97 protein-coding genes are annotated in these 115,343 nt (G+C 60.3%); 59 read left to right on the top strand and 38 right to left on the bottom strand.

The features are described from left to right. The first annotated feature begins 24 nt into the window (after positions 1-24). Complete coding sequence (locus JN524_RS00740; protein WP_202368112.1) at positions 25-588, top strand: TetR/AcrR family transcriptional regulator; 564 nt, start codon at positions 25-27, stop codon at positions 586-588. Between the two features lie 56 nt (positions 589-644). Continuing rightward, on the top strand, positions 645-1,124 hold the full coding sequence (locus JN524_RS00735; RefSeq protein ID WP_202368111.1) for a nuclear transport factor 2 family protein: 480 nt from the start codon (positions 645-647) through the stop codon (positions 1,122-1,124). Positions 1,125-1,245: 121 nt separating this feature from the next. Here the strand turns inward: JN524_RS00735 and sfnG are convergent, their stop codons facing one another. Then, positions 1,246-2,328 (bottom strand): dimethylsulfone monooxygenase SfnG, encoded by a 1,083-nt coding sequence (gene sfnG / locus JN524_RS00730; protein ID WP_202368110.1) that lies wholly within the window; start codon positions 2,326-2,328, stop codon positions 1,246-1,248. Between the two features lie 357 nt (positions 2,329-2,685). Between sfnG and JN524_RS00725 the strand changes: the two genes are divergently transcribed. Beyond that, a complete protein-coding gene (locus tag JN524_RS00725; protein ID WP_007951261.1) occupies positions 2,686-3,465 on the top strand; it encodes a TSUP family transporter in 780 nt (259 codons plus the stop codon). On the opposite strand, the gene nudC is transcribed toward JN524_RS00725, so the two are convergent. The 3 genes from nudC to JN524_RS00710 form a co-directional block, all read right to left on the bottom strand. Beyond that, positions 3,433-4,263, bottom strand: a complete 831-nt coding sequence (gene nudC, locus JN524_RS00720; RefSeq protein ID WP_202368109.1) for an NAD(+) diphosphatase — start codon at positions 4,261-4,263, stop codon at positions 3,433-3,435. The two genes, JN524_RS00725 and nudC, sit on opposite strands and share 33 nt — an antisense overlap. A 6-nt stretch (positions 4,264-4,269) precedes the next feature. Further along, positions 4,270-5,082 carry a crotonase/enoyl-CoA hydratase family protein gene (locus JN524_RS00715; protein ID WP_202368108.1) on the bottom strand — a complete coding sequence of 271 codons (813 nt, stop codon included), beginning with the start codon at positions 5,080-5,082 and terminating at the stop codon, positions 4,270-4,272. Between the two features lie 235 nt (positions 5,083-5,317). Next, positions 5,318-6,091, bottom strand: coding sequence for a class I SAM-dependent methyltransferase (locus JN524_RS00710; protein ID WP_202368107.1), 774 nt, complete (start codon positions 6,089-6,091; stop codon positions 5,318-5,320). Between the two features lie 175 nt (positions 6,092-6,266). Here JN524_RS00710 and JN524_RS00705 point away from each other — a divergent pair, with 175 nt between their 5' ends. The 4 genes from JN524_RS00705 (at position 6,267) to pncA (ending at position 8,781) form a co-directional block, all read left to right on the top strand. Further along, complete coding sequence (locus tag JN524_RS00705) at positions 6,267-6,800, top strand: tetratricopeptide repeat protein (protein WP_202368106.1); 534 nt, start codon at positions 6,267-6,269, stop codon at positions 6,798-6,800. Positions 6,801-6,890: 90 nt separating this feature from the next. Further along, complete coding sequence (locus JN524_RS00700) at positions 6,891-7,349, top strand: sigma-70 family RNA polymerase sigma factor (RefSeq protein ID WP_237402929.1); 459 nt, start codon at positions 6,891-6,893, stop codon at positions 7,347-7,349. After that, entirely contained in the window at positions 7,346-8,104 is a 759-nt protein-coding gene (locus tag JN524_RS00695; protein ID WP_202368105.1) for an anti-sigma factor family protein, read from the top strand. The genes JN524_RS00700 and JN524_RS00695 overlap by 4 nt, the downstream gene beginning before the upstream one ends. A 50-nt stretch (positions 8,105-8,154) precedes the next feature. Beyond that, a complete protein-coding gene (gene pncA / locus JN524_RS00690; protein WP_202368104.1) occupies positions 8,155-8,781 on the top strand; it encodes a bifunctional nicotinamidase/pyrazinamidase in 627 nt (208 codons plus the stop codon). A 118-nt stretch (positions 8,782-8,899) separates the two neighbouring features. On the opposite strand, the gene JN524_RS00685 is transcribed toward pncA, so the two are convergent. Continuing rightward, a complete protein-coding gene (locus tag JN524_RS00685) occupies positions 8,900-10,201 on the bottom strand; it encodes an ATP-binding protein (RefSeq protein WP_202368103.1) in 1,302 nt (433 codons plus the stop codon). A gap of 4 nt (positions 10,202-10,205) precedes the next feature. Beyond that, positions 10,206-10,907 (bottom strand): response regulator transcription factor, encoded by a 702-nt coding sequence (locus JN524_RS00680; RefSeq protein ID WP_003224662.1) that lies wholly within the window; start codon positions 10,905-10,907, stop codon positions 10,206-10,208. A 276-nt stretch (positions 10,908-11,183) separates the two neighbouring features. Between JN524_RS00680 and JN524_RS00675 the strand changes: the two genes are divergently transcribed. The 4 genes from JN524_RS00675 (at position 11,184) to JN524_RS00660 (ending at position 16,913) form a co-directional block, all read left to right on the top strand. Further along, positions 11,184-12,341 (top strand): efflux RND transporter periplasmic adaptor subunit, encoded by a 1,158-nt coding sequence (locus JN524_RS00675; RefSeq protein ID WP_115989835.1) that lies wholly within the window; start codon positions 11,184-11,186, stop codon positions 12,339-12,341. Positions 12,342-12,356: 15 nt separating this feature from the next. Beyond that, positions 12,357-15,455 (top strand): efflux RND transporter permease subunit, encoded by a 3,099-nt coding sequence (locus JN524_RS00670; RefSeq protein WP_202368102.1) that lies wholly within the window; start codon positions 12,357-12,359, stop codon positions 15,453-15,455. Between the two features lie 168 nt (positions 15,456-15,623). Then, the gene (locus JN524_RS00665) at positions 15,624-16,265 is read left to right on the top strand and encodes a DUF1345 domain-containing protein (RefSeq protein WP_202368101.1); all 642 of its coding nucleotides are present in this window, start codon (positions 15,624-15,626) and stop codon (positions 16,263-16,265) included. A gap of 192 nt (positions 16,266-16,457) precedes the next feature. Continuing rightward, positions 16,458-16,913, top strand: a complete 456-nt coding sequence (locus tag JN524_RS00660; RefSeq protein ID WP_202368100.1) for a hypothetical protein — start codon at positions 16,458-16,460, stop codon at positions 16,911-16,913. Between the two features lie 58 nt (positions 16,914-16,971). Here the strand turns inward: JN524_RS00660 and JN524_RS00655 are convergent, their stop codons facing one another. From JN524_RS00655 to JN524_RS00645, 3 genes are all read right to left on the bottom strand, one after another. Continuing rightward, complete coding sequence (locus tag JN524_RS00655) at positions 16,972-19,317, bottom strand: autotransporter outer membrane beta-barrel domain-containing protein (RefSeq protein ID WP_237402897.1); 2,346 nt, start codon at positions 19,315-19,317, stop codon at positions 16,972-16,974. 187 nt (positions 19,318-19,504) lie between these two features. Beyond that, positions 19,505-21,514, bottom strand: a complete 2,010-nt coding sequence (locus JN524_RS00650; RefSeq protein ID WP_202368099.1) for a hypothetical protein — start codon at positions 21,512-21,514, stop codon at positions 19,505-19,507. A 73-nt stretch (positions 21,515-21,587) separates the two neighbouring features. Continuing rightward, positions 21,588-22,400 (bottom strand): hypothetical protein, encoded by an 813-nt coding sequence (locus tag JN524_RS00645; RefSeq protein ID WP_202368098.1) that lies wholly within the window; start codon positions 22,398-22,400, stop codon positions 21,588-21,590. 240 nt (positions 22,401-22,640) lie between these two features. Here JN524_RS00645 and JN524_RS00640 point away from each other — a divergent pair, with 240 nt between their 5' ends. From JN524_RS00640 to JN524_RS00620, 5 genes are all read left to right on the top strand, one after another. Beyond that, positions 22,641-23,666, top strand: a complete 1,026-nt coding sequence (locus JN524_RS00640; RefSeq protein WP_272929669.1) for a LacI family DNA-binding transcriptional regulator — start codon at positions 22,641-22,643, stop codon at positions 23,664-23,666. Positions 23,667-23,820: 154 nt separating this feature from the next. Then, complete coding sequence (locus JN524_RS00635) at positions 23,821-24,603, top strand: sugar phosphate isomerase/epimerase family protein (RefSeq protein WP_202368097.1); 783 nt, start codon at positions 23,821-23,823, stop codon at positions 24,601-24,603. Beyond that, positions 24,596-25,654 (top strand): sugar kinase, encoded by a 1,059-nt coding sequence (locus tag JN524_RS00630; protein ID WP_202368096.1) that lies wholly within the window; start codon positions 24,596-24,598, stop codon positions 25,652-25,654. The genes JN524_RS00635 and JN524_RS00630 overlap by 8 nt, the downstream gene beginning before the upstream one ends. A 43-nt stretch (positions 25,655-25,697) precedes the next feature. Then, complete coding sequence (locus JN524_RS00625; RefSeq protein WP_047602306.1) at positions 25,698-26,996, top strand: MFS transporter; 1,299 nt, start codon at positions 25,698-25,700, stop codon at positions 26,994-26,996. Positions 26,997-27,011: 15 nt separating this feature from the next. Then, a complete protein-coding gene (locus JN524_RS00620; protein WP_202368095.1) occupies positions 27,012-27,989 on the top strand; it encodes a 2-hydroxyacid dehydrogenase in 978 nt (325 codons plus the stop codon). A 143-nt stretch (positions 27,990-28,132) separates the two neighbouring features. On the opposite strand, the gene JN524_RS00615 is transcribed toward JN524_RS00620, so the two are convergent. The 4 genes from JN524_RS00615 to JN524_RS00600 all read right to left on the bottom strand — a co-directional run bounded on the left by JN524_RS00615 (position 28,133) and on the right by JN524_RS00600 (position 33,827). Beyond that, the gene (locus JN524_RS00615; RefSeq protein WP_202368094.1) at positions 28,133-29,320 is read right to left on the bottom strand and encodes a pyridoxal phosphate-dependent aminotransferase; all 1,188 of its coding nucleotides are present in this window, start codon (positions 29,318-29,320) and stop codon (positions 28,133-28,135) included. A gap of 41 nt (positions 29,321-29,361) precedes the next feature. Beyond that, on the bottom strand, positions 29,362-30,987 hold the full coding sequence (locus JN524_RS00610; RefSeq protein ID WP_202368093.1) for a methyl-accepting chemotaxis protein: 1,626 nt from the start codon (positions 30,985-30,987) through the stop codon (positions 29,362-29,364). 335 nt (positions 30,988-31,322) lie between these two features. Beyond that, positions 31,323-32,459 carry a glycerate kinase gene (locus JN524_RS00605; protein ID WP_202368092.1) on the bottom strand — a complete coding sequence of 379 codons (1,137 nt, stop codon included), beginning with the start codon at positions 32,457-32,459 and terminating at the stop codon, positions 31,323-31,325. A 246-nt stretch (positions 32,460-32,705) separates the two neighbouring features. Further along, on the bottom strand, positions 32,706-33,827 hold the full coding sequence (locus tag JN524_RS00600; protein ID WP_202368091.1) for a sugar diacid recognition domain-containing protein: 1,122 nt from the start codon (positions 33,825-33,827) through the stop codon (positions 32,706-32,708). 172 nt (positions 33,828-33,999) lie between these two features. Between JN524_RS00600 and JN524_RS00595 the strand changes: the two genes are divergently transcribed. From JN524_RS00595 to rarD, 4 genes are all read left to right on the top strand, one after another. After that, positions 34,000-35,310, top strand: a complete 1,311-nt coding sequence (locus tag JN524_RS00595) for an MFS transporter (protein ID WP_202368090.1) — start codon at positions 34,000-34,002, stop codon at positions 35,308-35,310. A gap of 178 nt (positions 35,311-35,488) precedes the next feature. Continuing rightward, positions 35,489-36,388, top strand: coding sequence for a LysR family transcriptional regulator (locus tag JN524_RS00590; RefSeq protein ID WP_202368089.1), 900 nt, complete (start codon positions 35,489-35,491; stop codon positions 36,386-36,388). Between the two features lie 68 nt (positions 36,389-36,456). After that, positions 36,457-37,470 carry an aldo/keto reductase gene (locus JN524_RS00585; protein ID WP_202368088.1) on the top strand — a complete coding sequence of 338 codons (1,014 nt, stop codon included), beginning with the start codon at positions 36,457-36,459 and terminating at the stop codon, positions 37,468-37,470. A gap of 284 nt (positions 37,471-37,754) precedes the next feature. Next, positions 37,755-38,636, top strand: a complete 882-nt coding sequence (gene rarD / locus JN524_RS00580) for an EamA family transporter RarD (protein WP_202368087.1) — start codon at positions 37,755-37,757, stop codon at positions 38,634-38,636. A gap of 120 nt (positions 38,637-38,756) precedes the next feature. Here the strand turns inward: rarD and hppD are convergent, their stop codons facing one another. After that, the gene (hppD, locus tag JN524_RS00575; RefSeq protein ID WP_202368086.1) at positions 38,757-39,833 is read right to left on the bottom strand and encodes a 4-hydroxyphenylpyruvate dioxygenase; all 1,077 of its coding nucleotides are present in this window, start codon (positions 39,831-39,833) and stop codon (positions 38,757-38,759) included. Positions 39,834-40,293: 460 nt separating this feature from the next. Between hppD and JN524_RS00570 the strand changes: the two genes are divergently transcribed. Further along, entirely contained in the window at positions 40,294-41,829 is a 1,536-nt protein-coding gene (locus tag JN524_RS00570; protein ID WP_202368085.1) for an EAL domain-containing protein, read from the top strand. 234 nt (positions 41,830-42,063) lie between these two features. Next, positions 42,064-42,429 (top strand): histone-like nucleoid-structuring protein, MvaT/MvaU family, encoded by a 366-nt coding sequence (locus JN524_RS00565; protein WP_202368084.1) that lies wholly within the window; start codon positions 42,064-42,066, stop codon positions 42,427-42,429. 217 nt (positions 42,430-42,646) lie between these two features. On the opposite strand, the gene JN524_RS00560 is transcribed toward JN524_RS00565, so the two are convergent. Next, positions 42,647-43,165 carry a DUF4946 domain-containing protein gene (locus JN524_RS00560; RefSeq protein WP_202368549.1) on the bottom strand — a complete coding sequence of 173 codons (519 nt, stop codon included), beginning with the start codon at positions 43,163-43,165 and terminating at the stop codon, positions 42,647-42,649. A gap of 139 nt (positions 43,166-43,304) precedes the next feature. On the opposite strand from JN524_RS00560, the gene gloA reads away from it, so the two are divergent. After that, positions 43,305-43,826 (top strand): lactoylglutathione lyase, encoded by a 522-nt coding sequence (gloA, locus tag JN524_RS00555; protein WP_003224626.1) that lies wholly within the window; start codon positions 43,305-43,307, stop codon positions 43,824-43,826. A 125-nt stretch (positions 43,827-43,951) separates the two neighbouring features. Here the strand turns inward: gloA and ahpF are convergent, their stop codons facing one another. The 3 genes from ahpF to JN524_RS00540 all read right to left on the bottom strand — a co-directional run bounded on the left by ahpF (position 43,952) and on the right by JN524_RS00540 (position 47,285). Next, positions 43,952-45,514 carry an alkyl hydroperoxide reductase subunit F gene (gene ahpF / locus JN524_RS00550; protein ID WP_139054048.1) on the bottom strand — a complete coding sequence of 521 codons (1,563 nt, stop codon included), beginning with the start codon at positions 45,512-45,514 and terminating at the stop codon, positions 43,952-43,954. Positions 45,515-45,646: 132 nt separating this feature from the next. Continuing rightward, a complete protein-coding gene (gene ahpC / locus JN524_RS00545; protein WP_003224621.1) occupies positions 45,647-46,210 on the bottom strand; it encodes an alkyl hydroperoxide reductase subunit C in 564 nt (187 codons plus the stop codon). 136 nt (positions 46,211-46,346) lie between these two features. Continuing rightward, the gene (locus JN524_RS00540) at positions 46,347-47,285 is read right to left on the bottom strand and encodes a site-specific integrase (RefSeq protein ID WP_202368083.1); all 939 of its coding nucleotides are present in this window, start codon (positions 47,283-47,285) and stop codon (positions 46,347-46,349) included. Positions 47,286-47,462: 177 nt separating this feature from the next. On the opposite strand from JN524_RS00540, the gene JN524_RS00535 reads away from it, so the two are divergent. Further along, positions 47,463-48,479 carry a DNA-binding protein gene (locus JN524_RS00535; RefSeq protein WP_202368082.1) on the top strand — a complete coding sequence of 339 codons (1,017 nt, stop codon included), beginning with the start codon at positions 47,463-47,465 and terminating at the stop codon, positions 48,477-48,479. Here JN524_RS00535 and gorA read toward each other — a convergent pair. Both gorA and JN524_RS00525 read right to left on the bottom strand, forming a co-directional pair. After that, positions 48,476-49,834, bottom strand: coding sequence for a glutathione-disulfide reductase (gorA, locus tag JN524_RS00530; protein ID WP_115984556.1), 1,359 nt, complete (start codon positions 49,832-49,834; stop codon positions 48,476-48,478). The two genes, JN524_RS00535 and gorA, sit on opposite strands and share 4 nt — an antisense overlap. Before the next feature lie 40 nt (positions 49,835-49,874). Further along, a complete protein-coding gene (locus JN524_RS00525; RefSeq protein ID WP_202368081.1) occupies positions 49,875-50,045 on the bottom strand; it encodes a hypothetical protein in 171 nt (56 codons plus the stop codon). Between JN524_RS00525 and JN524_RS00520 the strand changes: the two genes are divergently transcribed. Both JN524_RS00520 and JN524_RS00515 read left to right on the top strand, forming a co-directional pair. Further along, a complete protein-coding gene (locus JN524_RS00520) occupies positions 50,032-52,278 on the top strand; it encodes a TonB-dependent siderophore receptor (RefSeq protein ID WP_202368080.1) in 2,247 nt (748 codons plus the stop codon). The genes JN524_RS00525 and JN524_RS00520 overlap by 14 nt on opposite strands. Before the next feature lie 205 nt (positions 52,279-52,483). Next, complete coding sequence (locus JN524_RS00515; RefSeq protein WP_097089648.1) at positions 52,484-52,693, top strand: hypothetical protein; 210 nt, start codon at positions 52,484-52,486, stop codon at positions 52,691-52,693. Positions 52,694-52,777: 84 nt separating this feature from the next. On the opposite strand, the gene JN524_RS00510 is transcribed toward JN524_RS00515, so the two are convergent. From JN524_RS00510 to JN524_RS00490, 5 genes are all read right to left on the bottom strand, one after another. Continuing rightward, positions 52,778-53,275: a GNAT family N-acetyltransferase gene (locus JN524_RS00510; RefSeq protein WP_098968408.1), complete on the bottom strand. Its 498-nt coding sequence runs from the start codon at positions 53,273-53,275 to the stop codon at positions 52,778-52,780. A 165-nt stretch (positions 53,276-53,440) separates the two neighbouring features. After that, positions 53,441-54,022 (bottom strand): DinB family protein, encoded by a 582-nt coding sequence (locus JN524_RS00505; protein ID WP_202368079.1) that lies wholly within the window; start codon positions 54,020-54,022, stop codon positions 53,441-53,443. A 17-nt stretch (positions 54,023-54,039) separates the two neighbouring features. Next, the gene (gene zapE / locus JN524_RS00500; protein WP_202368078.1) at positions 54,040-55,158 is read right to left on the bottom strand and encodes a cell division protein ZapE; all 1,119 of its coding nucleotides are present in this window, start codon (positions 55,156-55,158) and stop codon (positions 54,040-54,042) included. A gap of 125 nt (positions 55,159-55,283) precedes the next feature. Further along, positions 55,284-56,243, bottom strand: coding sequence for an agmatinase (gene speB, locus JN524_RS00495; RefSeq protein ID WP_202368077.1), 960 nt, complete (start codon positions 56,241-56,243; stop codon positions 55,284-55,286). A 16-nt stretch (positions 56,244-56,259) separates the two neighbouring features. Further along, positions 56,260-57,351, bottom strand: a complete 1,092-nt coding sequence (locus JN524_RS00490) for a polyamine ABC transporter substrate-binding protein (protein ID WP_202368076.1) — start codon at positions 57,349-57,351, stop codon at positions 56,260-56,262. 99 nt (positions 57,352-57,450) lie between these two features. Between JN524_RS00490 and JN524_RS00485 the strand changes: the two genes are divergently transcribed. The 3 genes from JN524_RS00485 to JN524_RS00475 all read left to right on the top strand — a co-directional run bounded on the left by JN524_RS00485 (position 57,451) and on the right by JN524_RS00475 (position 60,565). After that, positions 57,451-58,344 carry a LysR family transcriptional regulator gene (locus JN524_RS00485; RefSeq protein ID WP_202368075.1) on the top strand — a complete coding sequence of 298 codons (894 nt, stop codon included), beginning with the start codon at positions 57,451-57,453 and terminating at the stop codon, positions 58,342-58,344. Positions 58,345-58,559: 215 nt separating this feature from the next. Then, entirely contained in the window at positions 58,560-60,026 is a 1,467-nt protein-coding gene (locus JN524_RS00480) for a nucleobase:cation symporter-2 family protein (protein ID WP_095135642.1), read from the top strand. A gap of 65 nt (positions 60,027-60,091) precedes the next feature. Then, positions 60,092-60,565 carry an LEA type 2 family protein gene (locus tag JN524_RS00475; protein ID WP_086791096.1) on the top strand — a complete coding sequence of 158 codons (474 nt, stop codon included), beginning with the start codon at positions 60,092-60,094 and terminating at the stop codon, positions 60,563-60,565. Between the two features lie 142 nt (positions 60,566-60,707). On the opposite strand, the gene JN524_RS00470 is transcribed toward JN524_RS00475, so the two are convergent. Continuing rightward, complete coding sequence (locus tag JN524_RS00470) at positions 60,708-61,631, bottom strand: carbon-nitrogen hydrolase family protein (RefSeq protein ID WP_202368074.1); 924 nt, start codon at positions 61,629-61,631, stop codon at positions 60,708-60,710. Between the two features lie 84 nt (positions 61,632-61,715). On the opposite strand from JN524_RS00470, the gene JN524_RS00465 reads away from it, so the two are divergent. Further along, entirely contained in the window at positions 61,716-62,630 is a 915-nt protein-coding gene (locus JN524_RS00465) for a LysR family transcriptional regulator (RefSeq protein ID WP_202368073.1), read from the top strand. 7 nt (positions 62,631-62,637) lie between these two features. Here JN524_RS00465 and JN524_RS00460 read toward each other — a convergent pair whose 3' ends face one another. Beyond that, positions 62,638-62,892 carry a hypothetical protein gene (locus JN524_RS00460; RefSeq protein WP_003224595.1) on the bottom strand — a complete coding sequence of 85 codons (255 nt, stop codon included), beginning with the start codon at positions 62,890-62,892 and terminating at the stop codon, positions 62,638-62,640. Positions 62,893-63,045: 153 nt separating this feature from the next. Between JN524_RS00460 and JN524_RS00455 the strand changes: the two genes are divergently transcribed. Continuing rightward, entirely contained in the window at positions 63,046-63,363 is a 318-nt protein-coding gene (locus JN524_RS00455; RefSeq protein WP_047602264.1) for a DUF883 family protein, read from the top strand. Positions 63,364-63,428: 65 nt separating this feature from the next. Here JN524_RS00455 and JN524_RS00450 read toward each other — a convergent pair whose 3' ends face one another. Next, entirely contained in the window at positions 63,429-64,469 is a 1,041-nt protein-coding gene (locus JN524_RS00450) for an Ldh family oxidoreductase (protein WP_202368072.1), read from the bottom strand. A 233-nt stretch (positions 64,470-64,702) separates the two neighbouring features. Between JN524_RS00450 and JN524_RS00445 the strand changes: the two genes are divergently transcribed. Next, positions 64,703-69,529, top strand: coding sequence for a hypothetical protein (locus tag JN524_RS00445; RefSeq protein WP_442964264.1), 4,827 nt, complete (start codon positions 64,703-64,705; stop codon positions 69,527-69,529). Positions 69,530-69,582: 53 nt separating this feature from the next. Here JN524_RS00445 and JN524_RS00440 read toward each other — a convergent pair whose 3' ends face one another. Further along, positions 69,583-69,852, bottom strand: a complete 270-nt coding sequence (locus JN524_RS00440; protein ID WP_202368070.1) for a PepSY domain-containing protein — start codon at positions 69,850-69,852, stop codon at positions 69,583-69,585. Between the two features lie 152 nt (positions 69,853-70,004). Here JN524_RS00440 and JN524_RS00435 point away from each other — a divergent pair, with 152 nt between their 5' ends. Next, on the top strand, positions 70,005-71,006 hold the full coding sequence (locus tag JN524_RS00435; protein ID WP_202368069.1) for a FecR family protein: 1,002 nt from the start codon (positions 70,005-70,007) through the stop codon (positions 71,004-71,006). Positions 71,007-71,094: 88 nt separating this feature from the next. Here JN524_RS00435 and pvdQ read toward each other — a convergent pair whose 3' ends face one another. Next, a complete protein-coding gene (gene pvdQ, locus JN524_RS00430) occupies positions 71,095-73,440 on the bottom strand; it encodes a bifunctional acylase PvdQ (protein WP_202368068.1) in 2,346 nt (781 codons plus the stop codon). Between the two features lie 277 nt (positions 73,441-73,717). On the opposite strand from pvdQ, the gene JN524_RS00425 reads away from it, so the two are divergent. After that, entirely contained in the window at positions 73,718-74,095 is a 378-nt protein-coding gene (locus JN524_RS00425; RefSeq protein WP_027612026.1) for a fe2+ zn2+ uptake regulation protein, read from the top strand. Between the two features lie 18 nt (positions 74,096-74,113). On the opposite strand, the gene JN524_RS00420 is transcribed toward JN524_RS00425, so the two are convergent. Beyond that, positions 74,114-74,302: a hypothetical protein gene (locus JN524_RS00420; RefSeq protein WP_007961862.1), complete on the bottom strand. Its 189-nt coding sequence runs from the start codon at positions 74,300-74,302 to the stop codon at positions 74,114-74,116. 158 nt (positions 74,303-74,460) lie between these two features. Here JN524_RS00420 and JN524_RS00415 point away from each other — a divergent pair, with 158 nt between their 5' ends. The 6 genes from JN524_RS00415 (at position 74,461) to JN524_RS00390 (ending at position 81,910) form a co-directional block, all read left to right on the top strand. Beyond that, on the top strand, positions 74,461-74,598 hold the full coding sequence (locus JN524_RS00415) for a hypothetical protein (RefSeq protein ID WP_202368067.1): 138 nt from the start codon (positions 74,461-74,463) through the stop codon (positions 74,596-74,598). Between the two features lie 250 nt (positions 74,599-74,848). Further along, on the top strand, positions 74,849-76,114 hold the full coding sequence (locus JN524_RS00410; protein ID WP_202368066.1) for an MFS transporter: 1,266 nt from the start codon (positions 74,849-74,851) through the stop codon (positions 76,112-76,114). Next, positions 76,114-77,244: a LuxE/PaaK family acyltransferase gene (locus JN524_RS00405; RefSeq protein ID WP_202368065.1), complete on the top strand. Its 1,131-nt coding sequence runs from the start codon at positions 76,114-76,116 to the stop codon at positions 77,242-77,244. Before JN524_RS00410 ends, JN524_RS00405 begins: the two co-directional genes overlap by 1 nt. Before the next feature lies 1 nt (position 77,245). Continuing rightward, positions 77,246-79,648, top strand: coding sequence for an acyl-CoA reductase (locus JN524_RS00400; RefSeq protein WP_202368064.1), 2,403 nt, complete (start codon positions 77,246-77,248; stop codon positions 79,646-79,648). A 49-nt stretch (positions 79,649-79,697) separates the two neighbouring features. Next, positions 79,698-80,987, top strand: a complete 1,290-nt coding sequence (locus tag JN524_RS00395; protein WP_202368063.1) for a phenylacetate--CoA ligase family protein — start codon at positions 79,698-79,700, stop codon at positions 80,985-80,987. After that, positions 80,984-81,910, top strand: a complete 927-nt coding sequence (locus JN524_RS00390) for a GNAT family N-acetyltransferase (RefSeq protein ID WP_202368062.1) — start codon at positions 80,984-80,986, stop codon at positions 81,908-81,910. Before JN524_RS00395 ends, JN524_RS00390 begins: the two co-directional genes overlap by 4 nt. Before the next feature lie 43 nt (positions 81,911-81,953). On the opposite strand, the gene JN524_RS00385 is transcribed toward JN524_RS00390, so the two are convergent. Continuing rightward, on the bottom strand, positions 81,954-82,481 hold the full coding sequence (locus JN524_RS00385) for a hypothetical protein (RefSeq protein WP_202368061.1): 528 nt from the start codon (positions 82,479-82,481) through the stop codon (positions 81,954-81,956). 382 nt (positions 82,482-82,863) lie between these two features. Here JN524_RS00385 and JN524_RS00380 point away from each other — a divergent pair, with 382 nt between their 5' ends. The 16 genes from JN524_RS00380 (at position 82,864) to JN524_RS00305 (ending at position 103,666) form a co-directional block, all read left to right on the top strand. Beyond that, on the top strand, positions 82,864-84,855 hold the full coding sequence (locus tag JN524_RS00380) for a methyl-accepting chemotaxis protein (RefSeq protein ID WP_047602253.1): 1,992 nt from the start codon (positions 82,864-82,866) through the stop codon (positions 84,853-84,855). Positions 84,856-85,116: 261 nt separating this feature from the next. After that, a complete protein-coding gene (locus JN524_RS00375; protein WP_202368060.1) occupies positions 85,117-85,563 on the top strand; it encodes a DUF411 domain-containing protein in 447 nt (148 codons plus the stop codon). Further along, the gene (locus tag JN524_RS00370; protein ID WP_202368059.1) at positions 85,563-85,997 is read left to right on the top strand and encodes a YqaA family protein; all 435 of its coding nucleotides are present in this window, start codon (positions 85,563-85,565) and stop codon (positions 85,995-85,997) included. The genes JN524_RS00375 and JN524_RS00370 overlap by 1 nt, the downstream gene beginning before the upstream one ends. An 86-nt stretch (positions 85,998-86,083) precedes the next feature. Continuing rightward, on the top strand, positions 86,084-87,136 hold the full coding sequence (locus JN524_RS00365) for an alpha/beta fold hydrolase (protein ID WP_202368058.1): 1,053 nt from the start codon (positions 86,084-86,086) through the stop codon (positions 87,134-87,136). A 13-nt stretch (positions 87,137-87,149) separates the two neighbouring features. Then, a complete protein-coding gene (locus tag JN524_RS00360; RefSeq protein ID WP_202368057.1) occupies positions 87,150-88,103 on the top strand; it encodes a D-2-hydroxyacid dehydrogenase family protein in 954 nt (317 codons plus the stop codon). A gap of 593 nt (positions 88,104-88,696) precedes the next feature. Further along, positions 88,697-90,283: a glycogen synthase GlgA gene (gene glgA, locus JN524_RS00355; protein ID WP_202368056.1), complete on the top strand. Its 1,587-nt coding sequence runs from the start codon at positions 88,697-88,699 to the stop codon at positions 90,281-90,283. 18 nt (positions 90,284-90,301) lie between these two features. Then, positions 90,302-92,104 carry a malto-oligosyltrehalose trehalohydrolase gene (gene treZ, locus JN524_RS00350; protein ID WP_202368055.1) on the top strand — a complete coding sequence of 601 codons (1,803 nt, stop codon included), beginning with the start codon at positions 90,302-90,304 and terminating at the stop codon, positions 92,102-92,104. Next, positions 92,101-94,179: a 4-alpha-glucanotransferase gene (gene malQ, locus JN524_RS00345; protein WP_202368054.1), complete on the top strand. Its 2,079-nt coding sequence runs from the start codon at positions 92,101-92,103 to the stop codon at positions 94,177-94,179. The genes treZ and malQ overlap by 4 nt, the downstream gene beginning before the upstream one ends. Continuing rightward, positions 94,176-96,944 (top strand): malto-oligosyltrehalose synthase, encoded by a 2,769-nt coding sequence (locus JN524_RS00340; RefSeq protein WP_202368053.1) that lies wholly within the window; start codon positions 94,176-94,178, stop codon positions 96,942-96,944. The genes malQ and JN524_RS00340 overlap by 4 nt, the downstream gene beginning before the upstream one ends. A 27-nt stretch (positions 96,945-96,971) precedes the next feature. After that, positions 96,972-97,292: a DUF2934 domain-containing protein gene (locus JN524_RS00335; protein WP_202368052.1), complete on the top strand. Its 321-nt coding sequence runs from the start codon at positions 96,972-96,974 to the stop codon at positions 97,290-97,292. Positions 97,293-97,541: 249 nt separating this feature from the next. Next, a complete protein-coding gene (gene glgX, locus JN524_RS00330; protein WP_202368051.1) occupies positions 97,542-99,701 on the top strand; it encodes a glycogen debranching protein GlgX in 2,160 nt (719 codons plus the stop codon). A 1-nt stretch (position 99,702) separates the two neighbouring features. Beyond that, positions 99,703-100,701, top strand: a complete 999-nt coding sequence (locus JN524_RS00325) for an acyl-CoA dehydrogenase family protein (protein ID WP_202368050.1) — start codon at positions 99,703-99,705, stop codon at positions 100,699-100,701. After that, positions 100,698-101,471 carry a PIG-L deacetylase family protein gene (locus JN524_RS00320; protein WP_202368049.1) on the top strand — a complete coding sequence of 258 codons (774 nt, stop codon included), beginning with the start codon at positions 100,698-100,700 and terminating at the stop codon, positions 101,469-101,471. The genes JN524_RS00325 and JN524_RS00320 overlap by 4 nt, the downstream gene beginning before the upstream one ends. Further along, complete coding sequence (locus JN524_RS00315; protein ID WP_202368048.1) at positions 101,468-102,067, top strand: SAM-dependent methyltransferase; 600 nt, start codon at positions 101,468-101,470, stop codon at positions 102,065-102,067. Before JN524_RS00320 ends, JN524_RS00315 begins: the two co-directional genes overlap by 4 nt. Next, positions 102,064-102,723 (top strand): glycosyltransferase, encoded by a 660-nt coding sequence (locus tag JN524_RS00310; protein ID WP_202368047.1) that lies wholly within the window; start codon positions 102,064-102,066, stop codon positions 102,721-102,723. The genes JN524_RS00315 and JN524_RS00310 overlap by 4 nt, the downstream gene beginning before the upstream one ends. Before the next feature lie 184 nt (positions 102,724-102,907). Further along, entirely contained in the window at positions 102,908-103,666 is a 759-nt protein-coding gene (locus JN524_RS00305) for a PIG-L deacetylase family protein (RefSeq protein WP_202368046.1), read from the top strand. Positions 103,667-103,857: 191 nt separating this feature from the next. Here JN524_RS00305 and JN524_RS00300 read toward each other — a convergent pair whose 3' ends face one another. Together JN524_RS00300 and JN524_RS00295 are read right to left on the bottom strand one after the other, a co-directional pair. Beyond that, on the bottom strand, positions 103,858-104,217 hold the full coding sequence (locus tag JN524_RS00300) for a DUF6124 family protein (protein ID WP_202368045.1): 360 nt from the start codon (positions 104,215-104,217) through the stop codon (positions 103,858-103,860). Between the two features lie 140 nt (positions 104,218-104,357). Next, the gene (locus tag JN524_RS00295) at positions 104,358-104,732 is read right to left on the bottom strand and encodes a DUF6124 family protein (RefSeq protein WP_202368044.1); all 375 of its coding nucleotides are present in this window, start codon (positions 104,730-104,732) and stop codon (positions 104,358-104,360) included. Between the two features lie 541 nt (positions 104,733-105,273). On the opposite strand from JN524_RS00295, the gene JN524_RS00290 reads away from it, so the two are divergent. Beyond that, a complete protein-coding gene (locus JN524_RS00290; protein ID WP_098963919.1) occupies positions 105,274-106,056 on the top strand; it encodes an endonuclease/exonuclease/phosphatase family protein in 783 nt (260 codons plus the stop codon). Between the two features lie 147 nt (positions 106,057-106,203). Here JN524_RS00290 and glgB read toward each other — a convergent pair whose 3' ends face one another. The 3 genes from glgB to JN524_RS00275 all read right to left on the bottom strand — a co-directional run bounded on the left by glgB (position 106,204) and on the right by JN524_RS00275 (position 113,911). Next, complete coding sequence (glgB, locus tag JN524_RS00285; RefSeq protein ID WP_095135576.1) at positions 106,204-108,435, bottom strand: 1,4-alpha-glucan branching protein GlgB; 2,232 nt, start codon at positions 108,433-108,435, stop codon at positions 106,204-106,206. A 2-nt stretch (positions 108,436-108,437) separates the two neighbouring features. After that, positions 108,438-111,779: a maltose alpha-D-glucosyltransferase gene (gene treS / locus JN524_RS00280; protein WP_202368043.1), complete on the bottom strand. Its 3,342-nt coding sequence runs from the start codon at positions 111,777-111,779 to the stop codon at positions 108,438-108,440. 134 nt (positions 111,780-111,913) lie between these two features. Then, a complete protein-coding gene (locus JN524_RS00275; RefSeq protein ID WP_202368042.1) occupies positions 111,914-113,911 on the bottom strand; it encodes an alpha-1,4-glucan--maltose-1-phosphate maltosyltransferase in 1,998 nt (665 codons plus the stop codon). 217 nt (positions 113,912-114,128) lie between these two features. On the opposite strand from JN524_RS00275, the gene JN524_RS00270 reads away from it, so the two are divergent. After that, positions 114,129-114,287 carry a hypothetical protein gene (locus tag JN524_RS00270; protein WP_003224520.1) on the top strand — a complete coding sequence of 53 codons (159 nt, stop codon included), beginning with the start codon at positions 114,129-114,131 and terminating at the stop codon, positions 114,285-114,287. A gap of 128 nt (positions 114,288-114,415) precedes the next feature. Here JN524_RS00270 and JN524_RS00265 read toward each other — a convergent pair whose 3' ends face one another. Further along, positions 114,416-114,928 (bottom strand): MgtC/SapB family protein, encoded by a 513-nt coding sequence (locus JN524_RS00265; RefSeq protein WP_202368041.1) that lies wholly within the window; start codon positions 114,926-114,928, stop codon positions 114,416-114,418. Between the two features lie 122 nt (positions 114,929-115,050). On the opposite strand from JN524_RS00265, the gene JN524_RS00260 reads away from it, so the two are divergent. Then, entirely contained in the window at positions 115,051-115,299 is a 249-nt protein-coding gene (locus tag JN524_RS00260) for a DUF3203 family protein (RefSeq protein ID WP_027613724.1), read from the top strand. Positions 115,300-115,343 lie beyond the last annotated feature (44 nt).

Below are 115,343 nucleotides of genomic sequence, written 5' to 3'. Positions count from 1 at the left end.
AACGATCGTTCTACTGTTCGCCACATGAACGAAATCACTGACACCTCGACCCGCGACATCATTCTGGATGTCACCGAAAAGTTGATCTACAAAAGTGGCATCGCGGCCACCGGCATGGATCTTCTGGTGAAAACCGCCGGCGTCTCCAGAAAAAGCATCTACCGCTACTTCGCCAACAAGGAGGAGCTGACCGTCGCCGCCTTGCAACGCCGCGACGTGCGCTGGATGCATTGGTACAGAAGTGCTGTCGATCAGGCCGAAACCCCGGCCGACCGCCTGCTCAACCTGTTTACCGTGCTCAAAAGCTGGTTCGCCTCGGAAGGCTTCCGTGGCTGCGCCTTTATCAACACCAGTGGCGAAACCGGTGATCCCGAAGACCCGGTACGTCAGGTCGCCAAAGACCACAAACAGAAACTGCTCGACTACCTGTGCGAGCTGTGTACCGAACATGGCGTCGAAGATCCGCAACGTCTGGCCAGACAATTGCTGATCCTGATTGACGGCGCCATTACCGTAGCGCTTGTGATGGGTGATCACGGTGCCGCTGATAATGCGCAATGCATGGCGCGTAAGTTATTGGACCTGTAACGCCTTAAATAAGCCTCAACCGTTGTTTAATCGTTAATTAGATCGGGAGACTGAAAATGTCGACTGCTGCCCAAGTGCGTCCGCCTTTACCGCCGTTCAACCGTGAATCGGCTATCGAAAAAGTACGTCTGGCCGAGGATGGCTGGAACTCTCGCGATCCCGAGAAGGTGTCGTTGGCCTACACCCTGGATACCAAATGGCGCAATCGCGCCGAGTTCGCCAACAACCGCGAGGAAGCCAAGGCGTTCCTGACCCGTAAATGGGCCAAGGAACTCGACTACCGCCTGATCAAGGAACTCTGGGCCTATTCGGACACGCGGATTGCCGTGCGCTATGCCTATGAATGGCGCGACGATTCGGGCAACTGGTTCCGCTCCTACGGCAACGAAAACTGGGAGTTCGATGAGCACGGGCTGATGTTCCAGCGTTATGCCTGCATCAACGACATGCCGATCAAGGAAAGCGATCGCAAGTTCCACTGGCCGCTGGGTCGGCGTCCGGATGATCATCCGGGGCTCTCCGATCTAGGCCTCTAAGTCCACATAGTTCCAATTGTAGGAGTGAGCCTGCTCGCGATAGCGGTGTGTCAGTCAGCCTGAATATTGACTGTTCATACGCAATCGCGAGCAGGCTCACTCCTACAGGTTTTTGTGGTGTTCAGGCTACTGCGGCAGTTCTTTCAGCCTCCAGTTCCCGCACTAACGGCAACACACGCTTGCCGAAATACTCCACCTCCTCCTGAAAGTGCAGAAACCCTGCCAGCACCAGATCCACCCCCACTGCTTTCAACGCCACAATCCGCTCGGCAATCTGCTGTGGCGTGCCGATCAGGTTGGTCTTGAAGCCATCGTTGTATTGCACCAGATCCTCGAACGTCGATTTCGCCCAGTTGCCCTCACCCTCCGGTGATGCCCTGCCCGCTTGCTTCGCGGCGTCACCGAAAGCGTTGACCGCGTCCGGGTCAGCCTGTTCGATGATCTGCGCCAGTACCGCGCGCGCCTCTTCTTCGGTGTCGCGGGCGATGACAAAAGCGTTGACGCCGATTTTCACCGAATGATTGTTTGCCGCCGCTTTGGCCCGGATGTCATCGACCTGCGCCTTGATCCCTTCGACACTGTTGCCGTTGGTGAAATACCAGTCCGAGACCCGCGCCGCCATGTCTCGTGCCGCACGGGAACTGCCGCCCTGAAAGATTTCCGGGCGGCCCAGCGGTTTCGGTTTGAGGGTGTAATTGTCGAAGCGGTAGAAGTCGCCGCGAAAGCTGAAGTTATCCTGGCTCCAGATGCCGCGCAGCGAGCGGATGAATTCCTCGGAACGCCGATAGCGCTCGTCGTGTTCCAGCCAATGTTCGCCGATGGCCTGGAATTCGCCCTTGAACCAACCGCTGACGATGTTCACCGCGATCCGGCCGTTGGTGAGTTGATCGATGGTCGCCAACTGCTTGGCCGCCAGTGCCGGTTGCCATGGCCCCGGCAGAATCGCCGCGATGACCTTGAGCCTGGTGGTAGCCGCCAGCAGCGCATGACTGAACGCTACCGACTCATGCTGGAACTCGGCACCGTAACCGGCGGTAAAGCGGATCTGTGTCAGGGCATATTCAAATCCGGCGGCCTCGGCGAGTTGCGCCAGTTTGCGGTTGTAGTCAATGCCCCAGTCGGTGCGCTGCTCGATCTTGCTGACCACCAGGCCGCCACTGACGTTCGGCACCCAGTAGGCGAATTTCACGGCTTGCTTGCTCATTGGCGTGTCCTCGGGACATTGGGAAGGTCAATGGGACAGAGCAGCAAGCGTGCCAGCGTCCAGAGGGCCGGTTTTATTGGGCTTGAGGCTGATGGAGTTGCATTGTTGGAGGGTGATTTGTTGTCGAGGTGTTGGGGGAGCAACAGTTGAACAGGAGGTGCCTGAGCTGGCCTCATCGCTGGCAAGCCAGCTCCCACAGGTTTCCGGTATGTTCGCAAAAATTGTGTTCACTAGAGATCTCTGTGGGAGCTGGCTTGCCAGCGATGGGGCTTTACGGGTCGCCGCAACACCTGGAAATGAGTAACATGTCAGCCCTTCCCCGCAGCCCTTCTGCGCCCTGCCGAATAAGCCGATTCCATGCCTTTCGAACTCAGCGTTGACCTCACCACCCTAGCCGTTCTGGCCCTTGTCGCTTTCATTGCCGGTTTCATCGACGCCATTGCTGGCGGCGGCGGTCTGTTGACCACCCCGGCGCTGCTCACTGCCGGCCTGCCGCCGCACCTGGTGCTGGGCACCAACAAACTCAGTTCGACGTTCGGCTCGGCCACCGCCAGTTTCACCTTCTACCGACGCAAACTGTTCCACCCTCGACAGTGGATGCATGCGATCGTCGGCACCCTGGTCGGCGCGCTGACCGGTGCTGTCGTCGCGCACTATCTGCCGGCGGAATGGCTGAACAAGATGCTGCCGGTGATCGTCTTCGCCTGTGGCCTGTATCTGTTGTTCGGCGGCACGCCCAAAGCGCCGCTGGACAGCGACGCGCCGATCAAGAAGAAATGGCAATCGACCCAAGGCTTCAGCCTCGGTTTCTACGACGGCGTGGCCGGCCCCGGCACTGGCGCTTTCTGGACCGTCAGCAGCCTGCTGCTCTACCCGATCGACCTGGTCAAGGCCAGCGGTGTGGCGCGCAGCATGAACTTCGTCAGCAACATCGCGGCGCTGTCGGTGTTCGTGTTTTCCGGGCAAGTGGACTGGATCATCGGCCTGAGCATGGGCCTGTCGGTGATGGTCGGCGCGTTCTTCGGGGCGCGCACCGCGATCAGCGGCGGCGCCAAGTTCATTCGTCCGGTGTTCATCACCGTGGTATTGGGTTTGACCGTACGCCTAGCCTGGCAACACTGGTTCAGCGTGGCCTAAGCGGCGCGCCACGTAGACGTCGATCAGGTAACGGGCAATCGATTTTGACGCCGGCAACGGCGGCAGGTCGTGCACGTTGAACCACTGGGCGTCTTCGATCTCGTCTTCCTGGCAGACGATCTCGCCCCCGGCGTATTCGGCATGGAAGCCGAGCATCATCGAATGCGGGAACGGCCAGCACTGGCTGCCCATGTACTGGATGTTCTTCACTTCGATGCTGACTTCCTCGCGTACTTCGCGAATCAGGCAATCCTCCGCCGACTCGCCCGGCTCGGCGAACCCGGCCAGCGTGCTGTAGACCCCGGTGACGAAACGCGGTGAGCGCGCCAGCAGAATCTCGTCGCCACGGGTCACCAGCACGATCATGCTCGGCGAAATCCGTGGATAGCTGCGCAAGTCGCACGGCTGGCAATACATCGCCCGTTCGCGCGGCACCTGCGTCATCGCCTGCCCACAGTTGCCGCAAAAGCGATGTTCACGTGCCCAAGTGCCGATCTGCGCGGCGTAGCCCAGCACCTTGTAGACGGTGTGATCGCCTTCGAGCATGAACGCCCGCAGACCTTTCCAGTTGCAGCCCGGCACGTCGCTGGAGCTGTGCAATTCCAGCAGATACACCGGCTCGCCATCGAGATGGCCGATGCCGTGTTCGGTGAGAATCGACAACTCCTGACGCTTGAGCCATTCCCGCGGGAACAGCGCGCCGTTGTCATCGAACAGAAAGCCTTCGGGGCTGCGCGCCACGGCCCAGCCGCCGGGTTGATCGGTGTCCAGTACTGCAGTGGTCCAGCGAGCTGTCATGGTTTCTCAATCCAGAAATTCGGGTTTCTGTTTACTCATATGGGCGGCCATGGCCACGCGCAAGTCGGTGGATTGCAACATGGCGGCGTTCCAGGTGGCAACGTATTCGAGGCCGTCGTCAATGCGATGGTCGCGCATGTAGCTGATCATTTCCTTGGTCCCGGTCACGGCGATCGGCGATTTGCTGGCGATGTCACGGGCAATGTCCATCACGCCTTCGAGCAGCAGCTCCTTGTCGCCATACACGCGATTGACCAAGCCGATGGTGCGCGCTTCTTCAGCGCCGAAGGTGCGCCCGGTGTAAGCCAGTTCACGCAACATGCCGTCACCGATGATCCGTGGCAACCGTTGCAAAGTGCCAACATCGGCGGCCATGCCGATATCGATTTCCTTGATCGAGAATTGCGCGTCTTCGGCAGCGTAGCGCATGTCGCAGGCGGCGATCAGGTCGATGGCGCCACCGAGGCAATAGCCTTGAATCGCCGCCAGCACCGGTTTGCGGCAGTTGTCGACGGCGTTGAACGAGGCTTGCAGGGTGAGAATTTTGCGCCGCAGCAGGCGCGCATTACGGCCGACGTCCTTGCCCAGCTCGTTGGCGACGCCGGCGAGCATCATCAGGTCGATGCCGGAGGAAAAGTGTTTGCCGTTGCCGCTCAGCACCACCACCCGCACTTCATCGGTGTCATCGATCCACTGGAAAATCTCGACGATCTCGCTCCAGAACGCGGCGTTCATCGAGTTGATCTTTTCCGGGCGATTGATCTGCACATGCGCGATGTTGTCGGCCAGTTCGACGCTGAAGGCGGTGTATTGAGTCATGGCAGTGATCCTTTACCGGGCAGAAAATGAGGCCCGAACTATAACAAGGCATCACGATGGCGGTTCGGCCAAATGCGGGACTGACTTCCACAAAGAGATTTTTGCCGCGCCTTGATCCCTGTAGGAGCTGCCGAAGGCTGCGATCCTTTGACTTTGAAGATCAAAAGATCGCAGCCTTCGGCAGCTCCTACAGGGGCTAGAGCGCGCCAGACCTCCCTATGAGAGCAACACCGGTCTAACCGCCCTTCACCGCCACATACGCCGCCGTCTCATAAGGCACAGTCAGCACATGCCGGCCACGCAACGCCGGCTCCGAGGCAATCAACGCGCGAATCTGCTCATCAACCTTGTCGCGCTGCGCCTGCGGCAAGGCCGCAATGAAACTGGTGGAGCGCACCCGATTGAAAATCACGTCCTCCGGCGAGCCGGTGTGCCCGTGATGAAACTGCTGCAGCTGCAGCGGCCCGAACGCCGGATGCGGAAACGCCTGACGCCATTGGCCGGTGTAGTAACGCGGCGTGTCCCCCTCCAGCGCATTCACGATAGCGTCGAGTTTCGGCACCCAGCTGACCTGTGTATCGCGCAGGTTCCAGATCAGCCCGAGTCTGCCGCCAGGCTTGAGCACGCGGGCGATTTCCGTCAGGGCTTCCGGGGTGGCGAACCAATGGAACGCCTGCGCGCAGACCACCGCATCCACCGACGCGTCGGGCAGTGGCAGATCGGTCGCGGTGCCGCTCACCGCCAGCACCTGCGGCCAGGCCGCGGAAAGTTTTTCCAGCATCTGCGCCACCGGCTCCACGGCGATCACCTGCGCGTCGGTGGCCGCCAGCCGTCCGGTGAACTTGCCGGTGCCGGCACCCAAATCGATGACAGTTTTGTGACTGTCCAGACCCAACGTCTGGGTCAACCACTGGCTGACCTGCGGCGGGTAATCGGGGCGACCTTTGACGTAGGTGTCGGCGGCAGTCCTGTAGCCGGCAGCAGCGGAGTGATGGACCTGATCTTTCATGGCAGTTCCTCGTGTGGCAGCGCCGGGTCATGACAAAGCGCTGGATGGACGGCAGGCGTTCCCGAGCATAACGCCGCCATTTGCGCGTACCTTGAACAGAGCCTGACAAAGCGATGAATAAAATGCCGTGCTGCGGTGTTCAAAGTGAAACATAACCCTCTGTGGAGCCTTGCCCATGACTATCCGTTCCGTTATGTTCGCCGCCCCGTTGCTGCTGGTCGCCGCGTTGTCTGCGTCAATGGTGTTTGCCAACGGTGATGAAAGTGCGCCCGTGCAGAAGCCCAACTGCCCCAAAGGCCAGGTCTGGGACAGCAAATCGCAGAAATGCGTGCTGCAGACCAGTAGCGCCGTACCGGATGCCGATCGCACCGACTATGCCTACCGATTGGCCAAGGACGGTCGCTACGAAGAGGCCCTGGCCCTGCTCGACACCCTGAAACAACCGAACACCGCCAAGGCCCTCAACTATCGCGGTTACGCCACGCGAAAACTGGGACGTACCGATGAAGGCATCGGCTATTACCTGCAATCGGTGAAACTCGATCCGCAGTACGCGCAAGTGCGTGAATACCTCGGCGAAGCCTATGTGATCAAAGGTCGCGTCGACCTGGCGCAGGAGCAGTTGCAGCAGATCAAATCGATTTGCGGCACCGCCTGCGAGGAATACCAGGACCTGGCTGAAGCCATCAACGATTCATCGAAAACCTGAAACAGATAAAGGAACGCCATCATCGTCAGCGATCAGGCATTCAGAGCGGAACTCGCACAGCATCTAGCGCGGCTGTGGCGCTACGGCCTGCTGCTGTCGCGCAATCGGCATGTGGCCGAGGATCTGGTGCAGGCCACGTGTGTACGGGCGCTGGAGCGTGCCGGCCAATATGTGGCCGGCACGCGCATGGATCGCTGGTTGCTGAGCATCCTGCATTCGATCTGGCTCAACGAAGTGCGCGCCCGCCGGGTGCGTCAGGGTGCGGGACAAGTCGATGCCGACGGGCAACTGGCCTTCGACGGCGAATATGCGGCGCAGACTCACGTGATGGCGGCGCAGGTGATTCGCCGGGTCGATGCGTTGCCGGAAACCCAGCGTGAAACCGTGTACCTGGCTTACGTCGAAGGCCTGTCCTACCGCGAAGTCGCCGAGATCCTGCAAGTGCCGATCGGTACGGTGATGAGCCGTCTGGCCACCGCGCGGCTGAAACTGGCCGAGTACCCGCCGCTGCAAGCCGTGCCGAAAACCACCGGAGGTGACCCCCCATGAACAAGCCCTCCGACGAACAACTGGTGGCCTACCTCGACGACGAGTTGGACCCCGCGTATCGCGCCCAACTCGACAGCGCGATTGCCGACGACCCGTTGCTCAGCCTGCGCGTGCAATGGTTCGAACGCAGCAGCTTGCCGTACAAGGAGGCCTATGACGAACTGGCGCAACAGGCACCGCTGGAACGTTTGCAGGCGCGCCTTGATGCCATCCCCGCCCCTCAGCAGCCAGGCCTGAGCCGACGTTGGTTCATCGGTGCGGCCGCCGCGAGTCTGCTGGCGGGCGGCGTATTGGCCGATCGCCTGTTTCTCGCCTGGCAGTCACAGCAAGCGCATAACTGGCGCGCCTTGGTCGGCGACTACATGGCGCTGTATGTGCCGCAAACGCTCGATCATTTGCCCAGCGACGAGGCCAGCCAACGCGCGCAATTGCGTGCGGTGGATGCACGCTTGGGGCTGAATCTGTCGCCGGCACTGGTGAGGTTGCCGGGCGCTGAACTCAAACGTGCACAAATGCTCGAGTACGACGGCGTACCGATTGCGCAACTCACCTATCTGGACGCCAGGCATGGGCCGCTGGCCTTGTGCGTGACCCGCTCCAATAGCGGCAGCCGGCCACTGGCGCACGAACAGCGCCATGAAATGAACGTGGTGTACTGGACCGAAGGTGAGCATGCGTGGATGTTGATCGGGCACAACCCGGCGCCGGAACTGGAAGATCTGGCCAAGCACTTGATCGGACGGTTGAGCGCATGAGTGCCGCTGCCATTATGCTGAGCGCGTGATTATCCAAGGAGGAAGCATCGATGCAGATTTCACCCCGCAGCGCCCTGCTGGTCATTGACGTTCAGAACGACTTCACCCCGGGCGGCCAACTGGCCGTCTCCGAAGGAGATCTGATCGTCCCGCTGATCAATCGCCTCAGCGGTCTGTTCAAACAAGTGATCATTGCCCAGGACTGGCACCCGACCGGGCACGCGTCGTTTGCCTCGAGTCACCCCGGGCGCAAGCCCTACGATGTGATTCAGTTGCCCTACGGCGAACAGACGCTCTGGCCGGATCATTGCGTGCAGGGCACTGCAGGCGCCGAGTTTCACCCAAAGCTGCACCTGCCTCACGCGCAACTGATCATCCGCAAGGGCTGCAACCCGGACATCGACAGCTATTCGGCGTTTCTCGAGGCGGACCGGCGCACCACCACGGGTCTGGCCGGATACCTGAAAGAACGCGGTATCGATACGGTGTACATGGTCGGCCTGGCGCTGGACTTCTGTGTGATGTTCTCGGCGCTGGATGCGCGGGCGGCGGGGTTCAATGCGTTTGTGGTGCTGGATGCCTGTCGCGCCATTGATATGGATGGATCACTGGCGACGGCGATGGGACGGATGCAGACGGCCGGGGTTGGCCTGATTCAGTCAAACCAACTCCTCTGAGCAACACGCTCCCTTGTAGGAGCTGCGGCACGCTGCGATCTTTTGATTCTGATTTAAAGAACAAGATCAAAAGATCGCAGCCTCGCTTCACTCGACAGCTCCTACAGGGTTTTGATGCTCAGTTGGCAGTGGGCAACCACAATCTGAACCGCGCCCCACCCAGCGGCGAACTCTCCACCGTCAACGTCCCGCCTTGCGCCTCCAGCGCCCGACGGCTGATCGCCAGGCCCAGGCCAAACCCACCAGTAGCCCGATCACGACTGCGATCAAGGCGATAGAACGGTTCGAAAATCCGCTCGCGCTCGTCATCCGGGATGCCAATGCCATCATCGTCGACCCAGATCCCGCAGCCATCAGGGGTGACCTGCACGCCAATCTGAATACGCTTCTCGCAATAGCGCATGGCATTGCGCAGCAGGTTCTGGATCGCCCGGGCAGTCAGGCGCGGATCCAGTGAAAAGCGTTCGAGCTGACCATGCAGCAACACATCAATGACGATGTCCGGTGATTCCAGCTCTTCATCGACACTGCCCAGAATGCTGTCGATGAACTCGTCCAGCGAAACCTCAACCTGTTCCGGCAACTGCGCCGGGTTCTGCAGGCGGCTGTAAGACAGCAGTTCCAGCACCAACTCATCCAGTTCGCGAATGTGCGCAACCAGCCCTTGCAGGCGCTCGCGACTGGTCGCCGGTAAGTCATCCGATAGCGCCAGGGCCAGACCGAAGTCCAGACGGGTCAGCGGCGTGCGCAATTCGTGGGACACCGCATTCAGCAGGTCGCGCTGCTGATTGAGCAGATTTTCGATGTCGCCGGCCATGGTGTCGAACACGTTGGCCAGGCTGCCGATGTTGGAACTGGCGGGGATTTGCGTGCGCTCGTTCAGATGTCCCTTGCCGAAGCGTTCGGCAGCACCCTTGAGGCGTTCCAGATCGCGCCAGTGCGGGCGAATCCACAGCAGCAGGCAGGCGAGCATGCTCGCACCGATCAGCACGTTGATGCTCCAGTACAACAGATTGACGTCCAGCGGATCCGGCGGCACTACCATCTGCACGGCAACGTCATCGTTCAGCGGCGTGACCGCCAAGGTGCGCCATCCCCAATCGCCGATACGCACCACGTTTTCCCCAGCGCGCAAGCGCACTTGCTCGGGGGCGGTGAACCCGGCGTCGTCGATGCGCGCCAGAGCGATGTGCAGCGGCTGGAAGTCTTTGTCCATCGACTGCGCCAAGGCTGGCCACTGATCCTGTGGCACCGCGTGAAACTGCCGGGTGATCAGCGATTGCAGGCCGCGCGAGTAGTCGAGGTTGTAGGTGATGAAGCGCTCGCGGAACGCCATGATCACCAAGTCCGGCACCAGATAGATCGCCGCGCTGTAGGAGACGATCGTCACCAGATACAGGCGAAAGAGGATTCTGAACATCAGCTCAGCATTCCCACTCGGAGCGGCTGAACAGGTAGCCCTTGCCCCATACCGTCTTGATCTTGCGCGCCTCGCCGGCGTGGTCGTCGAACTTGCGCCGCAGTTTGGAGATCGCCACGTCCACCGAGCGGTCGGTGCCGTTGAACTCGATGCCGCGCAGGCGTTGCAGGATCTGATCTCGGCTCAGCACCTCCCCGGCGTGTCGGGCCAGGACCACCAGCAAATTGTATTCGCCGCTGGACAGTTCGACCGGTTGCTCGCGCCAGGTCACGGTGCGCTCGGACAAGTCGATGCACAGATTGCCCATGACAATGCGGTCATTGACCGTCATCGGTTCACCGAGGCTGCTGCGCCGCAGCAAAGTACGCACCCGGGCCAGCAGAACCCGTGGCTCGCAGGGTTTTGTGACGTAATCGTCGGCGCCCATTTCCAGGCCCAGCACCTGATCGTGACTGTCGTCGCGAGCGGTCAACATCAGTATCGGCAGCGTCGCCGAATCGGCCCGCAGCAAGCGGCAGACCTGCAGGCCGTCGAGGCCCGGAAGCATCAGGTCGAGGATCACCAGATCCGGCGGATTGATCCGTGCCCGCTCACGCACGTGGTCGCCACGGCCGATCACGCTCACGGAATAACCGTTGCGCTCCAAGTAGCTGGAAATCAGTTCGGCGAGGGCGGTGTCGTCTTCGACCAGGAGGATGTTGGGCATGGGGTGTTCCAGATATTGCTGTGGTGGATGTCAGACCCTCTTCGCGAGCAGGCTCGCTCCCACATTGATTTTGCGTCGATCACAAAACCTGTGTGGGAGCGAGCCTGCTCGCGATGGCGGTTTATCTGTCGCAATAAATTTCAAGGCGTAAAGGATATACGCCCTCACCCGTCCCTGAGCAAAACCCTTACACAATTTCACACAGCGCCTACAAAGCTTAACCGCTACCCTCCGCGTCTGGCCTTAGGATGCGGGCTTCAATATTGGGGGTGGTACATGTCGAAAAATCTGCTGGCCGGGCTCGGCCTGATCGCTGCTGCGTTGTTGCTGAGCGCCTGTGACTCGTCCTCGAAGGCCGAAGAAGAAGCGCCGCCAGCCACCGTGCGCATCGAGACCATCGAGGCCCGCCCCCTGTCGATCAGCAGCGAACTGAGCGGGCGTATCGCCGCCCCGCGCATCGCTGAAGTGCGTGCCCGAGTGGCCGGGGTAGTGCTGCAACGGACCTTCCGTGAAGGCAGCGACGTGAAAAAGGGTGACGTGCTGTTTCGCATCGACCCGGCACCGTTCAAGGCTGATCTCGATAGCGCCGAAGCCGCGTTGCGCAAGGCCGAGGCCAATGCCTTCCAGGCCAGGCTGCAGGAACAACGCTACGCGCAGTTGATCGACGACAAGGCCATCAGCGCTCAGGATTACGACAACGCCCGCGCCAATGCCCGGCAAACCACCGCCGATGTGGCAGCCAATAAAGCTGCAGTGGAACGGGCGAAGCTGAACCTCGGCTACGCCACCGTCACCGCGCCGATTTCCGGGCGTGTCGGCCGTGCCCTGGTCACCGAAGGTGCACTGGTCGGGCAAAACGAAACCACGCCGCTGGCGCTGATTCAGCAGCTCAACCCGATCTACGCCGACCTCACCCAGTCGACCCGTGAACTCAATGAGCTGCGCCGCGCTTTCCGTTCCGGGCAGTTGCAGGCAGTCGGTCAGGATCAGGTCAAAGCCACGCTGATTCAGGATGACGGCAGCCTCTATCCGTTGCCGGGCAAATTGCTGTTCAGCGACATCAGCGTCGATCCGGGCACCGGCCAGATCATTCTGCGCAGCGAGTTCCCGAATCCCGATCTCGACCTGCTGCCGGGCAGCTTCATCCGTGTACGTCTGCAACAAGCCACCGTACAGAACGGCATCACCGTGCCGCAACGTGCGGTGCAGCGTGACAGCGCGGGCATCGCCCAGGTGCTGACTGTCGACGAGCAGATGCGCGTGGCCCAGCAGCCGGTGCAACTGGGCGCGGTGCAAAACGATCGCTGGATCGTCACCGGCGGCCTCAAGCCCGGCGACCGCATTGTCATCGAAGGCCTGCAACACGCCCGCCCCGGCGAAAAGGTGCAGATCGACGACACCCCTCTTCCACTTGCCCAGACCTCTGGTCAGTAAGCAGGACGCTTTCATATGCCGCAGTTTTTTATCGATCGCCCGGTGTTCGCCTGGGTTGTCGCCCTGTTCATCCTGTTGGCCGGTGCGCTGGCCATCCCGCAATTGCCGGTGGCGCAGTACCCCGACGTCGCGCCGCCGCAGATCGAAATCTACGCGGTGTACCCCGGTGCCTCGGCGCAGACCGTCGATGAAAGCGTGGTCAGCCTGATCGAGGAAGAGCTCAACGGCGCCGATCACTTGCTGTACTTCGAATCGCAGAGCAGCCTCGGCAGCGCGACGATCAAGGCCACCTTCCAGCCGGGCACCAACCCGGAACTGGCGCAGGTCGATGTGCAGAACCGTCTCAAGGTGGTCGAGTCGCGCCTGCCGCAAGCGGTCAATCAGCAAGGCTTGCAGGTAGAGAAAGTCTCCGCCGGTTTCCTGCTGCTGATCACCCTGACTTCCAGCGACGGCAAGCTCGACGACGTGGCGCTCAGTGATTACCTGGCGCGCAACGTGATGAACGAAATCAAGCGCATCGACGGCGTCGGCAAGGCCCAGTTATATGGTGCCGAGCGGGCGATGCGGATCTGGATCGATCCGCAGAAGCTGATCGGTTTCAACCTGACCCCGGCCGACGTCAACGCTGCCATCGTCGCGCAGAACGCCCAGGTATCGGCAGGCAGCATCGGCGATTTACCCAACCCGTCTACGCAGGAAATCACCGCGACCATTCTGGTCAAGGGTCAGCTGTCGACACCGGAAGAGTTCGCCGACATCGTGCTCAAGGCCAATCCCGACGGCTCCACCGTGCGCATTGGCGATGTGGCGCGGGTCGAGGTCGGCAGTCAGGAATACCAGTTCGGCACGCGCCTCAACGGCAAGCCGTCCACCGCCGTCGGCGTGCAGTTGGCGCCTGGGGCCAATGCGCTGGCGACCGCCACATTGATCCGGGCGAAGATGGACGAGCTGTCGCGCTACTTCCCGGCCGGCGTCGAATACAAGATTCCGTACGACACCTCGCCGTTCGTCAAAGTCTCGATCACCAAAGTGGTTTACACCTTGGGCGAAGCGATGCTGCTGGTGTTTGCGGTGATGTTCCTGTTCCTGCAGAACATCCGCTACACGCTGATCCCGACGCTGGTGGTGCCGGTGGCCCTGATGGGGACCTTCGCCACCATGCTCGCGCTGGGTTTCTCGATCAACGTGCTGACTATGTTCGGCATGGTGCTGGCGATCGGCATTCTGGTGGACGACGCCATCGTCGTGGTGGAGAACGTCGAACGGATCATGGCCACTGAAGGCCTGTCGCCGAAAGAGGCGACGCGCAAGGCCATGAAACAGATCACCGGGGCGATCATCGGTATTACTCTGGTGCTGGTGGCGGTATTCATCCCGATGGCGTTCATGCAGGGTTCGGTGGGCGTGATTTACCGGCAGTTCTCACTGTCGATGGCGACCTCGATCCTGTTCTCGGCATTCCTCGCCCTGACTCTGACGCCTGCACTGTGCGCCACGCTGCTCAAGCCGATTGCCAAGGGTGAGCACCATGAGAAAAGCGGATTCTTCGGCTGGTTCAATCGCCGCTTCGAGCAACTGACCGATCGCTATCAAGGCTGGGTCGGCTACGCGCTGAAGCGTAGCGGGCGATATCTGTTGATCTACGGCGTGCTGCTGATCGGTATGGGCTTGTGCTTTGCACGTCTGCCCTCCTCGTTCCTGCCGGTTGAGGATCAGGGTTACACCATCACCGATATTCAACTGCCACCCGGGGCCACCAAGAACCGTACGGTGCAAGTCGCCGAGCAGCTTGAAGCGCATAACGCTGGCGAGCCCGGTATCAGTGACAGTGTGGTGATTCTCGGATTCAGCTTCTCTGGTAGCGGGCAGAACGCGGCGCTGGCCTTTTCCACGCTGAAGGATTGGTCGCAGCGCAGCAGCGATGATGCGGCAAGCTCGATTGCCGACCGTGCCAACATCGCCCTGAGCCAGATCAAGGACGCCATGGCGTTCTCGGTATTGCCACCGCCCGTAGACGGCCTCGGCACGTCGAGCGGTTTCGAATTCCGTCTGCAGGATCGCGGCGGTCTCGGTCACGCGACATTGATGCAGTCGCGCTCCGAATTGCTCGCCGCCGCAGAAAAAAGCCCGGTGCTGATGAACGTGCGCGAAAGCGCGCTGGCGGAAGCACCGCAGGTACAGCTGGAAGTGGACCGCAAACAGGCCAATGCATTGGGCGTGTCGTTCGCCGACATCGGCAGCGTGTTGTCTACCGCCGTGGGTTCCTCCTACATCAATGACTTCCCCAATCAGGGGCGCATGCAGCGGGTGGTGGTACAGGCCGAAGGCGATCAGCGCAGTCAGGTCGATGATTTGCTGAAAATGCATGTGCGCAATAACGCCGGGCACATGGTGCCGCTGTCGGCGTTCGTTCAGGCCAAATGGACGCAAGGCCCGGCGCAACTGACCCGTTACAACGGTTATCCGGCGATTGCGATTTCCGGCGAACCGTCGCCTGGCCACAGCACCGGTGAAGCAATGGCGGAGATTGAACGGCTGGTCGCTCAGGGGCCGAAAGGTCTGGGTCAGGAATGGACCGGGCTGTCGTTGCAGGAACGGTTGTCCGGCAGTCAGGCGCCGATCCTGCTCGGCCTGTCGCTGCTGATCGTGTTCCTGTGCCTGGCGGCGCTGTACGAGAGCTGGTCGATTCCGACCTCGGTGCTGCTGGTGGTGCCGCTGGGTGTGCTCGGCGCAGTATTGGCGGTGACCTTGCGCGGCATGCCCAACGATGTGTTCTTCAAGGTCGGGCTGATTACCATCATCGGTCTGTCGGCGAAGAACGCAATCCTGATCATCGAATTCGCCAAGAGCCTGTATGACGAGGGCCACGATCTGATCGATGCGACGCTGCAGGCAGCGCGCCTGCGCCTGCGGCCGATCGTGATGACATCGCTGGCGTTCATCCTGGGCGTGGTGCCGTTGGCCATCGCCACCGGCGCCAGCTCGGCGAGCCAGCAGGCAATCGGTACCGGGGTGATCGGCGGGATGATCACCGCAACCCTGGCGGTGATCTTCGTGCCGTTGTTTTTCGTGGTGGTGATGAAGCTGGTACAGCGTTTCACCAAACACCACTGATCCCACTGCAGGAGCTGCCGCAGGTTCGGGCCGCGATCGGACGATCTTTTGATCTTGATAAAACAGACTCAAGAGATCGTCCGATCGCGGCCCGAACCTTCGGCAGCTCCTATAAAAGCACAGCTGCGTGCGCTAAGGTGCAGGGATTGATCATCACTGTGAATCCCCATGCGCTTTCTCGCCCGTACCCACCCTCGCCTGTCCGCTGCCGCCCTGGTCGGCCTTGCCTCCGGCCTGCTGGTTCCTGCCGACTCCATCGTCAGCAAAATCCTCATCGGCTGGAATGCCGGCGTCTGGACTTATTTGATCCTGATGTTCTGGCTGGCCACTCGTGCCAAGGCCCCGGACGTCAAGCGTATCGCCGTAATCGAGGATGAGAACGCCGGGCTGGTGCTGTTCGTAGTATGTATCGCAGCACTGGCGAGTCTCGCCGCCATCACCCTGGAACTGGCGGGCTCCAAGGATCTGGATACCCATCACAAACTTCTGCATTACGCTTTCACTGCCGTCACCGTGGTGGGGTCATGGCTGGTGATCGGGGTGATCTTCTGTGTGCACTACGCGCGCCTGTTTTACACCTGGGACGGCAAGGAGCCGGCCCTGCGTTTTGCCGAAGGCCTCACCACACCAAACTACTGGGACTTTCTGTACTTCTCGTTCACCATCGGCGTGGCGGTGCAGACTGCCGATGTCGGCGTTGCTACCCGCGACATTCGCAAGATCGTACTGGCGCAGTCATTGATCGGTTTTGTGTTCAATACGGCGATACTGGGATTTTCGATCAATATTGCGGCGGGGCTGTTTGGTTGATGTGCTTACATGTTCCTCAGACATTGTTGCTATCACTCTAGTGGATATCGGAAAACATAAAAAAACGAATTTGTATACCTGTTATACCTGACAGTGTACAAATGCTCGACGCTGGCCTTATATGAGCTATCCGTGCACTCGTCTCGCAAGATATGCCCGGACTTCCGCCATTTCCCCATGGAGAACGAACTCATGAGCAGTGCAGCCCTGAAAGCTATTTGTCCTTTTATCGATCCTGAGGAACGTTTTGTAGCAAACCTTGAAGACGGCTCAGGGTTTTCCGCAACACTGACTGAACTCAGAAGCTCTTCAACACCAGGCCGAGGAGCTGTCTGGGTGGTCATTTCAACTTCCTTTCACGGTGGACACGCTAAAACGTTCACCATTACCTTCGAACAAGGAAAGCTGGAAGCAATCACCAGCATTACTGATGATGATGACAGCGTCGACCTCTTCTACAATGACTACTCGGTCCCAAGCAACCCGACATTGCAAAAAGCCAAGTCCGGTTCCATTCAATACAAGCTGGACCTGAATACATTGAACTTCAGCGGCAGATTCAACGCACCGATTGAAAAATCTGATGGCAGTGGCACTTACATGTGCAACGGTGAGTTCAACACGCAGCTCAGTCGATCACCGGAATAATAAAAAAACCCGGCACTGGCCGGGTTTTTTCATGATCAGATAAAGGGGTTTACTCATCCTACCATTTGAATTGCAGGCCTAAGACTCCAGCGATAGGCATTTCTATATTTTTACCGTTCATATATTCAAATTCTACATGCGCCTGCCAGCGGTTCGACAGATTAACTGCGAGTCCCGCCCCCAACTCCGCACGAGAGCCGGATAGATCGTTATTGAAAACATTGTTGTTGATTTTGACTTCGTTGTTTTTGGAAAACTCATGAGCCAGTGCTGCACGGATGTACGGTTGAACCATCGCACCACCCTCCAGTTGCACGGTACGCCCTGCCGTTACACCAGCCTTGCCCAGTAGCGATCTGGTGCGATCGCCTTCAGCTCGCAGGCCATTATCCAGATTGTAATTCCTGCCTTTAATCAACACCGCAGACCATTGAGTGAAGGGTTCGATGAAGTAGCTGTCCAGTTTGATATGTCGGCCGAACTCGACCGAGCCACCGATAGCGCTATTATCGTAATCACCTTTGGCACGTGTACCGTCGCTCATTCCGACCTTGGCATCGTTCTGAAAACGATTCAGTTTCAAGACGCTGTCGGCATAGTAGCCACTGGCATCATTTATCCAGGTCAGATAAGTACCCACATAATAACTTTTGATGTTCCCGCTGCTTCCATTCTGCAAATCCAGATCCGCGGAACTTTGGCCCGCCATCACACCCAGCAACCATTGGTCGTTACCAACAGGCAGCGGTGCGTCCGCGCCCAACGTGAAACCTTGCTGAGTCTGCCGGTAACCATCTCCGAAGGCGTCGGCGACGTTGTACTTGTTACCATACGCCCTGATCCAGGCGCCGGACTTGTCATGATTGAAGCGTAACTCTCCGACGCGACTGCGCAATGACATCAGCTCGCCGTACCATACCGTTGGCGCCGTGTTGAACAGAGCCGTAACGGCACGGGTTGAAGGGCTTACCGTTGTCTGGGCAGGATCAAGGAACCAGTTTCTGCCGCCATCGTCGGTTTTCAATCCATAGGAAAACGTACCGAGGTCGACCTTTCCTTCGGCATTGGCCAGGGAGAAGGTTGCATCACCACCAGCGGTGTGAACCACATTGATTGGTTGACCGCTGGCCGGATCGATGCCGGTGCTGGTCACCAGCAGTTGATGGTTGCCTGTGGCAATACCGGTGACATTTAAAACATCTGTCTGGTTAGTCGTGAAGTCGGTTCCGATCACAAACAAACCGTTGCCGGACAGGTTCCGTACATTCAACTGATAGAAAACGTCGTCCGGGCCGAATCTGACTGTGCCGCCATTGAGACTCAGATCACCGACCTGGCTGTTCCCCGTCATTTCCCAACGAGATTGCCCATCGATATTAACTGTCGCAACGTTATTCAAAGCGCCGGTCAATTGCGACGCTTGCTGCAAGTAGACGGATACGTTGCTGCCTGATTCGCCTGTTACGTTTCCGTTCAAAGAACCCTGAACGAAATTCAATGCTGCGCTGCTGCCATCAGCCACCTGGACGTTGCCCGTCAGGTTGCTGCGCCCGACGTTCATCGCCACATCGGCTGCGCCACGCACTTCGAGAATCGTGCCATTGCCTCCGGTCAGGGTTGACCCGTCAAGAATATCAATCCGTGAGGTCAGAGCGGAACCGCCAGCATAATCGACCACGATGGCCGACCCCGTCTTGCCTTCGACGCTCGAACGGTCAAGCTGCAACTGACTTGCGGGTAGTCCGCTGCCTTCCAGCCCCAGCGTTACACCGTTTTGTCCACCGACAATACGGGTGCCAGCGCCGGCAGAGGCCATAGCACTCAGCAGTGCAACACCGTAACTGGCGGTACCGGAGCCTTCAATGGTCGAGTTGGACAGTGTCAAGGTACTGAAAGCTGTTGCGCGCGCGCCGCCTGTTGCACCTGAAATTGTGCTGTCCGAAACCGTTGCACTGGAACCGGTGTTGCTGTTGACGTTGTGCGCCACTTGCAGGCCCAGACGATTGGAATCAATGGTGCTCCCGATAATTGTCGCTGTACTGTTGATCAACTCCACTCCAGCCCGTGCGTTACCGCCGTTAACCGTTGAGTTGACAAGGCTCAAGGTTGAACCCTCGGAAACGGAAACCTGTCGGGTCGTCGCTGCATTGGCATTCAACGTCGACTGAAAGGCTATGACACCCAGGGTCTGGGCCCCGTTGACATTCAATGTGGCATTCTGGGAAAGCGTCCATTGCTCCACGGGGGCGCCAATACCGATCGTCTGACTACCGCCAATCAGATTTCCTGCATTTACAGAGGAGGAAATCAGAAGAGAAAAGCATAAAGACGAGCCACCCAGCCAGATTTTCGTTATGACTTCAGGTGCGTCAGGAATAATTGACCCCATTGAAAAGCTACCCATATTGTTCGCCTGAGAGCGGCGATTTGAGTTGCAGGCGATGCAACCTCGCCCGGAAAGGTCGGCACACTACCGCGCGATATAAACCTCGTATGTAGGACTATTCTTCAACTTCAAGCGATTTCTTACCTAAAGCCCGACGAAAAATGCCGGGAGAATGTTCCAAACTCCCGGCAATCACACTGGGTTATCAACTGGTCGGTGTGCCCTCGCAATATTGATTACTGTCATTGAGCAAGGACACTTCATTCAGGAAATGGGCCGAAGGCGTTACTACCCCGAGGATCCTGACTTCATACCAGATTTTAATATAGCCCCTTGGCAAACCTGAACCTGCTGGCGGCTGAATGGGTTTCAACTTCTCCCTGTAGGGTTTAATGTTCTTCACAAACACTCCACCGGTTTCGGAACCAATAATTGTATAAGTATCGGAATACTCCGTTCCCGAAATTACCTCTTGCCCTAGCGCATCTTTAGTACCCACGGACTTGAGCGTTACAACCGTTCCAGTCGGCATATGAGTCGGATCGATTGGCACGGTCACAGGCAACTCAAAGTCGGGAATCGTCAAATATCTGCACGAAACAAAGCCATTGAAAAGACGAACTGTAGGTTGAGGCAGATTGATCCGGACATTCTCGATAGTTACCTTTTGGTCAGGCGACTTCATGACATTGCGTCCGCCCGTTTCTTCAATTGTCCACCAGGCGTAAGTTTCCGGTGCCGCAGCATCAATCAAGGCAGAATCCATGGTATACGTCAGAGGTGCCACCGCCCCCGCGCTTAACAGTTCCGAATGGACTGCAACGCCGTTGAACCAGAGTTTCGCCGTCTCATCACCCAACGGTACCCATGTCGTCGGAGGGGTGATCATCGGTGTACTGATATCCACATCCTTGCCCCGGTCGTCGGCGGTAATGTGGTTCGGGGTGGCCGATTGACCAAGGACAGTGACTTTGGTCATGTCCGGATTCTCCAGCTCCGGAAATACCGGGTTCACCGGTCCACGGTAGGTAAAGTCCAGTGCAGAGTTTGTGTCGGTGGAAGGAACCAGAGGCTCGACTCCGCGAGAGAAATTGTAATTCGCAACAATGGGCACAGGTGCCGTAGCGTTATCCCACATTGCCAGCAATCGACTGATTGATATCGGAAACTGAAGTGTTCTTGTAGTGTCGGCACCTAGCGGCTGATTACCTAAACCGGTCGAAAACTTTATGGAGCCAACGCGTGGGATGATTCGATCATTTTCCTGGCCATTGATGGTGTATGGCACATTCAGATATACCGGCCCCTCCAGATCTTTAAGATCCACGACATCTGGCGATATGCCTTTTGGAATCACACAATCGAGTAACGAAGGAGGGGGGCGACGTTGTACTTTGAACAAACTCGAAAACGCCGCAGCACTCAGATTGCCCACCACATCAGCCAACTCGTACCAAAGGTAATAAGACGAGTCCAGTTTCGGCAAAAGGTCTCGCGGAATGGATACGGTGTCAGAAGATAACACCTGGTTGTAAATCGAAGTGCCCGTACCATAATTCTGATTGATATAAACAAAAATCCGATCATCCGGTCGGTACCACTCATAATTTCTGTTTACCGTAAAAGTCAGAAATTCATTTTCTGCAAGCCATTTATCGTCAATGGTGCCGCGCGCTGGCAAGTTTGTGAAAAGCGCTTGTTCTGGCTGGAATTTGCGCCCCGTGGCTTTGTCCTGCTCGGGTGCGATTCGGTCGATCTCTGCGTGCACCCAAGGCAGGCGGTCCGGGTTACCATCCTCTCCTTTGAAATGGAAGAATTGATACTGATAATTGGTTGAACCTTTAATCAGATCGTCATCAACGAGTGCCGTTGTCGTTACTTCAACATCAAGAAACTGAGGCCGCCCTGCAACGGGGCCAAAGTAATCTTCCTTGATGAGATCCATACTTCCGCTCTCCCCCTTGCGTTGGTAAAGCGCCCATGCATCATCGGCATGCGGATTCATAATTGTAGTTGTATCGAAACGAACGATCATTGGACCCGGATCGAGGATCGCCTTGGGAATCAAGTTATCAACAATTTTCCCGACAATGATCGGCTGCTCCGCCAAGCGGCCTAGGTTAAGTGTGGAGCTTCTCAATGCCGTCCGAGAACGCTCGGCGATCTCTTGCTGCGTGAGTTTTGCTGCTTTACCGATTTTTTCCTGGATAGTCATTTTCTCTCTCCAATCAAGTTAATCGTGCCGAAACATCAAGGCAACCATTTAAACCAGGATAACTACACCTTTACTACGCACTGCCTCCACAGGGCACTGTTTCCCCTGGGATAATTCGATCTATTTTAACTACTGCACTTCCAGATTTCGCTATCGGTACTCCATTGCGCTTCAAGGTGTATCGGGCAACACCGGAATGTGCATTAAACATTGGACGCACATAAGGTTCGAAAGGAATATCCATCAAGAATCCATCCCTGGCATCGGCAAGAGCTAACTCTTTGCGAAAAACATGTAGGGGGGTTAAGGCCGGAGGTCTACCATTAAGTGAAGCAAAACCTTGCCACTCAACCTCACAGACATCCAACGCTCGAAAGACCGGATGATGATTAACCTGCACCCGAACTTTTTCAGAGACAGGCGGCTTCGAAATGCAAGTTAAATAACCATTAATATTAACATCAGGAAAACCGGGCGCCGGCAGTGTCGGAGCGATCGTATGATCAATCGTCAACTTCCTGGGTGGTGATAGATCGGGATTGCCGTCATAACCTTCGAGTTCGTACCGAATAGATGCGACGCCATCATCTTTCAACATTGCAGGTGTCAGTGGGAACTCAAACTCCGGTTTGTCATCAACGAAGGTATATCGTTCTTGATACAACTCAGTCTCGACACCATTTTGCAACCAATAAAGATAGAGAATCGTGTATGGCTCGACGGGATCCCCGGGTTGTTGTGGCCCTGGAAATCTAGGCCACCGAGGAATGATGACAGTGGTTCCATTGATCAACTTGTCCAATGGAATCCGACCATCCGGATCCAGATCACTGACACCTTCGACCCTGAGTGGTGCGGCGGTAATTTGTCCTTTGGATTGCGACATTGTGGATGCGTCTCCAGTGATCTAAATCTCGAGTACAGATTTCTTCAAGTCACACTGGAAGTGATTGAGCGCTGATTTCCCACAACTGCCTACTGTCATATCTGACAGGTAAAGCTACCGCTCGTCGCCTGGGTCCTGCATCTGCCCAGCGTCCGGACTTGACGCCACGACGATATTGCTGTTTTCTGAAACCGGTTTCAGATGGACTGAATTGTATAACTCCAATAAAAGGTTCAAGCCTTGAACGACTTCTCCGCCGCCCAGCGCAGCCGCGTGACCATGCTTGATGTCGCCGAACGCGCCGGCGTATCCAAGGCCAGCGTCTCGCGCTTCATCGGCGACGACCGCGCCCTGCTTTCCGATGCCATTGCCCAGCGTATCGAGCAGGCGATTGCCGAACTCGGCTACCGTCCCAATCAAATGGCGCGAGGCCTGAAGCGCGGCCGCACGCGCCTGATCGGCATGCTCGTGGCCGATATTCGCAACCCTTATTCGATTGCCGTGATGCACGGGGTGGAAACCGCCTGCCGTGCACAGGGTTACAGCCTGGTGGTGTGCAACACCGACCGCGACGACGAGCAGGAGCGTCAGCACCTGGCGCTGTTGCGCTCGTACAACATCGAAGGGCTGATCGTGAATACCCTCGGCCATCATCGTGACGAGCTCCACGAACTGCACCGGGAAATGCCGCTGGTGTTGGTGGACCGCAAGGTCGAAGGCCTCGCCAGCGACATGGTCGGACTGAATAACCCGCAGGCTGTCGAGATAGCGCTGACGCATCTTGAGCAGCGCGGCTATCGCGATGTTTTGCTGGTGACTGAGCCTTATGACGGCACCAGTTCGCGGATCGAGCGGGTCAGCAGTTTTCAGGCGCAGATTGCCCTGCGTCCCGAGTTGACCGGGGCAGTGCAGGAAACCGGCGACGCGCTCGCCACTCATCTTCAAATCTTTTTGGACACACCGGCGACCGGGCCTAAAGCACTGTTCTGCGCCAATGGCGTGGCAGCGCTGGCCTGCACGCTGGCCTTGCGCGAAATCGGGTGTCGGCTATTCGAGGATCTTGGGTTGATTGCCCTGGATGATCTGGATTGGTACCCGTTGGTGGGCAGCGGAATTACCGCCCTCGCCCAGCCGACAGCCGAGATTGGCGCGCGGGCGTTTGAGTGTTTGCTCAAGCGCTTGCGGGGGGATGTCGAGGCACCGCGCAGAGTGGATTTTGCGCCGGTGCTGGTTGATCGCGGGTCTACCCGAGGACCTTTGCGGTGATTTTTACGACGCCATCGCGAGCAGGCTCACTCCTACAGGGGAGCGCATTTCAAATGTAGGAGTGAGCCTGCTCGCGATGACGCCCGAAAGCCCGACAAAGATCCATCAGATTTTTTTTGAACAAAAATGAAACCGGTTTCAGAGGTCGATAACAATGAATAAACCTGCCGTTTCCATCAGCCTGTCCAGCTACGGCGCCGAGCTCGTGCGCCAACGCGGCCAGGAGTTCTTCATCGATGTGCTGGCCGCAGCCGGCGCTGATCGCATCGAATGGCGCGAAGAGTTGCTGACCCGCGAAGTGCCGGCGCAACTGAACGCCGCCACCCAGGCACAGGGCCTGCAAAGCATCTATTCGTCGCCGAGCGAGCTGTGGCTCGCCGGTCAGGCACGGCCCAATCCCGAGCTGATCAGCGCCCTGCAACATGCAGAGGCGTTTGGCTCAAAATGGCTGAAAGTCTCGCTCGGTTACTTCACCGACAACTGTGATCTGCAAGTGCTGAAACAGCTGCTGGGCAACAGCCCGGTGCAACTGCTGGTGGAAAACGACCAGACCTTGCATGGCGGCCGCATCGAACCGTTCCAGCGCTTTTTCGCGGCGGTCGAGCAGCATCACTTGCCGATCAAGATGACCTTCGACATCGGCAACTGGCAGTGGCAGGACCAGTCCGCCGCTAACGCCGCACGTCTGCTCGGACGCCACGTCGGCTACGTGCACTGCAAAGCCGTGGCCCGGCGTGCCGACGGCAAACTGGTCGCCGTGCCACCGGCCGTCAGCGACCTGCATTTGTGGGAACAACTGCTGCGGCACATGGCCCAAGGCGTTATGCGCGCCGCCGAATACCCGTTGCAGGGCGATGACCTGGTGGCGCTGACCACCGAGCACGTCGCCGCCCTCGCCCGCCTGGGCCAATCGCGTCTGGAGCCTGCCCATGTCTGACATCGATATTCTGTCGTTCGGCGAAACCATGGCGATGCTGGTCGCCGAGCAGACCGGTGATCTGGCTGCAGTCGAGCATTTTCACAAACGCATTGCCGGCGCCGACAGCAATGTGGCGATCGGTCTGTCGCGCCTGGGCTTCAATGTGGCGTGGCTGAGCCGGGTCGGCGCCGATTCCCTCGGACGTTTTGTAGTCGAAACCTTGATCAAAGAAGGTCTGGATTGCAGCCATGTCGCGGTCGATCACCAGCACCCGACCGGTTTCCAGTTCAAGTCGCGTAACGACGACGGCAGCGACCCGCAGGTCGAGTATTTCCGCCGTGGCTCGGCGGCCAGTCATCTGTCCGTGCAGTCGATCAGCGACACTTTGCTCAGTGCCCGCCACCTGCACGCCACCGGGATTCCACCGGCACTGTCGGCCAGTGCGCGGGAAATGTCGTTCGAGCTGATGACGCGCATGCGTCATGCCGGGCGCAGCGTGTCGTTCGACCCCAATCTGCGCCCGAGCCTGTGGGCAACCGAGCAAGAGATGATCCGCGAGATCAATCGCCTCGCCGCCCTCGCCCACTGGGTCTTGCCGGGCTTGAGCGAAGGTCGCTTGCTGACCGGTTTCGAAGACCCGGCGGACATCGCGGCGTTTTATCTCGATCAGGGTGCCGAAGCCGTAGCGATCAAGCTCGGGCCGCAAGGTGCCTATTACCGCACGCAGCTGGATCAGGGTTTCGTCGCCGGGGTGCCGGTGGCCAATGTGGTCGACACCGTGGGTGCGGGCGACGGATTTGCCGTCGGCATGATCAGTGCCCTGCTTGAACATCAGAGTTTTGCCGAGGCGGTGCAACGCGCGAACTGGATTGGCAGTCGGGCGGTGCAGAGTCGCGGGGACATGGAGGGGTTGCCGACCCGGTCTGAACTCTCCAGCGAATTCGAGGCCGCCATCGCTGGCAAGCCAGCTCCCACAGGGTTCGGCGGTGGGAATGCAATAGTCGACTTACCCGAGATACCTGTGGGAGCTGGCTTGCCAGCGATGAGGTCCGCTCAGACAACCCATTAATTGAACCTGCTGCGACAAAAACAACAAGCTCAGGAGCAACACCATGAAAACCGCAACCCTCGCCGCCCGCCGCTGGTGGTACATCATGCCGATCGTGTTCATCACCTACAGCCTGGCGTATCTCGACCGCGCCAACTACGGTTTCGCGGCCGCGTCCGGCATGGCCGCCGACCTGATGATCACCCCGGGGCTGTCTTCATTGCTGGGCGCGCTGTTCTTCCTCGGTTACTTTTTCTTCCAGGTGCCCGGGGCGATCTACGCGCAAAAGCACAGCGTGAAAAAGCTGATTTTTTTCAGCCTGATTTTCTGGGGCGGCCTCGCCACCCTGACCGGCGTGGTGTCCAACGCCTACTGGCTGATCGTGATCCGCTTCATGCTTGGCGTGGTCGAAGCCGCGGTGATGCCGGCGATGCTGGTCTACCTGTGCCACTGGTTCACTCGCGCCGAACGCTCGCGGGCCAACACCTTTCTGATCCTCGGCAACCCGGTAACGATGCTGTGGATGTCGGTGGTCTCGGGCTATCTTGTACAGCACTTCAGCTGGCGCTGGATGTTCATCATCGAAGGTTTGCCGGCGGTGCTCTGGGCGTTTATCTGGTGGAAACTGGCCGATGATCGTCCTGCTCAGGCCAAGTGGCTGAGCGAGCAGGAAAAGCACGATCTGGAAAGCGCCCTCGCCGCCGAACAGGTCGGGATCAAAGCGGTGAAAAACTACGCCGAAGCGTTCCGCTCGCCGAAGGTGATCATTCTGGCGCTGCAGTTTTTCTGCTGGAGCATCGGCGTCTACGGCTTTGTGCTGTGGCTGCCGTCAATTCTCAAGGCCGGCGCACAAATGGACATGATCGAGGCCGGCTGGTTGTCGGCGCTGCCGTATCTGGCGGCGGTGATCGGCATGCTCGCGGTGTCGTGGGGCTCGGACAAACTGCAGAAGCGCAAACGCTTCGTCTGGCCGCCGCTGCTGATCGCCTCCATCGCGTTCTATGGCTCCTACGCCTTGGGCGCGGAACATTTCTGGTGGTCGTACACACTGCTGGTGATCGCCGGTGCCTGCATGTACGCACCTTACGGGCCGTTCTTCGCCATTGTTCCGGAGATCCTCCCGGCTAACGTTGCCGGTGGGGCCATGGCGCTGATCAACAGCATGGGCGCGCTCGGTTCGTTCGGCGGCTCGTATCTGGTCGGCTATCTGAACAGCTCCACCGGTTCGCCCGGTGCCTCGTACCTGCTGATGAGCGGCGCGTTGCTGTTGTCGGTGGTGCTGACGATTTTTCTCAAGCCCGGCGCCAGTGACCGCGTCGTGGCCAAAGCCGTTGCCACGCGTCCTGTGCCGGCGCATTCCTGAAAGGATTTTTCACTCATGAAAAAGCAAGTCGTGCTGTACAAGAAACTCTCGCCGGCGCTGATGACGCGTCTGCAGCAACAGTGTGACGTGACGCTGATCGAAAGCCTAGACGCCGACGGCTTGATGAAGCTGCGTGACGCCCTGCCCGGCGCCCATGGCTTGCTCGGCGCCAGCCTGAAACTTGACGCGGCGCTGCTCGATCTGGCGCCGCAACTTGAGGCGATTGCCAGCGTCTCGGTGGGCGTCGACAACTATGACATCGACTACCTGACCCGGCGCAAGATCCTCCTCAGCAATACCCCGGATGTGCTCACCGAAACCACCGCCGACACCGGTTTTGCCCTGATCCTCGCCACGGCCCGACGCGTGGTCGAGCTGGCGAATATGGTGCGCAGCGGCCAGTGGCATCGCAACATCGGCCCGACGCATTTCGGCACCGATGTGCATGGCAAGACCCTGGGCATCATCGGCATGGGCCGCATCGGCGAAGCGCTGGCGCAGCGCGGGCATTTCGGCTTCGGCATGCCAGTGCTGTATCACAGCCAGTCACGCAAACCAGCGGTCGAAGCGCGTTTCGACGCGCAGTACCGCAGCCTTGAGGCACTGCTGCAAGAGGCGGATTTCATCTGCCTGACCCTGCCGCTGACCGCGCAGACCGAAGGCCTGATCGGCGCCGAGCAGTTTGCGCTGATGCGCCCCGAGAGCATTTTCATCAATATCTCGCGCGGCAAAGTGGTGGATGAAGCGGCACTGATCGACGTGTTGCGCCACCAGCGGATTCGCGCAGCGGGGCTGGATGTATTCGAGCGTGAACCGCTGAATCATGATTCGCCGTTGTTGCAGCTGAATAATGTGGTGGCAACCCCGCACATGGGTTCGGCGACGCATGAGACGCGGGAGGCGATGGCGCGGTGTGCGGTGGACAATCTGCTGGCGGCTTTGGCTGGGCAGAAGCCGGTGAATCTGGTGAACCCGGTGGCCTGGCAGGGCTGATATCTTCAGTGCCTGTTCTGGCCAAATCGCTGGCAAGCCAGCTCCCACAGGTTCTTCAGTGTTCATTACATTTCAGAACGACACAAAAACCCTGTGGGAGCTGGCTTGCCAGCGATGAGGCCGGGACAGGCTCCACAAAACTGTCAGGCACTACGCGCCTGCAGCAACCGCGCCGCACACAACGCAATCCGCGCACAGGCATCCGCCAGCTGCACCCGATCCAGCACCAGCCCGATACGAATATGCCCCGCCGCACTCGGCCCGAACGCTTCACCGGCCAGCACCGACACGCCGTAACCTTCCAGCAGCCGCTCGGCAAATGCCTGCGCACCAAACCCGGTCTGGCGCACATCGACCATCACGAACATCCCGCCATCGGGTCGGATCGGCTGCAATCCCGGACAACCGCGCAACCGCTCGCACACCAGGTCGCGGCGCAAACGATATTCCTCGCGCATTTGCGTCACTTCCGGCAGATCACTTTCCAGCGCCACTTGCGCGGCTTTCTGCACGAAATCCGGCAGACCGAACAGCATGCTCAACGACAGGTTCACCAGATGTTCAGACAAGGCTTTCGGCCCGATCGACCAGCCAATGCGCCAGCCGGTCATGGCATGGGATTTCGACAGACTGTTGATGGTCGCCGTGCGTTCGGCCATGCCCGGCAGACTCGCCGGGCTGATGTGTTCGCCCTCATAGAGCAGATCGCTGTAGACCTCGTCACTGATCAGCCATAAATCGTGGCGCACGCAAAGCGCCGCCAGCTCTTGCCAGATCAGCAGAGACAGGCTCGCGCCGGAAGGATTATTCGGACTGTTGAGCAACATCGCGCGGGTCTTCGGCGTGATCCGCGCGGCGACATCGGCGGGGTCAACGCGAAAGCCATTCTCCGGCCTGACCGGCACTGGCACCACCGTCGCGCCACACGCGCCGAACACACCCTCATAGGTCACGTACATCGGCTCGGCGACGATCACTTCGTCACCCGGGTCCAACAGGCATTGCGCGACCGAATACACCGCGCATTGCGCACCGGGCAGCACGATCACGTGCTCGGCATCCACCATCTGACCGCTGCGCCGCTGGTGGCGCGCGGCAATTAACTTGCGCAGCGCCAACCGGCCACGCACTTCGGAATAATGCGTATCGCCCGCCAGCAGGCTATCGATGGCGCCATGAATGATCGGCAGCGGCGTGTCGAAATCCGGATCGCCCACGCTCAGCAGCAGGATATCGACACCCTCGGCGCGCAGCTCCAGCGCTCGGTCATGAATCTGCCAGGCTGCGGCTCCCTCCCCGGCAATGCGTTGGGTCAAGGCTGAATAGCGCATGCACGTCTCCTGATTGCGCGGTCTCCAGCCTTCACCCTAGGTCAAATCACAAACCGCGCCACCATGGCATTCAAATCCACCGCCAGACGCGACAGCTCATGGGTAGCAGCGCTGGTCTGGTTGGCCCCGGCAGCCGATTGGGTGGCCAGGTCACGAATATTGACCAGGTTGCGATCAACTTCACGCGAGACCTGCGCCTGTTCTTCCGAGGCGCTGGCGATCACCAGGTTGCGCTCGTTGATCTGATGGATCGACTGGGTGATCTGCTCCAGCGCCACGCCGGCCGCGCGGGCCATTTCCAGGGTGGTCTGGGTGCGCTGGTTGCTTTGCTGCATCGACGACACGGCTTCACCGGTGCCGTTCTGGATGCCGGCGACCATTTTTTCGATTTCCTGAGTCGATTGCGCGGTGCGATGCGCCAATGCGCGAACTTCGTCCGCTACCACCGCAAAACCGCGTCCGGCCTCACCGGCACGCGCCGCTTCGATCGCCGCGTTGAGGGCCAGCAGGTTGGTCTGTTCGGCGATGGCGCGGATCACGTCCAGCACCTTGCCGATGTCACGACCCTGCGCGGCGAGACCTTCGATCATTTGCGCAGTGCTCTGCACGTCATGAGTCATGGTCTGGATCGCGTCGACGGTTTTCACCACTTGATCGCGACCTTCGCGGGCAGCCTGGGTCGACTGGTTCGAGGCTTCGGAGGTCGACACCGCGTTGCGTGCCACTTCTTCCACAGCGGCGGTCATTTCGTTGACGGCGGTGGCGGCCTGTTCGATCTCGTTGTTCTGCTGTTGCAGGCCACGGGAGGCTTCTTCGGTGACCGCGCTCAGCTCTTCGGCCGCCGCGCCCAACTGAGTGGCGGAGCCGGCAATCTGTTCGATGGTTTTTCGCAGATTGGTCTGCATCGTGGCCAACGCTTGCAACAGCTGTGTGGCTTCGTCCTTGCCATCGACTTCGATGGACTGGGTCAAGTTGCCGCCGGCGATGGTTTGCGCAGCCTGTACGGCACGGTTCAGCGGATTGACGATGCTGCGGGTCAGCAGCAGGGCCAGCAGTACCGTGGCGAGCGCGGCGACCACGGCAACAACGATGATGCCGGTAATGGCGCTGTCGTAATGCTCACCGGCCTGATTGGAGGCGACGTTCGCCCCCGCCGCGTTGATCGCGATCAGCTTGTTGAGCTGTTCGCCCATCTGGTCGGTACCGTCCTTGATCCGCGTGTTGATCAAGGTGCGCATCTCGTCGACCTTGTCCTGACGCGACAGCTCCATCATCTGGTTTTGCGCTTGCAGGTAGTTGTCGAGCGTGGTCGCGAACGTCTGATACAACGCACGCTCTTCGCTGTCTGCCGGCAACGCGGCGTAACTGGCCTGAGCGCTGCGCACCTTGTCCACCAGCACGCCGATACGGGTTTGCGCTTCTTGCAGGCCTGCCGGGTCGCGGTTGACCAGAATCCGGAACGACAGGATCCGCAGGCGCAGAACGTTTTCCGTTACCACGCCAAGGTAGGTGACGCTGGGCAGTTGATTGGTCTCCATGTCGATGGAAGCCTGGCGGATGGTCGACATGCGGTTGACGGCGAACACACCAAGGACAATCACCAGCAAGGCGATAAAGGCAAAACCGAGGAAGGCACGGGGCGCGATATTCAGGTTACGCAAGGACATGGTAGGACTCTCGGATAGAGGTAGCTGCGAGCGTCCTTGCCGTCATCACTGGACCTTGGGGCGGGTTCAGTGTGGCGTCACTGTTCGAGGGAATCTGTGTGCGCCTGATCTCTGTATCGGCTGGGCTTTAGGAAGGTTTCGTGTAAAGCGAAAATATTTTTCAAGGTGTTTCAATACTGCAACAGGTCCCCGCCCCTGTAGGAGCTGCCGCAGGCTGCGATCTTTTGACTTTGATCTTAAAAACAACATCAAAAGATCGCAGCCTGCGGCAGCTCCTACAGGGTGGGGTTCAAGATCTGGCCATTTACCAGATCCGCGCAGTTACAGGGTGGGGTTCAGCGTTTAGCCATCTGCCAGACCCGGGCAATGTCAGTCGCGCGTTCGCGCAACAAGCGTGGGGCTTCGGCGCAGGCCTGCTCCAAGGTCATCGGGCCGCTGGTGACGGCGAATGCGGCGTCGATGCCGTGCTCGTAGAGTTCCTGATAACCCTCACCCAAGGTGCCGGCGATGACGATTACCGGGACATTGTATTGCCTGGCAATTCGCGCCACGCCGAACGGGGTCTTGCCGCGCAAGGTCTGCGCGTCGAAGCGCCCTTCGCCAGTGATCACCAGGTCGGCGCCGTTGACCGCTTCAGCCAGGCCCACCAGTTCGGCAACCACTTCCACGCCGGCCTGAAATTGCGCACCGAGAAACGCCTTGGCCGCAAAACCCAATCCCCCCGCCGCACCACTGCCCGGCTCATCGCGAACGTCCTTGCCCAACGCTTGCGCGCAGAGCTCGGCGAAGTGCCCCAGCGCCTGATCCAGTTGCAGAATCTGCGCCGGTGACGCGCCCTTTTGCGGGCCGAAAATCGCCGAAGCCCCGTGCGGGCCGCACAGCGGATTGTTGACGTCGGCGGCGATGTCGAAGCGCACGTGGGCCAGACGCGGATCAAGCTCGCTCAACTCCAGGCGCGCCAGTTGTGCCAGCGCCAAGCCGCCCGGCACCAGAGCCTGCCCCTGAGCATCGAGCAATTTCACCCCGAGCGCCTGCATCGCACCGGCACCGCCGTCGTTGGTGGCGCTGCCGCCAATCGCCAGAATCACCCGTTGCGCGCCGGCATCCAGCGCAGCGAGAATCAGTTCGCCGGTGCCGAAGGTGCTGGTGATGCATGCATCGCGTTGCCCCGTAGGCACTAATTGCAAACCACTGGCCTCAGCCATTTCGATGATCGCGGTGTGGTTGTGCGGCAACCAGCCCCATGCGGCATCGACCGGCGCACCCAGCGGCCCGCGTACTCGGGTGCGGCGCAGTTCACCCTCGCAAGCGGCGAGAATCGATGCCACCGTGCCCTCGCCGCCGTCGGCCATCGGGCATTTGACCAGTGTTGCGTGCGGCCAGACCTGCGCCAGCCCCAGCGCAATGGCTTCGGCAACGCCTTGGGCACTCAGGCTGTCCTTGAACGAATCGGGGGCGATGACGATCTTCATACAATTTCTCCAGTTCCAATACGCCTCATGCTGCCAGTCGGCCTGCGCATTGACGCCTGTCCGCTGCACAAGGGCGGTGGGCGTTTATTGTTCATTTCTACAAAAGCCTTGGACTTGATGCCGAATGTTCGGGCCTCATCGCTAACAAGCCAGCTCCCACAGGGATCTTCAGTGGCTACAAAACTTGTAATCACCTTGTAAACCTGTGGGAGCTGGCTTGCCAGCGATGGCGGACTTAAGAACAACTCATATCGCCGGATCAATCTGCGGCAGCAATTGCACCCCGAGATATAGCGCTAGCATCCCGTCGAGTTTCAGCGGATCAACCCCGCTCAACTCAGCAATCCGCTCCATCCGATAACGCAAGCTGTTGCGATGAATGCCCAGCGCATCGGCACACGCCTGGCTCTGCCCGTCGTGTTCACACCAACTGCGCAGGGTCGCGAGCAACTGGCCGTTGCCGTCCTTGGCGATGACCTTGCGCAACGGCTTGAGCAATTCATCCAGCGCATCATCGTTGCGATGGCGCCAGAGCATCACCGGCAAGCGATAGCGATTGAGCGTCAACAAGCGCGAGTGCGGCAGCACGTCCCGGCCATAGGCGAGCAGATCGCCGACTCGTCGATAACAGCGGCGTAACCCGGCCAGCCCATCCGCCTGTCCACCCACGGCGATACGCAAAATATTCCAGCCAAGGCCATCAAGCTTTTCCAGCAAACGATCATGCTCAACCGTCTGACTTGCGGGTCGGCACCACAGCAGCGATGACTTGGCCGAACTCACGCACCAGCTATCCGGATAGCGCGAGGTCAACCACGCGCTCAGCGCCTCGACGGTCTGCCCCGGACCATGCTCCAGACCCAGTTCGAACAGATACGGCACCCGGGTCAATTGCGGCTTGAGCCCCAGTTGCTGCGCCTCATCGACCAGCCGCGGCGAGTCGCCGGCTTCGCTCAACAGCAACGCCAACAGGTCATCGCAACGCTGGCGCCGCCATTGCTGCTCGGCCTGCTGGTTGCGCTGACCGACGAGCATTTCGGCGGTCATGCGCACCAGCTCGGCGTAGGTGCGCAGTTGCTCCGGCTCGCCGGTAATGCCGAGCACGCCAATCAGGCGCTGATCGAGTAACAGCGGCAGGTTGATCCCCGGCTGCACGCCTTTGAGATGCACCGCGGTTTGCGCATCGATTTCCACCACGCGGCCGTTCGCCAGCACCAGTTGCGCACCTTCGTGACGGGTGTTGATGCGCTCCGGCTCGCCACTGCCGAGAATCAGGCCCTGGCTGTCCATGACGTTGACGTTGTAGGGCAAAATGGCCATGGCCCGGTCGACGATATCCTGAGCGAGGTCGTGATCGAGTTCGAACATGATCGGCAAAATCCTTAAGCAGCGGCGGCGGACGGTTGTTCACCCGCACAGGGTCTGGCGGCAAACCCTGTGCTCAGGCACAAAGACAATCCGGCCACAGGTGGCCGAGACTCTCGGGGCGATCAACGTTAACCTGTGCATCGCAAAAAATCATAATAAAGAGAGAGCCGCTATGTCGCAGAGCGCCGCAGCTACCCAGACCATCGACGACGGTAAAAACGCCGTCTACAAACGCATCACCCTGCGTTTGATCCCCTTCATCTTCATCTGCTACCTGTTCAACTACCTCGACCGGGTCAACGTTGGCTTCGCCAAACTGCAGATGCTCGACGCATTGAAGTTCAGCGAAACCGTATACGGCCTCGGTGCCGGGATCTTCTTCATCGGCTACGTGCTGTGCGGCGTGCCGAGCAATCTGGCCCTGACCCGATTCGGCCCGCGACGCTGGATCGCGCTGATGATGATCACCTGGGGCACGCTGTCGACCTGCCTGTTGTTCGTCACCACCCCGACCCAGTTCTACACCCTGCGCCTGTTTACCGGTGCGGCCGAAGCCGGGTTCTTCCCCGGTGTGGTGCTGTATCTCTCGCAGTGGTTTCCGACGTTCCGCCGTGGGCGGATCATGGCGCTGTTCATGTCGGCGATCCCGGTCTCGGGCCTGCTTGGCAGCCCATTCTCCGGCTGGATCCTCAATCACTTCGCCGCGGGGCAAGGCGGACTGGCCGGCTGGCAGTGGATGTTCCTGCTGCAAGGCATTCCGACCGTGATCCTCGGCGCCCTCGCCTATTTCCTGCTCAGCGACAGCTTCGCCAATGCCAAGTGGCTGAGCCCGCACGAGCGCGCGGTGCTTGAGGCGGATCAGGCCGAAGACCTGGCGAACAAACCGAAAACCACCTCGGACTCGCTGCTCGCGGTGTTCAAGAACCCAGCGATCTGGGCCTTTGGCCTGATCTACTTCTGCATCCAGAGCGGCGTGTACGCGATCAACTTCTGGCTGCCGTCGATCATCAAGAACCTCGGCTTCAGCGACAACCTGGTGATCGGCTGGCTGAGTGCGATCCCCTATCTGCTGGCGGCGGTGTTCATGCTGCTGGTCGGGCGTTCGGCGGATTTGCGCAAAGAACGGCGCTGGCACTTGGTCGTACCGATGCTGATGGGCGCGCTCGGACTGCTGATCGCGGTGAACTTCGCCGCCAACCCGGCCATCGCCATCCTCGGCCTGACCATTGCAACCATGGGCGCGCTGACCGGCCTGCCGATGTTCTGGCCAGTGCCGACCGCCCTGTTGAGCGCAGGCGCGGCGGCCGGTGGTCTGGCGTTGATCAACTCGATGGGGCAGATGGCCGGCTTCCTCAGCCCGTATCTGGTGGGTTGGTTCAAGGACAGCACCGGTTCGACCGACGCGGCGTTGTATTTGCTGGCGGGGGTGATTGTCGGCGGCAGCTTGCTGGCGTTGCGCATGACGCGGACTCTGCGGGCTTAATCATCACGCCTCCAGATCAAAAGATCGCAGCCTGCGGCAGCTCCTACAGGGAAACGCGTATTTCCATGTAGGAGCTGCCGCAGGCTGCGATCTTTTTGCTTGCTGATTGCAAGGCCCCATCTTGCCAATCACGGAAGAATCCCGCAAAAACGCACAGATCTTTAAAGGATTTTTACCAATGAGCTCGATTCTCGATCTGGAGATCTTCGTCCGCGTGGCCGACTCCGGCAGTATTTCTTCCGCTGCCCGCACGCTTGAACTGACGCCGGCCGCCGCAAGCATCGCCTTGAAGCGTCTGGAAACCCGACTCGGTATCCGCCTGCTTGCGCGCTCTACCCGCAGCATGCGCCTGACCGAAGAAGGTCGGCGTTATCTCGACAGCGTACGCATCGCCCTGTCCGCCCTGGCCGAAGGCGAGCAGGCGCTCAGGCAACACGGCGAAGGTCTCAGCGGTGTGCTGCAACTGGCGGCGCCTTCGGACTTCGGGCGCAACGTGTTGTTGCCGTGGCTGGACGACTTCAAACGTGCACACCCGAATATTCAGTTGCAACTGCTGCTCAACGATCGGCACGCCGATCTGTTCCGCGAAACCGTGGACGTCGCACTGCGCTTTGGCGTGCCCAGCGATTCAACATTGGTGGCGATACCGATTCTGCCCGAACATCGCCGTGTTGCCTGCGCCAGTCCGGACTATCTGGATCGCCACGGCACACCGCAACATCCCGGCGAATTACGCGAACACAGCGCCCTGCTCTACCTGCGCAATGGTCGGCCCTACAACACCTGGCGTTTCAGTCGCGAGGACGAAACGCTGGAAATTGAAGTCCACGGCGACTACTTCAGCGATGACGGCGAAGTCGCACGACGCTGGGCACTGGCCGGGCATGGTATCGCCTACAAAGCCTGGCTGGACGTCGCCGAAGACGTGCGCGCCGGGCGCCTGTTGACGCTGTTCGATGACTGGCATGGCGAGAGCGTGCCGTTCAATCTGCTCTGCCCGCACCGGGTGCAGGTGTCCGAACGCGTTCGGGTGTTGCAGGCTTTTTTGCAGATGCGTTGCGCAGCACTGAGCCGATAATTCACTTTGCCCCATCGGATGCTTCTGGTATTTGATTGGAGTTTTCCCACCGACAAAAGGATTTCGGCATGAGCTATCGCACACTGGGGCATTCGGGGTTGCAGGTGTCCACCCTCACCCTCGGCACGATGATGTTTGGCGAGCAGACCAGCGCCCAGGATTCGCTGCGCATCATCGACAAGGCTTGGGATCAGGGCATCAATTTCATCGACACCGCCGACGTCTACACCAACGGCCGCTCGGAAGAAATTGTCGGCGAGGCGATCGCCCGCCATCGGCACGAATGGGTGTTGGCAACCAAGGTCGGTTTCGGCCCGGCGGACGGCGTGCCAAACCGCAGCGGCTTGAGCCGCAAGCACATCTTCAATGGTCTGGAGGCCAGCCTGACGCGTCTTGGCACCGACTATCTCGACATCTATTACCTGCACCGCGAAGACCACAACACCCCTCTGGAAGTCACGGTGTCGGCGATTGGCGATCTGATTCGCCAGGGCAAGATTCGCTATTGGGGCCTGTCGAACTATCGCGGCTGGCGCATCGCCGAGGTGATTCGCATCGCTGACAAGCTCGGTATCGACCGCCCGGTGATCAGCCAGCCGCTGTACAACATCGTCAACCGCCAGGCCGAGACCGAGCAGATCAGCGCCGCGCAAACCTATGGCCTCGGCGTGGTGCCTTACAGCCCGCTGGCTCGCGGCGTGCTCAGCGGCAAGTACGCACCCGATGCCACTCCCGACGCCAACAGCCGCGCCGGGCGTCAGGACAAGCGCATTCTGGAAACCGAATGGCGGGTGGAGTCGCTGCGCATCGCCCAGCAGATTCAGCAGTACACCCAAGGCCGTGGCGTTGGCATCGTCGAATTCGCGATTGCCTGGGTGTTGAACAACAGCGCGGTGACCTCGGCGATTGTCGGACCGCGTACCGAACAGCAGTGGGATGCTTACACCAAGGCGCAGGCGGTGCAGATCACGGCGGAGGATGAAGCGTTTATCGACTCGCTGGTGACACCGGGGCATGCGTCGACACCGGGGTTCAACGATGTGAGCCATTTTGTGTCGGGCCGTAAACCGCGTTCGACGTGAGCCCCCGCCCTCACCCTAGCCCTCTCCCGGAGGAGAGGGAACCGATCGGGGAATATTGAAGCTACGCTTTTGCCTGAAGCTGTTGTGTTGAATCCATAATCGACTCGGACTTTCACATCGCTGAATGTCGCGAGACCCTACGGTCAGTCCCCTCTCCCTCTGGGAGAGGGTTAGGGTGAGGGGCTTTTGGGTTCATGTAGAAAATATTGACCGCCCCGGCCAATATTCAGCACAAAAACCACGTATCCTGCGCGCCCTGTTTGATCACCATCCGCGAGGACAGTTTGTCTAAAGGTATCGCTCTATCGGTTTCAGCTTCGGTGCTGTTTGCCGTCATGTATTACTACACCTCGCTGCTCACCCCGTTGAGCGGCGTGGAAATCTTTGGCTGGCGGATGCTCCTGACCGTGCCGTGCATGACCGTGTTCATGCTGGTGTCGGGTGAATGGCGGCGGGTGCTGGAACTGCTGCGCAAGGTGGCGGGCTATCCAAAGCTGATTGGCGGTCTGATTGTTTCGTCGGGTTTGCTCGGCGTGCAGTTGTGGCTGTTCATGTGGGCGCCGCTCAACGGCTACAGCCTCGATGTGTCGCTGGGTTATTTCCTGTTGCCGCTGGCGATGGTTCTGACCGGGCGCATCGTGTATGGCGACAGCCTGTCGTACCTGCAGAAAATCGCGGTGTTCTTTGCCATTCTCGGCGTGGCCAACGAGCTGTATCGGGTCGGCGGATTTTCCTGGGCGACCCTGGTGGTCGTGGTCGGTTACCCGCTGTATTTCGTACTGCGCAAACGCCTGAAGACCGACAACCTGGGAGGTCTGTGGGTCGACATGACCTTGATGCTGCCGGTGGCGTACTGGTTCGTGCGCGGCGGTGAGCAAGGCTTCGCCGTGTTCGATCAGTATCCGGGCCTGCTCTGGCTGATTCCGCTGCTCGGGCTGATCAGTGCTTCGGCGCTGGTGGTGTACATCATTGCCAGCCGCTTGCTGCCGTTCAGCCTGTTTGGTTTGCTCAGTTATGTGGAACCGGTGTTGCTGCTCGGCGTGGCGCTGTTGCTGGGGGAAAGCATCAAGGCGGGTGAGTGGCTGACGTACATTCCGATCTGGCTGGCGGTGGTGGTGCTGGTGTTTGAAGGTTTCAAGCACTTGATGCGGCAACGCCGCTCTTAAAGCAAAAGATCGCAGCCTCCGGCAGCTCCTACAGGAAAACTCATTCCAAATGTAGGAGCTGCCGCAGGCTGCGATCTTTTGATCTTAAAAAGCCTGGCATCAGCCAGGCTTTTTCATGGCTTACTCGGTAGCGAGCACACCACGACGCACCTGGTCACGCTCGATCGATTCGAACAGTGCCTTGAAGTTGCCCTCGCCGAAACCATCATCGCCTTTACGCTGGATGAATTCGAAGAACACCGGCCCCATCAGGGTTTCCGAGAAGATCTGCAGCAGCAGGCGCTTGTCGTCCGGGTTCGACGAACCGTCGAGCAGGATGCCGCGCGATTGCAGTTGATCCACCGGCTCGCCGTGATTCGGCAGACGGCCTTCGAGCATTTCGTAGTAGGTGTCCGGCGGCGCGGTCATGAAGCGCATGCCGATCTTCTTCAACTGATCCCAGGTCTTGATCAGGTCGTCGGTGAGGAACGCCACGTGCTGGATGCCCTCGCCGTTGAACTGCATCAGGAACTCTTCGATCTGCCCGGCGCCCTTGGACGACTCTTCGTTCAGCGGGATGCGGATCATGCCGTCCGGTGCGGTCATCGCTTTCGAGGTCAGGCCGGTGTATTCGCCCTTGATGTCGAAGTAGCGGATCTCGCGGAAGTTGAACAGCTTCTCGTAGAAATTGGCCCAGTAGGCCATGCGGCCGCGGTACACGTTGTGGGTCAGGTGGTCGATGATCTTCAGACCGGCACCGACCGGGTTGCGATCAACGCCCTCGATGAACACGAAGTCGATGTCGTAGATCGAACTGCCTTCGCCGAAACGGTCGATCAGGTACAGCGGCGCGCCGCCGATGCCCTTGATCGCTGGCAGGTTCAGCTCCATCGGACCGGTTTCGATGTGGATCGGCTGAGCACCGAGTTCCAGTGCGCGGCTGTAGGCCTTTTGCGAATCCTTGACGCGGAACGCCATGCCGCACACCGACGGGCCATGCTCGGCGGCGAAGTACGAGGCGACGCTGTGCGGTTCGTTGTTGAGGATCAGGTTGATCGCGCCCTGACGGTACAGGTGCACGTTCTTGGAGCGGTGGGTCGCGACTTTGGTGAAGCCCATGATCTCGAAGATCGGCTCCAGCGTGCCAGGAGTCGGCGATGCGAACTCGATGAACTCAAAGCCCATCAGGCCCATTGGGTTTTCGTATAAATCTGCCATGGTGACGCCTCATCATTCTTATCAATTAACCAGAGTTATTTGTCAGTAATGCTGAGAACGCGGGGCGGTGCGCAGGAGATGCCTCGCACACTGCGGGCGAGGAAGTCACCGTAGATCAGTTGAAACCCGAATATCTTCATTGTCGACCCAAGGCTCTTGCGGGCGAGGCTTCTGCTGCCAGAAGACGTTTATTATTGTATGCGTAACCAGATTCTACACAGCGTAAATAGGGTTGTCTGCCCTCTCTATAAAATCCGCCTTTTTCGCATTGGTGCAAGGGGTTTTGCTGTACACGTGAACAAGCTGAACCTGCATCGCACTCGCCCCGCAGATCAATCGCCTGTAAGCGGCACAAGCGGCAACGGCCATCTATCATGCGTTTTGACTCCGCTGTTTTTCACAGGCGCGCCGTTGCCAGCCTGCATTCGAGCGTTTCACTCCATCGCAACAGGATGCGTCCATGCCCTTGACTGTCAAACCCCGCCGCAAACGTAGCGTGCGGATGATTGTGACCCTGCTTTGCGGCCTGCTGCCGGTGCTTTTGGGCACAGGGATTCTGTATCTGCAAGCCGAGCGCACCTTGCAACAGAGCACGCAAAATACCGCCGAGGAGGCGCTGCGCCAGTTTGAACTGATGCTCGACAACACCGCCCAGGCCGCCAGCGAACTGCTGCCCCTGGCCGGCCAACCTTGCGACAGCGTGAAACTGGCGCTGCGTGAACAAGTGACTCGCCGACCCTTCGTGCGTTCGACCAATCTGGTGTGGGACAACAACCTCTATTGCAGCTCGCTGTTCGGGGAGTTCAAGGAAGCCGTGAACCCGGGGGACTACACCGAGGGCAAGTTGTGGTTGATGAATGGCAATCCCATCACGCCCGACACTGCACTGCTGGTGTATCGGCTCAGCGAAGGCCGCGGCGGCGCGCTGACCACGCTCGATGGCTATCATCTGAGCAATATGCTGCGCCTGATCGGCCGCCAGACACTGCTGCTGTTGCAGGTCGGCGACAACTGGCTGTCCGCCGATGGCAAGGTGCATCAAGGCGCACTGCCGCCATTAACGGTGGCGCAAAGCATGCTGGAGTCTTCGCGTTATGCCTTCAGCGTCGCTGCAGGTTTCCCGCACGGGGAAACCTGGCGTTATATGGCCAGTCAATACCCGCCGCTGTTCAGTCTGCTGATGTTTTTCGGGGTGATCTCTGGCGCTATCGCTCATGTCCTGCAGCGGCGCTCAACCTCGCCGAGCCATGAAATGCTGCGCGCACTGGAGGCCGGCGAGTTCATCCCCTACTTCCAGCCAGTGGTGCATGGCGACAGTAAAAAATGGTCCGGCGCTGAAGTGCTGATGCGCTGGAAGCACCCCAAGGAGGGGCTGGTGCGTCCCGACATGTTCATCCCCTTTGCCGAGCATTCCGGCCTGATCGTGCCCATGACTCGTTCGCTGATGCAGCAGACTGCCGCCCTGCTCGGCCCGCTGTCTGCGGGCTTCGACGAACCCTTCCACATCGGCGTCAACATTACCGCCAGTCATTGTCAGGATCTGCAACTGGTCGAAGATTGCCGCCAGTTTCTCGCAGCATTTGCGCCCGCCAGCGTCAACCTGGTACTGGAGTTGACCGAGCGTGAGTTGATCGAGCCGACGGACATCACGCACCAGTTGTTCGAGCAGTTGCACACGCTCGGGGTGATGATCGCCATCGATGACTTCGGTACCGGGCATTCCAGCCTGGGTTACCTGCGAAAATTCAACGTCGACTTTCTCAAGATCGACCAGAGTTTTGTCGCCATGATCGGCATCGATGCGCTATCTCGGCATATTCTGGACACGATTATCGAACTGTCGGCCAAGCTCGATCTGGGTATTGTTGCCGAAGGTGTAGAAACTCAGACTCAGGCCGATTATCTGACCGCGCACCACGTCAACTTCCTGCAAGGCTATCTGTACGGGAAACCCATGCCCGGCGCCGACTTCATCGATGCATTAAGTCACCATTAACTAAAAATAAATTAAGCCCGGCGCTGCGACCCGACGCACCAATTTGATACAAAACACCACTGTTGTTACATGACGACAAGATCAGGATTTACTCTTGGCGCATTAACTACTACAATTTTTTCAGCCTGTGCAAGATTGGCAGGTGAGCCATTATCACCGAGTCGCTTCAAGGCTCTTGGCTTATAGCTTTGTTTGCGGTTGGTATCAGCCAAACACACTATTGGAGTAAAGATATTGTCCAGACTCGCTGAATTTCGTGCAGCTGAAAAGGCCCTTCAGGAACAGCTCAAGCAGTTGGAATCGCTGAAGAACGATGCCGGGCTCAAGAAAGAAATCGAATTCGAAGAAAAGCTCCAGGGGCTGATGAAAACCTACGGCAAAGGCCTGAAAGACATCATCGCCATCCTCGATCCGAACCCGTCAAAGTCCGGCTTGCAAGTGTCCGCAGCACCAAAAACCCGCCGTGCTCGCGTGGTCAAGGTTTACCACAACCCGCACACTGGTGAACTGATCGAAACCAAGGGCGGCAACCACCGTGGCCTGAAAGCCTGGAAGGAAAAGTACGGTGCAGCCACCGTTGATTCCTGGTTGCGCGGTTAATCTTGCGTCAACAAACAAGCCCTGCTCTATGCAGGGCTTTTTTTCGACAATATCTAACAAAAGCAACGATTTCCGCCACGCTAGTTATCAATCTGCTTTAACACCCACAAGCCGTGAGGCTAAACATTTTGCGCCGGGATGTTGCAACCGCAACGACCGCTAAACTTTGTGCTTAATTCCTTCGGGTATCTAAACCCGTAGCGGTGCAAACAGGCGCTTAAAGTTTCAAGCTGTTTCTCACTGCGACTATTTCCTCGGCGCTCGCCTTATAAACCTCAGCCTGACCCGCGTAAGAAAGTACATAAGCCTTATCCGTCGCGACCGCAGCAACCAATGTTTGCGACAACACATGACGGCCGTTTTCGGTGATCGTGCAGGTGGTCTCCAGTGCATCCAGAGCGGCGAGTTTTGCCGGATGTATCTTGTTGCAAACGCTTTGATAGCCGCCCTGGAAGAAGTCTTTCTGAATAGATTTGCGCATTTCCAGCAGCACACCCTGCACATTGACCTGATGGCCTGCCTCAACCTGGCTCATGGTCAACTCCATCACCATCACCTGATTGCCGTCAGCATCGTTTTTCACCGCGCGCTGGCGCGAAACCTGAGGGGCTTGATCAGGCAGCGCCTCTACTTCCCAGCCTGCAGGCCAGGTGATGCTCGGCTGATCCGCCAGCGCCGACACGGCAAGCAGCGATGAGAAAAGACAAACGAACAGCGCTTTGAACGGTCGGATCATTACCAGAGGCACTCGCAGATTGAACTGCAAAGTCTGACGCCCGGCCGCCCACAGAGCAAGCCGCGCATTCGGTTTGGCGATGCTGCCCCGCATGCGTATCATTGCGCCCATTCACTCGCCCCATTGTTACGGAGGGCCTATGAGCCTGCACGAACTGAACACTTTCCCCGGCGTCACCGCCACTCCAGACAGCGCAACCCGCAACTTCGTCTTCAACCACACCATGCTGCGTGTAAAGGACATCACCCAGTCGCTGGATTTCTACACCCGCGTACTGGGCTTCTCGCTGGTTGAAAAGCGTGATTTCCCGGAAGCCGAATTCAGCCTGTACTTCCTCGCGCTGGTCGACAAGGCGCAGATCCCGGCCGACGCCGCTGCCCGCACCGAGTGGATGAAGTCGATTCCCGGCATCCTCGAACTGACCCACAACCATGGCACCGAAAACGACGCCGATTTTGCCTATCACAACGGCAACACCGACCCGCGCGGTTTCGGCCACATCTGCATCTCGGTGCCGGACATTGTTGCCGCGTGTGCACGTTTTGAAGAGCTGGGCTGTGACTTCCAGAAGCGCCTGACTGACGGCCGCATGAAAAGCCTGGCGTTCATCAAGGACCCGGATGGCTACTGGGTTGAAATCATTCAGCCTGCGCCGCTGTAAAAAGATCGCAGGCTGCGCCAGCTCCTACACATTCCCTGCAGGAGCTGCTGCAGGCTGCGATCTTTTGCTTCAGGCATAAAAAACCCATGATCGCTCATGGGTTTTTTCGTTTCAGCGGCTGACGTTTACGCCGGCGCCGAAGTACGGATCAAGTGATCGAACGCGCTGAGGGAAGCCTTCGCGCCCTCGCCCACCGCAATCACGATCTGCTTGTACGGCACGGTGGTCACGTCACCGGCCGCGAAGATCCCCGGGATCGACGTCTCGCCACGGTTGTCGACGATGATTTCACCGCGCGGCGACAGCTCGATGGTGCCTTTGAGCCAGTCGGTGTTCGGCAGCAGACCGATCTGTACGAAAATCCCTTCCAGCTCGACGCTGCGCAGTTCGTCAGTATTGCGATCCTTGTAACGCAGGCCGTTGACCTTCTCGCCGTTGCCAGTGACTTCAGTGGTTTGCGCACTGGTGATCACGGTGACGTTTGGCAGGCTGTGCAGTTTGCGTTGCAACACCGCGTCGGCACGCAGTTGCACGTCGAACTCCAGCAGCGTGACGTGGGCAACGATACCGGCCAGGTCGATGGCCGCTTCGACGCCGGAGTTACCGCCGCCGATCACCGCCACACGCTTGCCTTTGAACAGCGGGCCGTCGCAGTGCGGGCAGTACGCCACGCCCTTGTTGCGGTATTCCTGCTCGCCCGGCACGTTCATTTCACGCCAGCGTGCGCCGGTCGCCAGGATCACGCTCTTGGCTTTCAGGGTCGCACCGCTGGCGAAATGGACTTCGTGCAACTCGCCATTCTTGCCGGGAATCAGCTTGTCGGCGCGCTGCAGGTTCATGATATCGACGTCGTACTGCTTGACGTGTTCTTCCAGCGCCGTCGCCAGTTTCGGGCCTTCAGTTTCCTGCACGGAAATGAAGTTCTCAATGGCCATGGTGTCCAGCACCTGACCGCCGAAGCGCTCAGCCGCAACACCGGTGCGAATGCCTTTACGGGCGGCATAGATAGCAGCCGAAGCACCAGCCGGGCCACCGCCAACTACGAGCACATCAAAGGCTTGTTTGGCGCTGATTTTCTCGGCCTGACGCTCGATGGCGCCGGTGTCGAGTTTGGCGAGGATTTCTTCCAGGCCCATGCGGCCCTGGCCAAAGTTCTCACCGTTGAGGTAGATGCTCGGCACGGCCATGATCTTGCGATCGTTGACTTCGTCCTGGAACAACGCGCCGTCGATGGCGACGTGACGGATGTTCGGGTTCAACACGGCCATCAGGTTCAGCGCCTGGACTACGTCCGGGCAGTTCTGGCACGACAGCGAAAAGTAGGTTTCGAAGTTGAACTCACCTTTGAGCGAGCGGATCTGTTCGATCACTTCGGCACTGGCTTTCGATGGGTGGCCGCCGACTTGCAACAGGGCCAGCACCAGCGATGTGAATTCATGGCCCATCGGGATGCCGGCGAAACGCAGGCTGATGTCGGCACCCGGGCGATTGATCGAGAACGACGGCTTGCGGGCATCGGTGCCGCTATCGATCAGAGTAATCTGGCTCGAAAGACTGGCAACGTCTTTCAGCAGGTCAAGCATTTCCCGGGATTTCGCACCGTCGTCGAGGGAAGCAACGATCTCGATCGGCTGGGTAACCCGTTCCAGGTACGATTTCAACTGGGCTTTAAGATTGGCGTCCAACATACGGGCGATCTCCTGTGTCTTTATTCGAGGCGAAAAAAAGCCCGAGCGAATTTCGCCCGGGCTTTTTCAATGGGCGGTGCAGCTTACTGAAGTAGGTGCGGAGTCCCGCCCTGTGTTGCGTGCGTCACAGACTTAGATCTTGCCGACCAGGTCCAGGGACGGAGCCAGAGTGGCCTCGCCTTCTTTCCACTTGGCCGGGCAAACTTCGCCTGGGTGAGCAGCAACGTACTGAGCAGCCTTGATCTTGCGCAGCAGCTCGGAAGCGTCACGGCCAACACCACCATCGTTCAGCTCAACGATTTTGATCTGGCCTTCAGGGTTGATCACGAAGGTGCCACGGTCAGCCAGACCAGCTTCTTCGATCAGTACGTCGAAGTTGCGGGAGATGACGTGGGTCGGGTCGCCGATCATGGTGTATTCGATTTTGCCGATGGCTGGCGAGGTGTTGTGCCAGGCAGCGTGAGCAAAGTGGGTGTCGGTCGAAACGCTGTAGATTTCCACGCCCAGTTTCTGGAACGCAGCGTAGTTGTCGGCCAGGTCTTCCAGCTCGGTTGGGCAAACGAAAGTGAAGTCAGCTGGGTAGAAGAACACTACGGACCATTTGCCTTTCAGGTCAGCGTCCGAGACTTGTACGAAGTCGCCGTTTTTGAATGCGGTAGCTTTGAACGGTTTTACTTGGCTGTTGATGATAGGCATTGATGACTCTCCGTCAGGGTTGTGAATTCGATGGGTGAATCCTACCCACTCACTCGACGGATGGCTCATTGGCAAACCTGATGCTGCTGATTTGTTTTCGCTATTAGCAGACTGTATTAATAGAAGAAAACCATATCTACGACGAAGCCGGCTTATCCGTAATCCGAGCCATCCCGTGAAAAGGGCTGGCTTCAACATAGCGCATGGCTGACTTCATATCCTTCCAACCGACGTAACTCATCAGTGATTTCAGATCCCAGCCGCTTTGATGCGCCCAGGTGGCGAAGCCGCGGCGCAGGGAATGGCTGGTGTAACGCTCGGCCGGGATGCCGGCGCGCTCCAGTGCCTGACGCAGCAGCGGAATGATGCTGTTGGCGTGCAAGCCCTCCTCGCTCAGATGGCCCCAGCGGTCAACGCCGCGAAACACCGGACCGCGTACCAGCGCTGCCTCGGTGATCCAGTCGATATAAGCCTGGACCGGGCACAGCTTGAGCAGCGCCGGCGCCTGATACGTCTGCCCGAGGTTCTCGCGGTCGCCCTTGCTGCGCGGCAGGTACAGGGTGATGCCGCTGCCGGAGTGCGCTTGCACATGCTCAATCTGCAGACGACACAACTCGTCACTGCGGAAGCCCCGCCAGAAGCCCAGCAGAATCAGCGCCCTATCACGATAGGCCTTGAGCAACTGCGGACGATCCTGATTCTGCCTGGCGCTACTGGCTTCCTGCTCCAGGCAGTCGACCACTTGCTGCAGATCGTGCAATTGCAACGGTTCGGCCTGTTTTTCCTGCGCCGGATGCAATGCGCGAATGCCTTTGAACACTTTGCGCACCACCGGCGCCTTGGTCGGATCGGCAAAACCCTGACTGTTGTGCCACTGCGCCAGCGCTGACAGCCGCAGTTTCAGCGTATTGATCGACAGCACACCGGCATGCTCGACCAGATACCGCGCCACGCTGTCGGCGGTTGCCGGCAGGAAGCCGCCCCATTTCACTTCGAAATGTTCGATCGCCGAGCGATAGCTGCGGCGGGTGTTGTCACGGGTGGCGGCTTGCAGATAGCGATCGATCTCGCTCATGGGCAGTGTTCTCGCAGGCGTACTGATTGCTGGATGAAAAAACCGATTCAGGGGTCTGACATTGGGTAATACCAGTATATCCCGCCTGTGATTAATCAAGCATTTAACTTTATTTTCAGCGTGGTACACTGCGTACTTTGGTGGCATGTACCACAGTACGTAATGGTAGGAGTTAAAATGGCCCGTGGTGGCGTTAATAAAGCAGTGGTGCAGATCGCGCGCTCAGCGATTCTGGCCCGAGGCGAACACCCCAGCATCGATGCAGTACGCATCGAACTGGGCAACACCGGTTCGAAAACCACGATCCATCGCTATCTGAAAGAGCTGGATGACGGCAGCCAACCGGTCGAAGCGTCCGCGGAACCGATCAATGACGAACTGACCGCACTGGTCTCGCGCCTCGCCCAGCGCCTGAAAGAACAGGCGCAAGAGCCGATCGAGCAAGCCCGCGAGCAGTTCGAGGAGCAGCGTGAAACCCTGGAGTCGGAACTCAAACAGGTACGCCAGGCACTCGAACAACTGGAACAACAGCACGACATTCAAGGCGCAGCACTGGCCCGCGAATCCGAGGCGCTGAAAGAAACCCGCTCAATGCTGCAGACCGAGCAAACCCGCAACGCCGGACTCAATCAGGCGCTGGCTGATTTCGAGTTGCGCCTGCAGGACAAGGACGAGCAGATCCGCTCGCTGGAAGAGAAACATCTGCACGCCCGCGATGCTCTGGAGCACTACCGCAACGCCACTAAAGAGCAGCGCGAGCAGGAACAAGCCCGTCACGAAGGACAGCTGCAGCAGTTGCAGATGGAATTGCGCCAGGCGCAACAAAGTGCACTGGTGCGTCAGGACGAGATCACTCAGTTGCATCGCGACAACGAACGCCTGCTCACGGAAAACCGTGGAACTCAGCGCGAGCTGAGCCTGTTGCAGGATCAGCTCAAGCACAGCAACCAGCGTCAGGATCAGTTGCTGGAACAAGCCACTCGCGTCGACAACGAACGCACCCTCCTCCAGGAACGCCTGCGCGTAGCCCTGCTGGAAAGTCAGACGCTGAAACAGGATGCCGACGAACAGCGGCAGCTCAATCAGTCACTGGAGAAGGAGTTGACCAAGACTCAGGCCAGCCTCGAAGACAGCATGCGTCTGGCGGCTACCGTTGCGGCAGCGCCAGACACAGCCAAAGCGAAGGAAACTTAAGCGCCGACAGGCGTACGCATGGTGACAAACTCTTCGGCGGCCGTCGGGTGCACCCCGATCGTGTCGTCGAAGTCACGCTTGGTCGCGCCAGCCTTCAGCGCGATCGCCAAGCCTTGGACAATCTCCCCCGCGTCCGGACCGACCATGTGGCAACCGAGCACCTTGTCGGTCTTGCCGTCGACCACCAGTTTCATCAGGGTTTTCTCCTGACACTCGGTCAGCGTCAGCTTCATCGGGCGGAAGCGGCTCTCGTAAATCACCACTTCATGCCCAGCTTCCCGCGCCTCTTCTTCGGTCAGGCCGACAGTGCCGATGTTCGGCAGACTGAACACCGCCGTCGGGATCATCTTGTAATCCACCGGACGGTATTGCTCAGGCTTGAACAAGCGCCGCGCCACCGCCATGCCTTCGGCCAGTGCCACTGGCGTCAGTTGCACCCGACCGATCACATCACCCAGCGCCAGAATCGACGGCTCGCTGGTCTGGTATTGCTCGTCGACCTTGATAAAGCCCTTGTCGGTGAGCTGCACATCGGTGTTTTCCAGCCCCAGGTTGTCCAGCATCGGACGCCGGCCCGTGGCGTAGAACACGCAGTCGGCCTCCAGCACGCGGCCATCCTTGAGGGTCGCTTTCAGGCTGCCGTCTGGCTGTTTGTCGATGCGCGCGATGTCGGCGTTGAATTGCAGATCCATGCCGCGCTTGGTCAGTTCTTCCTGCAGATGCTTGCGCACCGAGCCATCGAAACCGCGCAGGAACAGATCACCGCGATACAACAGCGTGGTGTTCGCGCCAAGGCCATGGAAAATGCCCGCGAACTCGACAGCGATGTAACCACCACCGACCACCAGCACCCGCTTCGGCAGCTGCTTGAGGAAGAACGCCTGATTGGAGCTGATCGCGTGTTCGTGCCCCGGAATTTCCGGAATCTGCGGCCAGCCACCGGTGGCGATCAGGATGTTTTTCGCAGTGAAGCGCTCACCATTGACCTCGACCTCGTGCGGACCGACGATCTTCGCGTGAGCTTCGTGCAAGGTCACACCGCTGTTGACCAGCAGGTTGCGATAAATGCCGTTGAGGCGATTGATCTCGCGATCCTTGTTGGCGATCAGGGTCGCCCAGTCGAAATTCGCTTCACCCAGGCTCCAGCCAAAACCGGACGACTGTTCGAAGTCTTCGGCGAAATGCGCGCCGTACACCAGCAGTTTCTTCGGCACGCAGCCGACGTTGACGCAGGTGCCGCCCAGATAACGGCTCTCGGCCACCGCCACTTTCGCGCCGAAACCGGCGGCAAAGCGCGCTGCACGTACACCGCCGGAACCGGCGCCAATCACATAAAGGTCAAAATCGTAGGCCATTGCTATCTCCTCGGCAGGCCAACAGCATACCCGCCGCCGTTCATTGGGCAAGCGCTGTGCGCAGCTTTTCGCGCGGATCGGCGATCTCGGGAAACATCTTCAAATAATAATATTTCTCGTTTGTTACTAAATCGCCGGGCTGCACCTCGTCTCTGAACCAACGGATTTTTTCCCTCGAAGACAAGGAGTCGGCTGCGATGTTCGCGCCCATTACCCGTTCCATGACCCTGACTGTCGGCTTGTTCAGCATGGCGTTGAGTCCCGATCTGCTGGCTGAAACCGATCCTGAAACAGCGCCAAAATCCACCGCGCAGGCGCTGGAACTGGACGCCACCAGCGTCAGCGCTGAAGGCCTCGGCCTCAACACCGAAAACACTGATTCCTACACCACTGGCGCGATGAGCACCGCGACGCGAATGAACCTGTCGATCAAGGAAACCCCGCAATCGGTGTCCGTGGTCACACGCCAGCAAATGGATGATTTCAAGCTCGGTACATTGTCCGAAGCCATGCGCCAGACCACTGGCATTGTCGTGCAACACAACGACTCGGATCGGGTCAGCTATTCGGCGCGGGGTTACCCGATCAACAATTTCCAGATCGACGGGATGCTCAACACCTTCGGGCGCATGAAGTCGGATTCGGACACCATCATCTACGACCGCATCGAAGTGGTACGCGGCGCGACCGGGCTGACCACCGGCGCCGGTGATCCTTCAGCGACGATCAACATGGTGCGCAAGCGCCCGACTGCCCAGTGGCAGGCACTGGCCGGGGTCAGTGGCGGCAGCTACGACAACTACTACAGCTATGTCGATGTCGGCGGGCCGCTGGCCTTCGATGGTCGGCTGCGCGGGCGTACGGTGCTGGCCTATCGCGACAGCCAGTCGTTCCGCGACAAATACGCGCTGCAGCGCGAGGTCGGCTACGGCATTCTCGAAGCTGATCTGACCGACTCCACGGTGCTTGCCGTCGGTTACGACTATCAGGACAAGCAGGTTCAGGGCACCTCCTGGGGCACCGTGCCGTACTGGAACGCCGACGGCAGCAAGGCGGGACTCGGCCGGTCGACGAACATGGCGACATCCTGGAGTTCCTGGCCGCTGAAGGACAAGACCGCGTTCGTTACCCTGGACCAGCAATTGGGTGATGGCTGGAAGCTGAAGGCCGCCTACACCCACCGCGAAAGTGATACCGACGGCAAGGTCTATTACGGCGGCTCCGGTTTCCCCGAGGCCGACCGCAGCGGCATGACGGCTTACATGGGACACATGCTCGGCACGCAGAAAATGAGCGTGTACGACTTCAACCTGTCGGGGCCCTACAAGCTGTTCGGCCGCGAACACGAGATGATGTTCGGCTATGGCGAGGCGGAGAACCGCTCGACTTCGCCCTACGCCTTCAACAGTCCCCAAGCCGCCGACTACGGCAAGATCCGCGACTGGAAATACATGGGTGACATCGGCAAATTCGCCGACACCGTTACCAGCCTGCCGGGTGCGCGAGGCATCACCCGGCAGAAAGCCGGTTATCTCGCGACACGTCTGAGCCTGACCGATGAGCTGCATGCAGTGCTCGGCAGCCGCTATGGCAGCTGGGACGAATCCAGCACCGATTACTACTATGATGCGCAGCAAAAACCGACCAGCACCGATGCCACCCATCAACGCCAGAATGATATCTGGACGCCCTACGCCGGCCTGCTTTACGACCTGACGCCGGAGTACACGGTTTACGCCAGCTACACCGACATTTTCAAACCGCAGAGTAAGCGCGACAGCAACCGCAATTACCTCGACCCGGTGATCGGCAGCAACTACGAAGTCGGGCTCAAAGGCAGCCTGCTCGACGAACGCCTGAACCTGGCGACGGCAGTGTTCTGGAGCAAACAAGACAACGTCGCCGAGCGTGACAACTCGGTGCCCCCGGACCCGGTGAGCGGCGAGGAGTTTTTCAAATCCGGCGGCAAGGGCAACAAGGTCAACGGCTTCGAAGCCGAAGTGTCCGGGGAAATTCTCAGCGGCTGGAACATGACCGCCGGCTACACCTACACCCACTCTGTCGACGGCGAAAAACAGCGCAGCAACACCGCTCAACCACTGAACATGCTGCGGCTGTCCACGGCCTATCGTCTGCCGGGCAACTGGCACGCATTGACCGTGGGTGGCGCGGTGAACTGGCAGAGCGACGTCTATGGCGCGGCTAACCGCCCGGTCGGGCGCGGCGCCAACGGCCGGATCATCACCGAACCGGCGCGGATCAACCAGGAGGCCTACACCGTGGTCAAGCTGATGTCGCGCTATGAGTTCGACAGGCATCTGTCGGCGTCGCTGAACGTCGATAACCTGTTCGACAAGAAGTATTACGACAACGTCGGCTTCTACAACGGCGTGTACTGGGGCGATCCGCGCACGGTGACCCTGAGCCTGGACTGGAAGCTCTGACCAATCAACGCAAACAAAACCCCTGTGGTGAGGGGATTCATCCCCGATGGGTCGCGAAGCGGCCCCACTCTCGAGGTGACGCGCAATGCGTCACCAAATCCCCTCGCCACCGCTGTTAACCCCGAGTTAATTCCCCGCCGGGAGACTGTGCCCCGAGATCTGCTTCATGGACGAACGGCTCCCACGTTTTTCAGTAGGAGGCACCATGAAAACCACCACCGCCATTCTTGCCGGGCTACTCGCCCTCGGTTCCGCCAGCGCCTTTGCCGAGGGCGGCGCCGAACGCATGCGGCATTACTACGACAACTTCCCGGTCCACCACGCGCCAAGCGAACAGCCGACCGATAGCAAAGCAGCGGAACTGAAGGTTCCGAACGATCAGACCGCGCAAGTCACCGAGTCTTATCGCGACTGATTCACCGAGCAACCGATGGACCTCCGATGGCTCCGCTCTGGCCTCGGAGATGACAGTTGGGCGCCCTGTTTGGGGCGCCTTTTTTTATGCCTGCAGATCCTTGATCCAGAACAGCATGCGGCCATGCTCCGGGTCGAACATGCCGGGGGCGAAGCCGAATTTGCGGTAGGAATTCTGTGCCACCTCGTTGCCTTCGAGCACTTCCAGGGTGATTTTGCAGCAGCCGCGCTGACGGCAGATTTCCTCGACCTTGCGCAGCATTTTCTGACTCAAGCCGAGGCCGCGAAATTTGCTCACGACCGCCACGTCATGGACATTGACCAGCGGCTTGCAGGCGAACGTCGAGAAACCTTCAAAGCAGTTCACCAGGCCTGCCGGCTCGCCACCGACGAACGCCAGCACGCTGAACGCGTGAGGCCTGCGCGCAAGTTCTTCCGGCACGCGACGCAGCAGTTCCGGGTCAAGCGAATGGCCGCCACCCATGGGATCTTCTGCGTAATGATTGAGCACGATGCCGATGGCTTCGGCGTGCAGTGGATTGGTGTAACTGGCTTGCAGCACAAGAATTTCTGCGGAATCCATTTCCATCCCCGATCATGGCCCCGGCGTGCAAAGTGCGCACCTGAAAGGCTGTTCGACCTTACCGCGAGGATGTTGCGGGCCACAACCCGAGAAACTCAATTATTGATCCCATAACAAATCAATGTAGGAGCTGCCGCAGGCTGCGATCTTTTGACTTTTCAAACATCAACGCCCCCAAATCAACTCCTCCGTCCACCCCAACTCGGCAAAATCCTGAGCACGCAACCCGCTCTCGCCGGCGCAGAAAAACTCATCCAGCTGCGGCGGTTTCACCGAGGTCGCGCTGAGCATCGCGTGCACCTGCCCACGATGATGGATCTGATGCTCGAACAGGTGCGACAGCATACGCAAGCGACTGTCATGCTGCGGCGTTTCACGGGCGATGGTGACGATCCGCCCCAGATCGGCATCGCGCAGTTGTTCGCAATAAGCGATCAAGCGGCGGTCCACGTGTGCCTGCTCTTCACGCAGCGCTGCGGCCTCGGTAAACGGCTCGTCATGGTTGAAAAACACATAGCAATCAGGATGCGGTTCATCACCGCGCAACTCACGCTCCAGAGCGTCGACGTAGAACCAGTCGCAGGTGAGGATGTGATTGAGGGTGAGGCGGATACTCGGAAAGAAGCTCGTTCGCGGCGCCGCCAGCTCAGTGGCATCGAGCTGAGTCCACGCTTTGCCCAGGCGATGATTGGCCCACGCGTTCTGGTAAGCCATGGTCAGTAAATGATGCGACAACGGTTGACTCATGCTCGCGCCCTCTGCGCTCAGGATTCGGCAAAACGCTGCAGTTGCATCTCCTGCAAACGGCTGAGGGTACGCCGGAACGGGAATTCCAGATAACCCTCGGTGTACAGCGCGTCCATCGGCACCTGAGCCTCAATGTACAGCGGCACCTTACGGTCGTAACACTCATCGACCAAGGCAATGAAACGGCGTACACCGTCGTCGTGTACCGACAATTGCGGCAACTCACGGTCACCGGCCACCACCTGCGCCGAGCCGTCCTCTGTGCCGCGAGCGATGCGCCCTTCGCGTTTCCGCGCACTGAGGTTCGGCACGTCGCTCAACAGAATAGACCGATAGCTGTCGCACAGTGCGATGAAGTCCATGGCGGCAAACGGTTGCTCGCAGAGATCGGCGTAACGGCACCAGAGCACCGATTCGCTGGCCTGCACCACGTTCAATAGGCGATGTCCGACGGGCACCGGCTCGGCGCTGGCGGGCTGCCCGGCATTCAGTGCCTGGAACATCGGCTGCAACGCACTGTCCTGCCCCGGCGCCACGACGAAATAACGCTGCAGGCCCGCGCCCGGATGCAGACGATGATCCTCGGCGCCGTTCACCGCCACCAACTGCATGTGCGCCTTGATCGCGGCAATCGCCGGGACAAACCGATCACGGTTGAAGCCGTCGGCGTACAGCTCATCCGGCGGCAGGTTAGAGGTGCAGACCACCACCACGCCTTCGTCGAACATCACCTGAAACAGCCGACCGAGGATGATCGCATCGCCGATGTCATTGACGAACAGTTCGTCGAAACACAGCACCCGCACTTCCGCCGCCAGCTCCTTGGCCAGCTCCCGCAACGGGTCGGCGATGCCGGTAAGCTGGAACGAGCGCTGGTGCACCCAGCCCATGAAATGATGAAAGTGCTGCCGTAGCGCCGGCACCCGCAGGCTCTGATAGAACTGATCCATCAACCAGGTCTTGCCGCGCCCGACCGGCCCCCACAAGTACACGCCAGTGACCGAACGGGCACCGGTGTGCAAGGCTTCATGGCATTTTTGCAAGGCCCAGACCGCATGCTCCTGGGCTTCATCCTGGATGAAACCCTTGTGCTCGATCGCGTGTTGCCAGGCGCTTAAAGGAGAGTCGAAAGTCATGCGCGGCAGTATATATCCCTGTAGGAGCTGTCGAGTGCAACGAGGCTGCGATCTTTTGATTTTGTTTTTAAGATCAAGATCAAAAGATCGCAGCCTGCGGCAGCTCCTACATGGGGTTGTGGGTGTCAGCGGTCGACCTTGTGTCGAGCGGCGTAGAGGCAGAGCATTTCCATTGCCAGGGTGGCCGCTGCCAGCGACGTCACGTCCGCATGGTCATAGGCCGGCGCCACTTCCACCACGTCCATGCCCACCAGATTGATTCCGCGCAACCCGCCGAGGATTTCCAGCGCCTGCAGCGTGCTCAACCCGCCACACACCGGAGTGCCGGTGCCCGGGGCAAAGGCCGGATCCAGGCAATCGATATCAAACGTCAGGTACACCGGGTGATCGCCGACCCGCGCGCGAATCGCCTCGACAATCGCCTCGCAGCCACGCCGATGCACCTGACGGGCGTCGAGCACGGCAAAGCCCTGATGATCGTCATTGGTGGTGCGCAAACCGATCTGCACCGAACGCGCCGGATCTACCAGCCCTTCCCTGGCCGCGTGCCAGAACATGGTGCCGTGATCGACGCGTTTGCCGCCCTCGTCCGGCCAGGTGTCGCTGTGCGCATCGAAGTGGATGAGTGACAGCGCGCCGTGCTTACGTGCATGGGCCTTGAGCAACGGATAAGTGATGAAATGGTCGCCGCCAAACGTCAGCATCGCGCTGCCGGCATCAAGAATGCGCTCGGCGTGGGCCTCGATGCTTTCCGGAATGGTGTGCGGCGACCCGTAATCGAAGTCGCAATCGCCGTAGTCGATCACCGCCAGATGATCGAATGGGTCGAACGTCCACGGCCAGTGCCGTTCCCAGGCGATCCCGGTGGACGCGGCGCGAATCCCCCGTGGCCCGAAGCGTGCGCCCGGACGGTTGCTGGTGGCGGTGTCGAACGGCACCCCGCTGACTGCCACGTCGACGCCGCGCAAATCACGGCTGTACCGGCGACGCATGAAACTGGTGATCCCGGCGTAGGTGCTTTCCGCACTCGTGCCGTACAGGCTGTCGCGGGTCATGGCTTGGTCGTTGAGCATCGGCACGTCCATCGGTGTGCTCCTTTTGTTATTGATGGCTACGGAAAGTGGTCCACAGACGCGTGCGCTGACGCATGTCCTTGAGGCTCATGCTGCGGTCGGCGTACAGGCGTTCGCGCATTTCGGCGGGCGGATAGATGTCCGGATCGTTGCGCACCGCCTCATCCACCAGCGGCGTCGCGGCCTGGTTGGCGGTGGCGAAAAACAGCGTATTGGTCAGCTCGGCCACCGACTCGGGGCGCAGCATGAATTCGATAAACGCCCGCGCCGCTTGCGGGTTTGGCGCGTCCTTGGGAATGGCCAGATTGTCCTGCCAGATCAACGTACCTTCGTGCGGAATCCGGTACGCGACTTCATAGGGTTTGTTGGCCTTGTGCGCCTGATCGGCAGCCATGCTCACGTCGCCGTTGTAGGTCAGCGCCAGACAGACACTGCCATTGGCCAGATCGTTGATCTGTCGGCCGGTGGCGACGTACAACACCGACGGCTGGAGTTTCTGCAACAAGGTTTCGGCGGCGGCCAGATCATGCTTGTCGGTGCTGTAGGGATCTTTGCCGAGGTAGTGCAACGCCAGACCGATGACTTCCTGCGGCGAGTCGAGCACGGCAATCCCGCAGTCCTTGAGCTTGCTGGCGTACTCGGGTTTGAACAGCAGATCGAGGCTGTTCAGCGGCACGTCCGGCAAGCGCTTTTTCACCGCCTCGATGTTCAGCCCCAACCCGAGTGTGCCCCAGGTATAAGGCACGGCGTAGCGATTGCCGGGATCGACGGCGGCGAGTTTTTCCAGCAGATCGGGATCAAGGTTGGCGTAGCCCTTGAGGCCTTGATGCGGAATTTCCTTCAACGCGCCCGCTGCCAACCCCCGGGCCAGCACGCTGGACGACGGCACCACCACGTCATAACCGCTGCCGCCGGTCAGCAGTTTGGTTTCCAGCACCTCGGAAGTATCGAAGGTGTCGTAGCGCACATGAATGCCGGTCTCCTGTTCGAAACGTTGCAGCGTCTGCGCCGGCACGTAATCGGCCCAGCTGTAAAGATTGAGGGTCTTGTCCTCGGCCTGTGCCTGGATGACTACGGACAACAACAGCGCGGGAAAACACAGCTTGAAAACGGGAGCCATGACGAACACCTGACCGGAGGAAGTGGTGGCAGGATGCGCCGTCGGATACATTGCAGAAATATCAAGTTTGTTAACCTGACTTTATCCCGGAGTAATGTAATGCTCGGTCAGCTTCACGACGTCGATTTGCAGTTGCTGCGCCTGTTTGTGCGGGTCGTGGAATGTGGCGGCTTCAGCGCGGCGCAAGGTGAGTTGGGCCTGAGTCAGTCGAGCATCAGTCAGCAAATGGCCAAACTGGAAACCCGCCTCGGCTATCGCCTGTGCAGCCGGGGCAAGGGCGGTTTCAGCGTCACGCCCAAGGGTGAGCAATTGCTGATCGCGATTCGCGCCCTGTTCCAGTCCATCGAGACTTTCCGTCATCAATCCAACGGCGTCGCTGGACGGCTGATCGGTGAGGTGCGGCTGGGCCTGTCCGAGGCGGTTGATCAGTCGGTGCTGCTGCGGGTGGCGGCGGCGATCCGGCGCTTTCGCGAGCGCGATGAGTCGGTGCGCATCGAGTTGATCAGCGCGATGCCCGGTGAAATGGAGCGTCTGTTGCTGCAACAGCGGCTGGATCTGGCCATCGGTTATTTCTCCCAGGTGCAGAGCGCTTTCGATTACCGCGAGCTGTTCAGGGAAACCCAGCATTTGTATTGCGCACAGGGGCATCCACTGTTCAGCGTCGATGCGCCGGATGATGCGGCATTGCAGGCCTGCGACCGGGTGGATCATCCGTACCGGTTCATGCGCACGGGCGAGCCGTTTCCGGACAAGCGCTTTTCCGCGCGTTCGGAACAGGTCGAGGGCACCCTCGCCTTCATCCTTTCCGGCAAGCATGTCGACTATCTGCCCGATCACTACGCGCGGGTCTGGGAGGACAAGGGCTTGCTGCGCGCGTTGCGGCCTGGGGAGTTGAGTTTCGAAGTGGCATTTCATCTGGCCCGGCATCGTGCTCAGGTGCCGGGGGATGCGCAGAAGGCGTTTGAAGAGGATTTGCTCGCAGCCTTTGTTTAAAGATCAAAAGATCGCAGCCTGCGGCAGCTCCTACAGGAATGCAAAATGTAGGAGCTGCCGCAGGCTGCGATCTTTTGATTTAAGGGGAAATCCTTTTCAAACCCAATAAAACCTGACCTTTCAGGCAATTTTTGCTCGTTGCCCTCGCCGTCCTCTTCCGGCATCCTGCGCCTCCATTTTCTGACCCGGCCCCGCCTCGCGGCGCGCAAAACACCATGACCGCCTCTGAAAAAGTCCCGCGCAACAACGATCTGCTCTACGGCCTCAACGACCGTCCGCACCTCACCGCCACCGTCTTCGCCGCGCTGCAACACGTGCTGGCGAGCTTCGTCGGCATCATCACCCCGACCCTGATCATGGGCGGCGCCCTGGGCCTGCAAAGTGAAATTCCATATCTGATCAGCATGGCGCTGTTCGTTTCGGGCCTCGGCACGTTCGTTCAAGCCAAGCGTTTCGGCCCGGTCGGTTCCGGGTTGTTGTGCCTGCAAGGCACCAGTTTTTCCTTTATCAGCGTGATTCTCAGCGCCGGGTTCATGGTCAAGGCCCGGGGCGGCGGTACCGATGAAATCCTCTCGACGATTTTCGGCGTGTGCTTTTTCGCCGCGTTCATCGAAGTGGTGCTGAGCCAGTTCATCGGCAAACTGCGGATGCTGATCACCCCGGTGGTCACCGGTACCATCATCACCCTGATGGGCCTGTCGCTGATCAAAGTGGCGATGACCGACATTGCCGGCGGCTTCGGCGCGCCCGATCTGGGCGCCGCCAGCCATGTGTTTCTGGCCGCACTGGTGATCGGCACTATCGTTGTGCTGAACCGCGTCGACGTGCCGTTTCTGCGCCTGGGCGCGATCGTCATCGGCCTGACCCTCGGCTACGTGGTCGCTTGGCTGATGGGCACGGTGGATTTCGCCTCGATGCCCGAAGTGCCGCTGGTCAGCGTGCCGGTGCCGTTCAAGTACGGCTTCAATTTCGACTGGGTGGCGTTCGTGCCGGTGGCGGTGATCTTCCTGGTTTCGCCGCTGGAAGCAGCCGGTGACCTGACCGCCAACTCGATGATCTCGCGGCAACCGGTCAAGGGGCCGCTGTACATCCGCCGAATCAAATCCGGTCTGCTCGCCGATGGCCTCAACTCGGCGATGGCGGCCGTGTTCAACAGCATGCCGATGGTCACGTTCGCGCAGAACAACGGCGTGATCCAGTTGACTGGCGTGGCCAGCCGCTACGTGGCGTTCTTCATCGCCGGCCTGCTGGTGCTGCTGGGGCTGTTCCCGATGATCGGCGCGGTGCTGCAACTGATGCCCAAACCGGTGCTCGGCGGCGCTGAACTGGTGATGTTCGGCACCGTGGCCGTGGCCGGGATCAAGATCCTCGCCGAGGCCGGCCTGCATCGGCGCAACATGCTGATCGTGGCAATCTCGGTGGGCATGGGCCTGGGCATCGCCGCCGTGCCGGAAGTGCTGCGCGAGTTGCCGCAAGCGCTGCGTAACATCTTCGAATCGCCGATCACCGTCGGTGCGTTGTGCGCTATCGTGCTGAATATCTTCCTGCCGGAAGAATTCATTGAGCTGGAAGAAGACGATTTCGATCCGGAAGCGTCGATTCTGCAGGTCATGGAAAACCCCGATCTGCCGGCCAAAGCTGAACCTGCAACGGCCGCGGCGGTCGCACAGTTGAACCGCTGACGCTGCGCCATGAAAAAAGGGCTGAGCCGGCAACGGTTCAGCCCTTTTTCGTTGAGAGACTGTTTATGCGCCGCGTCCACGCCGTCATCCTGTCCCTGCTGCTGTTGTCCCTGAGCGCCTGCGCGCTGTTTCCCAACCGCGATCCGGTGAACATCAACGTGGTCGGCCTCGAACCGTTGCCGAGCCAGGATCTGGAAGTGCGCTTCGCGATCAAGCTGCGGGTGCAGAACCCCAATGAGACGGCCATCGATTACAACGGCATTGCCCTGGATCTGGAGGTCAATGGCCGTCCCTTGGCCTCGGGCGTCAGTGATCAGACCGGCTCGATCCCGCGCTTCTCGGAAACCGTGGTCAGCGTGCCGGTCAGCGTTTCCGCGTTCTCGGTACTGCGCCAGACCCTCGGCCTGAGCCAGACACAAACCCTCGACAACCTGCCCTACGTGCTGCGCGGCAAACTCGCGGGCGGGGTGTTCGGCACCATGCGATTTGTCGACAGTGGCAAGCTGAGTTTGCCGAAGGCCACTGCTGCGACGTGGTAAATACACAATTTTGAAACCGCTCACAAATACCTGTGGGAGCTGGATTGCCAGCGATGGGGCCGCATCAGCCAACATCGTCGTTGCTGACAGTCCGCCATCGCTGGCAAGCCAGCTCCCACGGGTTTTTCAATCAGTCCCGTAGTTATGCGGTGAAGCGTACGCCGGGTTTGGCCCTCTCATCGACACTCAGCTCAAACACATCCGGCCGCGCATAGTGGCCGACCACGTCATAGTCGTACCGCGCCCGCACCAGCTCATCAGTATCGACCTCAGCCGTCAGCAATCCGGCCTCCCCGCGCAACGGCCCGGCCAGCACATCGCCCATCGGCCCGACAATCACACTGCCGCCGGCAATCAGCGGCCGATCCGCCGGCCAGTTGGCAATCTCCACGCCCAGCTCGTTCGGCGAAGCCTGCACCTGACAGGCGCTGACCACAAAGCAGCGGCCCTCATGGGCGATGTGGCGCATGCTGACCTGCCACATCTCGCGCTCGTCCACGGTCGGCGCGCACCAGACTTCAATGCCCTTGGCGTACATCGCCGTGCGCAGCAGCGGCATCATGTTTTCCCAGCACACCACCGCGCCAAGTTTGCCGACCTGGGTGTCGAGCACCGGCAGCGTCGAGCCATCACCCTTGCCCCAGATCAGCCGTTCGGTGCCGGTCGGCATCAGTTTGCGATGCTTGGCCACCAGCCCCGCCTGCGAATCGAAATACAGCGCCGTGCAATACAACGTGCTGCCGGCACGCTCGATCACGCCGATCACCAGGTTGGCCCCGGTGCGCGCCGACAAACCGGCCAGTGCCTCGGTTTCTGCCCCTGGCACGTCAATGGCGTTGGCGAAGTAGCGGGCGTAGGCCTCACGCCCCTCGGGCAAGCGATAGCCCAACTGCGTGCCGAAGCCCTCACCTTTCGGATAGCCACCGAGCAGCGCTTCAGGCATCACCACCAGTGCCGCACCGGACTCGCTGATCGCGCCTTCCCAGCTCAGGATCTGTTCCAGGGTTTCACCCTTGCCACCGGGCAAGGCGCCGATCTGCAGGGCGGCGACGATTGATTTGGGCATTGCGGTCACTCCATCGGGTTCAAGTGTTGCCGATTCTGCGGCGGCGCGGGATCATGAATAAACACCGATTCACTGCTGAATGATATGAGCCAAATGAATATCGCAACCGTCGACCTCAATCTGCTGAAAGTCTTCGAAGCCTTGCATGAGGAGTCCAGCGCCAGCCGTGCGGCGCTGCGTCTGGGCGTGACGCAATCGGCGGTCAGCGCGGCGTTGCGCCGGTTACGCGAGGTGTATGGCGATCAACTGTTCGTGCGCACCGGCCGTGGCTTGGCGCCGACGCTCAAGGCCAATCAACTGAAACCGGTGGTCAGCGAGGCGCTGAACAAATGTCGGCAGAGCCTGGCGATGGTCGATCCGGCGGCCCACCACTATGACGGCCGATCAGTCACCGTCGGCCTGTCGGATGATTTCGAAATCGCCTATGGCCGGCGCCTGATCGAAGATATTGCCCGCCGTGCGCCGAAATTACGCCTGATCTTCCGCCAGACTCACAGCCAGATCGTCGCCCGCGCCCTGATGGAGCGCAGCATCGACCTGGCGATCACTGCAGGAGGGTTCGCCGAGCGTCTGCTCAGTCGTCAGGTGTTGGGTGAAGGGGATTATGCGTGTCTGGTCGATCCGGGCAGTCTGGCGCCCGGCCAACAGAACATCGATTTGCCGGAGTTCGTCGCCCGCGAGCACATTCTGGTGTCCTCGGGCGGCTTTATCGGCATCACCGACGAAGGCCTGGCGGCGCTGGGCCTGAGCCGGCGGGTCTGCGCCTCGACCACGCACTTTGCGGCGCTGCCGCATCTGCTCAAGGGCAGCGGCGCGGTGGCAACCATCCCCCGCCATGCCGCTCAGGCCATTGCCGAGCTCAGCGGGCTGGTGCTGCTGCCCTGCCCGCTGGCGTTGCCGCGCTACCCGATCGAACTGGGCTGGCGCACCAGCACGCAGATCGACCCGGTGGTGATCAAGGTCCGTGAGGCGATTGTCGAGTGTTTCAACATCGACTGAGGCGCTGTTACTTGTTGGCCGCCATCAGTCGATTGACCTCACTGCGCACCATGTTGGCGAATTCCGGCGGGGACATGCCATCCAGCTCGGCGCGCACCCACTCGGCCCATTTGCCCTTGCGCTTGGAGCGTTCGCCGAACAACCGCGCGGCTTCGCCTTTGGCTTTGCCCAGATTGTTCTGCCAGAGTTCGAACAGACGGGATTTCTCGTCTTCCAGCGCAGCGCGCTCGGCGAGGGATTTGTCGGCCAGATTGAAACTCATGGGGAAATACCTGCTGCGTAAAATGGCGACATCTTACACGCTCGAGGGAAATCTCCCGCGCAGGTTTTTCTTTCGCACCTAAAATCAGTGCAACTTTTCAGTCAGCGCCACACTCCATTGATCACTGTTCATCCATCTGCAAGGAGTCACCCAATGGCCCGCAAATCCCGCGTGCAAGCCGTCGAAGACCAAATCAAGGATCAAGCCTTCAGCGAACTTCAGGCTTTGATCGAAGAGTCCGACAAACTGCTCAAGAGCAGCGCCTCACTGGTGGGCGAAGAAGCCGAGACCCTGCGCGGACAAATCGCCCTGAAACTGCAACAGGCGCTGGATTCCGTATCGAGCGTGCGCGACCGCACCAAACCGGCGGTCGAGGCCACCGAGAGCTACATTGGCGGCCATCCATGGCAGACCGTAGCGATTTCCGCCGGTTTCGGTCTGGTGGTGGGTTTGCTGCTCGGTCGTCGTTGATCGACGTCTGACAAAAAACCTGTGGCGAGGGAGCTTGCTCCCTCGCCACATGGGTTATCTGACAATTATTCCCCGGCCAATTCGCGCAACTGCGCCAGCGTCTGCTCCTCCAGCACAATCCCCTCGGCCAGCGACCGCGCGCGCTGCAAATGCCGACGATCACCCGGCAAGCGCTTCAACCCCACCCCATGCATCTGCCGCACCAGTTCTTCGCTGCGCTCGGCAAAGCTCTGCCCGGCGGACTTGCTCGGGTCGATGACGATCAGCAGTTGTCCGGTCCACGGGGTCTTGGCCCCGGGATGGTTCGCCCAGTCGAACTCGAAGGAGAAATTGCCCCCGGTCAACGCCGCCGCCAGCAGCTCGACCATCATCGACAGCGCCGACCCCTTATGCCCACCAAACGGCAGCAGTGCGCCGCCTTCAAGAATGGCTTTCGGATCCTGCGTCGCCTGCCCAAGACCATCCACGCCCATTCCGGCGGGCAGACGTTCGCCCTTGCGCGCCGCGATCTGCACATCACCGTGAGCAATGGCGCTGGTCGCCAGATCGAAGACAATCGGCGCACCACCGGCCCGCGGCGCGGCAAAGGCAATCGGGTTGGTGCCGAACAGCGGCCGATCGGCGCCATGCGGCACCACGCAGGTCATGCTGTTGACCACGCTGAGCGCCACCAGCCCTTCTTCGGCAAACGGCTCGACGTCCGGCCACAGCGCCGCAAAATGATGGGAATTGCGAATCGCCAACACCGCGATCCCGGCGTTGCGCGCCTTTTCCACCAGCAACGAGCGGGCTGCGGCCAGCGCGGGCTGGGCGAAACCGTTGTCGGCATCGACTCGCACGAAACCCGAGGCTACGTCCTCGACTTGCGGCACAGCCTGTCCATTGACCCAACCGCTATTGAGGGTCGAAACATATCCGGGGATACGGAACACGCCATGACTGTGCGCACCGTCACGTTCGGCACCGGCGCAATTGGCAGCCAGAGTGCGGGCGACGGACGCCGACGTACCGTGGCGCAGGAAAATTTTTTCAAGCAATTGCGTCAGCGCTTCGAGCGAGAGTGTGGACGCAACGGGGGAAGACACGGAATCGTGTGGCGCAGACATCTGAAGCTCCAGACTAATTATTGGAGGGAACAACAGCGTACGAACAGCTTGCCCAGCGATTAACCACGCCCGGTACGGGTGCTGTCAACCGTTGTGGTGCCGGCTTGTCGCGGCTAGCACATTGCGCTGCCGCTGGTGCGGTAACTATGTACCACCTCTGTTATCGATCCGGTCTTTAGTCTCGTGTCTCAATTTACCGGTGCACCGGACGGTGCCCTGAACGAGACCCGATGATGCCTGCTCCCATTCCTCCCCTGCTGTTCCAGCCCATCCTCAACTCCCCCGGATCGTGGCGCGAACTCGGCAATCTCCATCACTTGTCCAGCGCGGACTTCCAATGGTTGAGTCACGTGCAACTGGCGACCCACGCACTGCGCAGTCAGCAGACCCCGCCCATGCTTGCCCAGCGCATCCTGCTCAATACCAATGGTGCGCCAGCGGTGCCTCTGGCCGGCAGTTTCATACTCAGTGCCACCCCGGATGATCACGGGATCCTGTTGTACACACCTTTCGCCGGGCTAAAAAAACATGCCAGCCTCAGCGCCCTGACCGCGCATCTGGAACAGCATCTGAACAGCGCCAGCGAGGATGACCGGCTGCTGGCGTTCCTCGCCTTTTCCCAACGCAAACGACTGGCAGAACAGCACGGCATCAGCGTGACCTACCAGCTTGTCGAGGGCGATATCTTCGAGGATCAACGCGCCGCCATCGAGCACTGCCAGCAGCTTAATGCACAGGCGATGCTCGATGAGCTGATGCAACTGCCCGAGCTTGGCAGTCTGCTCCAGACCATAGTCGACGCACTGCTGACGCCAACGATGCACGACGTCGACCAGACACGCACGCGCGTGAACCTGTACGCGACCACGACTGCCACCGGCCCGGCATCGACCGCCCTTGCTTCACGGCGCGGGCTTGAAGCGCTGTCGCTTGGCGATGCGCTGCTGTTGCACTATCGCCACTCCGGATGGCCGGTTGGCCAGACCCATGAGTTTTCGCACCCGAGTCGGACATTCCTGGCCAGTGATCAGCAACACTGGGAAACAGCCATCACCACGGCTTCAGGCAAACTGCTGGTGTTGCTGTACCAGCAAATGGAGCGCTACTGGAATGGGCCCAGTGCTAACGGGGCCTCGCGGCGCGACGTATTGGCGCAGATCATTCGGCAGCAGGCGCTGGCGGACTTTTTGCTCAAACGCGAGGCTGGCATCATCGATCAGCGCCAATTCGACAGCCTGCTGACGTCGCTGGGTTTCAGTGAAAGTCTGGCACCTCGCGCGGCCGTGGAAACCGTGCGTTTATGGGAGCACCAGGCAAACTTCGTGGAACTGGCCGGTGCGCTGATGATCAGCCACTCCGACAGCTGCCTGTATACCCCGACGCACGGTTTGCAAGTGCTCAAGGACTACGCAGATCTCAAATCCATGCTGCTCGGCAAGTTCGCCAGCCCCGGGCACGAAGACGAACTCTATGGTCTGCTGAGTCTCGACGAGCGCCAGCGCTTCCTCGGTTTCGACCGGCCGCAGGTTTCCGGCAAATCGATCGCCGGAGACGTGTTCAGCGTACTGCTCGAATTGATCATCACCAAGCAACGACAGAACATCGACTATGCCTTGCAGTTGTACCGGCACAGCGACGGCGTCGTGGATATCCGCGCACTGTTCGATAAGGCCCTGGACATCCGCTCGATGCTCCACGAGCGCCTTGTCACCCTGGATGCTCGCGGGCGCTGGAGCACCCGGCCGATGCTCACCGGCAACCCATTGCCTTCAAGGGTGCTGGCGGACACCGCCGCAGCCGAAGTGCGCAAGTTCGCCAGCATCATGCCAACCATCGCCGCAGACTTCGCCGCCCAGCCGTTGACCGTCACAGCGCTGCAGCGTACCTACCTGCAAGGTATCGCAGCGAAGCTGGCGCACGCCCTGTCTGTCGGCATCAATGGCGAAGCACGGTTGAGAGTCCTGGACGGAACGCTAAGCCGTCATGCGCAAACCCTGGTCGACACCGTGTTCAATCCGGATCACCCGGATCGCAGCCGCCGCAAGGCACTCAACGGGATTCGGCCGGATGCCTGGTCATTGACGTTACAGGTCGCCGGTGAGAGCGAAGTGCTGCCGTTGGCCAACTGCGTCCTGCTCACGGAACGCGGTGGCCTCGATACGCAGCACTCCGGACGCGCGATTTTGTGGACCCCGGCTCTGGGCCTGGAAGTCTTCCGCTCGATCGAGCACGCCAGACAGGTTTTAAACCAGCGGCTGCTGGATCCGCAAAGACGCCTGGTGCTGCTGGAAAATCTTTCACCCCTGCAACAGAGGTTCCATCAACACTACACGCTTGGACGGTTACAGCTGATCAGCGGCAATGTCCTGCAGGATCGCACCGAATCAGCGATCGAACACTTTCTCCAGCGCGGTGAACAGGTGCGGGGCCGCCATTGGCCAAAGCCACGGGAAAATCAGATCCTCAAGACGTTGAGTGAGCAAGTCGTTGAGACCAATCTGCAACGTGCCACCGCTCTGGCGCAGGCACTCGGCAAGCAGCATTCACTGCCTGCCTGGCTGGGAATGGCCACGCTTGAAGAGCAGCAGTTGCATCTGGAACTGCTGGAACAGTGGTGCCTCAGTGTCATTGACGATCAGGATTATCTCCACGCGCTGCCAACCTTGCGTGATTACATCCAGCAGACCCTTCGAACGCTGCTGAGCAACCGCTTGCACAGGCAGGATCTCGACCCCGAACAGATCATTGTCACCCCGGCGCTGAGCCCGATCGGGGCTGGGATGAGCCTGACCGATTTCGCCTTGAACCACGCGCATATTGCCCAGGACACTGCATTCACCCTCAGCTCGAGCACCAACCGGGCGCTGCCGACGGGACTCGACCAACAAGCGGTCAGGAGCCTGCTGTTGTCCTTGAACGTTGCGACAACATTTGCCAATAAAATCACCTCGGTGTTGTCCGCGAATGACGTCGACGCCGAACAACGCAAGCTGCGTTTCATCCAGCAACTACCCTGGCAACTGCTGCAACATGCCCATCAGTTACAACTGCAACAACGCTTGTCGACAAAAGCCTTCGACTTGATTACACAGGTGCTCGACATGCCCGATGCCGTCGCTCGTGCGACCGTGCAAGGGACCGATGCGATTGTCCGGCCGTTGGCGCTGATCAAGACCGCCGGAGCCTCAGCGATCAAGGCGCTGGGGCTCTACTTGATCGGCCCTGCGGAAAAATCCGGCCCTCAGGTGCTTTATGCGCCCTACCATGGAGAGCACGCATTCAGTGAGTTCGAGGACGAGGCAGCAGTGATCGCCGCGCTGAATACGCCGGGCTCACTGCAGGACCTGCTGCTGCGCCGCTTGCCGGAAAGTCAACGTTCGATCTTCAGCGCGTTGTTCAAGGCGAGCAGCGGCCAGACGAGCGAGATGACCCTGGCCACCACCCCGATCAACGGCAACTTGCTGCTGCAGTTGTTCGACGACAATCTGGCCTTGTTGCCACACTTGCTGAGCAGCCATTCGCTGCCATCGGCGCAGGCGGATTGGGACGCCGCGAAGCACCTGTTCAGTTCCGGCATCCAGCAGATCCGGGGCCTGCTGCCGGGCAAACTCGCCTATGTGCAGTTTCTCTGGCAAAGCTTCAAGGACTTCATGGGTTCGGCCGAAGCGTTGCAGGATCACCACTGGAAACGTGCGCTGCAAACCTTTGTCGCCGGCGCAGCGGAGATGATCAGTCTCGGGCGACTGGCGCTGGAGTCACGTCTGGAATCTCAAGTCGTGGCAGCGCCGCAAGCACCGCAGCCAACCACGTTGAGCGCTCCCGTCCTTGCAGAAACAAAGCCGACCGATCCGCTGCGCACCTCGCTGCAGACATTCGAAGCGCCAACGATCGCCCTGAAGGATCTGACTCACGATGCTGCCGAGGGCACGTATCAGGATCTGACAACCAAAGCGACTTACGCCCCTATCGCCGGCAAAGTCTATCCCGTGGAGCGGCCGGGAGCCGTCTGGCAACTCAAGGGCGCCGAGCAGCCAGGCCCGGTGCTGCAACACACCGCTTCCCGGCAACTGGTGCTGGACCCGGATCGTCATACCGTGCATTTCGGCAAGGCCATGTCGACGATGTTCAACCATTACGCCACCCATCGCCAGGCGCGGTACATGCTGAATATCGAAGCGCAAGGCATGGAAGAAATCCGCGCCCGCCATCCGGAAAAAGCCCGCATGTTGATCGAGGCAATTGATCTGGCCCGGCATTACGCGTTCAACAGCCTGCACAATCTTGCGCAGCTGAGAAACTATGTGCCGGGCACCCGCCTCGATACTTTTCTCAAGTCTTTTTTTGACGTGCAACGGATTGATGCCGACATTCTCGACAAGCTGAAGCAGGCCATCGTGCCGATCTGTGATGCCTTGGTCGATCCAACAGAAGACCTGTTGAACAGCAGTCGCTTTGTGGTCGGCTCGAACAGACACAGCAGCTCGGGTGTAATCGCCTTTGTACTGGGTGGCGATTTACTCAAGAAAGTCCATTTCACCGAAAAGTTCTTCAATCAAGGGCTGGACTGGTACAACACAGGCCTGACCGAACCGTTCAATGTTGACGGGCATGCACGGGCAGCGACGCTGATCCACGAGTTCTCCCATCAGTTCAGCAAGACCGTCGACATTGCCTCCCTGGAAGCGCGGCGCCCGTTTGCTGATCTGATTGCTACCGTGACCGGTTACGGAGCTGCCCGCAAACAGGTACAGACCCGATTTCAGCGCGAAGCACTGTCACTGTCCACGCGCCGTGAGGAGCTGTTTTCGCGCTGGAGCGACAACCTTCAGGAGTGGCTCGATATCGACGAGTTTGAGGGCATGGAACATGTGCGCAGGGAAGTTCTCAAGACCACGGGGACGAGGAATCTTGAGGACGCGCGAACGGCATTTCTCAGCCCGACCAACCCGCATCCACGCATCGACACGATATTGCGCAACGCTGATTCGATCGCCTTTCTGATCTGCGAAATGGGCCGCCAGCTTGATCCGGTCACCCAACCTCACGGAGGGCTCAACTGAGGCAAAAAAATGCGCAGGCGGTTGGCCTGCGCATGGTTTATCGCTGGGTGAACTCAGTCTTTCTGGTCACGCAATACATTGCCCGAGGCGCCGTCGATGCGGAATTCATAGACCGAACCGTCGGCCTTGCGGCCCTCACCCTTCCAGTAGCCGTCATTGTCGGCCTCGATTTCATAGACTTCGACGTAACCGGCCTTGGTTTTCACGATCTCGATAGCCTTTTCGATGGTGACCCAGCCTGCACCGGGACGATCAGCCATGGCGGCACCGGCACTGAACAGAGCAGCGGTGGCGATTGCAGCGGCAAAGGTTTTTTTGATCATTTTTTCACTCCATTTGTGGATGATGTTCCTCGGATGTCCTGTTTTTGGGCGTCTGACGGAAAAATAAGTTCCACTTTGATGGGCAATAGCCATGACGGATGTTCTCGGCGCAACGCCCGCAAGGTTAGAATGCAGCAAATCAGGACGAGTCAATGACCCAAGAATCCCTCTCGGAAGCCGAATACGATGCGATCACCGATGCCGCCGCGCACTGGTGCATGCGCCTGCACGCCGTAGACTGCTCCGCCGAGGAGCGTCTGGCTTTCGAGCAATGGCGCGATGCACATCCGCTGCATGCGTTCGAATATGAAGCGATGCTGGAAATCTGGGACGTTGCCGAACACTTGCCACGTGCGCAGATGCCGCCGAGTGTGCCGCTGAATAAACCGCTGCCCGCCTGGCGACGCTACGCAATTGCCGCGAGCGTCTGCGCGCTGGCCTTGCCACTGGCGGCCTACAGCGGCTGGAACCTGGGCTTGCTCCCCAACAGCTACCAGCATTTCGCAGCCACCGACAATGTCCGTCAGGTCACCTTGAAGGATGGCAGTCAGGTCGAGCTCAACCTCAATTCCGAGTTGACCTTCAGTAATTACAAGGACGAGCGGCGGGTCACCCTGAAGAAGGGTGAAGCGTTTTTCGAAGTCAGCCATGACCTCTCCCACCCGTTCGTGGTCAGGGCCGGCGAAGGCAAGATCCGCGTGACCGGCACCCGCTTCAATGTCTGGCTCTACGAAGATCAGGTACGGGTCAATCTGATCGAAGGCTCGGTGCTGGTAACCAGCAACGCCGCTCTGCCCGGCGACGGCCTGCGCCTGGGGCCGGCCATGCAGGCGCAGTACCGACATGGCGACTACATGCCGCAGATCAGCCAGACCTACACCAACGACAACGCCCTGGCCTGGCGCAGCGGCAAACTGGTGCTCGACAACCTGGCGCTGAACGAAGCCTTGCCGCTGATCAATCGCTACCTGAGCAAACCACTGAAACTGGCCGACGCCAACACCGGTGCGATCCGCGTCGGCGGCGTCTACAACATCAAAGAACTCGGCGGTCTCGTCAACACCCTGCCCAAGGTGCTGCCGGTCTACCTGACCCGTAATACCGAGGGTGATCCGGTGATCAACTCGATACCGCGGCAGCCACCAAAAACCTGAAAGCGGTTCCCGTCGGCCATGGCTGACTCAGGGCAATAAAAAGCCGCTGTTCCTGTCAAGGAGCAGCGGCTTTTTCGTTCAGGACACCTTACTGCGCAGCCACTCCGGCAGTCTTGCCCGCCACCTCGCGAACCCTTTGCACCTGATACTGCGGATCGGCAGCGATCTGCTGCTCAGTGAACGGCAACACGCTCCACTGTTTTTTCGAAAACGCCTCGGTCTGATCCCGGGAGTATTTCGACTCAGGGTCACTGGACAGCGAGAACGCCAGCAGCCCTTGAGCGTGCGGGCCTTTGTCGTCGAAGGTCACCACTTGCAAGTAGCTGGTGCCGCTGATCACTTCGAGTTTGCCATCTTCACGCGGCACACTCTGGATCGCGTTGTAGATCCCCAGCGTTCCCGGCCCGCCGTGAATCGCGGTTTGTTCAGCGCCGCTGCTCACCACTTGGATATCGCCCCAGCGAGTGTCGGGTTTCAGACCCATTTTCTGCGCGGTGGCAGCCGAAGCCAGCAGCGCTTCACGCAGCGCCTTGCTCACCGCCGGTTGCTCGATCGCCAGACCGCGTGGCGTGTGCTGCGGGTCTTTTGGATCGAACGGCACACGCCAGACATCCGGCGACGCTTGCAGCGCCTGCATGATGTTCTGGAAGTGCACCAGGCCAATGCCCGAATCCAGATTCGCCCGGCCGTCCCAACCCTTGAGACTGGCGCAAACCGGCTTCAACGCGGCCGCGTCCGCACCCAGATCAGCAGCGCAGAACTTCAGCAGATCGGGCAGCACCTGAGTCGCCAGATAGACGTTGTCGTCCATCACCATCTGTTGCAGATCCTTCACCGCCAGCGGACCTTTTTTGCCCAGAGCACTCAGACGCTCCAGCGCAAACCGCGCACGCAGGCCCAGCGGCTGGCCGTCCTGACTGATCAGCGGCGAGAATCCGGTCAGCGGTTGTGCCGGGTTCGCCAGCCACGCCGAATCGTTGGAGTGCTGGACGAAGTCCTTGCGCAACAGTTGCGGCAGCTGACTGGCGGCATAGATGCCCTTTTGTGCAGCTTGCGGATCGATATCCCAGGCGCAAGCGCTGTTGGAACCGTCGAGCACGATCATCTGCAAACCGATGCGCGGGTCGCTGCATTTGGCCAGTTTGTCGGCGCTGACGTTCGGCACCACCGACAGGTTCATGTACAGCGTCTGTCCCTTGTCATCCACAGCCAGGGTGTTGACCCAGGGGATGCCCTGAATCTTGTGCACCGAATCCTGCAGATCCTTGAGGCTCGACGCCTGGTTCATCGCGTACCACTGCGTCAGCACGCGATCATTGTCCAGGTTGGCGTCGCGCAGGCTGTAGGCGTACTGATGATCCCAGTCGAGTTTGCCCGGCCATTGCACGATCGGGCCGAACTGCGAGCTGTAGACATCGCGCGAAACCGGCACCACCTGACCGTCCGCCTGTTTGACCTGCACGGTGACCGTCTGCTTGGCCAGCGGCAGCGACTGGCCGTCGAGCAGATAGCGGGTCGGGTCTTTCGGATCGAGCTGCAGACGATACAGGGTGAAGTGTTTGGATGAATCCACGGTGTGGGTCCAGGCCAGATGCTGATTGAAACCGATGTTGATCATCGGCAACCCCGGCAAGGCCGCGCCCATGACGTCGAGTTTGCCCGGAATGGTCAGGTGCATCTGGTAAAAGCGCATGCCGCCAACCCATGGAAAATGCGGGTTGGCCAGCAGCATGCCGCGTCCGTTGAACGAGCGTTCGCTGCCCACCGCCACCGCGTTACTGCCGCGATCCAGAGCGAAGCGCTGCATGCGCGCGTCCGCCAACTGATAGGCCCGGGCATCGCTGCCGAGCTGCGCCGTGGCCTGCGGCGGCGTCGCGCCAGCCAGGGCTTCGGCGAACTGCCCGACACCGCCCTCGACCAGCAGGCGTCGAGTGAGTTTGACCAGATCTTCGGCGCTGATATCACGCACCCACTCACCCTGACACTGTTGCGGCAGGCCCTGCTGACGGCGCTCGGCGAGATAGCGGTTATAGCCCGCGGCATAACCTTCCACCAGATCGTGCACCTGGGCAGGTTGCGCGTCCCAGAAGGCCTTCACCGCTGCAGGCGTATTGAGCCAGGTGAAGAACAGGTCGCTGACGCGATTCTCGCGTTGTTCGACGGTGAATTGCTCCGGCCCGAAATAACGCGAGCGCTGGCCATTGACCGTGACGATCTCGTTGGCCAGCAGGCACAGGTTGTCCTGCGCGTAGGCGTAACCGATGCCGAAACCCAGTCCGCGTTCATTTTCCGCGCGGATGTGCGGCACACCAAAGGAGGTGCGGCGGATATCGGCACTGGCTTGTGTAGCGGGACTGAAGGCATGGGCGGACAGACTGAGTCCGAGAAACGCACCGGCGAGGGCCAGTCCGGTTAACTGTCGGGAAATAATCACACTCGCTCCTGAACGACAAGACAAGGATCGGCGCTTGCGCCGGATCCACTCTGAAATTGATTCATGCGCCTGGGCGCAAGACGGCTGTTCAGGAAACGAATGCGAGAAAAAAAATTTAGCCCGATTGAAGAAGGTGAAATTCACTGATTACGGGAAAACAACGAATAACCGACAAAATTTCTACATATTTCCTTTCATGATTTGTCGTGCTGAAACGTCTTGTTTACTGAGAGCAGTCAAAACGTTTCCTGATCGGGCTCTGAAAAGGAGTAACCCCATGTACAACTCGCAACTACCAATGGACGGTAGCCAGGCGTCACAAGGAGCTTCCATGAGTTCCCGCGCGAGCAGCTTCGCCCCCAGCCCCGAGCGTCAGGGCAATGAGCGTATTCGTCTGTTGCTGAAAAGCTTCGGCCTGCGCACCAGTCTGATTCGTCTGAAAGTCATCGACGCCCTGCTGGTCGCGGCACAAAGCGATCGACGCCTGGGCGTGCGCGGCGTGCACAGTCAACTGCTGGACCTGGATATACCGTTGTCCTTTCTCAGCGTGCGCGAAGTGTTGAAGCGTCTATGCGCCGAGGGAGTGGTCACCTTCAACCCGGACAAGAGTTACAGCCTGCATCCACAGGCTGCTGCAGTGCTCAATCACGATTGAAGCGTCCCGCGATCGCCGTCAGGGTTTGACCTTGCGGCGCATCACCCCGTTGATCACCACCACGACCACCGCCACACCCATGGCGATGTACTGGAACATCTTCTGACTGATCATCCCGGCGTTTTGCAGCCAGGACAGGCCGAGCATGATCGCCAGCACCGACAGGGCGATCAGGATCGAGTATTTCAAACGTTGCTTCTGGGTCATTAACAGGTTCCTGAAACTTTTAAATGTATCCGGTTTGTATCCGATTGCATGCCATGCACATACCGTGTTGCGGGGATGCGTCTGGCCGGACGCGGTCTCATGTTACAGCCGATGAAGAGTTTTGGCTTCATGCCGGCGTAACCATGAGGATTTCTGAAATGTTCCGTCGAATCACCTGGCTGATTCCTGTCCTTGCCGTACTGACTTTGAGCGGCTGCATCATTTTCCCCCACGGCGGCTGGCATGACGGCCACCATCGTTATCAGGAAGGCCCCGGTTATTACCAACATCGATAGGTGATGGCTCTCCAGGAAAATGTTACAAATCGTGCTCCCCACAACGACTGCGCCTACTGAAAAGTAGGCGCTTTCTGTAGGTCATTTGATCCGTGCGTGTAGGACGTTAATCACGCTTTTGTAGGCCCCTTCTCCCGCGCAACATTTTGCGCATTTTTGATATCTCTCGTCATACCTGTCTGGTGTGAATCTCCCTCTCCACCCCCCTACCCTCTGCGCTTCTGATGCCGAACCACGAGCTCATCCGCGCATGCAAAGAACACTTATCGATATCAACCCCGGACGGGCCCTTGGCTTCTGTCTGGCCATAACCCTGTTTGAACTGCTGACCTACATGGCCAGCGACCTGATCATGCCAGCAATGCTGACCGTTACCTCCGAGTTCGAAGCAGACGCCCGGCATGTTCCTTATGCATTCAATCTGTACCTGATCGGTGGAGTCTGCCTGCAATGGCTGATTGGTCCACTCTCCGACCGCTTTGGCCGGCGACGCCTGCTGTTGAGCGGGTGCCTGCTGTTCGGCGCGGCCTGTGCCGCAACCTTTATCACCAGCAGCATCGAGGCGTTCAACCTGCTGCGGCTGATACAGGGGATGGGCCTGGGCTTCGTCGTGGCCGTCAGTTATCCGGCCCTGCAGGAAGTGTTCCGTGAAGCGGATGCCGTGCGCCTGATGGCACTGTTGGGCAATGTGGCATTGCTCTCGCCGTTGCTCGGGCCATTGCTCGGCAGCCTGCTGCTCGAATGGCTGAGCTGGCGAACACTGTTTCTCGGCCTGGGCCTGGCAGCGGCTGTTGCCTGGCTGGGCCTGTATATCTGCATGCCCGAGACCATCGGCGTCATGCGCAACGACGGTCAGCAACAGGCGCCGGTTGCGTTCAACGGACGGCAGATTGGACAGCGCTATCTGACTTTGCTCGGCAACCGCAACTTTCTCTACGCCAGCCTTGCACTGGGTTTGATGAGCCTGCCACTGATCGCCTGGATCGGACTGTCGCCGCTGCTGCTGATGCAGTTGCTGGGCCTGTCCTCGCGCGAATACGGGCTGTGGCAGATCCCGGTCTTCTGCGCCGTGATTGCCGGCAATCTGATCCTTGATCGCCTGCTCGTCAGCCACTCGCTGCCCCGGGTCATTCGCCTTGCGCTGTGGCCATTGTGCCTGGGCCTGATCGCATTGATCGGCACCGCCTTGTCGAGCGCTGCGCTGGCGCTGCTGATTGCCAGCCTGTCGCTGTATGCCATCGGACTGGGCATGAGCAACGCAGCGCTGTACCGGCTGGCACTGTTCGCCAGCGATGACAGCAAGGGCCTGGTTTCCGCGACCATCGGCATGCTCTCGATTGTCGTGATGGGCGCAGGCGGTTCGCTGATAGCCGCCGTCGGCGGTGCCGAAAGCCTCGAGCGTTTCGCCCTGTGGGCGGCGCTCGGTGGCTTGCTGTGCCTGCCCCTCATCCAGCGTTTCCTGCACCTGTCCGTGCAACCCACCCTTCCACCGGTTACATCAAAGGATGACCACTAATGCACTCTTTCCCTCACAGCGATGCACTCTGTGCGTCAACGGCTGCCTACTGTCCGGACTCGGTGGCGCCCGGTCTGTTTGATCGGGCCATGCTCGAAATCACTCGTTTTCACATCGAACAGACCCCGGGTTATGAGCATTGGCTGAACGCCAATGGCGTGGAAGCCAAAGACCTCGAAACCTTTGATGACTGGTCACATCTGCCACCGATTTTTGCCAACTTCTTCAAACAGCATTTGCTGCTCAGCCCCACTGGCGAGGACGCGCTGGAACTGACTTCCTCGGGCACCAGCGGTCAGAAAAGCCGCATGCGGTATGACGCGCGCAGCCTCGGCGCAGCCCAGTACATGGTCAAACGGATATTCGCGCAGTACGGCTGGATCACACCGCAAACGCCCTGCAATTACCTGTTGCTGAGTTACGAACCCCAGACGCGGATCACCCTGGGCACATCGTTCACCGATCAGTTTCTGTGTGGCTTTGCCCCGGTCAATCGGGTGGTGTATGCGCTGCGGGCTGACGGCGACAGTCACCGGTTCGATCTGTTCGGCGTGATAGCAGCTCTGCAAGCCTTTGCCGAAGAAGGTCTGCCGGTGCGCATCTTCGGTTTCCCGGCCTTTCTCTGGGAAACCCTGCAACGCATGCGCGCCACCGGCGTGACGGATCTGCAACTGCCGGCCGGATCGTTGGCGTTTTTTGGCGGTGGCTGGAAAACCCGTGCCGCCGAAGAAGTCCCGAAACAACAACTGTACGCACGGATCCAGCTGCAGTTGGGCATCGATACCAAAGACTGTCGCGATGGCTACGGCGCCGTCGAGCACGCGGTGCCTTACATCGAGTGTGCCCACCACCATTTTCATGTGCCGGTCTATTCGAAAGTGTACGTGCGCAGCCCCGTGGACTTTTCGGTCCTGCCCTATGGACAGTGCGGCCTGCTCAGCCTGGTCTCGCCTTACATTTCATCAAGTCCCGCCCATGCGGTGGTGATGAGTGACCTCGCCACGCTGTATCCCGCTGCGAGTTGCGGCTGTGGGCTGAAGAGCGACTGGTTTCAACTGCATGGCCGCGCCGGCACCGCCACCGCGAGGAGCTGTGCCATGGCGGCTTCCGAATTGCTGGGGAGACACTGATATGTATTTGATCAATGGAAAACTGCACTCCGACTGCGATCTCGACAGTGCGTTGCAACAACTTTATCTGCAACTGCCCCATCAGCTGCAGACGCCCCTTGAGACCTCCACATTGCTAAGCGCTGCGCAGGCGTTCGCCGAACGCCTGCGGCATCAGCCTCTGGAGCTGGCACTCGACACCGACCAGCGCCAGGCCCTGATCGACTTCTGCCAGCCGGCCACGCTGCAGGCAAAGCTTGATCGTGAACTGGGGCTGCAACCCGATTCACTGCGGCGCATCGACTATCGGCAGTCGCGTTTCGAGCGCTGGAGCCCCCTGGGCCTGGTGGTTCATATCACCCCGGCCAATGCGCCGCTGCTCGCATTCTGTGCGGTACTGGAGGGTTTGTTGAGCGGCAACGTCAACTGGCTGCGACCCAGCAGCAGCGACGACGGATTCACTGCGCGCCTGCTGCAGGTGTTGCTGGAATGTGACTCGAGCGGGCAGCTCGGTGGTTACGTCGCGGTACTGCCGACAACGACCGGACAAATCGGTCAGCTGTGCAGACACGCCAACGGTGTCTCCGCCTGGGGTGGCGAAACGGCCTTGCAAGCCATTCGGTTACAGATTCCGCCGGGATGTCGCTGGATCGACTGGGGGCACCGCATCAGCTTCGCTTATCTGACCCCGGACGCAGCGTCACCGGCAGTCCTGGATGCGCTGGTGGATGAAGTCTGCCGCCTCGATCAGCAAGCCTGCTCCAGCCCGCAATGGCTGCTGGTAGACAGTGACGACGAGGCCGTTCTGAACGACATTGGTACAGAGCTGGCCGCCGCGTTCGAACGTCGCACCGGGCAATGGCCGGCCCTCACCCCGACACTCGAAGAGGCCTCGCAAATCACCACCGGTACCGCAATGGCACGGCTGGCCCAGAGTTTTGCCGGACAGACGGGCCGGGTCTGGAGTACGCCGCACTGGCGGGTGATCTGGAGCCATGACCGTCAACTCGAACCTTCTGCGCTGTTTCGCAGCCTGCTGCTCAAACCCCTGCCCCGCGAGCTGCTCGGCGCTACGCTGTTGCCGTGGCGCAACGTGCTGCAGAGCTGTGCCTTGCTGTGTCATGGGGCGCAAATCGCCGAACTGGCGCAGTCACTGATCGCCGCCGGCGTGACCCGCATCGCCCCGATCGGAGCCATCCATGACGGCTACGACGGCGAACCCCATGACGGAGTCTATGCCCTGCAGCGCCTGAGCCGCCGCGTATCGGTCACCTTGACGCCGGACTCGCTGGCGGGGCACGCCACGCTTGACCACCAGTCTCCTCCACCCGCGCTGGCGGGGGTGCCGATCATGGACAAGACGAGGTTTATCAGTCAGTCACCGAACGACAGGGCGCAACTGTACTTTCGTTCTGGCGGCAGCAGTGGCACGCCAACCCTTTCCGGTTTCAGTTACCACGATTTCCAGCGCCAGATGCGTGCGACTGCCGACGGCCTGCTGGCGGCCGGCCTGGATCCGGCGCGAGACAAAGTCATGAACCTGTTCTTCAGCGGTGGGCTGTACGGCGGATTTTCCAGTTTTGCCAAGGTGCTGGAACAACTGGAGGCCCGACACTGGCCGATGGGCGCCCCGGCGGATGACGATTACCGCGAGATCGCACAACTGATCGTGCAACAGCGGATCACCGTGCTGATCGGCATGCCCAGCACCCTGCACCGGTTGTTTCTCAACGAACGGCAAACGCTGCAGCGCTATGGCGCCATCGACAAGGTTTTTCTCGGTGGCGAGCATGTGAGTGAGCCCACCCGCGAGTTGTTGCAAAGCTGTGGTGTCAGACTGATCCGTTCAGCGATTTACGGCAGTGTCGATGCCGGCCCCCTGGGCCATGCCTGCCAGGCCACGGCAGACGGTGTGTTCCATCTGATGAGCGACATCCAGCACCTGGAAATCGTCAATTTCGATCAGGACATGCCAGTCAATCACGGTGAGTCGGGCCGTCTGCTGGTGACCTCCCGGGCGCGTCAGGGCCAGTCCGTGCTGCGTTATGACATCGGTGACAGCGGACGCTGGCTACCCGACCCCTGCCCCTGCGGTCTGACCTCACCGCGCTTCGAACTGTTGCAACGGCACGGCAAGTTGCTGCGCATCGGCACCGACTTCATTTCGCTGGCAACGCTGGAGCAACGCCTGCAAGTGCCGTTTCAACTGGCCCTCGACCATGGCCCTGACGGCCGGGAGCGCATGCGACTGCGCAGCCCTCTGGAACCGGAACAGGCCCAACGTCAACTGCAGGGCTATCAGACGCTGAGCACGCTGGTACAGACCGGACTGCTCACTGTGGAGATCGAGCAATGTGCCGTTGAGCAATTCGTTCGTAACAGACACAGCGGCAAGACACCGCCAGTGATTGATTCACGCCGCTGAAGAGGGACGCCGGCTGGCGCCCCACCGCTCCTTTTAATAAGAAAACGCCATGAACACCACCGTAGATTTGAATGCCCTGCTCGGCTTTGCTCGCCGACATTCGACTTATTACCGCGAACACTTCAAGGACGTCGCAGAACCCATCAACGGCTTGAACGGGTTGCCTTTGATCGACCCCAGACTGTACTGGCACGGCAGCCAGAAGCCGCAAAAGTGGCTGCTATTGACCGGCCCGACGGCGGATGCGCTGGTCTTCAAGACCGGGGGCACCACCGGCTCAGGCAAACTGTCGCTGTTCACCCGCGCAGAATGGCAAACCCTGGTACGCGATTTCGGCAGCCACCTCACCGCGCAACTGAACGCCGGCGATCGGGTCGCCAATCTGTTCTTTGTCGGCGACCTGTATGCCAGCTTCATTTTCGTCCACGATGCCCTTGCCCATGTCGAGACGCCGGTCAGCGAGTTTCCTTTCACCGGGGCCGTCGATAGCGCCGTACTGGCCGAATCGATCGTTGCGTACCGGATCAATGTGCTGGCTGGATTGCCGGCGCACCTGCTGAAATTCGCCGCCTGGCTTGAACGCCACTCTCGGATTCTGGAGGGTGTCGAAACCCTGCTTTACGGCGGCGAGAGTCTGTTCGGCGCGCAGCTGCAAGCGCTGCGCCGGGTGTTCCCGAACGCGCGTGTAGCTTCTATCGGTTACGCCAGCGTTGATGCCGGACTGATCGGCGTCAGCGCCCGCGATTGCGCTCTGGGCGAACACCGGATGCTGGAGCACCACAGTGTGCTGGAGATCATCGATGAAGTGAGCGGCGCTGTCATCGAAGAATGCAACCGTAACGGCAAGCTGGTTCTGACCAATCTGACCCGTCGCCTGATGCCCGTCATCCGCTATCCCGTCGGCGATCTGGCGTGCTGGCGCGAACCGGCCGGCACGCCCATGCGTAAATTCGCGCTGATGGGACGCAGCATGAGCAGCCAGCGAGTACGGGTGGGCGTGTTGAGTCTGGACATCAGTGACATTGGCGACCTGGTCCATCGCTGCGCCAGCAGCACCGATTGGCAACTGGTCATCGAACAGCAGGAAAAAAAAGACCTGCTGAGCCTCAGATGGGTACCCGATACGCCAATGCCTGATATTGCCAAGTCAAACGCAAGCCTGCGCAGCGCGCTGATCGAACAATATCCGTTGATCGAGAAGCTGCAGGGTGATCAGTTGCTCGATCTGCATGTGATCGCCTGCGCCAGCGATGAGCTGACGTGCCATCCGCGTTCCGGCAAGCATCAACTGGTCGTGGACCGACGCGACTATCAGACCCTGTGCGAGCCGCAAGCATGAAGGACAAGACAACCCTGCGACGTTATCGCATCACCGACGCACCGGCAGTCAGTGGCCTGTTCGAGGCAATTTACGGCACTCATTACCCTCAACCGCATGTGTATCTGCCGTGCATGATCAGCCAGAACCACAACGACGGTCGCTGGCACTCGCTGGTGGCGGTGCTGAACGAACAGATTCGCGGGCATGCCACCCTGTTTCGCCAGTCTGGCAGATCCTCACTGGCAGAACTGGCATTGACGGTGGTGCACCCGGATACCCGCGGGCAAAACATCGCCACACAGTTGGGCCGACAATTGCTGATTCACGCCCAGGCCCTGGATTGCCGGGGCGTCACCATCAAACAGGTCACGCACCATCTGTACACTCAGCGTATGGCCGCCAGTCTCGGCTTTTACAGCTGCGGTCTGTTGCCGGATTACGCACCTTCGCCCTTCGACGGACAGGGCCGAGAGACGATCGTTGTCGGCCATTACAATATCGATGGCTTTCGACGTCCGCTGCCCGCACTGGCCTGGCCGACCGATTGCGGCGAATTGGTGTCGCATCTGGAGGGGGCGTTTGGTATCACCGACAAAGCCGTGCCCTGGAGAGGCCCGAAGGTCCATGTCGAACACGCCTCGGGGCGCTATGACATCGTGCTCAAAGAGCTCGATGACAACCTGCTCAGGCAACTTGAGCGACTGCCGGTGCATTGGCTGGTTTCGATCAGGCTCAGACTCGCCAAAGGTTTTCCCGCCGCAATGGGCAAACTTGCCGATGTGAGTTTCACTTTCACCGGGATCGTCCCCGATGACCGTAGCGAAGGCTGGCTGGGGCTGTTTCATCGCGGCTACCAGCCATCAACGCTGACATTGCACTGCCCGCACATGCAACGCTTGCAGGATCAGGCCAGACAGGCCGGGGAACTTTACCGAGGCTAAAAAAACGGCCCGCCCACAGAATGGGCGGGCCGTTTTTCAAGATTCAGGCCTTGGCTTTGACGCCCTGATCCACAGGCTTCGGCGCGTTGCCTTCACCGTAGGTTTTCAGGTTCTGCAGCACGTAGATCGCCTTTTTGAATTCGGGGATCAGGTTCTTGCCGTAAGCGTTGCCATTGAGGCCATTGCTCTGGATCGCGTCGAGCTGGGTTGCGAAATACTCCAGCGCATTGAATTTGGCATCGACGTCTTTGGTCACGCCGAACCGGTCGAACTTGTCGCCGGCATTGAGCAACGTGAATGACGTGATCTCGGAGATCAGCCCGCGGCTGCGCAGGAAAACGCTCAGATTACCCAGTTGTTTTACCGAGGTGTTCGACGGATCGAAACCCTTGATGTTCTTGCGCAGGCCCTGCTTGTCCATTTCCGCGGTGTTGATCGCGTTCGGATCATTGCCGACCAAGCTCAGCATCTGCTGCACCTTGACGCTCTGACTCACCTGCTTTTTCGCGCCCGTATTACGAACCAGCACCCCTGCCTTGCTCTCCCAGCCGCCGACAATGCCGATTGTCATGAGAAAACTCCCTGTGAAATAACCATGAATGTCTGTCCTTGGTGAACCGTCGAATGCCGGGAAGTATCTACCGGCCAACTAATGGCACCAACCCTTTTTGTGCTGCCGCTTACAATTTTTGTACATTCTCGATACAAATCATCAGACGCCCATTTTCCCGCGGTTTCATGGCAGTTTGACGATGGCTGCCGATGCTTTTCCCGTACCGTTTCACGAGGTAGTCAGTTCATATGTATCGGGGTAGATACGCCCTTTTGTCAGCCCGACATTTTCTTGCACCAAAGTACCTAAAGCTTCCCCGTTCGCCGACGATACGCTGGTGTGACCCCGCCGTTTTTCCCTCGACCCCACAATAAGAATCGCAGCTCAAGGACCGGTATCCATGCCCGCATTCCGCACCATTCAGGCTCGCTACACGTTATTTCTGGTTCTGTTCATCCTGCTGCTGTCGGTGCTGACCGTGGTCGGTATCAGCCAATTGGTCGCGCCCAAGCTGCGGCATACCGAAGAACAGGTGGTGCTCAACCGGATTGCCGAAGTCGCCGAACAGATTCAGGGCGAACTGAACAAAGTCCAGGCGCAGCAGCGCAGCATCACCCAGACCATTCCGCTGCTCGACAGCGCGGCCATCGACACGGTGTTGCCGGGCCTGGTGGATCAATACGGCGAACTGAAAGTCTTCGGCGGCGGGATCTGGCCACTGCCGGGTCAGCGTGAGGCCGGGCGCAACAAGTTCAGCACCTTCTGGCACCGCGATGCCTCGGGCAAACTGGCGGTGAATACCTTCTGGAACAGCGACGCGGCGCCCAACTATTACGATCAGAGCTGGTACAAGGGCGGCATGCAGACTCCGCGCGGACAGTGCGCCTGGGCTGCTGCCTATAAAGACGACGCCAGTGCCGAGCCGCGCACCAACTGCGCCATGGCGATCCAGAAAAACGGTGCGGCCTGGGGCGTGTCGACCATCGACGTGACGCTAGGCTTCTTCAACGATCTGGTGGCGCGCAAGGAAAAAGACCTCAACGCCGAAATGCTGATCGTGGAGGCCGACGGCAAGATCATCAGCAACAGCTCGCGCATCAGCGGCCCGATCGTGCTGAAGAACATCAGCGAACTGGCCGCCGGTTCGACCTTCGCCAGTCAGGTCAAGGCCGGCCTGCAGAATCGTGACCAGGCGCAACGCGTCGAGTTCGACAACAACGGCGAAGCCAGCACTTTCTTCATGCGCCCGATCGAAGGCACGCCGTGGTTTCTTGCCACCGCCCTGCCAACGAAAATGCTCACCGCCCAGCGTGACGACGTGCTCAGCAGCCTGAGCCTGTTGCAGATTCCACTGGTGATCCTGCTGGTGCTGTTGCAGGTGTATGCGATCCGCCAACTGGTGTCGCGAATGAAAGCGCTGAAAGCCAACATCGACTTGCTGTCCAGCGGCGATGCCGACCTGACCCGACGCATCACCATCCGTGCCGAAGACGAGCTGGGCGCCATCGGCCACTCGGTCAACACCTTTATTGCCTACCTGCAGAACATGATCGGTGAAGTCACTCAGGCCACCGGCGCCATGGCTTCGAGCCTCGATGACCTGCAGCGCACGTCGGCCAACACCAGCCAGATTCTGCTGCGCCATGCTTCGGAAACCGATCAGACCGTTACCGCCATCACCGAAATGAGCTCGACAGCCGAAAGCGTTGCGCAGAACGCCGCTGAAACCGCAGCGTTCACCCAGCGCGCCAACGAAAACGCCGACCGCTCACGGGTGGTGGTCGGTGAAGCGACCAACAGCGTGGTGGCCTTGATCGACGAAGTGGCCAGCGCCACCAAAAAAGTCGAGAACATGCAGCAAGACGCGCAGCGCATCACCGAGATTCTCGGGGTGATCGGCGCAATTGCCGGGCAGACCAACCTGCTGGCACTCAATGCTGCGATCGAAGCCGCCCGGGCCGGTGAACAGGGTCGCGGCTTTGCCGTGGTCGCCGACGAAGTCCGTGCGCTCGCCGCTCGCACCCAGGCCAGCACTTCGGAAATCAACGAAATGTTGACTCGCCTGACGCAAGGCGTGAGCTCGTCGGTCAGCGCCATGGAAAACACCCAGGCCAGTTGCCAGTCCGCCGCTGACGCCACGGCGCGGGTCAACTCGGGTCTGGATGAAATGGCCGGTTCGGTCAGCCACATCAACAGCCTCAGCACGCAGATCGCCACCGCTGCCGAACAGCAAAGTGCGGTCACCGAAGAGATCAACCGCAGCATGGTGCAGATCCGCCACATGGTCGAAGAACTGGTGCACAGCGGCCAGGCCAGCGAACTCAACACCCGCCAATTGCTGGAAGCCAACAACCGGGTGAGCGCGATCATGGGGCGGTTCAAAGTCCGTTAACGTCCCTCTTCTGTAGGAGCTGCGGCACGCTGCGATCTTTTGATCTCTGGTTCATGAAAATCAACGTCAAAAGATCGCAGCGTGCCGCAGCTCCTACAGGTGACAGATTTGTAATCTCTCACTCATCTGGCTGTCAGGTTTGATCCATGATCATCCTGCCAGCCTGTCTTGTATCAACTTGAAACACTCCGTTGATGCCCGGCAGGATAATCCGGTCAAAATACTTTCCTTTTTGACCGTCATCCTTGTCGAGACCCCACCATGCGAACCTCCCTGCGACTGGCCGCCCTCAGCGCCCTGCTCCTTTCCTCCCTGGCCCAGGCCGCCGAGCTGATCCCGATCGAAGTGCATCGCGACGCCAATTGCGGCTGCTGCAAGAAATGGATCAGCCACCTCGAAGCCAACGGCTTCAAAGTCGAAGACCATGTCGAAAGCGACATGAGCAGCTTCAAGCAACAACACGGCGTGCCACCGCGCCTGGGCTCGTGCCATACCGCGCTGATCAACGGCAAGTTCGTCGAAGGCCACGTGCCGGCCGAACAAGTGCAGGCCCTGAGCAAGCGTGACGATCTGCTGGGTATCGCCGCACCGGGCATGCCGATGGGGTCGCCGGGCATGGAAATGGACGGCATGAGCGATGCATATCAAGTGATCGGCCTGAAAAAGGACGGCACGGATGTGGTGGTGGCGGACTACCCGGCCCATTGATGGCAGCCGGTTACGTCGGGCTGCTCGCGGCGGCGTTCGGCGCTGCGACGCTGTTGCCGCTGCAATCCGAAGCGCTGCTGGTCGGGCTGATCGCCAGCGACCGTTACTGGCTCTGGGGCCTGCTGGGCGTAGCGACGCTGGGCAACGTCCTCGGTTCGCTGGTCAACTGGTGGCTGGGGCGCGGCCTCGAACGCTTTCAGGATCGACGCTGGTTTCCCGTCAGCCCGAAACACATGGTCATCGCGCGCAAACACTACGAGCGCTATGGTCACTGGTCGCTGCTACTGAGTTGGCTGCCGGTGATCGGTGATCCGCTGACCCTGATCGCCGGCGTCATGCGCGAGCCGCTCGGGCGCTTTCTGCTGATCGTCACCTTGGCCAAAGGCGCGCGTTACGCCGTGGTGGCGATGATCACCCTCGGCTGGCTCGGTTGAACATTCCGGTCACGATGTTGCCTGTGGTTAACATCGCCCTAATCCCGCCGTTCCAGCATCGGCCGATTTCCATGGAGTTTGCCCTTATGTCCGTCACGCTATCCCGCTGGCTGCCCGGCCTGTTCCTCAGCGCTGTGCTGCCGCTGTTTGCCCACGCTGCAGCGCCCACTGAAACTGCACCCGCCGATGGCCAGACCTATGGCCCGGAGCTGCAAGGTTTCCAATACCCCTACACGCTCAAACACTTTGCCTTTCAGTCCCAGGGTAAATCCCTGCAAATGGGTTACATGGACGTCGCCGCCCACGGCAAGGCCAACGGGCGCACCGTGGTGCTGATGCACGGCAAGAACTTTTGCGCCGCCACCTGGGACAGTTCGATCAAGGCCTTGAGCGAGGCCGGTTACCGGGTCGTCGCGCCGGATCAGATCGGCTTCTGCACCTCCAGCAAACCCGATCACTACCAGTACAGCTTCCAGCAACTGGCGACCAACACCCAACAGTTGCTCAAGGCCTTGGGCATCCAGAAAGCCACCCTGCTCGGCCATTCCACCGGCGGCATGCTCGCCACTCGCTACGCGCTGCTGTTCCCGGATCAGGTCGAACAACTGGCGCTGGTCAATCCGATCGGCCTGGAAGACTGGAAAGCCCTCGGCGTGCCGTATCGCACCGTGGATCAGTGGTATCAGCGCGAACTGAAAGTCACCGCCCAAGGCATTCGCGACTACGAGCGCAACACCTATTACGACGGGCGCTGGAAACCCGAATTCGATCGCTGGGTCGACATGCTCGCCGGCCTGAGCAACGGCCCGGGCAAAACCCAGGTGGCGTGGAACTCGGCACTGATCTACGACATCATCTTCACCCAGCCGGTGTACTACGAGTTCAAGGACCTGAAGATGCCTACCCTGCTGTTGATCGGCACGTCGGACACCACCGCCATCGGCAAGGATCTCGCGTCCCCCGAGGTCAAGGCGAAAATCGGCCACTATGAGGTGCTCGGCAAGCAGGTCGCCAAGCTGATTCCACAGTCGACGCTGGTGGAATTCCCCGGCATGGGCCACGCGCCGCAGATGGAAGAACCGGCGAAATTTCACCAGGCCTTGCTCGGCTGGCTGAACAACACCAATCCCGTTCGTTGATGAGGTAAGACTGATGGCGGTGCAGATTGCAGTGATCGATGACTGGCAGGACGTGGCACGGGACGTGGTCGACTGGTCGGCGCTCGACAGCATCGGCGAAGTGACGTTTGTGCATGACTTCCCGGCGGACAACGCCACACTGGCCGAGCGACTGGGCCAGTACCAGGTGATCTGCGTGATGCGCGAGCGCACGCGTTTCGACCAGGACTTGCTGCAGCGCCTGCCCAATCTCAAGCTGCTGGTCACCGGCGGCATGCGCAACGCGGCGCTGGACATGCAAGCGGCAGCAGGTCTCGGGATCAAGGTCTGCGGCACCGACAGCTACAAACACGCGGCGCCGGAACTGACCTGGGCGCTGATCATGGCCGCTACGCGCAATCTGGTGAATGAAGCCAATTCCCTGCGCGCCGGCGGTTGGCAGCAAGGGCTGGGCGGTGATTTGCACGGCAAGACCCTGGGCATTCTCGGTCTGGGCAGCATCGGCCAGAAGGTCGCGCAATTCGGTCAGGTGTTCGGCATGCGCGTGATTGCCTGGAGCGAAAACCTCACCGCCGAACGCGCACAGCAGGCCGGCGTGACCTGGGTCAGCAAGCAGCAACTGTTCGAACAGGCTGACGTGCTGTCGGTGCATCTGGTGCTCAGCGAACGCAGCCGCGGGCTGGTCGACGCGCAGGCGCTGGACTGGATGAAACCCACCGCACTGCTGGTCAACACCGCCCGCGGTCCGATCGTCGATGAAGCGGCGCTGATCAAGGCGTTGCAGAAACAGAAGATCGCCGGCGCGGCGCTGGATGTGTTCGATCAGGAGCCGCTGCCTGAACTGCACCCGTTCCGCACCCTGGACAATGTGCTGGCCACGCCACATGTGGGGTATGTCAGCCGGCAGAACTATGCGCAGTTCTTTGCGCAGATGATCGAGGATATTCAGGCTTGGGCGGCGGATAACCCAATCCGAATCCTCAACTGATCCCATGTAGGAGCTGCCGAAGGCTCGGGCCGCGATCGGACGATCTTTTGATCTTGTTTTTAAGATCCAGATCAAAAGATCGCAGCCTGCGGCAGCTCCTACAGGTACACCAGCGTTCAGCAAAGCAACAAACTGTCCGCACCACAACAGTGCGCCGCGCCTCACCGCTAGCACAAAATCGTGACCGCTCAGTCACCGTTTTGGCCCCTCCTGAGAAAAAAACCTGCACTTCGTCGGTGCGTTCAACCCTGCACACCCCGTCTTTCGCAGCCTGCAAACCGATTGTCGAACAATTTACCCATTTGCCCTCACCCGCTCTAGGATCTGGCCTAGACTGATTTTCGCGGGTCTCGACCAGTCGGTCAGCGCGCGCAAAAAAAGTCGAAACTTTTGCGTGAGGCGACGGGTCATCAGAAAGGCAGGGGCAACGCGACTGGTGTAATCCTTGCAACGGCCACTTCACCCATTCTGCTTGCGCGTGTTGGGTAGCGTTTGCTCACCGATGCGCGGCGCGTTTGCGCCCGGCCACAGGATTTGGCCATGGATATGGCTTGTTCCAGACAAGAAACAGATCAACGACACGGGAGATTCACATGATCAGTGCGGCATTGGATATTCAGGGAGAGCGTGCTCAGCAGTCAGTAGGCGACGCGAGCACATTGAGTCTTCCCGGCAGCCGGTCGATCAACGTCCCGGGCACCAAAACGCTGACGCCGGTCGCCAGCCAGAATCCCAACAAGAAGAAAGTGTTGTTCGTGACCTCGGAAATCGCCGATCTGGTGAAGACCGGCGGTCTGGGCGACGTCTCTGCCGCCCTGCCCCGCGCCATGGCGCACCTGCACGATGTGCGCGTGTTGATCCCCGGTTACCCGCAGGTGATGCACAGTGAAAACCCGATCCACATCATCGGCGAACTCGGCGGCCATGCCGCATTGCCTCCGTGCAAGATCGGCCGTATGGACATGCCGGACGGGCTGGTGATCTACGTGCTGATCTGCCCCGAGCTGTATGAGCGTGAAGGCTCGCCGTACGGTGCCAACAACGGCCGCGACTGGCCGGACAACCATATTCGTTTCGCCCGCCTGGGCCTGGCCGCTGCCGACATCGCCGCCAACCTCGCGCAAATTCACTGGTGCCCGGATCTGGTGCACGCCCACGACTGGCCCGCTGGCCTGGCCCCTGCCTATATGCACTGGCGCGGGCAGCGCACGCCGACCCTGTTCACCATTCACAACCTCGCCTATCAAGGTGTGACCAGCCTCGGCTCGTGCCCGGAGCTCGGCATTCCGACGCATGCCCTGCAACAGGAAGGCATGGAGTTCTACGGCAAGATGTCGTTCCTCAAGGCCGGCATGGCCTATTCGAGCCACATCACCACCGTCAGCGCCACCTACGCGCAGGAAATCACCACCCCGGATTTCGGCTGCGGTCTCGACGGTTTTCTCGCCGCCAAGACCCAGCAAGGCTTGCTCAGCGGCATCCCCAACGGCATCGACGAGAGTTGGGACGCGGCCACTGATCCGCACCTGTTTGCGCCGTTCGCCATCGGCGACTGGGAAGGCAAAGCGGTCAACGCTGCCCATGTGCGTGAACTGTTTGGCTTGAAAGATTCCAGCGGCCCGCTGTTCGCCGTGGTCTCGCGTCTGGTTTATCAGAAAGGCCTGGACCTGACTGAAGCGGTGTCCGAATACATCGTACAGAACGGCGGCCAGATCGCAATCATCGGCCGTGGCGAGCCGGAAGAAGAACAGGCCATGCGTGAACTGGCGCTGCGCTTTCCCGGGCAGATCGGCGTGCGCATCGGCTTCAATGAAACCGACGCCCGGCGCATGTTCGCCGGCAGCGATTTCCTATTGATGCCGTCACGTTATGAACCCTGCGGCCTGAGCCAGATGTATGCGCAGCGCTTCGGCTCTTTGCCCGTGGCGCGCAATACCGGCGGCCTGGCCGACACCATCGAAAACGGTGTCACCGGTTTCCTCTTCGACGAGTCCACTGTCGAGAGCTACCGCGAAGCCCTGAGCCGCGCGTTCAAGGTATTCGCCTTCCCCGAACTGCTCAACGCCATGCGCTGCCGAGCGATGGCCGCGCCGTTCAACTGGTGCAAAGCGGTCGAACCCTACGCCGAGCTCTACGAACGACTAGTCGCCAAGGCGCTGGGTAAAGCCGGCCACAAATAATTCAGGGAGCTTTTCACAATGCCGTTACGGACCCAAAAAAACTGGCCCCACGGCGCGATCATGCAGGACGCCGAACACACTCAGTTTGCGCTGTGGGCACCGGATGCGTTTTACGTCAGTGTTGAACTTGAAGACGGCCAGTCCTTGCCGATGTTACCGCAGGCCGATGGCTGGTTCGTGATCAAGATCCGGTGCCCGGCGGGCACCCGCTACCGCTTCAACATCGATGGTGAATTGGAGGTGCCCGACCCGGCCTCCCGCGCCCAGGATGGCGACCTTGACCGCCACAGCGTGGTGGTCGATCCGCTGGCCTATCAATGGCGCAACACCACCTGGCATGGCCGGCCGTGGAGCGAAGCGGTGATTTACGAGTTGCACGTCGGCGCACTCGGCGGCTTTGCCGAAGTCGAGCAGCACTTGGCGCGCCTCGCCGAACTGGGCATCACCGCCATCGAACTGATGCCGCTCGCGCAATTTCCCGGCACCCGCAACTGGGGCTACGACGGCGTGCTGCCCTACGCCCCGCAAGCCTCCTATGGCACTCCGGAACAACTCAAGCACCTGATCGACAGCGCCCACGGCCATGGCCTGGCGGTGATTCTCGACGTGGTCTACAACCACTTCGGCCCTGACGGCAATTACCTCGGGCGCTATGCCAAAGGCTTCTTCCGCGAAGACAAGCACACGCCATGGGGCGCGGCGATCGATTTCCGCCGCCGTGAAGTGCGGGACTTCTTCATTGAAAACGCGCTGATGTGGGTGCTCGAATACCGCTTCGACGGGCTGCGCCTGGACGCAGTGCACGCGATAGAAAGCCCCGACTTCCTGCCCGAACTGGCACAACGCATTCGGCAGCAGATCGATCCGACGCGCCACGTCTGGCTTACCGTGGAGAACGAGCTCAACCAATCGAGCCTGCTCGAAGAGGATTACGACGCGCAGTGGAACGATGACGGCCACAACGCCCTGCACGTGTTGCTGACCGGCGAAACCGACGCCTATTACGCTGACTATGCGCTGCAACCCACCGAGCAATTGGTGCGCTGTTTGAGTCAGGGCTTCGTGTTTCAAGGCCACATCACCCGCCACGGCGAACCGCGCGGCGAGCCCAGCGAACACCTGCCCTCGACCGCTTTCATCCTGTTCCTGCAGAACCACGACCAGATCGGCAACCGGGCCTTCGGCGAACGTTTGCATCAACTGGCCGATCCACGCGCCGTGCAGGCCGCCACCGTGCTGTTGCTGCTGTCACCGATGATTCCGCTGATGTTCATGGGCGACGAATTCGCCGCCGAGCAACCGTTCCTGTTCTTCACCAGCCACCACGGTGAACTGGCGGATCTGGTGCGCGAAGGCCGACGCAATGAATTCGCCGGGTTCAGCGCCTTCGCCGATCCGCACAAACGCGAAAAAATTCCCGATCCGAATGCCGAGCAGACCTTCCACGCCTCGCAGCCTCGCCTGGTCGGCAGCGGCAGCGCAAAACAGCAGGAAACCCTCACGCTGTACCGGCAACTGCTGCAATTGCGCCACCGCTACATCATTCCCAATCTGTCCGGAACCCAGGCGCTCGGCGCGCATATGCTCGGTTTCGGTGCGGTCAGTGCACGCTGGCGGTTGGGCGATGGCAGCGAGCTGCGAATTGACCTGAACCTCAGCGATACGCCAGTGGTCAACCCTGCACAGACCGACGCCGTGTGGCTGTTTCAACAGCCGCCCGCCGTTGCCCTGTCGGAACCGGGCGTACTGCCCGCGTATTGCGCGCTTGTCAGCCTCACGGCCGCAACCCCCTTGCAACCTCTGGATGGAGAGCGCCTATGAGCGATGCGCAACTGGAAATACTCGCAAGCCGCGCCGGCCTCGCCGTCGACTGGATCGACGCCAACGGCCGCCCGCAGAAAGTCGCCCCGGCGGTGCTGCGCAATGTTCTCACCGGCCTGGGTCATCCGGCCAATACCGCGCAGGAAATCGACGCCAGCCTGCTGCAACTGCAACAGGTGCAACAGGATCGCCACCTGCCGCCGCTGCTGACCGCCGATGTCGGTGTTGGTGTTGACCTGGCCCGCTACTTCGAACCGGAAACCCCGTGCGAAGTCCACCTGGAAGACGGTTCACGCCTTAGCCTCAAACTCGATGCCGAAGCCAGACTGCCAGGGTTGATCCCGGTCGGCTATCAACAGGTGCACATCGCCGATCAGTATTTCACCCTGGCCGTGGCCCCCGAGCGCTGCTTCAGCGTCGGCGATGCGGTAGACAACCCGATCCCTCGCGTCTGGGGGTTGAGCGCGCAGTTGTACAGTCTGCGCCGCCCCGGCGATGGCGGTTTTGGTGATACCCAGGCGCTGGAAGAGCTGGCCCGAGTGGCCGGCGAACGCGGCGCCGAGGCGCTGGCGATCAGTCCGCTGCATGCGATGTTCAGCGCCGACACCGGGCGCTACAGCCCGTATTCACCGTCCAGCCGGCTGTTCCTCAATTCCCTGTATGCCGCTCCGGGCGCCATCCTTGGTGAACGGGCGTTGCGTGATGCGATCGACGCCAGCGGTCTGGCCGAGCAATTCAAGCAACTGGAAGACCTCAAACTGATCGACTGGCCTGCCGCCGCCGAGGCCAAGTACAAACTGCTGCAAGCCTTGTACGAAGGCTTCGTTGCCGGCGAGCATCCGTTGCATGCCGACTTCGCCAGTTTCCGCCATGCCGGTGGCGAAGCCCTGGAAAATCACTGCCGCTTCGAAGCCATTCAGGAAATGCGCGCCGCCCGTGGCGAAAGCCTCGACTGGCGACACTGGCCGGAACACTGGCACGAGCCGCGTGGCGCCGCCCTCGAAGCGTTTGCCGAGGAATACGCCGAGCGCATCGGCTATTTCGCCTTTTGCCAATGGCTGATCCATCGTTGCCTGGAGCGTGCACAAACGGCTGCTCGCGGCGCCGGCATGGGCATCGGCCTGATCGCTGACCTCGCGGTCGGTGCCGACGGCGCCGGCAGCCAGGCCTGGAGCTTTCAGGACGAACTGCTCGCCTCGCTTACCGTGGGTGCGCCGCCAGACATTCTCAACCGCTCCGGTCAGGGTTGGGGGATTTCCGCGTTCTCCCCCGAAGGCCTGATCCGCAACGGCTTTCGTGCGTTCATCGACATGTTGCGCGCCAACTTCGCCCATGCTGGCGGGCTGCGTATCGACCATGTGATGGGCCTGCAACGTCTGTGGGTGATCCCTAACGGTTCGGCGCCGGCTGACGGTGCGTACCTGTATTACCCGGTGGACGATCTGCTGCGACTGCTGACCCTCGAATCCCATCGACATCAGGCTATCGTCCTCGGCGAAGACCTTGGCACCGTGCCCGACGGCCTGCGCGAAAAACTAAGCGCGCGGGCGATCCTTGGCATGCGCGTGCTGCTGTTCGAACAGGACAACACCCGCTTCAAACCGATTCTCGACTGGCCGGACAACGCACTGGCGACCACCACCACCCACGACCTGCCGACGCTCAATGGCTGGTGGCATGGCCGCGACATCGACTGGAATGCGCGCCTGGATTTCGTCGACGCCAACGGTGAAATCGAATGGCGCCGGCATCGCCAGCGTGAACGCCAAGGCCTGCGCGATGCGCTGAGTCAGGACCCGCAAAACTTCCGCGAAGAGTCCCACGAGGCCGATCAAGTGGTCGACGCCAGTGTGCGCTTCCTCGGCCACACCCGCGCGCCGCTGGTGCTGTTGCCGCTGGAAGACGCGCTGGGCGTCGACGAGCAAGCCAACCTGCCAGGTACCATCGACAGCCATCCGAACTGGTCGCGGCGCCTGCCCGGCAACAGCGAAGCGTTGCTCGATGGCGCGGATGCCGCGCGCCGCCTGGAACTGCTGGCCTGTGCCCGCCTGCAAGCTGCCGAGCGTGACCAATGAATTCATCGTTCAACCAACCACTGCGCGCCACTCTGCGCCTGCAATTTCACAAGGGTTTCACTCTGGAACAGGCGGTGCCGCTGGTACCGTACTTCGCCCGCCTCGGCATCAGCCACATTTATGCCTCACCGCTGCTCGCGGCCCGCGCCGGCTCGATGCACGGCTACGATGTGGTCGACCCGACCCAGGTCAATCCGGAACTCGGCGGCGAACCGGCGCTGCGGCGTCTGGTCAGCACCCTGCGCGAACACAACATGGGCCTGATCCTCGACATCGTCTCCAACCACATGGCGGTCGGCGGCGGTGACAACCCGTGGTGGCTGGACCTGCTGGAATGGGGCCGCCTGAGCCCGTACGGCGAGTTCTTCGACATCCAGTGGCACTCGCCGGACCCGTTGATGGAAGGCCAATTGTTGCTGCCGTTTCTCGGCAGCGATTACGGCGTCGCGCTGCAGGAAGGCACGCTGAAACTGCGCTTTGATGCTCAGCAGGGACGCTTCCATGTCGAGCATTATGAGCATCACTTCCCGATCTGCCCGAATGACTACGGCGAACTGCTCAAACCGGTCGAAGCGCTGCAATCCCTGGCCGATCGTTTCAGTACCCTCAGCTACCAGACCGACGCGCATGCGCTGGCGATACCGCTCAAGGCTGAACTGAAAGAATTGGCAAGCGATCCGCAGATCCTCGCCGCGATCGAGGAAGGTCTCGCGCATTACGACTCCACGACTGCAGAAGGCTTCGACAAGCTGCACCAGTTGCTCGAACGCCAGAGCTACCGTCTCGCCAGTTGGCGCACCGCAGCGGACGACATCAACTGGCGGCGCTTTTTCGATATCAACGAACTCGGCGGCCTGCGCGTCGAGCGCCCGGCTGTGTTTGAAGCGACCCATGGCAAGATTTTCCAGTTGATCGCCGAAGGCCTGGTCGACGGTTTGCGTATCGACCACATCGATGGCCTCGCCGACCCGCGTGGCTATTGCCGCAAGCTGCGGCGGCGCCTCGACTTTCTTGCGCCGGATCGGCACTTGCCGATCTACGTCGAAAAGATTCTCGGCGCTGGCGAAACCCTGCGCACCGACTGGGCGGTGGATGGCAGCACCGGTTACGAGTTCATGAATCAACTGTCGCTGCTGCAACACGACCCTGAGGGCGAACACGTCCTCGGCGACCTGTGGCAACGGCGTACCGAGCGCCCGGCGGCGTTCATCGAAGAAGCGCAACTGGCACGTCAGCAGATCCTCAACGGCTCGCTGGCCAGTGACTTCGAAAGCGTCGCCCAGGCGCTGCTGCAAGTGGCCCGGGATGACCTGATGACCCGTGACCTGACCCTCGGCGCGATCCGTCGGGTATTGCAGGCGCTGATCGTGCATTTCCCGGTGTATCGCACTTACATCAATGCGCTGGGGCGCGCGGCGCAGGATGAACAGTTCTTCGAGCAGGCCATGGACGGCGCGCGGCAGACGCTGGGCGAAGGCGACTGGCCGGTGCTTGACTGTGTGGCGGCCTGGCTCGGTGGCACACCATGGCGGCACAAGCCACGCGGGCGCTCGCGCAAGATCCTCAAGCACGCTTGCGTACGCTTCCAGCAACTGACGTCGCCGGCAGCGGCCAAAGCCGTGGAAGACACCGCGCTGTATCGCTCGGCAGTGCTGCTGTCGCGTAATGACGTCGGCTACAACACCGAGCAGTTCAGCGCATCGGTCAGCGACTTCCATGCGGTCAATCAGCAACGCCTGGACGCGTTCCCCGACAACTTGCTGGCCACCGCCACCCACGACCACAAACGCGGCGAAGACACCCGTGCACGGCTGGCGATACTCAGCGAACGCAGCCACTGGTACGCCGAACAGGTCGAGTTATGGCGCGCCCTCGCCCGACCGCTGCGCGACGATGATCAAGTGCCGTCGTCCGGCGATGAACTGATCCTGTATCAGGCGTTGCTCGGCAGTTGGCCGCTGCAACTGCGTGATGACGATCAGGCAGGTTTCAGCGACTACGCCGAACGCATCTGGCAGTGGCAACAGAAAGCCCTGCGCGAGGCCAAGCTGCAAAGCAGCTGGAGCGCGCCGAACGAGGCCTACGAAAACGCTGCGCAGACGTTCACCCAACGCCTGCTCAACGGTGCAGAAGGCGAGCTGCTGCGCGCCGCGCTGAGCAAGACCGTCAACAGCATCGCGGCAGCCGGCGCCCTTAACAGTCTGGCGCAAACCTTGCTGCGCATGACCGTGCCGGGGGTGCCGGATCTGTATCAGGGCAACGAGTTCTGGGACTTCAGCCTGGTCGATCCGGACAACCGTCGGCCGGTGGATTACGCCGCGCGCGCGCAAGCTCTGGACGGACACGCGCCGCTCCCGGAGCTGCTGGCGAACTGGCGTGACGGGCGCATCAAGCAAGCGTTGGTCGCCGAGGTGTTGAACCTGCGCGCCGAACACGCCGAGCTGTTTCGCCGGGGCACGTATCAGGCCCTGGAGGTGCTGGGCGAGCAGGCGCACAACGTGCTCGCATTCGCTCGTGAGCACGAGGGCCGCTACGCCATCGTGATCGTGCCGATCCGCTGCGCGACGTTGCTGGAAAACAGTGCCGTGCCACAGGTGGATGCGCTGCGCTGGGGCGATACACGGGTGGTTTTACCGTTCGCCGCCTCTGACACAAACCTGAAGGGACTTTTTCACAGCAGCGCAGTCACAAAAAACAGGGAGCTGAACGTCAGCGCCGCGCTGGGGGATTTCCCGGTCAATCTGTTTATCCAACTCTTTACGTAACGACGAGTTCAGTTCAGGAGCATTGCGATGAGTACCGACGATAAACGCATCCGCGAGTTTGCCTATCAGATCTGGGAATCGGAGGGCAAACCTGAAGGTCATGAAGCGCGTCATTGGGAAATGGCGCGCAAACTGGCCGAAGCCGAGGCCCTCGCGCCGAAGAAGTCGCCCAAAGCCCCTGGCAGCAAAGCCGCCGGCAAAGGCCCCGAAAGCAAAGCCCCGGCGGCCAAGCCGAAGCCTCCGGCGGCGGCCAAAGCCAAACCGGCAAGCGCCGCCAAAGTCGTACCGCCGGGTGAAAAGCCCGCCGAGAAAAAGCCGCGCGCCCCACGCAAGCCCCCGGCCAACTGACCCACCCGGAATATTGAACTGAATCACCGTGTGGCGAGTTCGCTCGCCACCGAGGGCCAACTCGTCCTCAAGAAACCCCAAACAACCCCTGTCAGGGAGAGATGTCTGTGGTGAGGGGATTCATCCCCGATCGGCTGCGAAGCAGTCGCAGGGCCGCTGCGCGACCCATCGGGGATAAATCCTCTCACCACAGATTCTGTGCCCACAGTTGATCCGTTATCCGAACCAACCCGTTTTGCAGGAGCAATCATGTCCAGTCCAAAAAAAGCCGAGCCCGCAGCGCACGCTGAGCCGTCCAGAATCCGTGAAGGTCTGCCCTTCCCGCTCGGCGCCACCTGGGATGGTCTGGGGGTGAACTTTGCGCTGTTTTCCGCCAACGCCACCAAGGTCGAACTGTGCATCTTCGACGATGCCGGCGAAGTCGAACTCGAACGCATCGAACTGCCGGAATACACCGACGAGATCTACCACGGTTATCTGCCCGACGCCCACCCGGGGCTGATCTACGGCTACCGCGTCTATGGCCCGTACGACCCGGCCAACGGCCACCGCTTCAACCACAACAAACTGCTGATCGACCCCTACGCCAAGCAACTGGTCGGCGAGTTGAAATGGTCCGAGGCGCTGTTCGGCTACACCATCGGCCACCCCGACGCCGACCTCAGTTTCGATGAACGCGACAGCGCGCCGTTCGTGCCCAAGTGCAAGGTCATCGACCCGGCGCACACCTGGGGCAACGACCACCGTGTCAGCGTGCCGTGGGACAAAACCATCATTTATGAAACCCACGTACGCGGCATCAGCATGCGTCACCCTTCGGTGCCGGAGAACGTGCGCGGTACGTTTGCCGGCCTGATGGTCGACGACGTGCTCGAACACATCCGCAAACTCGGCGTGTCGAGCGTGGAACTGCTGCCGATCCATGCCTTCGTCAACGATCAGCATTTGCTGCACAAGGGCATGACCAACTACTGGGGCTACAACAGCATCGCCTTCTTCGCCCCCGACCCGCGCTATCTGGCCAGCGGCAAGATCGCCGAGTTCAAGGAGATGGTCGCGCACCTGCACGAGGCCAATCTGGAAGTGATCCTCGACGTGGTCTACAACCACACCGCCGAGGGCAACGAACAAGGTCCGACCCTGTCGATGCGCGGTATCGACAACGCCTCGTATTACCGGTTGATGCCGGACGACAAGCGCTACTACATCAACGATTCCGGCACCGGCAACACCCTCGACCTGAGTCATCCGTGCGTGCTGCAGATGGTCACCGATTCGCTGCGCTACTGGGCCAGCGAGATGCACGTCGACGGTTTCCGCTTCGACCTGGCGACCATTCTCGGGCGCTATCACGACGGTTTCGACGAGCGCCACAGCTTCCTCGTCGCCTGCCGTCAGGACCCGGTGCTGCGTCAGGTAAAAATGATCGCCGAGCCTTGGGACTGTGGCCCCGGTGGCTATCAGGTCGGCCACTTCCCGCCGGGCTGGGTCGAGTGGAACGACAAATTCCGCGACACCGTGCGCGCGTTCTGGAAAGGCGACGACGGCCAGGTCGCCGACTTCGCCAGCCGCATGACCGCGTCCGGCGAGATGTTCAACCAGCGCGGGCGGCGGCCGTACTCGTCGGTGAACTTCATCACCGCGCATGACGGTTTCACCCTCAACGATCTGGTGTCGTACAACGACAAGCACAACGAAGCCAACGACGAGAACAACCAGGACGGCAGCAACAACAACCTGTCGTGGAACCACGGCGTCGAAGGCCCGACCGATGACCCGGAGATCAACGCGCTGCGCCACCGGCAGATGCGCAACTTCTTCGCCACGCTGCTGCTGTCGCAGGGCACACCGATGATCGTTGCCGGCGACGAATTCGCCCGCACCCAGGACGGCAACAACAACGCCTATTGCCAGGACAGTGAGATCGGCTGGGTCAACTGGGACCTGAGCGAGGACGGCAAGGCGCTGCTCAAATTCGTCAAACGCCTGATCAAGTTGCGTATGGCTTATCCGATCCTGCGTCGCGGGCGCTTCCTGGTCGGCGAATACAACGAGGACATCGGCGTCAAGGACGTCACCTGGCTGGCGCCGGACGGCACCGAGATGACCACCGAGCATTGGCATGACGCGCACAACCGTTGCCTGGGCATGCTCCTTGATGGTCGCGCGCAGGAAACCGGGATCCGCCGCAAAGGCGCCGATGCGACGTTGCTGCTGGTGGTCAACGCCCACCACGACATCGTCAACTTCAGCCTGCCGGAAGTGCCGGAAGGCAGCTTCTGGACCTGCATGATCGACACCAATCAGCCGTCGATTCGCGGTCAGGAACGCTTCGATTTCGGCCATGAGTATTCAGTCACCGGGCGTTCGCTGCTGCTGTTCGAACTGCAACGCGAAGAAGAAGACTGATATGGACCTGCACAGCTATCTGGCGCGCCGCCCGCCGGACTATCACGACACCGCCGCACTCGGCCATTGCCTGCGGGCGCTGGTCGAGGCCGGTCTGGATCAGTTGCCGCTGCCCGGTAGCGGCCGCACGCTTGAGCGCTTTCAGCGTCTGGCCGAAGTCGGCGGACACGATCTGGGCTTGTGCAAACTCTTCGAAGGCCACACCGACGCATTGGCGATCATCGAACAGCTTGGTGGCTCGCCCACACCGGGCAGCACTTGGGGCATGTGGGCGGCTGAACCACCGCAGGCTCGGGTGCAGGTGCGACCGGCCGGGCACATGGTGCGCCTCGACGGGCGCAAGGCCTGGTGTTCCGGGGCGGCGGTGCTCAGCCATGCGCTGCTCACCGCGTGGGATGCCGAGGATCGCCAGCAACTGGTCGCGGTGGCGCTGGATCAACCGGGCGTGACCATCACCGATCAGGGCTGGGAAGCGGTCGGCATGGGCGCCACCGGCAGCGTCGAAGTGTTGTTCGACGGCGCCGAAGCCCAGGCCATCGGCGAACCCGGTGACTACCTGAATCGTCCGGGTTTCTGGCAAGGCGGGATCGGCATCGCCGCGTGCTGGTACGGCGCGGCGCGGCAGATCGCCGAGGTGCTGCGTCAACACTGCGCACAACGCGAGGAGCCGCACGCCCTCGCCCACCTCGGTGCGGTCGATTCAGCGCTGTACGCGGCAGCCAATGTGTTGCGCTTCAGTACCTTGCACATTGATGCGCATCCCGAAGCCGATGCCGAACTGTTGGCCCGGCGCGCCCGTGCCGTGGTCGAGCAATCGGCTGAGCAAGTGATGCGCGAGACCGGGCGGGCGCTGGGTGCCGGGCCGTTCTGCAAGGATCGGCACTTCGCCCGGCTGATCGCTGATCTGCCGGTGTTCCTGCGCCAGAGCCATGCCGAGCGTGATCTCGCCGCGCTCGGCCAGTCGCTGGCCGAACACCCCGAGGAGGCCTGGACGCTATGAATGCCGCCAACAAACCCGACCCGATCATCGGCCACCAGGGCACTTCGCTGCTGCAATGGCAACATTCGCGGCACCTGGCGGCGCTGGACAGCGTCGATGTCCTGAGTCTGGTGCCACCGGGCGCGCGGGCGGTGATCGTCGCCCCGCACCCGGACGACGAAGTGCTCGGCTGCGGCGGGATGCTGCAGTTGCTGGCCGCCGCCGGGCGTCAGTTGCAACTGATCTCGGTCACCGATGGCAGCGCCAGTCATCCTGGCTCCGAGCGTTGGCCGGTCGAACGCCTGAGCGTGGTACGGCCGCAGGAATCGGCCGAAGCCCTGCGCCGCCTCGGCGTGCCGCTGCACCGGATGAAATGGTTGCGCGGCGGTTTCAGCGATAGCCAGGTCGCCGCGGATGAGCCGTCGCTGATCGCCTTCATCGAACGCCACTTGCGCCCCGGCGACGTGGTGTTCAGCACCTGGTGCGAGGACGGCCACTGCGATCACGAAGCCGCCGGTCGCGCCAGTATCGAGGCCGCACGGCGGGTTGGCGCCACCTGCCACGAATTGCCGGTATGGACCTGGCATTGGGCCTCCCCCGAAGACGCCTCGGTGCCATGGCAGCGCGCACGCAAGATTCTGTTGTCGCCGGAGCAAGTGGCGCGCAAACGCCACGCGGTGCATGCGTTCGCCAGCCAACTGGAAGGCGACCCGCAAGCCGGGCTAAAACCGGTATTGGCGCCGTACGTGCTGGATCGTCTGCTGCAACCGTTTGAAGTGGTGTTCCTATGAGTGTCGAAGATCGCTACTTCGACGGATTGTTCAGCGCCAACGACGATCCCTGGGCGTTCCGCGAGCGCTGGTACGAACAGCGCAAACGCGCGATCACCCTCGCCGCCCTGCCCCGCGCACATTATCGGGCGATCTTCGAACCCGGTTGCGCCAATGGCGAACTCAGTGCCGAGCTCGCCGAGCGCTGCGATCGCCTGCTGTGTTGCGACACCGCCAGTGCCGCGGTGAACCTGGCGCGTACCCGATTGAGCCTGTTTGACCACGCCGAAGTGCGCCAGAGTCGCCTGCCCGGTGACTGGCCGGAGGAAAAATTCGACCTGATTGTATTTAGCGAAATCGGCTACTACCTCGATGCCCAGGATCTGACAGAAGTGATCCGCCGCATCAGTGAATCCCTGACGGCTGACGGGCAATTGCTCGCTTGCCACTGGCGCCCGCCCATCGACAACTGCCCGCTGAATGCGCGGCAGGTGCATGACCTGATTCACGAGCAACTGCCGCTGCCGCGTCTGGCACTGCATCAGGAAGCGGACTTCATCCTTGAAGTCTGGAGCCGCGAGCCGCGCTCGGTGGCCGCACTGGAGGGCCTGCGATGATCGGTATTCTGATTCCGGCGCATAACGAGGAAGACCTGCTGGAACAGTGCCTGACAGCCGCCGTGCGCGCCAGCAAACACGGGCTGCTGGCCGGTGAGCCGGTCGAAGTGCTGGTGGTGCTCGACAGCTGCACCGACCGCTCGGCGCAGATCGTCAAGCGCTTTCCCGTACAGAGCCTGCACATCGACGCGCGCAATGTCGGTCAGGCACGGGCCGCTGGCGCGCAGGTCCTGCTGGAGCGCGGCGCCCGCTGGATTTCCTGCTCCGACGCCGACAGCCGAGTAGCCGATGACTGGCTGGTGGCGCAGCTGGGGCTGGGCGCCGACGCGGTATGCGGCACCGTGACCGTCGAACACTGGGATCAATCGTTCGACGAAGCCGCGCAGATTCGCTACCACAGTCACTATCAGGCCCGTGACGGGCATCGCCACATCCACGGCGCCAACCTCGGGGTCAGTGCCGACGTTTACCGCTGGGCCGGTGGTTTCCCGCCGCTGGCCTGCGACGAAGATGTGCAACTGGTGCGGCGACTGGAGCGGTGCGGTGCCAACATCGCCTGGAGCCATCGCCCGCAAGTGCGCACCAGCGCCCGTCTGGACAGTCGCGCACGGGGTGGATTCGGTGACTATCTGCGAAATCTGGCACAGCCTGGTTAAAAAAAAGCGGATCAGATTGATCTGTGACGCGACGAATCAACTTTCATGAGCAATACTCTGCTGCGCGGCAATCCAGGGTTCGGAGCGTCGCACGGCAATTCATCCGCCTTCACGGGTCGCGCGCACCTGGTTTTCCACGGTGTCTGCACGACTGAGGGCCAGAGACAACAAGGACGTAATACCCATGAAACCGTTATCCCTCAGCGATAATCCGCTGCCGGCGCAAATATGGAACAGCGCCCGGCAACTGGACAACATCCCCGTCATCAATACCCACAGTCTGGTGCCACCCGGTGCCCGAGCCGTCGTTGTCGCCCCGCATCCGGGCGATGAGGTGGTGACCTGTGGCGGGCTCCTGCAACTGCTCTCAAGCCTCGGCCATCCGCTGCAACTGCTGTCGATCACTGACGGCAGCGCCAGCCATCCCGGTTCACGGCAATGGTCGGAAAAACGTCTGAGCGTGTTCCGCCCCCAGGAAAGTGTCGAAGCCCTGCGCCGCCTCGGCTTGCCGATGCACAGCCTGAAATGGGTGCGTGGCGGGTTCACCGACAACGCGCTGCTCGACCGCGAGGCCGACCTCACCGACTTCATCGCTCGCTACCTGCGCCCCGGCGACGTGGTGTTCAGCACCTGGCGCGACGATCGTACGGATGATCACGAAGCGGTCGGCCGCGCGAGTGCCACAGCGGCGGCGCAAGTCGGCGCAACGTTCCATGACGTGCCGGTCTGGGCCTGGCACTGGCCGGAACGCGACCAAAACCTGATCCCTTGGGAACGCGCGCGCAAACTGCGACTCGACACTTGGACCGTGGCGCGCAAGAGCCACGCCACCCACGCCTACGCCAGCCAGCTCATGGGCGAACCGGCAATCGGCATTGCGCCGCTGCTGCCGCGGGTGATCCTCGAACGTATGCGCTTGCCGTACGAAATCGTCCTCATCTGAAACCCCTTCTCCCCTGTAGGAGTGAGCCTGCTCGCGATAGCGGTGTGTCAGTCAACGCAGTTATGGTTGATCGACCGCCATCGCGAGCAGGCTCACTCCTACAGAGGATTTGCCGGGCGCATAACCTGTGCGCCACCGCAGAACCTGTGCAGGAGCGAGCCTGCTCGCGATGAGGCCAGAACTATCAGCGCCTATTCCCTGGGCACAACATTATCCAGCGCCTGATTCACCGCCAACTCCCCCAGCATCACCACTTGCGCAATGCCCAACACCGTATTGCGACTCGGCCCTTCCAGCGTGCCGGCGAAATCGCCGAGCATGACCGTGGCTGAGGCCAGGGATTCGCAGGCGTTGGCCAGCAGGGATTCGGTGTCGGTTTGTGGATTGACGAGGAACATGCTGCTGGGGGTGTATGGCGTTGCCATGATTTGCGCGGGTGCGAGGTAGTGGTCGAGGGCACGTTCGGCGGCTTCGTGAAGTTTTCTGGAGTTGAGGGATTCGTAGGGCGATACCGGGTCTGTGGCCGGCGGATTGGGTGGGGTTTCGGACATCAGCTGGAACTCCGATCAAGACACTTTGAAAGAATGATGACCTGTAGGAGCTGCCGCAGGCTGCGATCTTTTGATCTTGATCTTGAGAAACAAAATCAAAAGATCGCAGCCTTCGGCAGCTCCTACAGGGGACCGGGCAGTTAGTTCGGCACGCGGCGGCCGTCCAGTACCCGGTTGACCATCAGTTCACTGAGCATGATCACCTGATGCAGCATCAGCATGGCCCGGCGCTGTGAGTGGTCGACGGTGTCGCCGATATCGCGGGCCATGTCGCTGGCGGCCGCTAACGACTCGCAGGCCTCGACCAGCAATGTTTCTTCGTCCACGGTGGGGTCGATGAGGAAGATTCGGCTTGATTTGCCTGACGGTACTGAAGGGATCGAGATCTTCAGGGCGCCAGGGTTGAGGTAGAAATTGATGGCGCGGTCGGTTGCCGCTTTTATCTTCTGCGGATCGAGGGCCGGGTCGTACGGGATAGGGTCGACGTCCGGGGGGTTGGGTGTGGCTTTGAACATGGATGAAACTCCGTATCGAGAAATAGGAGCCATCACCCTCGCTACCAAACGATGGGTGGCGGCCATGCGCGGGTTGGTAGACCGGTCGATACGGAACCCGGCGCTCACGAATGAGCCCCACGCATGTCCACCATAAAACTGAGCCCCCAAAAGAGGCTACATAAGGTGACGCCATACGACCGTACCGAAATGGGCTACCAAACCCGATCACTGTTTTCCAGTGACAGAGAAACGATAAGCCCAACGCATAGCCGTGTAAGCCGGCGGATTCTGGCGTAGGCGTAGGTAACGGCGCAAGGCGTTGTAGCCGTTATGGCGTAACGGTTCGTGTATTTTAAACGCGCTTGCCGATTCACGTTTATGTCCGAGGCTGCTCGGTTTTTTTGATGATGTCTGGTCGAGCGCTTTCGCGAGCAGGCTCACTCCCACAGGTTTTCTGGCGGCTCTGGTGATTTGTATTACGGCATGGGGCATCTGGAAGGAACTGCCCGCTCACAGACCAGTCGCATGAACAGGAAGCCGTTTTTTCAGAGGAGTGAACGTGTCCAGCGATCCCAAGCGTCACGCCGTCGACGCACCCGTCATCCATCGCCTGCGCGTGCTGACGGTCAACACTCACAAGGGGTTTACCGCCCTCAACCGGCGCTTCATCCTGCCGGAACTGCGCGAAGCGGTGCGCAGCACCTCGGCTGATCTGGTGTTTCTGCAGGAGGTGGTGGGCGAACACGAGCGACATTCCAATCGCTACCACGAGTGGCCGCAAACCTCGCAATACGAATTTCTCGCCGACAGCATGTGGAGCGACTTTGCCTACGGGCGCAACGCGGTGTACCCCGATGGCCACCATGGCAATGCCCTGCTGTCGAAATACCCGATCCGCGAATACCGCAACCTCGACGTGTCGATCACCGGCCCCGAGCGCAGAGGCCTGCTGCACTGCGTGCTGGACGTACCGGGCCACGCCGAAGTCCACGCGATCTGCGTGCACCTGAGTCTGCTGGAAAGCCACCGCCAATTGCAGTTGCAGCTGCTTTGCCAGTTGCTCGAATCATTGCCCGACGATGCGCCGGTTATCATTGCCGGCGACTTCAATGACTGGCAGCTGCAGGGCAATGCCGCCCTCGCCCGCCGCGATTACCTGCACGAAGCCTTCGAACGCCACCACGGCCGCCCGGCCAAGACCTACCCTGCGCGTTTTCCACTGCTGCGCCTGGACCGCATCTACCTGCGCAATGCCAGCAGCCACGACCCGCAGATCCTCGGCAACAAGCCGTGGACACACTTGTCGGATCATTTGCCGCTGGCGGTGGAAGTGCACCTGTAATCCTGCTGCGGCAGCGATCCCCGGATCACCGAAAACGCCTGAGGGAGCAGGCTTGAACGCGATGACGGCGAATCAGGCAACAGAGATGTTGAATGTTCCGACCTCTTCGCGAGCAAGCTCACTCCCACAGGGTTAGCGGTGTCTGGATCAACCCTCCGGCTTGAGAATCAACACCGCCAGCGGCGGCAGATTCAGCTCCAGCGACAACGACTGGCCATGGCTCGGCACCTCTTCGGTAAACGCCCCGCCGCCATTGCCATAATTCGAACCGGCGTAGGTGTCGGCATCGCTGTTGAGCAGTTCGTTCCAGCGCCCGGCGAACGGCACCCCGACCCGGTACGACTGACGCGGCACCGGAGTAAAGTTGGCCACCACCAGCACCGGTTTGCCGTCCTTGCTCCAGCGCAGCCACGCGTACACGCTGTTGATCGCATCATCGCCGATCAACCACTGGAAGCCCTGCGGCGCATCGTCTTGGTCATGCAGCGCCGGTTCCTCGCGGTACAGGCGGTTGAGGTCGCCGACCAGTTTCTGCACGCCTTTGTGTTCCGAGTATTGCAGCAGGTACCAGTCCAGTTGCTGATCGTGATTCCACTCGCGCCACTGGCCGAATTCGCAGCCCATGAACAACAGCTTCTTGCCTGGATGGGTCCACATGAAACTCAGATAGGCGCGCAGGTTGGCAAATTTCTGCCAGCGGTCGCCGGGCATCTTGTCGATCAGCGAGTGCTTGCCGTGCACCACTTCGTCGTGGGAGATCGGCAGGATGAAACGCTCGGACCAGGCGTAAACCAGGCCGAAACTCAATTCGTTGTGATGGTGCGCGCGGTACACAGGGTCCTGCTGGATGTAGTGCAGCGAATCGTGCATCCAGCCCATGTTCCATTTATAGGCAAAACCGAGGCCGCCCTGCTGCGTGCTCTGACTGACGCCCGGCCATGCGGTGGACTCCTCGGCGATCACCAGCGCCCCCGGGGCTTCCAGCTCGACCACGTCATTCAAATGGCGGAGGAAATCGATCGCCTCCAGATTCTCGCGCCCGCCGTGACGGTTCGGCACCCATTCGCCGGCCTTGCGCGAATAGTCGCGATAGAGCATCGAGGCCACCGCATCAACGCGCAGACCGTCAATGTGGAAATGCTTCAACCAGTGCAGCGCCGACGCCAGCATGTAGCCGTGCACTTCGGTGCGCCCCAGGTTGTAGATCAGCGTGTCCCAGTCCTGATGGAAGCCTTCCAGCGGGTTGCCGTATTCGTACAGCGCGGTGCCGTCGAACTGCGCCAGGCCATGGGTATCGGTAGGAAAATGCGCCGGCACCCAGTCGAGGATCACGCCGATATCGGCGCGGTGACAGGCGTCGACGAACTCACCGAACTGCTCCGGCGTGCCGTAACGGGCGCTCGGGGCGAATTGCGAGAGCAACTGATAACCCCATGAGCCGCCAAACGGGTGCTCCATGATCGGCATCAGTTCGATGTGGGTGAAACCCAGCTCCTTGACGTAAGGAATCAGCCGCTCGGCCAGCTCCGGCCAGGTATACTGGCGGGCGACTTCGCCCAGATCGTCCAGCTCGCATTGCCACGATCCGGCATGCAATTCGTAGATCGACAGCGGCGCTGAATGCTTCTGCCGCTCGCGGCGGCCGTTCATCCAGTCCTGATCCTGCCAGTTGATCTGCAGCGGCGCGGCGACTTTCGAAGCAGTGTCCGGCGGCAGACTGGTGGCCAAGGCCATCGGGTCAGCCTTCAGCGGCAGGATGCCGTGGGCGCCGAGGATTTCGTACTTGTACAACTCCCCTGCTTGCAGGCGCGGAATGAACAACTCCCAGACCCCGGATGGATGCCGCAGGCGCATCGGATGCCGGCGACCGTCCCAGACGTTGAAATCACCGACCACCGACACTCGGCGAGCATTCGGCGCCCACACGGCGAAACGCACGCCATCAACGCCATCGACCGTGGTCAGTTGCGCGCCGAGGCAACTGCTGAGGTCGCGGTGATTGCCTTCGGCGAACAGATACAAATCCATCTCGCCGAGCAACTGGCCAAAGCTGTAGGGATCTTCCGCCACCTGTTCGCCGCCGGCCCAACGCGTGCGCAGCAGATACGGTCGCGCCTGATCGAAGTGACCGACAAACAGCCCCGGGGTTTCGGTGGCTTGCAGCTCGCCGCGTTCTTCACCGCTGTCCTTGTCCAGCACTTCGACTTTCAACGCACCCGGCAGATAAGCGCGGATGAATTGCCCACCGGCACCATCACCGTGTGGGCCGAGAATGGAAAACGGGTCGTGGTGTTCAGCGCGCACCAGGGCGTCGATGTCCCGCGCCGCCGGCAATAACGCTTCTTTAGCGTGACCCTGTTCCTTGTTCGAGAAACTCATGACTACTCTCCACCAAGATCGGAAAAGGGTTTAAGCCCTGTCAATAACCCATACAAACCGTGCAACGGCACGGGCAGCCACGTGGGGCGATTTTCGGCTTCATAGGCCACTTCATAGGCCGCCTTCTCCAGGCCGAACAGCGCAAGCGCAGCGTCGGCACCCGCAGGATCCTGCCAGGCATGATCAAGACTAGCTGCCGCTTGGCGATACGCCTGAACAAATGCGTCGCGCGCCTCACGCAGGTAGCGCTCGGCAACCCGATGGCGGGCCGCTTCGGACTCTGGACTGTGATCGACGTTGTGTACGTTGATGGTCATCGCCGCCGCGTAATCGAAGGAACGCAGCACGCCGCTGACGTCTTTGTACGGACTGTGTTTGCCACGCCGCTCGTGCAGCGGCCGCGCCGGTTCACCCTCGAAGTCGATCAGGTAGGCATCGCCCTTGATCACTAGCACCTGCCCCAGGTGCAAGTCGCCGTGGACACGGATACGCAAGCCGCCCACGGCTTTTTGCGCGAGTTCCTGCACATGGCCGAGGATGACCTTTTTGTTGTCCAGGAGTCGCGCGACCATTTTCTGATCCGCCGCACTCAGATGACTTTGATGTTGCTTCAGCAGTTTCAAGGCATGCTCGACCTGCGCCGCAACGTCCTTGCCGGCGGCTTGAGCATCCTTGGCACTGGTGGTTTGCGGGGCGAAGTCGGGGTTGTCGCTCGGCGCCGCCAGCACCTGGTGCATTTCGCCCAGACGCTGGCCGAGCATGCCGGCAAAGTCCTTCAGTTCGCCGAGGGCGTTGTAATGCTGTTCCTGCTCGGACATCGCGTCCGCCAGCTCATCACGCAACGCCCGTTCGAGGTTGTTCTGCGTCCATTCCCAGGCATCGCCCTGATTGCTCAGATAGCCTTGGGCGATCATCAGCAGATTGTCTTCGCCTGCGGCGTCGCGGCGGATTACCGAGCCGAGCAGCGGCGAGATGTTGGCGAAACCGGCCTCGGTCAGGTACGCACTCATTTCCAGTTCCGGGTGCACACCGGAGGCGACCTTGCGGATCAGCTTCAGCACCAGGCTGTTGCCGATCACCACCGAACTGTTCGACTGCTCGGCCGACAGATAGCGCACTTCCGACTCGGCACCGAGGCCGAGTTTTTCCAGCTGCGCGGTCGGCGCGAAACGAATCTCGCCCTGTTCGGAGTTGAGCACGGTGTTGCTCTGCATGCCTTGCAGCACCGCGTGGACAAACGTTTCAAGGCTGAAGGCATCCGTGATCAGACCGACCTGACGCCCGCGACGAACACGCGACAATGCCAGTTGCTGCGGCAACGCCGGCCCGACCTGATCTTCGGCGATGAAGCCGAACGGCAATTGATAGCGACTGGTCTGCCCGGCGCTGGTGACTTCGATCTCGCTGAGCAGCACCGGATGCTGCGCGTCGCCGAAGCGCACGCCGTAGGCCAGATTGACCTGCTCGATGGCCGCGTCCTTGCCGGCGAACCAGCGGCGGTTCTGCAGCCAGCTCGGCAGGATGCTCTGCTCCAGGGTGTTGCGGGTCGGCGTTTCGAGGAGTTCCTCCATGCGTTTTTTCAGCACCAGGGTGGTGAAGTCCGGCAGGCTCTGCGCCGGTTCCACGTGCCAGCTCGGCATCTGGTTTTCCGTGGCCAGAGCGAACCAGTAGAAACCGTACGGCGCCAGGGTCAGGAGGAAATTCAACTGGCCGATCGGCGGGAACGCGTTACCGCCGAGCATCTCCACCGGGACCATGCCGACGTAGGCCGACAGATCGAGTTCCGCCGCCTGCGCGCTGCGCGAGACGTTGGCCACGCAGAGAATGATTTCGTGCTTGCCGTCGGCGTCGGTGAACTCGCGGGTGTAGGCCAGAATCCGTCGGTTGCTCGGCGAAAGCATCTTCAGCGTGCCACGACCGAACGCCTTGGACTGCTTGCGCACGGCGAGCATGCGTCGCGTCCAGTTCAGCAGCGAGTGCGGGTCGCCGGCCTGGGTTTCGACGTTGACCGACAGATAACCGTATTGCGGGTCCATGATCGGCGGCAGCACCAGACTGGCCGGATCGGCGCGGGAGAAGCCGCCGTTGCGGTCAATCGACCATTGCATCGGCGTGCGCACGCCGTCGCGGTCGCCGAGGTAGATGTTGTCGCCCATGCCGATTTCGTCGCCGTAATACAACGTCGGCGTGCCGGGCATCGACAGCAGCAGGCTGTTGAGCAACTCGACGCGGCGACGATCACGCTCCATCAACGGTGCCAGACGCCGACGAATGCCAAGGTTGATCCGCGCGCGGCGGTCAGCGGCGTAGTAATTCCACAGGTAGTCGCGCTCCTTGTCGGTGACCATCTCCAGCGTCAACTCATCGTGGTTGCGCAGGAAGATTGCCCACTGGCAGTTGGCAGGAATTTCCGGGGTCTGCCGCAAAATGTCGGTGATCGGGAAGCGATCCTCCTGGGCTAGCGCCATGTACATGCGCGGCATCAGCGGGAAGTGAAAGGCCATGTGGCATTCGTCGCCGTTGACGCCCTCGGCATCGGTGTCGCCGAAGTACAGCTGGGTGTCTTCCGGCCATTGGTTGGCCTCGGCCAGCAGCATGCGGTCCGGGTAATTGGCGTCGATCTCGGCACGGATCTGCTTGAGGACATCGTGGGTCTCGGGCAGGTTTTCGTTATTGGTGCCGTCGCGCTCGATCAGGTACGGAATCGCGTCGAGGCGCAGGCCGTCGATGCCCATGTCCAGCCAGTAACGCATCACCGACAGCACCGCTTTCATCACTTGCGGATTGTCGAAGTTGAGGTCGGGCTGGTGCGAATAGAAACGGTGCCAGAAGTACTGACCGGCGACCGGGTCCCAGGTCCAGTTGGACTTCTCAGTGTCGAGGAAGATGATCCGCGTGCCGTCGTACTTCTGGTCGTCATCCGACCATACGTAAAAGTCGCGCGCCGCCGAACCGGGCTTGGCCTTGCGCGCCCGCTGGAACCACGGGTGCTGATCCGAGGTGTGGTTGATGACCAGCTCGGTGATCACCCGCAAACCACGCTTGTGCGCCTCGGCGATAAAGCGCTTGGCATCGGCCATGGTCCCGTAGTCGCTGTGCACACCTCGGTATTCGGCGATGTCGTAACCGTCATCGCGACGTGGCGACGGGTAGAACGGCAGTAGCCAGATGGTGTTGACGCCGAGTTCGGCGATGTAATCGAGTTTGGCGATCAGGCCGGGAAAGTCGCCGATCCCGTCGTTGTTGGAGTCGAAAAAAGATTTGACGTGAACTTGATAGATCACCGCATCCTTGTACCAGAGCGGGTCTTTGATAAAGGTGGCTGCCTTGGGTTTCTTCGCCATGTGAAACTCCTGCTGAATTCTGTGCGATTCCTCTGTAGGAGCTGCCGGAGGCTGCGATCTTTTGATCTTGCTTCTAAAAATCAAAGGCAAAAGATCGCAGCCTTCGGCAGCTCCTACACGGGTCGGTGTGTGTCTTACGCGGCAGTAATCCGCCAAATCCCGAACGGCTGGTACGCCGGGTCAATGCGCATGAACTGATACTTGCCATGCCAGTCCCAGCGATGCCCGTTCATCAAGTCCTCACCGTGGGTGGTTGCGTCGTCGGGCAGGCCCATCTCCCACAGCGGCAGCTCGAAATTGGCTTCCTGCACGTTGTGCGGATCGAGGCTCACCGCCACCAGAATGAAATTGCTGCCGTCAAAGCTGCGCTTGCCGAAGTACAGAATGTTGTCGTTCCAGGCGTTGTAGACCTTCAGCCCCAGGTGCGTGTGCAGCGCCGGATTCTGCCGGCGGATGCGGTTGAGCTGGGCGATTTCGGCAATGATGTTGCCCGGCGCATTGAAGTCGCGGACGCGGATCTCGTACTTCTCCGAATCGAGGTATTCCTCCTTGCCCGGCACCGGCGCCGCTTCGCACAACTCATAACCGGAATACATGCCCCACAAGCCCGAGCCCATGGTCGCCAGCGCCGCGCGGATCAGAAACCCCGGCCGCCCCGACTCATGCAGGAACGCCGGGTTGATGTCCGGCGTGTTGACGAAGAAGTTCGGCCGGTAGCATTCACGCCACGGCGACTCGTTGAGTTCACTGAAGTAGGTCGCCAGCTCCGACTTAGTGTTGCGCCAAGAGAAATAGGTGTAGCTCTGGGAATAACCGACCTTGCCCAGACGCGCCATCATCGCCGGCGTGGTGAACGCCTCGGCGAGGAACATCACTTCGGGGTGCAGTGCCCGCACATCGGCAATCAGCCATTGCCAGAACGGCAGCGGCTTGGTGTGCGGATTGTCGACACGGAAGATCTTCACGCCTTCGTTGACCCAGCCGACCACGATGTCGCGCAGCTCGACCCACAGACTGGGGATCGCGTCCGGCGCATAGAAGTCGACGTTGACGATGTCCTGATATTTCTTCGGCGGGTTTTCCGCGTATTTGATCGTGCCGTCCGGGCGCCAGTTGAACCAGCCCGGATGCTGCTTGAGCCACGGGTGATCCTGAGAACACTGAATGGCGAAATCGAGGGCGATTTCCAGGCCATGCTCAGCGGCGGCGGCCACCAGCCGGCGGAAGTCTTCGCGAGTACCGAGCTGCGAGTGAATCGCCTCGTGCCCGCCCTCCTCACTACCGATCGCGTACGGACTGCCCGGATCATCCGGGCCGGCGGTCAGGGAATTGTTGCGGCCCTTGCGGTGGGCGCGGCCGATCGGGTGGATCGGCGTGAAGTACAGCACGTCGAAGCCCATGTCCTGAATCATCGGCAGACGCGAGTGCACGTCGTTGAAGGTGCCGTGACGCTTGGGATCGTCGGTGATCGAGCGCGGAAACAGCTCGTACCAACTGGCAAACTCGGCGAGTTCCCGTTCGACATCCACCGGGAATTCGGCGCTGAGGCTCAGATAGGCACGGTGATCGGCCTGCGCCATCAATTGCGCACTGCGCGAGTGCAAAAACAGCGCCACCTGCTCGGTTTCGAGCAGGCCGGACAATTCATGGTGCAAGGCGGCGAGTTGTTCGCTGAGCTGACCGTCGCTGCGCTCGGCGGCCTGCTGCACCATGCTGCGGCCTTCCTGAAGTTCGAGCGATACCGGGACGGCGGCGTTGTGCTTCTTCTCCAGTTCGTACTGAAAACTGGCGAAATGGTCGATCCACGCTTCGATGCAGTACAGATAGCGACCCTGGCGGTCGGGACGAAACTGCCCCTGCCAACTGTTATTGCCCAGCTCGGTCATCACCTCGCTATGCCAGGACTCTTCGCCCTCGGCACGCCAGCGGATGCGCACGGCCAGCTTGTCATGGCCGTCGGCGAAGACCTTGCTGGTGACGATCACGTCACGCTCGACGATCGACTTCACGGCAAACTGCCCGCCATCGAGGGTCGGCATGGTGTTTTCGATCACGATGCGCGGCAGCAGCAACGCCTGCGACAGCGGCATGTGCGGGTTGTAGCTCTGCTCTGAAGGTTTTTCAGCAGACATCGAGCATCTCTCCTTAACGCCCCAAGGACGCTCTTGTGCCGGAACAGTGTTCACAATGAGGCACCGGCCCCGACTTGAACTCACTTAGGTTCCGAGCGACCGGCGCGGGGAAAAGTTCACAGGGATTTGTCTGGTCAGAAAAGCGGATCGAATTCATCACACGGTGGTCAATCCACTTAAGCACTTCTCACGCCATGTGCCACACGGAGGTCTACAGATGAACATCCCGATCCCGGCCGAAACGCCTGATCCGAACATCGACAAACCCACCCTGCCCGAGACCGAGCCGCAGCCGATTCCCGAGCAGGAACCACCGGGCACCACGCCACCGCCGAAGGAAGAACCGCCGACGACGATGCCGCCCGTCATCGTCTGAGCACCACGCCCTCCCTGTAGGAGCTGCCGAAGGCTGCGATCTTTTGATCTTGTTTTTTAAAATCAACGTCAAAAGATCGCAGCCTTCGGCAGCTCCTACAGGGGGGGTTACAGGGTGATTGCGGGTTGTTACAGATGGCGGTTTTTCTCCCCTTCCTTCTCGAACATCCTGACCACCCGTGGCATCACGCTGAAAATCCCCAGCGCCAGCAAAGTGCTGAGCAGCGCCGTCGCTTCCCTGCCCAACCCGGCCGCCACGCCGATCGCCGCCGTCATCCACAACCCGGCTGCCGTGGTCAATCCTTTCACATGCCCTTCGTCACCTTCCTGATTCTTCAGAATCGTACCGGCACCGAGAAAGCCGATCCCGGCGATCACCCCCTGCAACACCCGGCTCATCGCATCGGATTCAGCCCCTGAGGTCTGCGGCACCAGCACAAACAGCGCCGCCCCTAGTGCCACCAGCATGTGCGTGCGCACCCCGGCGGCCTTGCCCTTGTGCTCCCGCTCGAAACCCAGAATCCCGCCCAGCACCGCCGCCATCAGCAGGCGCACGGTGATGCGCGTCAGTTGCGAGGCATCGCCGACGTCGGCGAACTCCGCTTGCAGCGTCACCCACACTTCATGCCACCAGGCGTTCATCGCTCCATCCTTCTTATCTGTCGTTAGTGGATGGACAGCGGCGACCATTAATCAGTTGCGCAGAACGATCAGCAAAGCGCGCGCCCTAACCTTTCAGGTACTCATGAAAAAAGGACAGCCTCATGCCCGTTCGAATCGATGAATCCAATCCCGAAGCAAAAGTGTGTTTTTTCACCGTCGAAAATGGCGAGGAAATTCGTATCTGCGACACGCTGGAAGTCAAAACCGATAGCGAAAAAGCCATGTCGTTCGTAGAGATTGAAGGCCGGCGCGTTTACATCACCGAAGCAGAAGCCGATGCACTGACCGTCGCCGGTGCGAAGGATGGCCGCAAGCACCTGAAGGCTGACGAGAGTGATTCGGTGATTTGACTGATCCGGATCAACCCCCGGTGCAGACGTCTGCGATAGGCGTT

This window comes from Pseudomonas sp. MWU318, assembly GCF_016756945.1.
Lineage (GTDB): Bacteria > Pseudomonadota > Gammaproteobacteria > Pseudomonadales > Pseudomonadaceae > Aquipseudomonas > Aquipseudomonas putida_A.
Note: the sequence above shows the minus strand (reverse complement) of the source record. Positions and strands in the feature narration are given on the sequence as shown.

Bases quoted from the DNA above. Each gene is read 5' to 3' on its own strand.
- JN524_RS00610 (WP_202368093.1), bottom strand. From the start codon at position 30,987: ATGTCCTTGCGTAACCTGAATATCGCGCCCCGTGCCTTCCTCGGTTTT.
- JN524_RS00630 (WP_202368096.1), top strand. From the start codon at position 24,596: ATGTCTGACATCGATATTCTGTCGTTCGGCGAAACCATGGCGATGCTG.
- JN524_RS00325 (WP_202368050.1), top strand. From the start codon at position 99,703: ATGGACCTGCACAGCTATCTGGCGCGCCGCCCGCCGGACTATCACGAC.
- JN524_RS00520 (WP_202368080.1), top strand. From the start codon at position 50,032: ATGTTCGCGCCCATTACCCGTTCCATGACCCTGACTGTCGGCTTGTTC.
- JN524_RS00435 (WP_202368069.1), top strand. From the start codon at position 70,005: ATGACCCAAGAATCCCTCTCGGAAGCCGAATACGATGCGATCACCGAT.
- ahpC (WP_003224621.1), bottom strand. From the start codon at position 46,210: ATGCCTATCATCAACAGCCAAGTAAAACCGTTCAAAGCTACCGCATTC.
- treZ (WP_202368055.1), top strand. From the start codon at position 90,302: ATGCCGTTACGGACCCAAAAAAACTGGCCCCACGGCGCGATCATGCAG.
- JN524_RS00465 (WP_202368073.1), top strand. From the start codon at position 61,716: ATGAGCCAAATGAATATCGCAACCGTCGACCTCAATCTGCTGAAAGTC.
- JN524_RS00485 (WP_202368075.1), top strand. From the start codon at position 57,451: ATGCTCGGTCAGCTTCACGACGTCGATTTGCAGTTGCTGCGCCTGTTT.
- gorA (WP_115984556.1), bottom strand. From the start codon at position 49,834: ATGGCCTACGATTTTGACCTTTATGTGATTGGCGCCGGTTCCGGCGGT.
- JN524_RS00570 (WP_202368085.1), top strand. From the start codon at position 40,294: ATGCCCTTGACTGTCAAACCCCGCCGCAAACGTAGCGTGCGGATGATT.
- zapE (WP_202368078.1), bottom strand. From the start codon at position 55,158: ATGACTTTCGACTCTCCTTTAAGCGCCTGGCAACACGCGATCGAGCAC.
- JN524_RS00655 (WP_237402897.1), bottom strand. From the start codon at position 19,317: ATGGGTAGCTTTTCAATGGGGTCAATTATTCCTGACGCACCTGAAGTC.
- pncA (WP_202368104.1), top strand. From the start codon at position 8,155: ATGCAGATTTCACCCCGCAGCGCCCTGCTGGTCATTGACGTTCAGAAC.
- JN524_RS00460 (WP_003224595.1), bottom strand. From the start codon at position 62,892: ATGAGTTTCAATCTGGCCGACAAATCCCTCGCCGAGCGCGCTGCGCTG.
- JN524_RS00490 (WP_202368076.1), bottom strand. From the start codon at position 57,351: ATGGCTCCCGTTTTCAAGCTGTGTTTTCCCGCGCTGTTGTTGTCCGTA.
- JN524_RS00725 (WP_007951261.1), top strand. From the start codon at position 2,686: ATGCCTTTCGAACTCAGCGTTGACCTCACCACCCTAGCCGTTCTGGCC.
- nudC (WP_202368109.1), bottom strand. From the start codon at position 4,263: ATGACAGCTCGCTGGACCACTGCAGTACTGGACACCGATCAACCCGGC.
- JN524_RS00420 (WP_007961862.1), bottom strand. From the start codon at position 74,302: ATGACCCAGAAGCAACGTTTGAAATACTCGATCCTGATCGCCCTGTCG.
- JN524_RS00340 (WP_202368053.1), top strand. From the start codon at position 94,176: ATGAATTCATCGTTCAACCAACCACTGCGCGCCACTCTGCGCCTGCAA.
- JN524_RS00535 (WP_202368082.1), top strand. From the start codon at position 47,463: ATGGCCCGTGGTGGCGTTAATAAAGCAGTGGTGCAGATCGCGCGCTCA.
- JN524_RS00540 (WP_202368083.1), bottom strand. From the start codon at position 47,285: ATGAGCGAGATCGATCGCTATCTGCAAGCCGCCACCCGTGACAACACC.
- JN524_RS00300 (WP_202368045.1), bottom strand. From the start codon at position 104,217: ATGTCCGAAACCCCACCCAATCCGCCGGCCACAGACCCGGTATCGCCC.
- JN524_RS00370 (WP_202368059.1), top strand. From the start codon at position 85,563: ATGGCAGCCGGTTACGTCGGGCTGCTCGCGGCGGCGTTCGGCGCTGCG.
- JN524_RS00560 (WP_202368549.1), bottom strand. From the start codon at position 43,165: ATGATCCGACCGTTCAAAGCGCTGTTCGTTTGTCTTTTCTCATCGCTG.
- JN524_RS00310 (WP_202368047.1), top strand. From the start codon at position 102,064: ATGATCGGTATTCTGATTCCGGCGCATAACGAGGAAGACCTGCTGGAA.
- glgA (WP_202368056.1), top strand. From the start codon at position 88,697: ATGATCAGTGCGGCATTGGATATTCAGGGAGAGCGTGCTCAGCAGTCA.
- JN524_RS00400 (WP_202368064.1), top strand. From the start codon at position 77,246: ATGTATTTGATCAATGGAAAACTGCACTCCGACTGCGATCTCGACAGT.
- JN524_RS00320 (WP_202368049.1), top strand. From the start codon at position 100,698: ATGAATGCCGCCAACAAACCCGACCCGATCATCGGCCACCAGGGCACT.
- JN524_RS00425 (WP_027612026.1), top strand. From the start codon at position 73,718: ATGTACAACTCGCAACTACCAATGGACGGTAGCCAGGCGTCACAAGGA.
- JN524_RS00645 (WP_202368098.1), bottom strand. From the start codon at position 22,400: ATGTCGCAATCCAAAGGACAAATTACCGCCGCACCACTCAGGGTCGAA.
- JN524_RS00405 (WP_202368065.1), top strand. From the start codon at position 76,114: ATGCACTCTTTCCCTCACAGCGATGCACTCTGTGCGTCAACGGCTGCC.
- JN524_RS00265 (WP_202368041.1), bottom strand. From the start codon at position 114,928: ATGAACGCCTGGTGGCATGAAGTGTGGGTGACGCTGCAAGCGGAGTTC.
- speB (WP_202368077.1), bottom strand. From the start codon at position 56,243: ATGGACGTGCCGATGCTCAACGACCAAGCCATGACCCGCGACAGCCTG.
- JN524_RS00395 (WP_202368063.1), top strand. From the start codon at position 79,698: ATGAACACCACCGTAGATTTGAATGCCCTGCTCGGCTTTGCTCGCCGA.
- JN524_RS00590 (WP_202368089.1), top strand. From the start codon at position 35,489: ATGAGCTCGATTCTCGATCTGGAGATCTTCGTCCGCGTGGCCGACTCC.
- JN524_RS00740 (WP_202368112.1), top strand. From the start codon at position 25: ATGAACGAAATCACTGACACCTCGACCCGCGACATCATTCTGGATGTC.
- JN524_RS00275 (WP_202368042.1), bottom strand. From the start codon at position 113,911: ATGTCTGCTGAAAAACCTTCAGAGCAGAGCTACAACCCGCACATGCCG.
- JN524_RS00705 (WP_202368106.1), top strand. From the start codon at position 6,267: ATGACTATCCGTTCCGTTATGTTCGCCGCCCCGTTGCTGCTGGTCGCC.
- JN524_RS00505 (WP_202368079.1), bottom strand. From the start codon at position 54,022: ATGAGTCAACCGTTGTCGCATCATTTACTGACCATGGCTTACCAGAAC.
- JN524_RS00585 (WP_202368088.1), top strand. From the start codon at position 36,457: ATGAGCTATCGCACACTGGGGCATTCGGGGTTGCAGGTGTCCACCCTC.
- JN524_RS00595 (WP_202368090.1), top strand. From the start codon at position 34,000: ATGTCGCAGAGCGCCGCAGCTACCCAGACCATCGACGACGGTAAAAAC.
- JN524_RS00375 (WP_202368060.1), top strand. From the start codon at position 85,117: ATGCGAACCTCCCTGCGACTGGCCGCCCTCAGCGCCCTGCTCCTTTCC.
- hppD (WP_202368086.1), bottom strand. From the start codon at position 39,833: ATGGCAGATTTATACGAAAACCCAATGGGCCTGATGGGCTTTGAGTTC.
- glgX (WP_202368051.1), top strand. From the start codon at position 97,542: ATGTCCAGTCCAAAAAAAGCCGAGCCCGCAGCGCACGCTGAGCCGTCC.
- JN524_RS00675 (WP_115989835.1), top strand. From the start codon at position 11,184: ATGTCGAAAAATCTGCTGGCCGGGCTCGGCCTGATCGCTGCTGCGTTG.
- JN524_RS00270 (WP_003224520.1), top strand. From the start codon at position 114,129: ATGAACATCCCGATCCCGGCCGAAACGCCTGATCCGAACATCGACAAA.
- JN524_RS00510 (WP_098968408.1), bottom strand. From the start codon at position 53,275: ATGGATTCCGCAGAAATTCTTGTGCTGCAAGCCAGTTACACCAATCCA.
- ahpF (WP_139054048.1), bottom strand. From the start codon at position 45,514: ATGTTGGACGCCAATCTTAAAGCCCAGTTGAAATCGTACCTGGAACGG.
- JN524_RS00685 (WP_202368103.1), bottom strand. From the start codon at position 10,201: ATGTTCAGAATCCTCTTTCGCCTGTATCTGGTGACGATCGTCTCCTAC.
- JN524_RS00295 (WP_202368044.1), bottom strand. From the start codon at position 104,732: ATGTTCAAAGCCACACCCAACCCCCCGGACGTCGACCCTATCCCGTAC.
- JN524_RS00390 (WP_202368062.1), top strand. From the start codon at position 80,984: ATGAAGGACAAGACAACCCTGCGACGTTATCGCATCACCGACGCACCG.
- JN524_RS00440 (WP_202368070.1), bottom strand. From the start codon at position 69,852: ATGATCAAAAAAACCTTTGCCGCTGCAATCGCCACCGCTGCTCTGTTC.
- JN524_RS00710 (WP_202368107.1), bottom strand. From the start codon at position 6,091: ATGAAAGATCAGGTCCATCACTCCGCTGCTGCCGGCTACAGGACTGCC.
- JN524_RS00470 (WP_202368074.1), bottom strand. From the start codon at position 61,631: ATGCCCAAATCAATCGTCGCCGCCCTGCAGATCGGCGCCTTGCCCGGT.
- JN524_RS00680 (WP_003224662.1), bottom strand. From the start codon at position 10,907: ATGCCCAACATCCTCCTGGTCGAAGACGACACCGCCCTCGCCGAACTG.
- malQ (WP_202368054.1), top strand. From the start codon at position 92,101: ATGAGCGATGCGCAACTGGAAATACTCGCAAGCCGCGCCGGCCTCGCC.
- glgB (WP_095135576.1), bottom strand. From the start codon at position 108,435: ATGAGTTTCTCGAACAAGGAACAGGGTCACGCTAAAGAAGCGTTATTG.
- JN524_RS00665 (WP_202368101.1), top strand. From the start codon at position 15,624: ATGCGCTTTCTCGCCCGTACCCACCCTCGCCTGTCCGCTGCCGCCCTG.
- JN524_RS00260 (WP_027613724.1), top strand. From the start codon at position 115,051: ATGCCCGTTCGAATCGATGAATCCAATCCCGAAGCAAAAGTGTGTTTT.
- JN524_RS00315 (WP_202368048.1), top strand. From the start codon at position 101,468: ATGAGTGTCGAAGATCGCTACTTCGACGGATTGTTCAGCGCCAACGAC.
- treS (WP_202368043.1), bottom strand. From the start codon at position 111,779: ATGGCGAAGAAACCCAAGGCAGCCACCTTTATCAAAGACCCGCTCTGG.
- gloA (WP_003224626.1), top strand. From the start codon at position 43,305: ATGAGCCTGCACGAACTGAACACTTTCCCCGGCGTCACCGCCACTCCA.
- JN524_RS00715 (WP_202368108.1), bottom strand. From the start codon at position 5,082: ATGACTCAATACACCGCCTTCAGCGTCGAACTGGCCGACAACATCGCG.
- JN524_RS00635 (WP_202368097.1), top strand. From the start codon at position 23,821: ATGAATAAACCTGCCGTTTCCATCAGCCTGTCCAGCTACGGCGCCGAG.
- JN524_RS00600 (WP_202368091.1), bottom strand. From the start codon at position 33,827: ATGTTCGAACTCGATCACGACCTCGCTCAGGATATCGTCGACCGGGCC.
- JN524_RS00415 (WP_202368067.1), top strand. From the start codon at position 74,461: ATGTTCCGTCGAATCACCTGGCTGATTCCTGTCCTTGCCGTACTGACT.
- JN524_RS00695 (WP_202368105.1), top strand. From the start codon at position 7,346: ATGAACAAGCCCTCCGACGAACAACTGGTGGCCTACCTCGACGACGAG.
- JN524_RS00445 (WP_442964264.1), top strand. From the start codon at position 64,703: ATGCCTGCTCCCATTCCTCCCCTGCTGTTCCAGCCCATCCTCAACTCC.
- JN524_RS00475 (WP_086791096.1), top strand. From the start codon at position 60,092: ATGCGCCGCGTCCACGCCGTCATCCTGTCCCTGCTGCTGTTGTCCCTG.
- JN524_RS00380 (WP_047602253.1), top strand. From the start codon at position 82,864: ATGCCCGCATTCCGCACCATTCAGGCTCGCTACACGTTATTTCTGGTT.
- JN524_RS00335 (WP_202368052.1), top strand. From the start codon at position 96,972: ATGAGTACCGACGATAAACGCATCCGCGAGTTTGCCTATCAGATCTGG.
- JN524_RS00605 (WP_202368092.1), bottom strand. From the start codon at position 32,459: ATGAAGATCGTCATCGCCCCCGATTCGTTCAAGGACAGCCTGAGTGCC.
- JN524_RS00365 (WP_202368058.1), top strand. From the start codon at position 86,084: ATGTCCGTCACGCTATCCCGCTGGCTGCCCGGCCTGTTCCTCAGCGCT.
- JN524_RS00670 (WP_202368102.1), top strand. From the start codon at position 12,357: ATGCCGCAGTTTTTTATCGATCGCCCGGTGTTCGCCTGGGTTGTCGCC.
- JN524_RS00735 (WP_202368111.1), top strand. From the start codon at position 645: ATGTCGACTGCTGCCCAAGTGCGTCCGCCTTTACCGCCGTTCAACCGT.
- JN524_RS00650 (WP_202368099.1), bottom strand. From the start codon at position 21,514: ATGACTATCCAGGAAAAAATCGGTAAAGCAGCAAAACTCACGCAGCAA.
- JN524_RS00450 (WP_202368072.1), bottom strand. From the start codon at position 64,469: ATGTCTGCGCCACACGATTCCGTGTCTTCCCCCGTTGCGTCCACACTC.
- JN524_RS00625 (WP_047602306.1), top strand. From the start codon at position 25,698: ATGAAAACCGCAACCCTCGCCGCCCGCCGCTGGTGGTACATCATGCCG.
- JN524_RS00410 (WP_202368066.1), top strand. From the start codon at position 74,849: ATGCAAAGAACACTTATCGATATCAACCCCGGACGGGCCCTTGGCTTC.
- sfnG (WP_202368110.1), bottom strand. From the start codon at position 2,328: ATGAGCAAGCAAGCCGTGAAATTCGCCTACTGGGTGCCGAACGTCAGT.
- JN524_RS00360 (WP_202368057.1), top strand. From the start codon at position 87,150: ATGGCGGTGCAGATTGCAGTGATCGATGACTGGCAGGACGTGGCACGG.
- JN524_RS00615 (WP_202368094.1), bottom strand. From the start codon at position 29,320: ATGCGCTATTCAGCCTTGACCCAACGCATTGCCGGGGAGGGAGCCGCA.
- JN524_RS00455 (WP_047602264.1), top strand. From the start codon at position 63,046: ATGGCCCGCAAATCCCGCGTGCAAGCCGTCGAAGACCAAATCAAGGAT.
- JN524_RS00305 (WP_202368046.1), top strand. From the start codon at position 102,908: ATGAAACCGTTATCCCTCAGCGATAATCCGCTGCCGGCGCAAATATGG.
- JN524_RS00660 (WP_202368100.1), top strand. From the start codon at position 16,458: ATGAGCAGTGCAGCCCTGAAAGCTATTTGTCCTTTTATCGATCCTGAG.
- JN524_RS00515 (WP_097089648.1), top strand. From the start codon at position 52,484: ATGAAAACCACCACCGCCATTCTTGCCGGGCTACTCGCCCTCGGTTCC.
- JN524_RS00620 (WP_202368095.1), top strand. From the start codon at position 27,012: ATGAAAAAGCAAGTCGTGCTGTACAAGAAACTCTCGCCGGCGCTGATG.
- JN524_RS00480 (WP_095135642.1), top strand. From the start codon at position 58,560: ATGACCGCCTCTGAAAAAGTCCCGCGCAACAACGATCTGCTCTACGGC.
- JN524_RS00525 (WP_202368081.1), bottom strand. From the start codon at position 50,045: ATGGGCGCGAACATCGCAGCCGACTCCTTGTCTTCGAGGGAAAAAATC.
- JN524_RS00385 (WP_202368061.1), bottom strand. From the start codon at position 82,481: ATGACAATCGGCATTGTCGGCGGCTGGGAGAGCAAGGCAGGGGTGCTG.